Origin of the sequence: Silvibacterium dinghuense (genome assembly GCF_004123295.1) — a bacterium.
In the GTDB taxonomy this organism is placed as follows: Bacteria; Acidobacteriota; Terriglobia; order Terriglobales; family Acidobacteriaceae; genus Silvibacterium; species Silvibacterium dinghuense.
Genome location: NZ_SDMK01000001.1, coordinates 2303520 through 2400806, shown reverse-complemented (window position 1 = coordinate 2400806; position 97287 = coordinate 2303520). Strand labels below are relative to the sequence as shown.

Here is a 97287-nt window from a genome sequence, read left to right as displayed (position 1 = left end):
GGAACTTGATGTTCGGGTTGTGCTTCGACAGCACCTTCGTGATCGCCGCTGTCAGCGTCGTCTTGCCGTGGTCAATGTGCCCAATCGTTCCCACATTCACGTGCGGCTTCGACCGGTCAAATTTCTCCTTCGCCATTTCCTTCTCCTCAAGTTCCGGTAATTCTTTTTGTTTTACCGGGTTCACCCTTAGTAAGCGGTGTACACCCTCATAAACTTTGCGCGGACGGCCGGGGCCACCTGCTCGATGCTCTTCAGATACTGCTCGCGGATGTGACCGCGGTCAGAGTCGCCGAGCGCGGCATACTTCGCCGCCGTGCCGCTGCCCAGCAGGCCGCCGGCAAGGATCGCTTCGAACTGGCGGGCACGCAGATGCGCACGCTGGATGCCGCGGAGAAAACCTTCGACCTTCGCAGCCGAGAAGGCGGACTCGAGCGCGCCATGAACCTCGGCAAAAGTCTTCTCGTCCTGAATGGGAAGCACTGCCTGTTCGTACATCCTTACCCCTTTTACAGGGCTCAGGGCTCAGAGCACAGAGCTCGGAACACCAGGCCCTAACCGCAATGCGGACCGCTTGCGCGGTCCTTTTGAATTCTGGAGCGGGAGACGGGAATCGAACCCGCGACCAACAGCTTGGAAGGCTGTGACTCTACCACTGAGTTACTCCCGCCCGACTTCAGCGAATCCGCCTGCGTACCGCAGGCGCTCCGCCTTGAAACCTGTAACAGGCCTGCACTCCCTGTCCCCTCCGGGCACAAGCGAGCCAGCGGGTATGTGGTCCAGAGCTTCTTCATGCGGAAGACCGCCATGAGGCTCGAATCACAGACCGGCTGGCTCGCGGGGTGCAGACCTGCCACTAAAAATCTGGAGCTGATGACCGGGATTGAACCGGTGACCTCTCCCTTACCAAGGGAGTGCTCTACCAACTGAGCTACATCAGCCCTGCTACAACCACAACCAAAACCTATTTGCCGGGAATGCTTTTCTCATCGTACCGCGAACGCCGGGGCGTCAGCAGGATACGGAATGCGAAAGCTCCCAACACCACCAGAACCACGGTCCGGGTACGACCAGGATCCAGCGTTTGCCACGTGAGCAGAGCCAGGATGCCGAGGACGGCCAGCGCTACCCATTTGCGCTTCTCATCCGTAAGGGCCATCGTTCGTCCTGCCTTGCCTGCCATCGCTCGGCGCCCGCTTCGCGATTCACCCTGCCGCCGGCAGCGTGTCCAACCAAACTGAGTGGTGCACAGGGGAGGATTCGAACCTCCGTAGCTCCAAGGAGCGGCAGATTTACAGTCTGCTGCCATTAACCACTCGGCCACCTGTGCATCCGGTTGCCGGACTCCAATGACACTCTGCTTCAGGACACCCACCGGCATTCCGGATCGAAATCCGGTAAAACCTCTTTGCGCTGGTGAAGGAGTCCGCTACGGGGTGTGACCGGCGATCCTGCTTGTACGCCTGCCTGGAACCGCGGAGTTGGAGCTGGCGAAGGGATTTGAACCCCCGACCGTCTGATTACAAATCAGATGCTCTACCAGCTGAGCTACGCCAGCCCAAAACAGCCTTGTATCCAGCCTGTTACGAACACACGGAGGCATCAGCAACAGGGGGGCTACAGAACAGAATATAGCACGCGATGAGGCGGGTTGCAATGCGCGGGAGGGCTCAGGCTCAGGGCTCAAATAAAAATCCCACGTCTCAACAGCGAGACGTGGGGCACCCGGGTTCTTCCCTTCTTTCAAGAGAACAAAATCTCAATCGCGACCAGAGGAAGCAGAGGCCGAAGGCGAATCGCCCTGCGCGCAACAGCGTATGATCGCTCACCATGGATGGAATCTCGCGCCGCGAACTCTGCATCGGACTGCCTGCCCTCGCCGGCATTCTCGGAAGCCTGACCACCGCTTCGGGCCTGGCGAAACCACCGGAAGGATTGCCCGATGTCTCCCGCGCCTTCGCCTTCGACGAGCTGCCGGTGCACACCTCGGCCAACGGCGGAGCCTCGCGAGCGGTGATGGCCGGACGGCTGCCTACCGGCGAGATCATCGAAGTGCACGAGACGACGCTGCCGCCGGGCGCGATGCCGCATCCGCCGCACAAGCACCGGCACTCCGAGCTGATGATGATCCGCGAAGGCTCGGTCGAGTTCGAGATGGATGAACGGCGCTCGGTAGTCGGTCCCGGAGGCGTGCTCTACGCGGCCTCGAACACCATGCACGGGCTCAAGAACGTAGGCACCACGCCGGCAAACTACTTCGTGATCGCCATCGGGGACTAGGCACTTCGTACGGTCTTCCGCCTTCAGCTGCTTCGCGCAGGGCGATTCGCCTTCGGCTGCTCCGCGCAGGGCGACACGCCTTCGGCCCCCGCTCCCTTTGGTCGCGATGGAGGTTTGCTCTTCTCGAATCGAAGAAGAACCAGGGTGCCCCATCCAAGCTCCGCCTGGGTGGGAAGGTAAGAGCCGCTGCTGCAGTGAAATCCCGGGTGCGGTTCGCGTAGCCGGAAGGACAGCCGATGGAGCAATAGAAAGCTTTGCGGCCTTTGCGTCTTTGCGATCTTTGCGCTGCAACAGCGATGCCCGCAGAGGCACGATCCCCTCTATCCCCGCCTGTGGTGAAATTCTCCAGCCCACCCAGGCAAAAAAGAACCCGGCAGGGGAGCTGGCCTGCCGGGTGGGGATAGGTAACATTGAAAGAACGCGCGTCTTACGCGTGGCCGCCGGAGGCGTGGATCAGCTCGCCGGTGAGCCAGCCGGCGTCATCGGAGGCCAGGAAGACGGCGACCGGGGTCACGTCCTTCGGCTGGCCGATGCGGCCGAGCGGAGCCTGCGCCTCGATCTGCTTCTGGAAGTCCGAGCCGATGAAGCCCGCGGTGTGCGTGCCCTCGGTCTCGATCATGCCGGGGTTGATCGAGTTCACGCGGATCTTCTTCGGTCCCAGCTCCTTCGAGAGCACGCCGGTGATGGCGTCCACCGCGCTCTTGGTGGCGCTGTAGACGGCCGAGGCCGGAGGGGTGATCTCGCTGACCACCGAGCCGATGTTGATGATGCTGCCGCCTTCGGGGCCGATCAGCTTCACCGCCTCCTGCGTGGCCAGCAGCAGGCCGAGAACATTCGTGTCGAACTGCTTGTGGAAATGCTCTTCGGTGATCTGGTCGAGCGGGCCGAACTCGTAAATGCCAGCATTGTTCACCAGGATGTCGACCTTGCCGTAGGTCTTCTTCGTCTCCTCGAAGAGGCGCTTCACCTCGTCGGCCTTGGCAACACTGCCCTGCACGGCAATGGCCTTGCCGCCCTTGGCGGTAATCTCGGCCACGACCTTGTCGGCGCCGGCCTTGCTCGAGCTGTAGTTCACCACCACCGCAGCACCCTCAGCGGCCAGTCCGCGTGCAATATCCGCACCAATTCCCTTGGAGGCACCGGTTACAACAGCGACTTTTCCTGCGAGCTTGCTCATGACGATTCTCCTGTCTTGATCCTGTGTGCCGTCGCCTCATTTCGACGATTCGACAATTATCGAATTGATGAAGCGCCTCATGATAAGGATTCAGGAGCGGATGCGGAAAATGTGGAAATCCTGTGAAATCGCAGGCTGCTGCGCGCAGGGCGAATCGCCTTCGGGGACTGGCCGTCCAGGCCTTATGCCTTCGGCCTCCCGCTCCCTCTGGTCGCGATCCAGGGCTCAGGGCTCAGATAAAAAATCCCACGTCTCAACGGCGAGACGTGGGGCACCCGCGGTTCTTTTCTCTTTCAAAAGAACAAAACCACATTCGCGACCAGAGGGAGCGGAGGCCAGAGGCCTGGACGGCCAGTCCCGCCCTGCGCGGAGCAGGCGGATCAGGCAAAATCGGAGCGCAGGCGATGATAAAAGGCATCCAGCACATCGCGACGCAGCTGATAGTTCACAAACTTGCCGTTGCGCGTGGCGGTGACCAGTCCCGCAGTTTCCAGTTCTTTCATATGGTGCGAGAGCGTGGCGGGACTGATTTCGACGCAGTCGCGCATGCTGCTGCAAGGGGTCGATCCCTCGGCGGCTCCGATGCGGCGCAGAATCTCGTAGCGGCGCGGGTCGGCAAGAGCCTTTGCGATGAGCTGGACCTGGTCCTCGGTGAGCACGACGGAAGAAGAGCTCACAGCAGGGTTGGATTGTGCTTCTGTGGCCATGGACGTTCCTTGATCCTAGCCGATTGGATGATCGCAGCCCCCGATCGGAACCATGGTGCGACTCCGGTGCAACTCCCGCCGCCGGATCGCGACGACGCAGCGAAAGCGCAACCGTCCTGAATACAGAAGTTTCCACGTGGAACACTCAGAACGTTCCACGCCGATCGCCTTCCCTGCCCCATGCGACATGCGCCTTCCGTAAGGACACTACTCCGTACGCAGAGCGCTCATCGGATCGAGCCGTGCCGCACGCCATGCCGGCGCCAGGCAGGCGGCCAGGGCCACCAGCAGCAACACGCTGGCCACGGTGGCAAAGACAGAGAGATCGAGCGGCTCTGTCTGGTAAAGGATGGACTGCAGCATCCGCGCGAGAAATGCGCTCACCGCGAGCCCCGCAGCTAATCCGACCAGCGCGGGCCGCAGCCCGTCGAGCAACACACGCCGCAATACCGAGCCGCGCTGTGCGCCGAGAGCGATGCGAATGCCGATCTCCCCCGTGCGCTGCGTGACCAGATACGCAAGCACACCGTAATGCCCCACGGCCGCAAGCACCAGCGCTATGACTGCGAAGCCGAGAATCAGCACCGAGTTGAACTGCGAGCCCAGCGAAGAGCGGGCCACAGTCTCCTCCAGTGTCTGGACGTCGGAGACGGGCAGGTCGGGATCGAGTTCGCCGATGGCCTTCTCGATCGGCAGGGCCAGGGCATTCGCATCGCGCGCAGAGCGCGCGACGAGCGTGACATTGGTGTAGCCATTGCCGAAAACAGGCATGTACATCATGGCGCGCGGCGGCTCAGAGACCGAGTAGCGCGTGTCGCCCACAACACCGACGATCTCGTATCGATCTCCGCCCATGTTGATCCTGATGTGCTTGCCGATGGGGTCTTCGCCGGGGAAGATGGTGCGCGCGGCCTCCTTGCTAATGAGCACCACATGATCGCGCTTCAGCCGCTCGTCCGAGGCGAACGTGCGGCCTTTGAGAATGGGGAGATGAACGGCGGCAAAGTAGCCAGGGTCTGCGCCACGCACCATCATGTCGATGGTTTCGCCCGGCGGCAGCGGAGGATGCTCCACCACGCCGACCAGGCGATCGCCGCCCCATCCCTGTCCGGGCGCGCTGGAGACGAGGCCGGCCGACTCCACGCCGGGAAGAGCGCGCACACGCGTGATGACGCGCTCGAGAAAGCTTACTTGATCGACCGGAGTTTTGTAGCGCGCTTCGGGCACGCCGAAGCGCATGGTCAGCGTGTTGGCAACCGGTACGCCGAGATCGGATGAGCGCAGGCGGCTGTAGCTCTTGAGCAGCAGTCCCGCACCGATGAGCAGCACTACGGTAAGACAGACTTCGAGCACCAGCAGGGTGCGGCGCAGGCCTGCGCGAATGCGGCCGCCGCTCTGCGCACGCGAGGTCTCCTGCAGGGTAGCCAGCAGGCGGCGGCTGTCCACGCTGAGCGCGGAGACCAGACCGGAAAAGACGGCGCACAGGACGACGGCAGCGAGCGCGAATACGGCCACTACCCAGTCGAGATGAATGCTGTCCACGCGGGGAATGTCGGGCCGCGCGATGGCCAGCCAGCGCACGGCACCTAAAGCCAGCAACACACCCAGACCGCCTCCGCATACCGCGAGCACCAGGCTTTCCAGAACGCGCTCACGGATGAGCCGCATGCGTCCTCCGCCCAATGCCGTGCGGATAGCGATCTCGCGGCGTCGCGCGGCGGTGCGTGCGACGAGCAGACTGGCGACATTGAGGCAGGCGATGAACAGCACGCAGGCCGTCGCGCCAAACAACACGTAAATGGGCGTCTTGTACTCTTCGACGACGTCATCGAGGATGGAGCGGCCGCTCACCACCTCGCGCACAGCAGGGTCAGGATGCTCCGCCTTGATATGCGCCTGCACGAGGGTGAGCGCGCTGAGCAGCCGCGCCCTGGTCACGCCTGGAGCCAGCCGCGCCACGCCAATGAACTCGTGATCCTGAAAGGTGGTCATGAGCCAGCGCGGGGCCTCATGCCCGACCGGCGTCCAGACCTGGATGCTGCTGGGCGCGAATGGTCCGAAGAAGACCATCGACTCCGGCAGAACGCCGATGATGGTGTAGGGCCGCGCATCGAGCCAGATCCTGCGCCCGAGCACGCCGGGATCGGCGGCGTAGCGGCGCTTCCAGAAGGAGTAGGAGAGAATCGCCGTGGCGTTGGCGTCGGGGCTGTCGTCTGCCTGCGTAAAGGAGCGGCCGAGCACGGGCTGCATGCCCAGGGTGGAAAAGAAGTTCGCCGTCACCCAGGCGGCGTTGGCCGCCTCCGGCAGCTGTCCACTTTCCGCCGACACGCTGTAGCCCTGGAAAGGCGAGATCATCGCCATCTCCGCAGACCTGGCAGCCGCCGACTTCCATGCAAAGAAGCTCCCCGCATCGATGGGCATGAAGCTTCGCTTGCCGTTGGCGTCGTTGAAGGTGCTGTAGAGAGTGACCAGCCGCTCCGGCGCGTGGTAGGGCAGCGGATTGAGCAGCACCGAACGGATGACGGCGAACAAGGCCACGTTTGCGCCGATTCCGAGAGCCATGACGACGATGGCGATGACCGTGAACCCCGGCGCCCGGCGCAAGCCGCGCAGGCAGTAGCGGAGATCGCGCTCCCAGGCTTCGATCCGGTTCCAGGACCAGACGGCGCGCGTCTGCTCGCGGATGACGGTGGGATTGCCGAAGGCGCGAAGAGCGGCATAGCGTGCTTCCTCGGCGGAAGCGCCATTCTCGCGATGCTCCTCTTCCTCCAGCTCAAGATCGGCGCGGAGCTCGCGCTCCAGATCGCGGTCGCGTTTATTCCCGGTCAGCCAGCTCATCTCACGCCTCTTCGGGCGCGGGCCACATCACGCGCGCCACGGCTTCGGTCATCTGCTTCCACCTCGACTCCTCCACCACCAGCTGGCGGCGGCCGGCGGCGGTGAGGCGGTAGTACTTGAACTCGCGGTTGCGGTCGGGCGCTGTCTCCCAGTTCGCCGTCACCCAGCCGCGCTTTTCCAGACGGTGCAGGGCCGGATACAGCGAGCCATGCTGCATCTGGAGAAAGTCGTGGGTGGTGCGCTGGATGTGCTTGCCGATCTGGTGGCCGTGGGCCGGGCATCCGAGCAGGGTGCGCAGGATCAGCATGTCCAGGGTGCCCTGGAGCAATCCGTTGCGCGATGAGGAATCCGCAGCCATGGTAGACAGTCGACCTCCAATGGCGATGATGGTAGACAGTCGACTATCGGAAGTCAATCGGAATTCTCTCCTGCCGAAGCGGGGTTTAATCCGGCATCGGGTTCCCGGAGGAGACGAGCGCGTGCATCCGCTGCACCAGCTGCTCGACGCGCGCTTTCACCTCATCGCGGATGAGGCGCACTTCCCCGGCAGGAAGTCCTTTGGGATCGCGCAGCGGCCAGTCTTCGCGGCGCAGACCCGGAACATAGGGACACTGCTCACCGCAGCCCATGGTCACCAGAAGATCGGCTTCGGCGGCCAGCTCTTCGGTGAGCTTCTGCGGCCTGGCAGCGCTGAGATCGATGCCGACCTCCCGCATGGCGGCCAGCACTTCCGGGTGAACGGATGCGCCAGGCTCCGTTCCCGCCGATAGCGCGCGCGCTTTCGAGGGATCGGCGAGCGCATGGAAGAACGCCGCGGCCATCTGTGAGCGTCCGGCGTTATGAACGCAGGCAAAAATCACGGTCACCCTGCCGTCTTTGTACTTCGGCTTCACAGCATCCAGAATTTTCGTCATTCCCCCACCTCATGCATTTGCTTAAGCGAATATATTTCTTGCATACACATTCGTCAAAGCATATATATTCTGTATGCCCCGCAAAGCAGAGTTCAACGTAGCGTTCAACATGGAACAGTTCTTCCAGGCGCTGGGAGACAGGACCCGCCTGCGCCTGCTCAACCTCATGGGAGAGCAGGAGGTCTGCGTCTGCTACTTCGTCGAAATCCTGGACGCGCCTCAACCGAAGATCTCCCGGCACCTCGCCTACCTGCGCAAGGCGGGCATCGTCTCGGCCCGGCGCGAGGGCAAGTGGATGCACTATCGCATCGTGGCGCCATCGCATCCTGGCGCAACCCGGATTCTCCGGCAGACGCTCGATTCGCTGCAAGAGGAGAAGGCCATGCAGGCCGACCGGGCGCGGCTGATCAAAGCCTGCTGCGCACCGGCGAAATATGCTCTCGCAGGCGCGCCGGTTCCGGCGGCGATTTCCGAACCGTGCTGCGAGTCCTGCTGATGGCCGCCCCTGTCGCACACGGCCAGGTCTGCACACCGGCAGCGCGGAAACAGCTCTCGTTTCTGGACCGCTTTCTCACTCTCTGGATCTTCCTCGCCATGGCGATCGGCGTCGGGACCGGTCATTTTCTCCCATCCTCCGCGGCATTCGTAAACCGTTTCCAGCGCGGAACCACCAACATTCCTATCGCTGTCGGACTCATCCTCATGATGTTTCCGCCGCTGGCAAAGGTCCGCTACGAAAAGCTTGGAGAGGTCTTCCGCAACAAGCGCGTGCTGGGGCTCTCGCTCGTTCAGAACTGGCTGATCGGGCCGGTGCTGATGTTCGGACTCGCGATCGTTTGCCTGCGAAGCGAGCCGGCTTACATGCGTGGCCTGATCCTGATCGGCATCGCACGCTGCATTGCCATGGTGCTGGTGTGGAATGAGCTGGCCGAAGGCGACACGGATTATGTCGCCGGGCTTGTCGCCATCAACAGCATCTTCCAGGTGCTCTTCTACAGCCTCTACGCGTGGCTGTTCCTGGCCGTGCTCCCGAAGTGGTTCGGTCTTGCCGCGAGCGTTGTTTCGATTGGCATAGGCGACATTGCAAAGAGCGTCGGCCTGTATCTTGGCGTGCCGTTTGTGGCCGGGTTCCTCACGCGGTTTCTGCTGATCCAGACCAAGGGAGAAGATTGGTACCGGACCCGCTTTGTTCCCCGCATCAGCCCCCTGACGCTGGTTGCCCTGCTCTTCACCATTCTCGTGATGTTCTCGCTCAAGGGCGACCTGATCGTGCGCCTGCCGCTCGATGTTGTCAGGATCGCGATCCCGCTCGTGATCTATTTCCTCGTCATGTTCCTGGTCAGCTTTGCGATGGGCAAACGGCTCGGGGCAGACTATGCGCAATCGGCTACGCTGTCCTTCACCGCGGCGGGGAACAACTTCGAGCTGGCGATCGCCGTCGCCGTGGCGGTCTTCGGCCTCAATTCCGGCGAAGCCTTTGTCGGAGTCGTCGGCCCTTTGATTGAAGTACCGGCCCTGATCGGGCTGGTGCACGTCGCATTCTGGTTGAAGCAGCGGCTCTATCAAGAGGCAGATGGCTCCAGGGAAGCCGGTTGATCGCCGTGGCGGCCGGGATGACCATCCCGAGGCGTGCGCCGGAAGCAGGGTTTAGTCTGGCATGGAGTCCCCGGAGGAAACGAAGGCGTGCGTCCGCTGGAAGAGCTGCTGGTTGGCGTGTTGCTGCTGGGCCTGTGGCTGCTGTGGCGGCGCGATGGGCATCCTCGAGGGCGAAGCTGGCTGGCTGCGGCAGGACTGCTGGTGCTGGCGCTGCATCTCGGCATCGAAGGACCACACTGGCAGATGGCTCCGGCGTATCTGGCGGCGCTGCTGCTGCCGCTTGCGCTCCTGTGCCGCAGGCGCGCGGCAGTCTGCGGACTGCTGGTGCTGCTCCTTGCGGCGACAATCGCTTCGACAATCGCTTCCTGGATGCTTCCGATGTTTCGCCTGCCGGCGCCGACCGGATCGTATGCCATCGGCACCCGTGTTCTTGAAGTGACGAATCCTCATCCCGTGGACGCACGCTTTGCTGAGCCGGATGGACAGCGGCGGCTGGTGATCCAGGTGTGGTATCCGGCCGAAGCACACGGCGGACGGCGCGCCGCCTACCGGCGACTGAAGGAGACCGAGCTCAAATCGACCTACCAGGCTGTGCTGTGGACGCACTCCCGCTGGAATGCGCCGTTTGCAGCGGGCGCGGCACCGATGCCGGTGCTGCTGCTGAACCCGGCATGGGGCGGACGGAGAACCTACTACACCTATCTGACCGAAGAGCTGGCCAGCCACGGCTACCTGGTCGTGGGCATCGACCACACCGGCAACTCGGGCCCTACGCTCTTTGCTGATGGGCACGTAGAGAAACCGGTCGACGGCGAGGTGCTGGACTTCGAGACGCATACGCTGGCGCAGCTGGATGCTGTTGCCGCGCAGCATCTGGCGATCCAGGCCGACGATGACCGCTTCGTGCTGGACGAGCTGACACGCTGGAATGCCGATCCGGCCAGCCCGTTCTACCGGCGCATCGACCTGACGCGCGTCGGCGCGCTGGGACACTCCTTCGGCGGCGCGGTGTCGGTCGAGACGGCGCGGACGGATTCCCGGGTGAAGGCCGCGCTCGATATGGATGGCTCGTTCTGGGGACCGCATGCGGCCGAAGCGCTGAACAAGCCGCTGATGATGATCGAAGAGGATATCGACAACCCCACGGCCGAGGCGCTGAAGGATCCGTTCGTGCTCAATAATCACCTGCTCGATATGCGTGACGCGACGATGCTGGCGAAGTCCCATGCGCGCTATGCGAACCTGCACGGCAGCACGCACTCGAGCTTCACCGACCGGAGCCTGTACTCTCCGCTGCGCCGGTTTTCCGATATCGGGAGCATCCCCGCGTACCGCGAATACGCCATCCTGCGTGCGCTGACGCTGGCCTTCTTCGACCAGACGCTGCGCGGCAAAGCGTCGCCGCTGCTCGACGGCAATCCGCACCCGTTTCCCGAAGTGACGATGACACAGAAATAGAGGAGCGCCGCACGCGGGAAGGCCCTGCGTAAGCGGCTGTCGGCGATTTTGTAACCAGAAGAGTGACAAAATCGCCGGATGCTCTCGAAGCAATTCCATTCCTGCAACTTTGTTGCGTTCTCTCCCGTCATCCAGTGGGGATGAGCCCTGCTGCAGCGGGCATTCCATCGTGGCTGTTGCCGGAGATCTCTGCACGCGTGCCAGATTTCATCCGGCTGCTTCGAGAGATCGGCCTGGCATCGGTAAGGCCATCGATCAGGGATCGATGAGGGGGATGGATATGCGGCTGCTTCTCTTCTTGCTTCTGCTCAGCGCTCCTCTTTATGCGGAGGATGCCAGTGTGTATCTACAGAGAGCCTGCGGACCTTCGCATGTAAGTTACGACGCGCACCAGGTGAAGAACATACCAGCGCCGTCACCTCTCGACCCGCAAATGGCGCGGGTTTACTTCATTCAGGATGTAGGCTCGTCCGACCCGCTTGGCGTGGGCAGAAAGCTAATTACCAGGGTGGGGATGGATGGCCATTGGTCGGGCGCGGTCGTCAATGAATCCTGGTTTTCTGTCGATGTCGCTGGCGGAGAGCATCATGCCTGCATCAGTTCCCAGGACCACCTTCTAAGTCCAGTGACCGAACTGATCCATTTCAACGCCGAGCCTGGGAAAACCTACTACTTCCGGATCAGAAATTTCATGTGGCAGACACGCAGGTACGAGCTTCAACCAGCCGATAGCGATCAGGCGAACCTGATGATCGGCAAATTTGCATACAGCGCATCGACGGCCAAGCCTTGACGCACAGAGAGCCCTCGCGTGCGCCCACGAGATGAACGGATTACATCAGCTTGAGATCGAGCTTTTCGAGCGTCTTGTTCATCGCGTAGCGTCCGGGCGCAAGCTGGGCGTATTGCAGATAAGCCAGCAGAGCAGATTTCAGATGGAGTATGGCTCCGCGCGCGTCCTCGCCGGAAGGCCTGTCTTTCACAAACATCATCGATTCCATAACGGACAGGTTGCGGATGGTCTTCAGATCTTCCTCCGTGATGCGCACCTTGCCTGCAGAGGTTCCGCAACGGCCGGACAGAGCATACTCTCCGGGAGCGAGCGTGCCGTGGGATAACACCGCGTCCAGTGCCGCTGTCCGCTGCATTTCCGCGATGGTCATTACGGAATCCGCATCCGGGCCGTCTGCATCTCCGAGCCAGAAGATCGGCGCATCGTCTTCCCGCGACTGCAGGCAATGCGTGCGCAGCTCGGCAAGGGCCTGCGCGGTAACGAGCATGGTGCGTGGAGGCACCTGGGGAAAGCTCTTGCGCGCGGCATCGAGCAGCTTCGCAGCCTCGGCAGCGTCGCTGTCCGAGTCCTGCATGCCGCCCACGAAATTTGCCATGGAGAATAACTGCCCGGCCGCTGCCGCGTCTCCGCGGTCTGCGGCGATCCGGGACTGGAGCAGCAGCAAGCCTATGCCGTCCCTACCCGGAGCTATCCTCTCATCCCACTCGCTGGCGTGAAGAAGCTGCGTGGCGAGCTCCGCGTGTTGTTGCTTTACGAGTATCTGGCCAAGAAACAGGAGGGAGCCGGCCGTGCTCTCCCGATCGGAGGGCGGAATGCGCTGCGCGAGGGTGAGGGCAGTCTGCATCGCAAACCCCTGCAGGTCAAAGTGGCCAAGCCCCGCCTCCTGCTCCTTTTGCAGAGTCTCGACCACGGCTTCCAGATGTTGCGCGACCGGCGGCTCCGCAGCCTTCTCCGCACCTGTTTCGTCCGCGGATTCTCTCTGCAGCTTCGCGGCGATCATGCGCTTTTCGACAGAGGACAGCATCTCCGGCGCCTCGATCGCGTTGTCCAGCTCCCCTTCCAGCAAGGCAGCCGAGAGATGGCCGGTTACACTCTCTTCTTTCCCGTGTGCCTGTCCATAGGCGAGCGCCTTTTCGATGAGCGCGATCCGCTCCGCAGCAGAGGCTGCCGTCAGAGTCGCATTCAGGATGGCCGCCTCCTGCTGCCATCCACTGACGCCTTCCACGTCCAGGGGATAGATGTTCAAAGGCAGGCTCCTGTCGAAACGGACTTCAGCCGTGTCGCCGCGCTGGTCGGAGCGCCCCAGGAAAAACCGGCCGCCGAACGAAAAGAGATAGCCATGATGCGCGAGAGACTTGCCGGAAGGCTGCACCAGCTGCATAAAGGCCTTGAATGCTCCCTGCCCGATCAGCGGCCTGGCCGAGATGTCGGCATCGGCAATCGGCACGGGAGAGCGCAGCGTCAGCGTATGGCCATCGCTGCTGGTCATGCCTTCGTAATCCGCAATAGCCTGGTTTCCTTTGTAGAGGAGAAGGCGATACGGCTTGTTAGCCCATGCGGCCTGCGTCACCGGGTCCTGCAAAAGCGGACGCACTGCGTACGCTCCATTCCCGATGACTTCATCCGGCCTGTGTTGTTCCGGGCTCTCCGCGTACATCCCGAAGCACAAAGTCATCAGCACACTCGAAAACAAGAGGGTCCGCTGCAGTTTCAATCGAGCTCACCTGTGGTTGGTTGCTATCAACCGGTAGGATGCACGCGGAAGACGGGTGCCCTGCGTCTCGATGTTGAAACGTGGGATAGAACAACCGCAGGCGCCTCCACAGCGGCCGGGATGACGGGGTCTGGGGCATTCGTCCCCACTCAAGCCAGCGGCAGGCTTGCATGGAGCACCCGGCATATTGCCGCAGGGGCTGAAGCCCTTCTTTCAAAACATTCTTATGGCACGGCTGAAGCCGTGCCCTGATACAAGCATTGGCAGCCTTGCTCCCGGCGAAGAGAAACCGCAGGTCTCTCCCCACCTCTTACAACGGCTCGTCGTAAATGCCGAGGTCGGAGATATGCGGTTCGGCGGCAGAGGCTTCGATGGAGAGGCGCACGCGGCTGGCGGTGGCAACGTTCGGCAGGCGCAGGATGGTCGCGGGTACGGGCGCATCGCCGGAGAGGAGCGGTGTCCAGCCGGAGCCGGTGAAGGCTTCAAACCTGTAGCTCCGGATGCGGCTCTGCGGGTAGTCGTCCCAGGCGCCGACCGGCTCGACCAGACTGAGGGTGTTGAAGCGGGTAGGCTGCTTGAGGTCGACTTCGAGCCAGCAGCTCGTCTGATTCTCGGCGTACCAGCTGGAGTGGAAGTTGCCGTCATTGGCCTGGTCGGGGCCTACGCCGTCAGGATAGGAGCTGGCGTGGATGGGCTTGCCGGTGGCAAGGTTCGGCGTGGTGATGCCGATGTGCTCGGCAAGCGGCTCGGGTGCGGCGGGCTTCTTCCAGGCTTTGCCGATTTCTTCAAGGCGGGCGATGACATTCGGCGCCAGGCGGCCTTCGCGCGTGGGCGGGGCGTTGAGAATCAGGTTGCAGTGGCGCTGGTTGAGCGGCACCAGCCATTCGTTCACGACGGTCTCCGTCGACTTGATGCGCCCGTGGATGTCGGCCTGCTTCCAGAACCAGCCGTCGGTGAGCGTGACACAGGAGAGCGCGGGCAGATCGCTGTGCGCAGGCACCTTCTGGCCGGCGTTCTGCTCGAAGGCCTTGATATCGGAGTAGTAGAGGCCGCCGGTGGGATATTGACTGGCGTTCAGGTCGCAGATCAGGCAGTTCGGCTGGTGCGACTTCACCAGATCGTAGATCTCGCGGAAGGGCACTTCCTGATAGGTGATGCGGCTCCAGGGCGCATCCCATCCATCGGTGATGAGGATGTCGATCTCGCCGTACTGGGTCATCAGCTCGGTGAGCTGGTCCTTGATGAGCTGGATCTTTTCGGGCGTGACGTTGAAGTGGCGGATGTCATCGCGCTTGGAAAGGATCGAGTAGTAGAGTCCGACGCGCAGCCCGGCCTTGCGGAAGGAATCGACATAGCGGCGAACGATATCGAGCCCCGGCTGCGATTGCCCTACATTCGCGCCACGCGTCTTCGTCGGCCAGAGGCAGAAGCCGTCGTGATGACGCGTGGTCAGGCAGCCCCAGGTCATCTGAGCCGATTGCGCGGCGGCGGCCCACTGGTCGGTATCGAGATTGGTCGGATTGAAGAGCGTAGCCGGAGAAGACGGGTCTCCCCATTCACGATCCTGATAGGTGGCCATGTTGAAGTGCAGAAACATGCCGAAGCGGAGATCGACAAACCGCTGCTGCAGCTCGAGCATAGGCGCCGCAGCCGGGATCATCGGATGCGAGTGACGCATGCGGCCTGACTGTTGCGGAGCCGCGAAGGTGCTTTCAGGAAGCAGGGTAAGGGCAGAGGCCGAAGAAGCCAAGCGGAGGAAGTCTCGTCTGTTTGTCATGGATATGGAAGCGCTGAACGCGACTCCATTTCATATGCGAATAGATGGTTCTGTCAATGAAAGAGAGCTACGGGGAAAGGGATAGAAACCGCAGGTCCCTCCACTTCGCTCACTGCGTGAGCTGCGGTCGGGATGACAACGATGAAAGATAGGTCTAAACGCAAAAAGCCCGCTCCGAGGAGCGGGCTTTGCTTGAGATTATTGCCGGCGATCACCTAATCTCCCACACACTTTCGCGTGCAGTACCATCGGCCCAGCGAGTCTTAACTTCCGTGTTCGGGATGGGAACGGGTGGGACCCTCGCGGTATGCTCACCGGCAAACTTAAGGCGCTATTCAACAGCAAGTACGCCTTTGAAACTTAAACCTGGTCGGCGCTTGGCGGGTTGTTTTTCCCGCAGCCGGGCTTGTCAGCGGGTTTGTTCTCCCGGGAAAGCCGCAGCAAACTGGCGCCACGTTCTGCCTAATATCTCACAACGAAATCGATTGGGTTGTTACTGAACTATCAATGTTGCTGACCATTACAAGGCTTGTTGAATGTCTTTGCGACAGCGGCTGCTGTGCAGAGTTAATTCTATGAACAAGCCGAACGGGCGATTAGTACTGGTAAGCTGAACACATTACTGTGCTTACACCTCCAGCCTATCAACCAGGTGGTCTTCCTGGGCCCTTCAGGGAGATCTCATCTTGGAGCGTGCTTCCCGCTTATATGCATTCAGCGGTTATCACAACCGAACTTCGCTACCCAGCCGTGCCATTGGCATGACAACTGGAACACAAGAGGTTCGTCCATCCCGGTCCTCTCGTACTAAGGACAGCCCTCCTCAAATCTCCTACGCCCACAGCAGATAGGGACCGAACTGTCTCGCGACGTTCTGAACCCAGCTCACGTACCGCTTTAATAGGCGAACAGCCTAACCCTTGGAACCTTCTACAGCTCCAGGATGCGATGAGCCGACATCGAGGTGCCAAACCGAAGCGTCGATATGAACTCTTGGCTTCGATCAGCCTGTTATCCCCGGCGTACCTTTTATCCGTTGAGCGATGGCCCTTCCATACAGAACCACCGGATCACTAAGGCCTGCTTTCGCATCTGCTCGACTTGTAGGTCTCACAGTTAACCACTCTTATGCCTTTGCACTCGACGACTGATTTCCAAACAGTCTGAGAGTAGCTTCGCGCGCCTCCGTTACAATTTAGGAGGCGACCGCCCCAGTCAAACTACCCGTCTAACTATGTCCCTCTCCCGGATCACGGGAGGAGGTTAGAGTCACAGCACTCGCAGGGTGGTATCTCACCGGTGGCTCCATCAAATCCGAGAATCTGATATCAAAGCCTCCCACCTATCCTGCGCAGCAAGAGCCATAAATCATAGTTAAAGTGTAGTAAAGGTGCACGGGGTCTTTCCGTCTAGCTGCGGGTAACCGGCATCTTCACCGGTACTACAAGTTCGCCGAGCAACTCGTTAAGACAGTCGTACGATCGTTACTCCATTCGTGCAGGTCGGAACTTACCCGACAAGGAATTTCGCTACCTTAGGACCGTTATAGTTACGGCCGCCGTTCACTGGGGCTTCAGTTCAAAGCTTCGGACTTGCGTCCTAACCTCTCCCTTTAACCTTCCAGCACCGGGCAGGAGTCAGCCCCTATACGTCGTTTTCGACTTAGCAGAGACCTGTGTTTTTGTTAAACAGTCGCCGTACGCGTTTCACTGCGACCCACCAGAGGTGGGTGACCCTTCTCCCGAAGTTACGGGTCTAATTTGCCGAGTTCCTTAACAAGCTTTCACTCGAGCGCCTTTGGATATTCTCCTCGTCTACCTGTGTCGGTTTGTGGTACGGTTCCCAACGCCTCTCCTTAGAGGATTTTCTCGGCAGCGTGAACTCAGCAGCTTTCAGGCATACGCCTTACTGTTTTGCGCCTCACTGTTAAGCTCTGGCGGATTTGCCTACCAGAACCAGCTTACGCGCATCAAACCCCATAGCCATATGAGGTCCTGCTTATCCTTCTGCGTCTCCCCATCGTCAAACGAAGGTTGGGAGGTCCGGAATATTAACCGGATGTCCATCAGCTACGCCTTTCGGCCTCACCTTAGGGACCGCCTAACCCTGAGCGGATTAACCTTCCTCAGGAAACCTTAGACTTTCGGCGTGAAGGGTTCTCACCTTCATTATCGCTACTTATGCCGGCAGGGTCTCTTCGCAACGCTCCATCAGTCTTCTCAGTCTGACTTCATCGCTGTTGAGAATGCTCTCCTACCACGCACACCATAGGTGTGCATCCGCTGCTTCGGTGTACAGTTTTAGCCCCGTTGTATTGTCGGCACCGGACCGCTTGACCAGTGAGCTATTACGCTTTCTTTAAAGGATGGCTGCTTCTAAGCCAACCTCCTGGCTGTCTGGGCGTTCCGACTTCCTTTCCCACTTAACTGTAACTTTGGGACCTTAGCAGGCGGTCTGGGCTGTTTCCCTCTCGACTGTGAAGCTTAGCCCCCACAGTCTGACTCCCGGACTGGTTGTCAATGGCATTCGAAGTTTGGTTGGATTCAGTAAGCCGGAAAGCCCCCTAGTCCATCCAGATCTCTACCACCACTGCAAATCATCCGAGGCTAGCCCTAAAGCTATTTCGGAGAGAACGAGCTATCACGGAATTTGATTAGCCTTTCACCCCTACCCTCAGCTCATCCGAGCTTTTTTCAACAAACACCGGTTCGGTCCTCCAATAGGTTTTACCCTACCTTCAACCTGGCCAAGGGTAGATCATCCCGCTTCGCGTCTATTCCTGCCAACTTAACGCCCTATTCAGACTCGCTTTCGCTTCGGCTCGCTTACGCTTAACCTTGCTGACAAGAATAACTAGCCGGCTCATTATGCAATAGGCACGCGGTCAGACATTCCCTTACGGGCATAGTCCTCCCACTGCTTGTAGGCACACGGTTTCAGGTACTTTGTACTCCCCTAACAGGGGTGCTTTTCACCTTTCCCTCACGGTACTGGTTCACTATCGGTCAGATACGAGTATTTAGCCTTGCGGAATGGTCTCCGCGGATTCAAGCAGGGTTTCACGTGCCCCGCCTTACTCAGGTGCCTGCTTCGAGTCCAGATAGTTTTCGCCTACGCGTCTGTCACGCTCTATGGATCCTCTTTCCAAAGGATTCGACTAACTACTGGATTGGTAACTCTACTGTTGCAGGTCCTACAACCCCCGAGATACCGAAATATCACGGGTTTGGGCTGTTCCGATTTCGCTCGCCACTACTATCGGAATCGAGGTTTCTTTCTTTTCCTTCAGGTACTGAGATGGTTCACTTCCCTGAGTTCGCTTGATCCCACCTATGTATTCAGTGGGTCATTCTTGAGGTTTGCTCAAGAGGGTTTCCCCATTCGGAAATCTCCGGATATAACGCCTGTGTGCGGCTCCCCGAAGCTTATCGCAGCTTGCCACGTCCTTCATCGCCTGTATCTGCCAAGGCATCCACCGTGCGCCCTTAGTAGCTTGACCATAGAATTAACTCCAAACAGGAGCCACTCTATGCATTTGCCGCCTGGTTACTCGTTATGCCGGTTGAAACCAGCTTAACTTTTACCTAGATCTTTATCTAAAGACACTCAACTAACCAACCTCCCTGCCTCGTCGTTACGAGTGACGGGCAGAGGTGTTGCTCAGCCTTGTAATATATTTACCCAATCGATTTCGTTGTCAAACATCCGATCGCAGCTTTCACTGCGTCCGCCCTGAGGCGCTGAACATGATTCGAAGCGGTCTTGCTGCTTCTTGTCCTGCTCAAAGATCGACCATCAGTCTTGACTGATTGTCCATCTTTGAACAGCTCGAAGTTTAAGGTTGGTGGAGCTGAGGAGGATCGAACTCCTGACCCCCTGCTTGCAAAGCAGGTGCTCTCCCAGCTGAGCTACAGCCCCATACCTGTTGACCAGGATTCCTTGAAGCTATGGTGGGCCTGGGTAGATTCGAACTACCGACCTCACCCTTATCAGGGGTGCGCTCTAACCAACTGAGCTACAGGCCCGGCATCGCCGAACTTACCGGCTGATTGCTGGTCTCCCTACTCATTCGAGAAGTTTCGAGGACCAGGTTGAACATGCTAGGCGGCTACGCCGCCGATTGACCGTCGTGGAATCTGAAGAAGTCAGAGAAGGTCTAACCGTATTTCCGTCTACCGGTCAGGTAACCGGCTTCGGGATGGGTGACAAAGCATTATCTCTGCCGAGGCAGTCCGCGATACGCGGATCGATAACACTTGAAACCGTTTCTCTCTTAGAAAGGAGGTGATCCAGCCGCAGGTTCTCCTACGGCTACCTTGTTACGACTTCACCCCAATCATGAATTACACCTTGGAAGGCTGCCCCCTTGCGGTTGGCTCACCTGCTTCTAGTGCAACCCACTTTCGTGATGTGACGGGCGGTGTGTACAAGGCCCGGGAACGTATTCACCGCGGCATTCTGATCCGCGATTACTAGCGATTCCAGCTTCATACAGTCGAGTTGCAGACTGTAATCCGAACTGAGGTCGGCTTTTTCCGATTAGCTCCCCCTCGCGGGTTTGCGACGGTTTGTACCGACCATTGTAGCACGTGTGTAGCCCTGGACATAAAGGCCATGAGGACTTGACGTCATCCCCGCCTTCCTCCCCGTTATCCGAGGCGGTCTCACCAGAGTGCTCAACTAAATGGTAGCAACTGGTAATAAGGGTTGCGCTCGTTGCGGGACTTAACCCAACATCTCACGACACGAGCTGACGACAGCCATGCAGCACCTATATAGAGGCCTATTGCTAGGCGCCGATGTTTCCACCGGATTCCTCTACATTTCGAGCCCAGGTAAGGTTCTTCGCGTTGCGTCGAATTAAACCACATGCTCCACCGCTTGTGCGGGCCCCCGTCAATTCCTTTGAGTTTCAGCCTTGCGACCGTACTCCCCAGGCGGATCGCTTAACGCGTTAGCTTCGGCACGGCGGGATTGGGTACCCGTCACACCAAGCGATCATCGTTTAGGGCTAGGACTACCAGGGTATCTAATCCTGTTTGCTCCCCTAGCTTTCGTGCATCAGCGTCAGTTATGGTCCAGTGAGCCGCTTTCGCCACAGGTGTTCCTTCCGATATCTACGCATTTCACCGCTACACCGGAAATTCCACTCACCTCTCCCATACTCAAGCCCGGCAGTTTCGAGTGCAGACTTCGAGTTGAGCCCGAAGATTTCACACAAGACTTACCGAACCGCCTACGCACCCTTTACGCCCAATAATTCCGAACAACGCTCGCCCCCCTCGTATTACCGCGGCTGCTGGCACGAAGTTAGCCGGGGCTTCTTCTCTCGGTACCGTCATAATCGTCCCGATCGAAAGGAGTTTACGTCCCAAAGGACTTCATCCTCCACGCGGCGTTGCTGCGTCAGGGTTTCCCCCATTGCGCAAAATTCCCCACTGCTGCCTCCCGTAGGAGTCTGGACCGTGTTTCAGTTCCAGTGTGTCCGTGCGCCCTCTCAGGCCGGATACAGATCACTGTCTTGGTGGGCCATTACCCCGCCAACTAACTAATCTGCCGCGACCCCCTCCTTAAGCGAATTGCTCCTTTGACCCGTAGGTGTTATGCGGTATTAGCTAAGATTTCTCCTAGTTATTCCCCACTCAAGGGTAGGTTAGTCACGTGTTACTCACCCGTGCGCCACTTTACTCAGGACCGAAGTCCCTTTCTCGTTCGACTTGCATGTGTTAGGCACGCCGCCAGCGTTGATTCTGAGCCAGGATCAAACTCTCGTTTGAAACCTGAAGTTCGTTCGATGACGGAGGTCATCGACTCGAACCGCCCTCACGATGCTCGAAAGATCGTGAAGGTCTATATTGTGAGAAGGATTAGACCGTAATCTTCTTCCATCTCACGACTGGCATGTTCAACCTGATTGTCAAAGATCCTTAGCAGGGACCGCCTAAGCGGTTTGCTTGGATCGGGATAACAGCGTCATCTGACTGCTGCCGTCCTCGAACTTGTTGCGCTTTCGTTTTGCGACAACTTTTTAAGAGTATCGCATCTTCGCCCGCCTTGTCAAGCTTTCGTTTCGGCTTATCTTGCCGAACCCGCTCGACCAGGTTATGGAGGAAGCTGCGTGCCAGCGGCGCGCTCTAAGCTGCAGCCGAAGGCGTCTCTTGATTGCGTCATCAAGCTTTTCGCTTGAGACTCAGTCGCAAAACATCGCGCTAAACTTTGAAAGATCGTCAACCGGCTCAGCCGGCGGCGGACATTGCCGCTCAGACGCGAGGAGCTTCACTCCTCAAACTTGCAGTAGGTTGTTCGCTTTATTTGGCGCCCAGCGCCGGAGTCGAACATCCACTTCGCTACTTACCACCTGGCAGACTCAAGAGCCCGCACCGCGAAGCATTCTTGCAACCTTACCACTCAAACCTTTTTCATTCTAGCAGCTTTTCTCGATCTTTGCAACCTCTCAGGGTTGCTATCGAAGGCGTCTTTCGCTTGCTGCCGCCTTTTCAATTTTACTACGCTTTTCGCGTTCTTGCAACTTCAAACTTCGTTGCCGCTTTTGGCGACTTTTCTAACTTATCAGCTCTTTTCGTTTTTGGCAACTCAATCTTGGTTGCTGTCAGGAGCACTCAGTTATCTTGTGTAACGACTTGTTTAACTTACCAGCTCTTTTTGTTTTCAGCAACTCGATCTCGGTTGCGGTCAGGAGCGCGTCTTCAACACTTCGTAACAACAGGATTGATACTACCCAGCACGCCGGCTTCCTGCAAGTGTTGAAAACGCGGTATTTCTGTTGAAAAACGAGTGAATTCCAGCCCATCCGGCACCGGGATACAGGTCTATCTGCCAGAGCAGCGGATTCCCTTGGGTCAGATAGATGGAAGACCACAAGAGGCGGTGGGTTATGCTTCGAGCCATGCAACCTATTTCCCGAGCGGGATTGTTTCTCTGCTGGCTGATTTTTTTACTCCCGGCCGCGTGGGGCCTGCCGCACCACCATATCGATACCGGTTTCCTGAACCGCACGGTCGCCGCAAACGGCACGCTCTATCACTACCAGGTCTATATTCCGGAAGGCTGGAACGACCATGAGGACTGGCCGGTGATCCTTTTCCTCCATGGATCGGGCGAACGCGGCTCGGAAGGTATGGACGAAACCCAGATCGGGCTTCCGCAGGCCATCCGCATCCATCCCGACCGCTGGCCTTTTCTTGTCGTCATGCCCCAGGTGCCCTTTGGACACCACCGCTGGACCGATCCGGACATGATGCAGATGGCGCTGGCGGCGCTCGATCAGGACACGAAGGAATTCCATGGCGACCGCGACCGCACCTATCTGACCGGGCTCTCGCTGGGCGGCTACGGTGTTTATGAGCTGGCCCGCTCCCATCCGCACCGCTTTGCCGCGCTTGTCCCGGTCAGCGGCGGGGTTTTCTGGTCCTATAAGCCCGACCGCTGGAAGGAGGCGGCGACACTCCCCGGCGAATACGCGCGCACCATCGGCCGCACTCCGGTCTGGATCTTCCACGGCTCGGATGACAACGTGGTGCAGGTGAAGCAGGCGCAACTGATGTATGAGGCCCTCAAGCTGAGCGGCGGCAACGTGCGCTTCTGGCAATTCGCCGGCTGGCGGCATAACGCCTGGGACAAGGCCTATGGGCTGCCCGAGCTGCCGAAATGGCTGCTGGCGCACCGGCTCAGCTCCACGCAGAAGCTGCAACCCATCTCCGAAGAGGTGCTGGTGCCGCTGCACCCGGTCCCGGCGCGGATCAACCCGGACATTTATGACGATTATGCCGGGATTTATGAGAGCGAGGGCACGGTCGAGGCCACCGTCCAGCGGCAGGGTGACCGGCTGATGAACCGCAGCCGGGCGGGCGATGTCCTCGAACTGCTGCCGGAGAATACGACAACGTTCTTCTATCCAACCGGCAGCGCCACACGGCTGACCTTCGTCCGCGACGAGCATGGCGACGTGAAAGGCATCCTCTATCACGATGACCGGCACGAGGAGTTCTGGGAGCGCAAGCGCTAGGGACTGGCCGTCCAGGCCCTTTGCCTTCGGCCCCCGCTCCCTTTGGTCGCGATCCGACGGCTCAGGGCTGAAATAAAAAATCCCACGTCTCAACTGCGAGACGTGGGGCACCCGTTTCTTTGCCCATGCAGAGAAAGCTCGCCTTGAATCGCGACCAGCGGGAGCGGAGGCCGAAGGCGGGTCGCCCTGCGCGGAGCAGCGGCCAGTCCCTTTGTCCGGGAGTGGACGGAGATGGCCTGCCGTGGACACCGGACGGCGCATGAATTTCCGGTAAACGGCAGAAACAAAGCGCTTTCTCCGGCCAGAAGTTTGGCCCTCGACGTGCTCTTATCTCTTGCGCAGGATTCCGAGGAAGAGCCATGCCACTCCCTAAAAACCCCCTGTCGGGTTATCCGATGCGTCGTTTCGCGCTGTTCGTTGCCGTCTTCGCCGTGATCGTGGCGGCCGGCACCGAGCCCTCCCACAGCTCGCACCAGAGCTGGAAGGAGCGCTGGCAGCAGTTTGCCGGAAGCTTCCGCCCGCATGCGCACGCCGAAGCCGCCATGGCCGAAGGCGCGGCCCTGGGCACCGTGGACGGCTGGGCTGTCCGCGCCTGCACCGCGGACGACCATCAGCAGACCCACTGGGGCTGGGGCGGCGAGCGGCAGCGCGTCTGCGAGATGCGTACCCTGCGCCTGGCCACGCCCTCGAAGCTCGATATCTCCAGCATGAACGGCGGCATCCATATCATCGGGGAAGACCGGCAGGACGTTGCGGTGGAAGCCCGCGTCGAGGCCTGGTCCGACGATGCGCAGGATGCAGCCGGCATCCTGCACGCGGTGCAGCTGGAAGCCAATGACGGCCGCATCCGCGACCAGGGACCGAGCATGCACGGGGGCAACCGCGGCTATGCGGTCAGCTATACGATCCATGCGCCGCATCAGATCTCGGCCGAGTTGAAGACCATGAACGGCGGCATCGGACTCGAGCACCTGAACGGCGAGCTGCGCTTTGACACCACCAACGGCGGCGTCGACCTGAGCGACCTGGCCGGCGATGTGAAGGGCAGCACGGTCAACGGCGGCCTGGACATCGCGCTCTCCGGAACGCAGTGGCACGGCCAGGGTCTCGACGCGGAGACCACGAACGGCGGCATTTCGCTGAACCTGCCGGAACGCTATGCCGCGCACCTTGAGACCGGCACGGTCAACGGCGGGATCGAGGTGAACTTCCCTGTCACCGTACAGGGCGAGATTCGTCATCACCTGGCCACCGACCTGAATGGCGGCGGCCCGACGATCCATGCCGAAACGACCAATGGCGGCGTCACCATCAGCCACGCCGAAGGCGAATCGATGTAGTCAAAGCTTTCCCCCAGAACCTCCGCAACGCAAAAGGACCGCTCCGGCGGTCCTTTCTGCTGCGCGCAGGGCGGGACTGGCCGTCTAGGCCTTTCGCCTTCGGCTGCAGCAGCGGCTAGTCCTCAGGCGCGCAGTGAGGTGGCCTCGACGCAGGGGAGCGGCGCGACTTCCACGCGGTCACGGCCGTTCTGCTTGGCCTGGTAGAGAGCCTGATCGGCAGCCTCGATCAGATGCGCGGGCCGGATCACGCCCGGCAAGGTGCAGGTGGCAATACCGATGCTCACGGTCACGCAGCGGGGCTGCTCCTCCTCGTAGCGGATATCGAGCGCGCGGACAGCGGAGCGGATACGGGCCGCGACCCGCTGCGCTCCCAGGCCGGAGGTGTCGGGCAGAATGATGGCGAACTCTTCGCCGCCGTAACGGGCAGGAAGATCGCCGGCGCGGTTCAGCGCGGCCTCGAGCGCAGCGGCGATGCGGACCAGGCAGGCGTCGCCCACGCGATGGCCGTAGCTGTCGTTGAGCAGCTTGAAGTGATCGATATCCAGCATGAGCAGCGAGAGCGGCGAGCCGGTGCGCCGCGAATGCGCGAAGGACTCCTCGAGCACCTGATCGAAGCGGCGGCGGTTGGCGACGCGGGTGAGCGAGTCCTCGAGTGAAAGGGTTTCGAGGTGATCGCGCGCGGCGGCCAACTCCTGCTGCGCGGAGGCGTACCGCACCTGCTGGATGGTGGCGCGGAGGCCATAGAGGAGTAGCGCGAGAGCCATGGCTGCGAGGCTCAGCCAGGGCAGGTGCCGCGCCATCAGCGATGCGCCGAGACCGAGCATCACCAGGCAAAAGAGGATGGCGATGCTGTTTTCGAGAAAGATGGCCGTGCGGCCGCGGAAGGACGGAGAATCGATGACCTGATCGTCCTCGCGCGGCTGGACGGTGGCCAGCATGCCGCAGAGGACGAGCCAGGGCAGGTCGGCGAGAAGATCATGCACGCCGCTGCTGGCCAGAGACCGGAGTTCGAAGTAGTTGTAAATGGCCGCGCAGACCGCATAGAACCAGAGCCAGGTAGAGAAAAGGAGGAAAAAGCGGCGTTCGCGCGAGGTGCGGGGAAAGGCGGCGGCGCGCAGGGTCGCAATCAGGGCCAGCCCGAAGTTTTCGAAGTCGTAACAGTGGACCAGCCGCTGCACCGGGATGTTCTGGATCGAATGGAACGAGAAAGAGGCGTCGAAGGCGTGGGTATAGGCCAGAAACGCGAGCAGGGCGGCCTGCAGGATATCGAGGACGGTAAAGATGCTGAATCCGGCCTCGTCGATGGTGAGGGTGACCGCCAGCAGGACGGGCACGATGTAAAGGAAATTACAGAGGACGGCCAGGGTATCGGAGAGCGGCTCGGCTCGGCCTGTAATGTCGGAGATGCTGAACAGCACCATGCCCAGCGCCCAGAGCCCCAAGCCCACGGAAAAACACCAGGCGTTGAAGCGCAGGTGCGGACGGATATCCCCAAGCCGGCCGCAGAGCAGAAAAATGGCCAGCACCGGCATGGCGACCAGAATCGCGTCGCCGACAAGCACAGGCGCATAGCCGGGCAGGCGTACAGAAAGCACATGCAGGGCCAATAACCCGGCCGAGGCCGCGATCATACGGGTCCAAACTGTCCAGCGGCTGTTCAAATACAAACTCCGAACGGGCACAGGCTCCAGGGACGAACGCAGGAACGCGCTCATCTCCAGTTTGCTGGGATGCCGGAAAGGCGACAATCCTGCCTTCGTGGGATGCGGCCCATTCCAACGGGCCACTGTCCGAAAGCCGAACACCGGTTGAGGAGGGAGCAACGTGCTCACACAGAAGCCTCTTGCGGCGGAGTGCGCGGACAAATCTCGACACCGGGTTCGCCATCTCCCACCCAAGCAGAGCTTGGATGGGGCACCCCCGGTTTCCTCTGCTGAAAAGAGAACAAAAGCCGGCTCGCGACCAGAGGGAGCGGGAGCCGAAGGCATGTCGCCCTGCGCGCAGCAGCCGAAGGCGAAAGGCCTGGACGGCGAGTCCCCTAGGTTGTATCCACTAGGTGGTCTGAAACGAAAGAACTTACCCATATCGTTGTCATCCCGACCGGAGCGCAGCGCAGTGGAGGGACCTGCGTTTTTGCCGGTACCGGAGAAAACTGCAGGTTTCTCCACTCCGCAGGACGATGAAACTGTCCTGCTCCGGTCGAAAGGACAGCCTTTTACGATCGCTCTATGGGGATACGGTCTAGAAGGGCTTGCCCCGGAAGAGATAGACGAGCTCGATGACCAGGATGATGACCACGGTCAGTTCGAGGAAGAAGGCGCGGCTCTGGTTGAACTGGTCGACCATGAAGCGGTACAGCTCCTCGGCGGTGCGCACCTTCTGGGTCACCAGATCCTTGTAGTCGGGCACGCCGATCTTCTGCGCGGCCAGCTTGTAGAAGCGCGCCGAAAACATATCCGACAGGAACTTGATGGCGTTGTCGGCGTGCTCGGTCAGCTCATCCACATCGAGCAGGACGGTGTGCAGACGGGTGGCTGAGCGGGCCAGTCGCCAGCGGGCAAAGGTGCCGGTGCCCTGGTCGAGCAGCAGGTAGACGCGCTCCAGCTCCTCAGTCAGCAGGTCGTCGTAGTGGCGAAACTCGAGCAGCTGCGAGTTCGCATATTCGAGCAGCTGAATCGCCGTCTCCGCGCCAGAGGCGGAATCGAAGAGAAACGCGGCGTTCCAGCCGATGACGGCCAGATCGTTCGCATAATAGGAGATGCGCGACTGCATCACCTCATTCACCTCGGACTCGGCGAGGTTGCCGGTGTCGCCGCGCACCACCTGGGCAATCCGCGCTCCGTGCTGCTGAATGAGTTCAGGAACAGTCGGGCAGGGGCGCCCATCGGACGGCACGATGTCGCGGATGTGGAAGATGAGGTAGTCCTCGTTGAGCCACTCCTGATAAGGCTTCACGATCGCCGACGCGGCGCGGGTGAGCTTGTCGCGGACGATCCGCGAGGCCTCGGCCGCGAAGTCGATATCCCAGGCCCAGCGGCTGGCCAGGCCGGCCAGGCGCGACCAGCCGCCGGAGAAGGGCAGCTCGAAGACGATGCTCAGCACGCCGTAGTCGTAATACTTGATCTGCCCGGTGAGGCGCTCGCCGCTGGCCAGCACCAGGGGCTCGACCGGCTCGACCACCGGCGGACGGTCATACTCGACAGCGCTGGCCGAGGAGACAGGAGCCGGCGACAGCGGCCGGGGCTGCGGCTTGGGGGCGGTACGCGCGCCGAGGATCTCGCGCAGGGCATCGAGACGGATGGCCTCGCAGACATCGAACTGGAGCAGGACGAGAACCGAGCCATGCAGGGTCAGCTCCTGCGGCGCGAACTCCTGAGCGGCAGGCAAAGCAGATGGGTTCGTCAGCTCGGGCATAAGAATAGACCACCTCCGGGCATCTTACCCCGGCGAGGTTCAACAGGCCGTGTAGCAGACTACTCACTATGCAGCGCATGGTTGGGATCGACGCGAGCTGCCCGCCAGGCGGGGATAGCCGAAGCCAGCAGCGCCAGAGCAAAGACAGAAACCGCAGCCAGCAGCAGCACCACCGGATCAAAGGGACCGACCTGAAACAGAAAGCTGCGCACCAGCCGCGAAGTCACTAAAGTTCCGGCGATGCCAAGGCCGGCTCCCAGCAGTGCGAGCCGGCCACCAAAGCTCAGCACCAGCCTGAGGATGCGCGCACGCGGCGAGCCGAGTGCAAGGCGAATGGCCATTTCCTGCACGCGCGAGGCGACCGAGAAGGCGACGATGCTGTAAATACCGAGACCGGCAAGCAGCACGGCTGCAACGGCAAAGGCGGCGATGACAGCGGTATTGAAACGACGCGAGCTCTCGCTCTGCGACAGAACCTGCTCCATGGTCGCGACCTCGCTGAGGGGCAGGTCGGGATCGAGAGACTGCACGACCCGACGCATGGTCGGCTCCATCTGCTCAGGCGGCAGCGCCGTACGCACCACCACATAACCCTCATTGCCGTTCAAGTCGTCAGGCGAAGCCTCCGAGCCTGCATCCTTCTCCAGCTGCGCGACCGGCAGGTAAAACTGCTCCGAGGCATCCTGGTCCGGGGAGCCCAGCTTCGCGTCGGCGACCTCGCCCACTACCGTCAACCACGGAGTCTTCGACTTCTCCGTACCCTCGCGCAACCGCTTGCCGATCGGGCTCTGGTGCGGCCAGTAGTGCTCGGCCAGCTCGTGATTCACGATGACCACCAACTGATTGTCAGCGGTGTCGGACTCGGTAAAATAGCGCCCGGCGAGCAGCGGAATACCCATCGTCTGGAAATAGTCGCCAATCACCTGAGTCGGTGAAGCCGAGGCGCGGTCCGGACCGCGGGGGTCAACATAGCCTTCCGGCACCATGCTCCAGAGCCCGTCACCGGTTGCCGGAATCGTCGTTGTGAGCCCGACAGAGATGACTCCCGGCTGCTGGCGCAGGCGCGCGAGCAGGTCACGGTTGAAGGTATCGATCCTGGCCTGGGCCGCATATTGCTTCGGCGGGAGCGAATAGACGGCCGTGGTGACGTGATCGGGCCGGAAGCCGAGATCCACCTCGTTCATCTTCTGAAAACTGCGCAGCAGCAGGCCGGAGGTAGCCAGCAACACCAGCGCCACGGCAATCTCCGCCACTACCAGCGCCGAACGCAGCCGGGCATGGGCGCTACCAGCTGAGCCGGTGCGACCTCCCTCCTTGAGCCTGGCATTCACGTTGGTCCGCAACGAGGCCAGACCTGGAGCAAGACCCGCGACAACTCCTGTGAGCAGGGCGAGCAGCAGCGCAAAGCCGGCGACCCGCCAGTTGAGAGCAATCTGATTGGCCAACGGCAGATTCGAGGGCAGGAAGTTTCGTCCGCCATAAATGGCCATTGCAGCGAGACCGATGTCGAGCAGGCCGCCGGCAAGGCTCAGCAGCGTGCTCTCCGCAATGGCCTGGCGCAGCAGCGTCCTGGCCGTCGCACCCAGCGCCATCCGCACCGCAGTTTCACACTGGCGGCGGATAGCCCGCACCATGAGCAGGCCGGCGAAGTTGGCGCACGCGATGGCCAGCACTACGCTCACCGCCCAGAAGAGCATCCGAAGCAGCGACCGGCTATTCTCGACCGTGATCTGCTGGAGAGGATAGATCACGGCATGGAAGCGGAAGTTCGCTATGTCGGCAGGGTAACCGCGCATGATCCCGGCGGCGACCTGATTGGCATCGGCCTCGGCCTGCGCCACGGTCACGCCCGGCTTCAGCCGCCCCACCATGTTCAGGTACCAGTCGCCATCGGCCTCGGGGGTAAGCTGATCGGGCGAAAAGCTGATTGGCACCCACAGCTCAGCACGATAGAGCTGATTTCTCACGAGAGGAAACTCAAAGGCGCGCGGCATCACTCCAATCACAACGTACGGTTTGCGATTGAGCAGGATCTTGGAGCCCAACAACTTCGGATCGCCGCCGAAGCGCGTCTGCCAGGTGCGGTAGCTAAGCACCGCGACCTGCTGGTGGCCGGTATCCTCCTGTGGAGTAAAAATGCGGCCGAGCAGTGGCTGGACGCCGAGCGTGGTGAAGACCGAGGGAGTCATCTGCGCAACGGAGATGGTTTCCGGCCGGCCAGAGCCGGAGAGTTCCATGCGCGTGCCGCCGTAACCTCCCAGGCTCGAGAAAGAGCGCGTGTCGCGCGGATATCTCAGCACCTCGGGCGCAGTCACCGGCCCCGGATCATGCTGCCCCCAATCGGTCCCGGCAACCTGATCGCCGAGAGTGACCAACCGGTCCGGATGAGGAAAGGGCAGCGAGTGCAGCAGCACACCATCAACGATGGAGAAGATAGCCGTGGTCGCCCCGATGCCGAAAGCCAGCATCAGCACCACTGTAATCGCGAAACCCGGTGACTTGTGGAGCTGGCGGCCCGCCAGACGAAGATCTGAAGCGATACCGTGCATATGCGCTCCCTGATGACCGTGTGTGAACGACTGCCTGTGCCGGTTAGACGGACGGAGCAGGTTTTAGACGCCCACTCCAATCGGAAGTAGCCGACCCGGTCACAATTCCCGCGAAAGCAAACGCTGTCCCGTGCGCGGGCCTTGCTGCACTGCTACACTCGACCGCGGATACGCACGCCTGTCTCTCCTTGAACGAACAGGCGTGCGCAGCTCGTCATTGTCTGAAGCACAGGCTGAAAATATTGGAGGATCGATTGCTCTCGCGTCGCACAGCTCTGAAGTGGATTCTGAATTCTGCCGCCGGCCTCGCGGTCACCGGCGGAAACGGGCGGGCCCGCGCCCAGGGAGACAGTCCGCTGGCGCTGCGGCCGAGCGGAGGTCCTCCGGTGGCCATTGCCGATGAATTCATGGGGCTGGGCTACGAGATGTCCTCGGTGGCCCCGATCGGGCTGCTGAGCGGGGACAACCACACCTATATCGAGCTGGTGCGCGGGCTCAGCGAGCATGGCGTCATCCGCGTGGGCGGGATTGTCGCCGACTACACGCGGTTCGATCCCCGGGGACAGAGCGTCGCGGACCCGCACAACACCGTGATCACCGAGGAAAGCCTGTACCAGTTCGCCAAATTCCTGAAGCAGACCGGCTGGAGAGCCATCTGGAGTCTGAATTTTGCGCAGGGCACGGTGCAGGATGCCGTGAGCGAGGCCCAGGCCGTGAGCCAGGCGCTGGGGGCGCACCTGCTGGCCTTTGAGCTGGGCAACGAGGTGGAGAACTACGGACGGGGACCGCGTGCTTTCCGCCCATCCTCCTGGGACTACGCGGCCTATCGCAAGGAGTACGGGGAGTGGACTGCCGCGATCCGGAAAGCGGTGCCGTCGGCGCGCTTCGCGGCGCCGGACACAGCGAGTTCGGTGGAGTGGGCAGAGCAGATGGCCCGGGATGCCAATGGCGATGTGCAGCTGCTGACCACGCACTACTATCGCGCCCATCAGGCGCAAGGCAGCGCCGAGCTGCTGGCCACGCCAGACCCAAGACTGCGGGATGTTCTTACCCGCATGCGCGCGGCCTCCACGCAGAGCCGGATTCCGTGGCGGCTGTGCGAGACGAACTCCTTTTCCGGCGGCGGACTGCCGGGGGTGAGCGACGCGACGATCGGGGCACTGTGGACGCTCGACACCCTGCTGCTGACGGCAAGCTATGGCTGCTCGGGCATCAATCTCGAAACAGGCGTGAACCAGCTGGGCTTCCTCAGCAGCTACTCGCCTATCCGCAACGACCAGGAGGGACATGCCTCGCCAGGAGTTCCGTACTACGGCATGCTGGCCTTTGCCGAGGCGCGCAGACGATGCACGCAGGTGCTTCCCGTGGACTTCGACGCAGAAGGAAGAAGCATCACAGCCTACACGCTGGGCCACGCCGGCAAGCCACATGTCGCCGTGGTGATCAACCGGGATGCGAAGCGCGAAGCTCTGGTGGGCATACACGATCTGCAGATGGGCCACGTGCACACGCTGCGGCTGATGGGTAGCGCGACGAACGATGCCAATCCGGTGCGGTTCGGCGACGCCTTCGTACAGGACGATGGCCGCTGGGCTGCCGCATGGTCGGAGACCATCCTGGATGGCATGCTCAAGGTTCCGGCCATGAGCGCCGTGGTGGCTCGCTCGAAGGAATCTCATCGGGAGTAGGACTGGCCGCTGCTCCGCGCAGGGCGCTTTCGCCTTCGGCCTCCGCTCCCTTTAGTCGCGATCCGAGGTTGTTTGGCTCCATCGCTCGCTTTTCTGCTCGAAACTTTGCGGGCGTTGCGTCTCTGCGTTGCAAGAAAGAGGAAAGCAGCACAAATCCCTCTGTGCTCTCTGCGTCCTCTGTGGGGAATGGCTTTCTCCTACTGTCGCGGGAAAGTCCATCATGGGCCCTGGTCACTAAATTGCAAACCTTTCCTCGGACAATACGAAATTGCAGAGCAACGTTTTACTGCCGCGAGTGTCTGTCGACGGTATGAAGAAGAACGGCTTCGCGGCCCTCAGCACCCTGCCTCTTATCCAGATTGCAACAGGCTTTCTAGGCCTTGCGTCCCTGTTCTGCCCGAGCCTCCAGGCCGAAGATACAACCCGGCACATCCTGTTCGTCGGCGACAGCTTTACGCACGGGCGCTACCTTCCGGTGCGCCAGTACAACAACACCCCGGGCACCGGAGGAGTGGGAATCACCAGGCCCTCCACGCATGTCGTCGATGAGAACTTCGACACCACCGTCCCCGGACGCATGGAGAACGGCCACGGCGAGACAGGTCCGTGGGGCGGCATTCCGGGCATCTTTGCCGAACTCGCCCATGAAGCCCGCCTGCCATACAACGTCCACATCGAAGCGATCTCGGCAACCTCGCTCACGAAGAACTATGCCGTGGCGAGTGATGTCATCGACCGGCCAGAGTGGGATGCGGTGGTGCTGCAGGAGGCGAGCTTCGAGCCGATTCCGGCGCAGCTCTCGGGCACCTCGATCAGCAATCCGGCGACCTTCTGCCAAGCCGTAAAAACCATCGAGCAGGGCATCCATGATGGAAACCCGGAGGCGAACGTCTATCTCTACTCCACCTGGGCGCCGGCGGATACCGCCTACAAGCTCTCCGCGAGCGACACCGCACACTTCGACGAGAAATTCCTCCAGTCGCTGGCGGTACTAACCGCGGCCTACCGCAATGCCTACCTCAGCGCCGCGGTGCATGATGGGCGCATCACTGCGATCGCCCCGGTGGGCGATGCATGGGCGCAGGCATGGGCCGAGGGTGTGGCCAATCCCGACCCCTATGCCGGTCATCATCCGGGAGTATCGCTCAGCTTCAACTATCAGCCGGACAGCGAGCCCTCCACGCGCGATGTGCCGACCGACGCGGGCTATCATCACCCGAGCATCTACGGCGCGTACCTGAGCGGGCTGGTGCTCTTTGAAACCATCACCGGCCACGATGTGCGCGAGTTCGGCCCCGCAGAGCACGCAGCCGTCAGACTGGGGATCGACGGCCATGTCGCCGTACAGCTGCAGGAAGTAGCCTCGAAGACCGTACAGGAGCATAATCCGAACCGCGGCACCGGCTTACGCATGGGATTGACTCCCGGAGCCGATGCCTGCGCCGACACCGGGAAGATGGGTAACCCGTAGCCGCTGCGCGCAGGCCGGGATGACAGTTCTTTGGAGATTATTCGTCTCCACTCACGCCAACGGCAGGCCGGCATGGGCCACCAGATGGCCCATGCCTTAACTCTCGTCCTCATCCGCCGCAGGCCGCTTTGCGCTGGCGATGAGCTTGTCGGCAATCGGCTGCGGCACCAGGTCGTAGTGATCCATCTCCATGTGGAAGCTGCCGCGGCCCTGGGTGAGTGCGGTGAGCGTCTGCCCGTAGCTGAGCATCTCGGCCATCGGCACCTCGGCGTGCAGGCGGGTCGTGCCATTGCGCGCGCCTGAGGAGTCCATACCCTGCACGCGCCCGCGCCGCTGGTTCAGATCGCCCATCAGCGCTCCGGCAAACTCTTCCGGGGCATCGATCTCCACGCGCATCACCGGCTCGAGCAGCGCGGGCCGCGCCTGCTCCATGCATTTGCGGAAGGCGAGGCGGCCGGCCATCTTGAAGGAGAGTTCGTTCGAGTCGACCTCGTGGAAGCTACCGTCGTAGACCGTGGCGCGGAAGTCGGTCACCGGATGCCCGGCGAGACAGCCGCGCGCCGCGGCCTCCTGGATACCCTTCTCCACCGCCGGCACATACTGGCGCGGAATCGCGCCGCCGAAGATGTCATTGATGAACTCAAAGCCCGAGCCGCGCGGCAGCGGCTCGATGCGAATCTTGCAATCGCCATACTGGCCGTGTCCGCCAGTCTGCTTCTTGTGCTTGCCCTGGGCTTCGGCGCGGCTGCGGATGGTCTCGCGGTAGGGCACCTTCGGAGCCTTGAGGGTGACCTCGGTGTGGTAGCGGCGGCGGAGCTTCGAGACCACGGCCTCGATGTGCGGCTGCCCGGCTCCGGCGATGAGAAACTCTTTCGTCTGCGGATCGCGGAAGAAGCGCACCAGCAGATCTTCTTCCATCAGCTTGTGCAGCGCGCCGGCGAGCTTGTCTTCATCGGCGCGGGTGCGCGGCTCGATGGCCCAGGTCATCGCCGCCTCGGGCACGGTCACCGGCTCAAAGAAGATGTCGTGCCCCTTGTCGCCAAGCGAGTCGCAGGTGTAGGTCTCTTTGAGCTTGGCAACGGCGCCGAGATCGCCGGCGTGCAGATCGGCAACCGGCACGGCGGTGTGCCCCTGCATCACGCACAGGTGCGAGAGCTTTTCGACGGAGTGGCGCGAATAGTTGGCGAGCATAGCATCGTTTTTCACCACGCCGGAGAAGACCTTGAAGAAGCTGATGCGCCCGGCAAAGGGATCGGTCATGGTCTTGAAGACGAAAAGCGAGGGCGGCTCACCGTCATCGACTTTACGCATGACGAACTCCTGCACGAGCCCCGGGCTTGGCGTGGCAGACAACACATCGGCAGACGCGTGGCCATGGCTCGTGCCATTCGTCATGGCTGCGCCGTGAATCGACGGCACCTGATGGGCGGCACGGGCAGCGATAGGAGCGCGCTCGGCCGGCGACGGCGCGTAGACCTTGAGGAAGTCGAGCAGATGATCGGTCGCGATGCAGGCGCCGCCGCTGGCAAAGAGGACAGGAAAGATACGGTCTTCGCGGATAGCCTCGTGCAGCGCGGTGATGAGGTGCTGCTCGGGGATGGTGCCCTGGGCAAAGAACTCTTCCATGAGGTCGTCCTTGCCTTCGGCCACCAGTTCGACAAGGACCTCATGAGCGGCTTTCACGGTCTCGCGCATGGATTCCGGAATATCGCCGATGCGGCCTGCGCCGTCCCCGTTCGGCGTGTAGAAGAAGGCCTGCATGGTGACGAGATCGACGACGCCCTCGAAGCCCGAAGCGCCGACCATGGGTAACTGTACCGGGATCAAATGACGGCCGAAGTGCTCGCGCAGCGCATTGATGGTCGAGTGCACGTTCTCCGCCGCACGCGGATGGTCCATCTGGTTGAGCACGACCACGCGCGGCAGATTGAACTCCTCGGCATACTGCCAGACGCGCTCGGTCATGGGTTCAAGACCGCAGGGGGTGTTGATGACGACGAGCGCAGACTCGACCGGAATCATCGCGGCGCGGGCTTCGTGCAGGAACATGTGGAAGCCGGGCGTATCGACCAGGTTGACCTTGATGCCGTTCCACTCGGCAAAGGCCACGGCGGTCTGCATGGTGGTGCGGCGGGCAACTTCTTCCTCGTCGTAGGCGGTGACGGCGCTGCCGTCCTCGACGTGGCCGAGACGCGGTGTCATGTGAGCGGCATGGAGCAGAGCAGAGATGAGGGTGGTTTTGCCACTGTGGGCGTGACCGACAACGGCTACATTGCGGATCTCATTTCCCAGATAGGATTTCATTGAGAGCTCCGGATAAATAGACTCTGCTGCTGTTTCGCACAGGGCGAATCGCCTTCGGCTCGCCGCTTCCGCTGGTCGCGATCCGGGGTTGCGATAGGGGTGGGCAGGAAGAGGGCGTAGGCGTCGCGGGAGGCGTCTGGTCCGTGGCGCGGGATGGGCCGACCTGATGTTTCATAGGCAAGGCTCGCGCAAACAGGATGCCGCTGCCAGCGCATGATTCGCCGCCGGCACGCACCCCCCATTCAAGAGGAGTGGATGCTAGCACGCACCGGCGAGCGGATTCAACGGAGGGACTAAAAAATCGGGAAGGACTGCTTCAGAAGCGGAAGTAGGCGCCGAGCATCGGCTCCGCGGTATTCAAGGCGGTGTGCGTGGAGGAGACAGCCTTCAGCAGGTCGGGCGCGTGGTAGACGTTGCCACGGTATTGAAAACGCAGGCCGAAATGAGGAATGACGGTCCAGTCGAGGCCGCCGCCGTAAACAAAGACCGGCTTGGTGTTGCTCTGCGTGCCGCTCTGTCCGCCATCGGGCGAGAAGAAGAGCAGGCCGCCACCGGCCAGCAGAAAAGGCTTGAAGTTGGCTATAGGGAAGGAGACGAACCAGTCCGCACCGACCTCATGCGCGCCGGCCTTCACGGATTCGAGGTTGTAACCCTGGTTGGCACGATTGAAGGAGTAGTTCAGCTCGTAGCCGACGAGGGGGTTGGAGATGTGGCGCATCTCGAGCAGGTATCCGCCCTGGTTGGACGGGCTCTGCACGGTGCCGTTTCCGCTGGTGGAGCCGGTAAAGGCGCCGTAATAGCTGATGGCCGCATCGGTCTGCGCATGGCCGGAATCAAAGCTCAGGAAAACGAACGCAAGAAGGGGGAAAAGACGCAGAAACTTCATTCTTCTAATGTGATGCAGCAGGACACCCGGCCAGAAGTGTCGAGCTCGGTACACCCCCCGCTCCGCGCAGCAGCCGGGTGGCCCATGCAAGCCCGAAGTTGGCTTGCGTGGGGAAGCACAAAGGCGATTCACCACCGAGGACACAGAGAGCACAGAGGGAGTCGTGCGTCTGCACGCATCCCTTTCGCGCCAGGACGCCAAGAACGCAAAGTTCCGCAAAGACTTTTCAGAAGAACGACCCGGGTGCCCCATGTCTCGCTTCTGAGACATGGGTTCGCAGGATAAACGCGTCACGAAGGTTCACACCGTCCCACCCAAGCGGAGCTTGGATGGGGCACCCGTTTCCGATCCACCCCACAGATCCCAAATCGCGACCAAAGGGAGCGGAGGCCGAAGGCGGATCGCCCTGCGCGAAGCAGCTAGTTCTCCAGCTTCTTCGCTACCAGCTCGTTCAGCAGAGCGGGATTGGCCTGTCCCTTCGAGAGGCGCATGACCTGGCCGACGAAGAAGGCTGCGACCGTCTTCTTGCCGGCGCGATACTGCTCCACCTGCTTGGGGTTCGCGGCGATAACCTCATCGATCATGGTTTCGAGGGCGCCCGCATCGCTGATCTGCTGCGGCTTCTCGCGCTCGTAGACGGCGGGGAAATCCTCACCGTTCTCAAAAGCGATATCGAAGAGCTGCTTGAGCTGCTTGCTCGAGAGCTTGCCCTCTTCGGCGAGATCGGCGGCGAGGGCAATGCCCTTCATGCTGATGGGCGACTGCTCGAGCTCGAGGCCCTTGAGCTTGAGGCGCATGGTCAGCTCGCTCTGCACCAGGTTAGCCACGCGCTTGGGACTCTTCGCCGCCTTTGCCGCTTCTTCAAACTGATCGGCAAAGGCGCGGGTCGCGGTCAGAGTCGCAGCATCCTGCTCGGTGATTTCGTACTCGGCAACCAGGCGGGCGCGGCGCGCCTCGGGCAGCTCCGGCATGGTCGCGGCGATCTTCGCGCGGAACTCGGCGGAGACGATGAGCGGCGGAAGATCGGGCTCAGGGAAATAGCGGTAGTCGTGCGCCTGCTCCTTGGAGCGCATGGAGTAGGTACGGCCCTCGGCTGCGTTCCAGAGACGCGTCTCCTGCACCACGCGGCCGCCGCCTTCGATCACCTCGATCTGGCGCTCAATCTCGTACTCCAGCGCGGAGCGGATGTAGCGGAAGGAGTTGACGTTCTTGACCTCGGCCTTGGTGCCGAACTTTTCCTGACCGCGCGGACGCACGCTCACATTGGCATCGCAACGCAGCGAGCCCTCTTCCATGTTGCAGTCGGAGACGGCGGTGTAGAGGAGGATTTCCTTGAGACGCGTGAGGTACTCGTAGGCCTCGTCGGGCGTGCGGATATCCGGTTCGCTGACGATTTCGACCAGCGGCGTGCCGCAGCGGTTGAGATCGACCGAGGTGTAGAGGTTCGAGTCGGGCTGGCCGTCGTGCAGGCTCTTGCCGGCGTCCTCTTCCATGTGCAGGCGCGTGATGCCGATGCGCTTGGTGCCGTTCGGCGTGGGCACGTCGATATAGCCATGCTCGGCGAGCGGCTTGTCGAACTGCGAGATCTGGTAGCCCTTGGGTGAATCGGGATAGAAGTAGTTTTTGCGCGCGAAGATGGAGCGCTCGTTCACCTGGCAGTTGATCGCCATGGAGGCCAGCGTGGCGAACTCGACGGCGCGTGCATTGAGCACCGGCAGCGAGCCGGGCAGGCCGAGGCAGACCGGGCAGACATTCGTGTTCGGAGCTGAGCCGAAACGGTTCGCGCAGCCACAGAAGGCTTTGGTCTCGGTGAGCAGCTGGACGTGGACTTCGAGTCCGATGACTGGTTCGTACTTGGCCAGAATCTCCGGCGAAAGGCTCATAGCGGTGCTCATGGTCGAATCCAGTGTAACAACTTGGCGGGCGCGATTTGCAGCCATCCAGTGTAGAGTCAGAGGGCACGCACGATAACCTCTCCTGGCTGCATCTAACCCTGGAAAATGACACCTGCATGAAGATTCTCGATCTGCTGTTTGGCAAACCCCTCGCATCCAGCGAGGAACGCGCGGAACAGGTAGGCCCCTCGGCCGGCCTGCCGATCTTCGGCCTCGACGCTCTGAGCTCGGCGGCATACGGACCGGAAGCGGCGCTGACGCTGCTGATTCCGCTGGGCATGGCAGGCGTGTACCAGATTGTGCCGGTCATCGGGGCAATCCTGTGCCTGCTGGTCATCGTGTATTTCTCCTACTGCCAGACGATCGAGGCCTATCCTCACGGCGGCGGCTCGTACACGGTAGCCAGCGAGAACCTGGGCGCGGGAGCGGGGCTGCTGGCCGCGGCGGCGCTGATGATCGACTACATTCTGACGGCGGCGGTGGGTATTTCGGCCGGCGTGGGCGCTCTGGTCTCCGCCGTGCCTTCGCTGCAGACGCATCTTCTCGGGCTATGCCTGTTGATCCTTCTGATCCTCACGCTGGTCAACATGCGCGGCGTGCGCGATACGGGCGTGGTCTTCCAGATTCCGACTTATCTCTTCCTGGGAACGCTGCTGATCGTGATCCTGCTGGGCGGGGTTCACGTCCTGCTGGGCAAGGGACACCCAGTGCCGGTGGTGGCTCCTCCGAAGCTTCCGCCCGCGACGGCCATGCTGGGCTGGTGGCTGCTGCTCAAGGTCTTCTCCAGCGGCTGCACGGCGATGACCGGCGTCGAAGCGGTTTCGAACGGCGTGATGGCCTTCCGCGATCCGCGCACGAAGAATGCGCGCGTCACGCTGACCATCATCATCGCCTTCCTGATCGTGCTGCTGGCAGGCATCGCGCTGCTGTGCCGGTTCTACGGCATCGGCGCCACGGACCCGAATGGGAAAGGCTATGAGAGCGTGCTCTCGCAGCTGACGGCGGCGGTGACAGGACGAGGCTGGTTCTACTACGTGACCATCGGCGGCATCCTGCTGGTGCTGTCGCTCTCCGCGAATACCGCGTTTGCGGACTTTCCGCGCCTTACGCGGTCGATTGCGCATAACGACTACCTGCCGCATGTCTTTCTACTGCGCGGACGGCGTCTGCTGCACTCCCACGGCATCTATGCCCTGGTCTTTTTCACCGCCACGCTGCTCATCATCTTCGGCGGCGTGACCGACAAGCTGATTCCGCTGTACGCCATCGGCGCCTTCATGGCCTTTACCCTCTCGCAGGCGGGCATGGTGGTGCACTGGATGAAGAATCCAGGCCCCGGCTCGAAGTGGCGCATGGCGGTGAACGGCGTGGGCGCGCTGGCCACCGGCGTGACCCTGCTGGTGGTGCTGGTGGCGAAGTTCCGGGCCGGCGCCTGGGTGACCGCGCTGCTGATTCCGCTGATGATCTTCCTCATGCTGCGCGTGCGCGTGCACTACTCGCGCGTCCGGCGCGAGACCAACTGCCCGACACCGCTGCGCGTCGACCATCTTGAGCCGCCGGTGGTCATTCTGCCTCTGGACCGCTGGAGCCGCATCACGGAAAAGGCGATCCGCTTCGCCCTTGCCATGTCTCCAGAAGTGATTGCCGTGCACGTGGAGAGCGAGGACAGCAAGAAGAGCATCTGCGACGAATGGGACAACATGGTCGTCGCTCCCCTCGAAAAAGCCCATCATGCGGTGCCGCAGCTGGTGCAGCTGCAATCCCCTTATCGTTTTGTACTGGCACCGGTCGTGGACTTCATCCTGGGGAAGGAAAAGGAGCTGGAGAACCGGCAGATTGCGGTGCTTGTTCCCGAACTGGTGGTGAAGCACTGGTGGGAAAACCTGCTGCACAACCAGCGCGCCAACGTACTCAAGCTGCTGCTGCTGCTCAAAGGCAACCAGCGCATCGTGGTCATCAATATCCCCTGGTACCTGCAGCGCTAGAAAACGAAGGCGGGAGCCGCTTTTCTGCAGGGCTATGGTGCGAACCCGTAGTATGCTGCGGCTTCCATGCATTCTTCTTCCGAAGAAGCAGACGATACGCAGCGGCCCGCTCTCAGGCGGGCGCTGCGCTTTCGCGACCTGACGCTGTTCTATATCGTGAGCGGGCTGAGCGTGCGCTGGGTGGCGACGGCCGCCGCTGCCGGCCCGAGCACGCTTGTGGTCTGGATCTTTGCGCTGTGCGGGTTCTTTGTGCCGCTGGCGGCCTGCGTGCTGGAGCTTTCGTCGCGCTATCCGGCGGAGGGCGGCCTTTATGTGTGGACGCGCGAGGCCTTCGGCGACTTCCCTGCCTTCCTCGCAGCGTGGACCTACTGGATGAGCAACCTGCCCTACTTCCCTGCTGTGCTGTATTTCGGCGCAGGATCGGTGTTGTTTGCCTTCGGCGCGCACGGACAGACGCTCACGGGAGACAGCCGCTTCTACCTGCTGTTCGCACTGGCATGGTTAGTCATCATCACGGTTACAAATATCGCCGGGATAAACGCAGGCAAGTGGCTGAACAACGTAAGCTCGCTCGGGAGTCTGCTGCCGATCTCGCTGCTGATCGCGCTGGCCGTGGTCTCCGCTGCGCGGCATGGCTCAGCAACTCACTTTGCGGGACATGCGCTGATGCCGCATCTCGACTTGAAGAATGCCATCTTCTGGTCGACGATCTTCTTCGCCTTCGGCGGGTGCGAGGCGGGCTCCTTTATGGGCGAGGAGATCGAGAACCCCCGGCGCACGATTCCACGCGCTCTGCTGGCGGGCGGAGCGATCTTCACCGTCGCGTATATCGCGGGCACGGCCGCGCTGCTGGTGGCGCTGCCCTCGAGCGCGGTGCATGGAGTAGACGGCTTCATGCGCGGCATGACGACACTGTGCGCGCGGCTGCGCGTGGCCTGGCTCGCGATACCGATTGCGCTGCTGATCGGGTTGAATGCCGTGGGCGGCGCGGCGGCCTATCTCTCTTCCACTTCTCGGCTGCCGTTCGTCGCGGGTATTGACCACTACCTGCCGCGGGCCTGCGGCCGCGTGCATCCGCGCTTTCGCACACCCTGGGTAGCGATTGGGTGCTACGGCCTGGCAGGCATGGCGGTAGCCGTGCTTGGCCAGGCCGGGACGACGGTGCGCGGGGCATACGACGTGCTGGTGAGCATGTCGATCCTGTCCTACTTTTTGCCGTACCTGATGCTCTTCGCGGCGATGATCCGGCTGCAGTCGCGGCCTGCGGGACCGGAGGTCATCCGCGTGTGGGGCGGACAGCGCGTAGCCGTGGTGCTGGCCACTATCGGCTTCCTGAGCACCGCGCTGACCATCGTGCTCTCGGTGATTCCAGGCGAGGACGAGACGCATCCGGCGCTGGCTGTCGTGAAGGTGATTGCCTCGACGCTGGTGCTGGTCGGCGCCGGCGTGGCGGTGTTCCTTGTCGCAGAGCGAAAGAAAAAGCGGACCGCGTAAAGCATGCTCGAACAGAGAGAACCGCAGCTTCCTTCACGCATGTCTGCACCCCTGCGAACAGGGGTGCCCCATCCCAGCTCGGCTTGGGCGGGATGCGACACACTCCGCACGGGAGTATCTCGCCAGCGCTGCGATGGGGATGACAACGCTGCAAGAGCTATGCCCTCCCACCCAAGCAGAGCTCGGGTGGGGCACCCTTTTCCTGCTGGTACGGGCACGGGGTGATCACTGCACTTTATCGAGACGGAAGGCCGTGGCCTGGAAGTCGCCGATGAGGTTCAGGGCGAGACCGGCGCTCATCCAGTACTGGCCGCTGGCGACTTCAGGCAGCTGGCCACCGGGCTTCCCGGTCATCCAGTGCAGGCGGTACTGCGCGTGGGGATCGAGTCCGCGGAGATAGAGCAGCGGATACGGATAGCCCTGCGTGCTGGAATGCAGGAAGGCGAAGACGGCGGCCTGCGACTTGTCCGGCGAGACGGATTCCGTCACCGACTGCTCGCTGCCAGACTGTTCTCCGTTTGTTTGGGGCGAGACGAGGCGGTAGAGATCGCCATGCTGCACGGTCTCACGCACCTGCTTGTACTCGGCGATGAGGTGCTTCGCGGTGGCGAAATCCTCGGGGCCCCAGTGGTTGAGATTCGCGCCGACACCGAGACCGCCCTGCATCGAGGAAAGGAAGCGATACTCCACCGTGGTGGTGCGGCGATTCATCCAGCCGGGCGAGTCGGTGACCCAGGCCATCATGACGCCGGGAGTGTAGGCGTAGGTGAAGCCGTCCTGGATCAGGAGGCGGTCGTAAGGATCGGTGTTATCCGAGGGCCAGACCTCGTCGGTGTAGCGCAGGATGCCGAGATCGACACGGCCTCCGCCGCCGGAGCAGGACTCGATCTCAACGTTGGGATGCTTCTCGCGCAGCTCCTTGAGGATGCCGTAGAGGTTCTCGGTGTACTTCACGTAGACCTGCTTCTGTTCGTCGGCAGCAACGGCAGGCCAGCCGGGCTCGGACCAGTTGCGGTTGTAATCCCACTTGAGGAAGGCGATGTCGTTCCCGGTAAGGAGCTTGTCTAAGAAGCCGAAGACGTAGGCGCGCACATCGGGGCGAGCCAAATTGAGGACGAGCTGATTGCGGCCCTCGGTGCGCGGGCGGCCGGTGAAGTTCAGCACCCAGTCGGGATGCTTGCGATAAAGATCGCTGTCGGGGTTCACCATCTCGGGCTCGACCCAGAGGCCGAAGTCCATGCCGAGCGCGTGCACCTTGTCGATGAGCGGCTTGAGGCCGTTGGGAAACTTGTCCTTGTTCACATACCAGTCGCCGAGGCCCGCGTGGTCGGTCTTGCGCTGGCCGAACCAGCCGTCATCGACGACGAAGCGCTCGACGCCGATCGAAGCAGCCTTCTCGGCGAGTGCTTCCTGCGCGGCTTCGGACACATTGAACTCGGTTGCCTCCCACGAGTTGTAGATTACCGGGCGAGGCTTGGGATGCGGACGCTGGGGCAGGATCTGCGTCAGCTCGAAGCGATGCAGCAGGCGCGATGCGCCGCCGATACCGTCATGGGTGTAGCCGCCGTAGAAGACGGGCGTCGCGAGCGACTCGCCGGGAGCTAATTTGTAACCGAAATCGAACGGATTGTAGCCGCCGGTGACGCGCACCTGGTTGAGCAGATCCTGCTCGATGGTGATGCGCCAGGAACCGCTCCAGGCCAGGGCTCCGAACCAGACATCGCCGGCATCCTGATCGTTCGTGTGGGCGCGCTCGATGGCAAACCACGGATCGTTCTGATGTCCGGTAGAGCCGCGGCGCGACTCCAGCACGCGCTCGCCCTGATGCAGAGGTTCGGTGTGCAGCGCATCCTCACCGGCCCAGCGGCCGGTCATCGTGTCGAGGGTATAGTTGGTGCCTTGCGGCAGCGTCCAGGTCGCCGCGGCGGCCTGCTCGATCACCAACGGTGTCGTGGTCTTGTTCTCGATGACGGCCGAGCGGCCAAGAACGCCGGTTGCGGGGTCCATCGCATAGCGCACGTCGACAAAGACCTCGCGCTCGATATCCTTGAGGCGCACCGTGAGCGTGCTGCCTTCGATCGTGTGCGATACGTAGTGCAGGACGAGGTCGCGATTGCCGTCAGGGAAGGTGATCTTGAGCGCGGGCTCGAGATAGAGACCGGCGCCCCAGCCGGCGAACTCCTGCGGCGTGGTGCTGGTGGGCAGATCGAAGGAGGCATGGCCTTCGTTGGTGTGCGCGGCGGGCAGAGGGTCACCCGTGACGAGCTTCGCGCCCCAGTAGACAGGCTGGAGCTCGTCGAGATCGTTGACGCCGAAGGCATAGGTGACCTGGCCGCCATCGATGCGGAAGACCTTCGTAGCTGCGTCATAGGTGACGGCATCCTGCGCGTGCGCGGTGAAGCCGGCGAGGGCAGCAGCGGCCAGTACCGCAGATGCAAACGATTTCATAAGTGTCTGTCGTATTCCGCAAGGCATGGGTTCCCTCACAAGCGTTACATTGCTGCGTATGCGTATTCGAGCCGCGATCCGAACTCTGTCCCTTTGCGCAGCCCTGCTCGGTTGCGTGGCCGTGCCTGCCTTTTCGCAGACGGGCTCGCCCCTGCAAATGTACTTCATTGACGTAGAGGGTGGGCAGTCCACTCTGCTGGTAACGCCGGAGCATGGATCTCTGCTGATCGATACCGGCTGGCCGGACAATGCCGGGCGCGACGCGGACCGCATCGTGGCAGCCGCGAAGGACGCGGGAATCACGCGCATCGACACCGTGCTGCTGACGCACTATCACGTGGACCACACCGGCGGCGTGCCGCAACTGGTCGCAAAGATTCCGGTGGGAACGTTCATTTACCACGGCCCGAATCGCGAAACCGGGGATAAACCCACGGTGGACGCAGCCACGGCCTTCGAGAAGGTGCTGGCGACAGGAAAATACAAGACGATCATTCCGAAGCCTGGCGATCTACTCCCAATCCCGGGGCTCAAGGTGCAGGTGATCAGTGCGGACGGCCAGCTGATTGCGCAGCCCCTGCCGGGTGCAGGCGCGGCGAATGCCTACTGCGCGCAGTCGGAGATTCGTCCACCCGATCAGACGGAGAATGCGCGGTCGCTGGGCGTCGAGATGACCTACGGGAAGACGCGCATCCTCGATCTGGGCGACCTGACGTGGGACAAAGAGCGCGCGCTGATGTGTCCGGCGAACCGGCTGGGGCATGTGGATCTGCTGGTGGTCTCGCACCACGGCTGGTACCAGAGCAGCAGCCCGGCACTGGTCTATGCCATCACGCCGCGCGTGGCGATCATGGACAACGGCGCGAAGAAAGGCGGATCGACGCCGACCCTGCAGACGATCAAGAAGACGCCGGGACTCGAGGCGCTGTGGCAGCTGCATTACTCGGAAGAGGGCGGCGCGGCGAACAATGTGGATGCTGCGCGGATCGCGAACCTCCCGGGAACGGACACGGGATATTTTCTGAAGGCATCGATCTATCGGAATGGAGAGATCGATGTGCTCAATGCAAGGACGAGCGCAGTGGTGAAGTATCCGAAATGAGGGAATAAGGGTGCCCCGTTCGCATCCGTGCTTTCCCACCCAAGCCGCGCATGGGTGGGGCACCCTTTTACGTGCTGGCGCGAGCAAACAGCAGGTTCCTCCACTTCGCTTCTCCACCCCAGCACGCCAACTGCGGGCGCTCCGGGGACCCCGGTTCGCTCCGGTCGGAATGACAAAGCCTGGTTGTGAGCGGACCGGGCAAAGCCGTTACTCCATATCCGCCAGCACAGCCATCGCGGCGTTGCGGCCGTTGATGCCGATGACCGAGCCTCCCGGGTGCGTTGCGGCACCGCAGAGATACATCCCGAGCATGGGCGTCCGCGCGGCGAGGCGCTTTGACCACATGTAAGGCGGGAGACATTCGCCCTGGAAGATGTGACCGCCGGTGAGGCCGACCTTTTCTTCGATATCGGGCGGCCCGAGCACCTGCGCGTCGATCACAGCAGCGTCGAGATTCGAGCAGAAGCGGCCCAGCGACTTGAGCGCGAGCCTGCGGACCTCGTCACGGCGCGTATCCCATGATCCCTGCGCGAAGCGATAGGGGACATACTGCGCGAAGATGCTCATGGTGTGCCGGCCAGCGGGCACAACGGCAGGGTCGTGCACGCTCTGGAAGTAGATCTCGCACCAGAGGTGTTCGGGCAGCTCGCCGCGGCGCGAGGCGGCGAAGGCGGCCTTCCACTCCTCGTGGGTGAGCGGGGCGTTGATCTGGCCATAGTGGTGCGGCCGAAGCTGGCCGGGGCGCGCGGTGAAGTCAGGCAGCTCGCGCAGCAGCACGTTGAGCTTCACGGTGCAGCCTTCGATGGGAACGCGCTCGACCTGCGCTCGCCATGCAGGATCGGCAGCGGAACCGAGCATGCGCAGGGTGCGGACGGGATCGGCGTTGGAGATGACCACAGGCGCGAGGAGCCGGTCGCCGCCTTCGAGCTCGACGCCGGCACCGGGATGAATCTGCGCGACGGGCACACCCGCAGCGACCACGGCACCAGCCTCGCGCGCGGCGTCGCAGAGATAGAACGAGACCATGCCCATGCCGCCCTGGACGTATCCCCACATGCCGGGCATGCCGCCGAGACGGCCGGATGCATGGTGAAAGCGGATGGACGCGGTGCCGGGATCGAAGGGACTGGCGTTGGTGCCGATGACGCCCTGGCCGAGATAGGCCGACTGCAGGCGCTCGTCGTCGAGATAGGCGCCGACGAACTCGGCCATGGACCACTCGTAGAGCACTTTGCGGGCTTCGAGGTCGTTGCCGAGACGATGGTCGATCTCTTCGGGCGTGGGTGCGGAGCCCTGCCAGAAATCGCGCCCGGGATGGTTGCCAAAGCCATGCTTCGAGCTGCCTTCGTACACTGCCGGACGCAGCGCGTCGCGCAGGCGGCGGATGACATCGCTCATGGCGCGGAAGCCTTCGAGATCGTGCGGAGCGAAGGCGCGAATTTCTTCCTCGCAGAGCTGGTCGTCATCCCATAGCTGAATGCTGGAACCGTCGAGAAACGGCACGAAGAGGCCGTTGACGGCTGGAAACCAGCGAAAACCGCGGGCGGCGAGATTCAGTTCTTCGACGATGAGCGGGTGGAGCAGCCCGGCGAGATAGGCGCAGGGAGACATGCGCACACCGGGGAAGGTTTCCTCGATGGTGCAGGCTCCGCCAACGCGCTCGCGGCTCTCGAGCACCAGCACGCGCTTGCCTGCGCGGGCGAGATAGGCTGCGCAGGCGAGGCCGTTGTGGCCGGCGCCGACGATGATCGCATCCCACCGCTGCGCGGCAAGCTCATGGACAGGAGCGGGCAGGCCAATGCGGCCGAGGACGCGGGCTGTGGGCGAAAGAGACATGCGCGAGCAGTGTACCGCTGGCTGCGGGGCACTCGATGCGCGTTTGTGCCACGTGAGATTATGGAGGGCATGAATCGCCGCAGGTTTCTTCGCACCGCACTCCAGGGAGCGGCTATCGCCCCGCTCGCAGCGCGTGGATGGCGCGCTTTTGCCGCAGACGCCGGCTCTGCCGATACAGGCCAGCAGCTGCTCTATGTCGGCACGCAGACACTGAAGACCAGCAAGGGTATCTATGCGTACAGCTTCGATGCCTCGACCGGCACGCTGACGCAAAAGGGCCTCGCGGCCTGGGCCGATAACCCAACCTACCTCGTATTCTCGCCAGACAAGAAGTATCTCTATGCGGCGAACGAGATCGACCATTTCGGCGGAGCGAAGTCGGGCGGCGTGAGCGCGTTCGCGGTCGATGCGGCAGCGGCGAAGCTGAACTTCCTGAACGCCGTCCCTGCGGACGGCTATGGCACCACGCACGTCACTGTCGATCACACCGGCAAGGCCGTCTTCGCGGCCAGCTATGACAGCGGCAGCGCCGTCTCATTCCACGTGGAGAACGACGGCCGCCTGAGCATGCCGGTCTCGCACTTCCAGTACACCGGCCATGGTCCGGACAAGGAACGGCAGACCAGCCCGCATGCGCACTGGGTGACGGTTTCTCCGGATAACCGCTCCCTGTTTGTGAACGATCTCGGCCTGGACTGCATTCACATCTACAAGCTGGACGCGGCGACAGCGAAGCTGACGCCGGGCACGCCGGAGGCATGGCACTCGGATCCGGGCGCCGGCCCGCGCTCGCTGCTCTTCCATCCGAACGGCAAGATCGCCTACTGCGTGGAAGAGATGTCCTCCATGATCGTGGTGCTGGATTGGAATGCGGCCAAAGGCACATTGACCAGCGTGCAGAAGGTGAGCACCCGCACCGAAAACTGGACGGGGCCGACGGCTACCGGCTGCAAAATGGTGCTGACCGGCGATGGCCTTTTCGCCTACGCCTGCGACCGCGGCGACAACACGATCACCAGCTTCAAGGTCGATCCCGAGACGGGCAAATTGACGCAGCTGGGACGCGTCTCCTGCGGCGGCGACATTCCGCGCCATATTGCGCTGGATAAGAGCGAGAAATGGCTGCTGGTCGCCAACCAGGTGTCGGATACGATCTCGGTCATCGCGCGCGACAGCGTGGCGGGTACGCTGGCGTCCACATCGAAGACCTTCGCGCTCTCGCGGCCGCAGTGCCTGTTGTTTTACTGACTGCTTCGCGCAGAGCGGATCGCCTTCGGCCTCCGCTCCTTTTGGTCGCGCTTCAGGGCTCAGGCCCGGATGAGAAAAAGCCTCGCATGCATGGCATGCGAGGCTTTTCTACACCCTAAACCCTATCCCCTACACCCTGTCTTTAGACCGCAGCCAGTGCGGTGCGCGCGGCAACGCGGGTATGAGGCTGCATCGGAGCCCTTGCGGCGGCGGGCTGGAGAGTCGCCAGCTCCCATGCCGATCTGTCCTTGAGCAGGCGCGAAACCAGCGCGGTATGCATGGCGTGGCCGGCGCGCTCGGCAACGACGTGGCCGAGAATCTGATGGCCCGCGAGCGCCAGGTCGCCGATGAGGTCGAGCACCTTGTGGCGCACGAACTCGTCGTTGAAGCGCAGCGGACCGTTGAGCACGCCTTTGCGATCGAGAATGATGGCGCTGGTATCGGAAACACCGCGGATCAGGCCCATATCGCGCAGCTTCTGCTCATCTTCCTTGAAGCCGAAGGTGCGTGCCGGGGCAATCTGCGTGTCGTAGCTGCGGGCGGCGAGATCGATATCGAAGCCCTGCGCGCCAATGGGCGAGGGGAAGTCGATCTTGTAGGAGACACGATAGCCGTCCCCGGGATAGACACCGATGAACTTGTCGCCTTCGCGCACTTCGACGGTCTTGAGAATGCGGATGTACTCGCGGCGGCGGCGCTGGAGCTTGAGGCCGGCAGCGCGGAAGGCTTCGACGTAGGGCTGGGCGCTGCCGTCGAGGATGGGCAGCTCGAGGTTGTCGAGCTCGACGATGACGTTATCGACGCCAAGGCCGATGAGCGCGGAGAGCAGATGCTCGGTGGTGGAGATGAGCACACCCTTGCGCATGAGGCTGGTGGCGTAGCTGACCTTGGCCACGTTGCGGCCGCTGGCGGCAATTTCAAAGTTGTCGAGGTCGGTACGCCGGAAGAGAATACCGGTGCCGGCAGGAGCGGGCAGCATCCTCATCTGGACGGGAGCTCCGCTATGAAGTCCAATGCCGGAGAAGCTAACTGCCTGTTGCAGCGTCTGCTCGTAATGCGCTGTCGGGTTCAATCCTTAAATCCTCACATGCAACGCGTTCAGAACCGGGGTACGAGACCGGGTACGAAAACCGGGCACGAAGGCATAGACTAACTTCGGTGGGAGAAGTTTCATTGTTGCGGATTTGACACAGTTATGCGGTAAAACACCCCCTCCCGGGCAGTGGTAAACCAGACGGATGGACCTCTTCATGCGCTCAGATAAAAGCACTTCGCAACACTTTTCCCACCTTTCGGAGATCGCTTCCGCGGCCGCTCAAGGTGAACCGGCGCTCATGGAAACGCTTCGCGCCCTGGTCGAGGTCGAATCTCCCAGTGACGAGAAAGCCGCAGTGGACCGCTGCATGGATCTGGCGGCAACGATGGCGCAGAAACTCGGCGGCAAAATCCACCGGCACCGGCAGAAGGTTTTTGGCGACATCCTCGAAGCGCGCTTCTTTACCTCCGGAGCGCGGGGACGCAAGCCGATCCTGCTGCTGGGCCACCTGGACACGGTGTGGCCGATGGGAACCCTGGCGAAGATGCCCTTCCGTGTAGCGGAGGGCCGCGTGTGGGGACCGGGAACGCTGGACATGAAGGCCGGCGTGGCGATGGCCTTCACGGCGATCGGCATCCTGAACCAGCTTCCGGCGAAGCAGCGGCGGCCCATCACGCTGTTGCTGGTGAGCGACGAGGAGGTCGGCAGCACGGCCTCGCGGACGATCACGGAGAAGATCGCGCAGGAGTGCGAGGCGGTCTACGTGCTGGAGCCAGCGCAGGGCCTCGAACCGGGCGCATACAAGACTGCGCGCAAGGGGATCGGACACTACCGCATCCATGTGCGGGGCGTGGCGGCACACAGCGGCGTGGACTTCGGCAAGGGGCATTCGGCCATCCACGAGCTGGCGCACCAGGTTGGCATCATTGCCGGGTTCACCGAATTACAACGGGGCATCACGGTAAATATTGGAACTATTCAGGGGGGAAGCCGGTCTAACGTGGTAGCAGCTGAGGCATCGGCCGAGGTGGACGTGCGGATTGCGAAGCGATCGGACGTAGCGCGGGTGGAGCGGAAGTTCCGGCAGTTGCGCGCAAACGATCGCGGTTGCGTCCTGACGGTAGAGGGTGGATTGAACCGGCCTCCGATGGAACGGACGCGGGGAACGGTGGCACTTTACCGGCGGGCCAAAACTCTCGCGCAGAACCTGGGTTTCAGCCTTCAAGAGGCGGCCACGGGCGGCGGATCGGATGGCAACTTTACCTCCGCGCTCGGTATTCCAACGCTGGATGGAATGGGTGCCGTGGGAGAAGGCGCGCACGCAGCGCATGAATCCCTGCTGGTAAAAGAACTGGCGCCACGGACGGCGCTGCTCACCGCGATGCTGTTAGAACCGGAAGGATGAAGCGATGCTGAAGCTGGTCGAATTCGGATTGCTGGCCGTTTCGCTGTTGATCGTAGCAGCGCTTATCCTGGCAGCTCCGGCACAACCGCCGGCCGATGCATCCGAGGGCGAAGCCCAGCCAGAGCTGCACTCCTGAAGCGGATTCCCTTATCGCCATTACGCAAATTGTCATTTCGACCAGAGCAGGACGTCTTTGGCTCGCTGCGGTTGGGATGACAAGGCAGTGGTAAGTTTTTATTTCCTATGCCCCTATAGGGGGATACGACCTAAAGCGGCTCCTGGACCTACCGCAACACGGTTACGTCTTCCACACCCCGCTCAGACCAGTTCGGCCTGGGCTGCTTCTTTTTGCTTTGGACGGCCGCCTTTCTTACCGTTCTCCCGCGCGGCACGGACCTTAGCCGCGCTTCTCGATCTGCCTCCACGTTTCCCCATACTGCCTGCCACCCATCTCTCGGAACCAAAGATGCCTTCAAGCAGAGAAGGCAGATAGAGATCTGCATCGATTCTGGGAAAGTGCAACCCGTACCCCGAGGGCGATATCTCGATTTCATGCAATTGCTCGGGGGTGGCGTACTCCAGACCCTCTGCATCTCTGGGAGAAAAGAAGATACCCAGGTTCGAATTGAGCTGCACGATCACGCGGCGAAGCCGGCGGTCATAGCTGGCCGAGACAGCCTTAGGCACTCGCACCTCGAGCGCCTTTGCCCTTTCGTTGGCCTTTACGTACTCTTCATGCGTAACCATGCATCTCCTCCCAGGCTAGACAAAGCTGTGGAATATGCTCACCCAGGGCCTTCTGTATCGCACTCAGTTCGTGCTGAGCAAAACCGAAGTTCTCTCGAAGACTTGCCGGTCCCTGAGGGCAATTCAGATGAAAGACCGCTTCATGCCCCTTGCCGATGACGTGTACGTGCGCAGGCCGATGGTCATTCGAATAGATCGTGACGCGAAGACCAGCGATCCGGAGAACGGTCGGCACCTGGCAAGTATACGCCTAACCGAATCGCCTGGGTTTTCTCGGGAAGAGCCGGAGATCCGACTTTGGCCGGAACCGCTCTGCCTCACCTAATCATGATGCTGGCGGGCGTCGGCATCATGCATGCGGCTCGCCTCGAAGCTGACGATCTTCCACTGGCCGAGGCGGCGGTTGTAGACGCGGGTATAGCGGTAGTTGCCGCCGATGCTGCTCTGGCCGTTTGTGCCTTCGATGTGCGCCTGCGAGGTGACGACCGCGGTATCGCCGTACACCCGCACCTTCATGTCCGTGATATCGAGCGCGGTGATGCGCATGGTTCCTGCGCGGCGCTGCGCCAGCGACTCTGCCTTGGTCTCGACGGTTCCATTGGCGCTGATACCGATGTAGTCGTCAGCGAGGAGATGATCCATCTGGCCGACGTTATTCGAGATGAGGGCCTGCCGCCACTGCTCTTCGAGCGCCTCGATCTCTTTGTGGATCGCATGGCCTTCGTGATGCGGAAGCGCTCGTCCCTCGCGGGGGAGAGCCATCGTAAGCGCCCCGAGGAGCAAAAGAGCCACCGCAATCCTGCGGGAGGACGCCGGAAAATGCCTGAGAGGGCGCATGTGCGTATCGGATGGTAGATCGCATCCCCGCGGCGAGTCAAAGAAAGGTACGCAAGAGGCACAGTTATGCGCCGAAGGGTGGAAATTCGCGGTCCGGCGGCGCAACGCTGCACGCAGGCCGGACTGGCCGGGACTGGCCGTCCAGGCGACCGCCTTCGGCACCCGCTCCCTTTGGTCGCGATGGAGATTCGCGTGAGACCCACCTAGCTGAAAAGAAAACAGGAGCCGGATCGCGACCAGCGGGAGCGAGGGCCGAAGGCGATCCGCCCTGCGCGCAGCAGCCGAAGGCGATCCGCCCTGCGCGCAGCAGCCGAAGGCGAATCGCCCTGCGCGAAGCAGCTATGCCAGGGCGTCGAGGTTCTCGACTTCGCGCTCGAGCATGCGCTGATAGAGCACGCCGACCGCATATTTCTGGAAGTGCGGGGAGGCGCGATGGGCTTCGAGAGCCTCCCCACCGCGGTACTGCTCGTAAATAACCACCGTGTCAGGCTCTCCTTCGACCAAATGCGGGATGTAGCTCGCGCAACCGGGCTCCTGACGCGAGGCCTCGGTAAGCGCGCGCAGCGCCTCATGGATACTGGCGCGGTCTTCGGGTTTGAATTTCATGCGGACGGTGAAACTGATGATGGAATGCTTGTCAGCCTGGCTCACGGATTCCTCGAGAATGGCCCCGGGGATGGGCGGTTCGGAACGGTGGATCAAGTCTAACCCGGGTCTCGCAGTGCGAGACCCGAAGTCAATGAGTGCAGTTTATGCCTGAAGCGCGTTGAGGGCGGCGGCGAACTCGGGCAGAAGCATGGTCTGCTCGCGGTCCGGACCGGTGGAAACCATGCCGATCTTGGCGCCGGACTCACGCTCCTGGAAGCGCAGGTACTCCTGGGCTTCCTTCGGCAGACGGTCGAACTCGGTGATGCCTTCCGTCGAACCGGACCAGCCCTTGAGCTTGGTGTAGATGGGCTTGATCGATTCGAGGCCGCGGACATCGGCAGGCATGGAGTCGACCTTCTTGCCGTCGATCTCGTACCCGACGCAGACCGGGATCTCCTCGAGGCCGTCGAGCACGTCCATCTTGGTGATGACCAGCCACTCGGTGCCGTTGACCTGGTTGGAGTAGCGCAGCAGCGGCAGGTCGAGCCAGCCGCAGCGGCGCGGACGGCCGGTGACGGCGCCGAACTCGTTGCCGCGGGCGCGGATCTTCTCGCCGGCCTCGTCGTGCGATTCGGTCGGGAACGGACCTTCGCCCACACGGGTGACGTAAGCCTTGGTGACGCCGATGACCGTGCCGATGGCCGTGGGACCGACGCCGGTGCCCGTGCACGCGCCGCCGGCGGTCGCCGAGGACGAAGTCACGAACGGATAGGTGCCGTGGTCGATGTCGAGCATGGTGCCCTGGGCACCTTCGAACATGACGCTCTTGCCCTCGCGGATGGCCGTATTGATCAGGTCCGAGGTGTCGGCGACGAAGGGCGCAATCTGCTCGGCGACGCGGGCGTAGTCCTCGTAGATCTGCACCGGGTTGAGAGGCTCGGTGCCGAAGAGAGCGTGCGCGATGGCGTTCTTCTCGTGGCAGGCGTTCTCGATGTGCGTCTTGAGGAGGTTGCGGTTCATCATGTCGACGACGCGCAGGCCGTTGCGGGCCATCTTGTCTTCATACGCAGGGCCGATGCCACGGCTGGTGGTGCCGATCTTCTGGCGGCCCGGAGCGCTCTCGGCGGCCAGTTCGATCATGCGGTGATAGGGCAGGATGACCTGCGCGCGGTTCGAGATGCGGAGCTGGCCGTCGACGTTGACGCCGAGGTCACGCAGCTTGCCGACTTCCTTGAGGAAGGCCATGGGATCGAGCACCACGCCGTTGCCGATGACCGCCTGGCAGTCGGGGCGGAGCACGCCGCAGGGAACGAGCTGGAGGACGAACTTCTGCCCACGGATGATGACGGTGTGGCCGGCATTGTGTCCGCCAGCGTAACGGGCTACGACCGCAAACCGGTCAGAAAGTACGTCGACGATCTTGCCCTTGCCCTCATCGCCCCACTGGGCACCCACGACTACCGCTGTCTTTGCGCGCATGTTTTGCTTGCCTGCTCAATCCGGAAATTTGGCCGCACCCTCACACACCACGGCCGCGCTTGCGCTGGAGCCGGAATTTCAGGAGAGGATGATCGAGGCCGTAAGGATGGAACCGCGTGGTGCGTAACCACCCGGTATCTCATGATATATCGGCACCCCTCCGGGAACGAAATTCTGCTGCTCCGCGCAGGGCTCTGCTTCGCGCAGGGCGGATCGCCTGCGGCCTCCGCTCCCTTTGGTCGCGAGCCAGCATTCTGCGGGGTGGAGACAGAATCGGGTGCCCCATCCAAGCTTTGCTTGGGTGGGAGGCAAGGAACTCCGGCGCAGTCTGGGCCACCCGGGTTCTTCTGTTGGAACAGAACGAGCCGGGGTGGTGGAGTTTTTGCTAGAGTGGCCTCGCACGGGGATGGAGGATGCATGCGGATACGGATGGGATTCCTGGTGACGGCGGTGGTACTGGCGGGAGCCACTCTTCTGCCGGGAGCCTGGGCGCAGAGCAAGACCACCTCCCACGTGGGACATACGCTGACGGGCACAAACTGGGTGCTGGCCGAGGTCCATGGCGAGTCGCCGGAGAATGACACCCCGCAGGCCTCGATCCAGCTCGACGCGAAGACGGAGCGCCTCTCGGGAACCGGCGGGTGCAACCGGCTGCTGGGCAGCTATGAGACGAAGCTGCCCGCCACGGAGGCCCAGCCGCTGCACTTCAAAGGCGTGGGCTCGACGATGATGGCCTGCGGCGCCGAGGCGATGCAGCAGGAAAAGAGCCTGCTGGATGCCTTGAACGCAACCATGGCCTATCGCATCCGCGGAACAACGCTGACGCTGCTCGGCGACGCCTCCAAAGACAAGACCGGCAAAGGACGAAGCGTGCTGGCACGATTTGAGGCCGCGGACGCGATCCAGGCCAAGGAAACAACCGCCCAGCCTCAATAACTGCCTCGCGCAGGGACTGGCCGTCCAGGCCGTGCGCCTTCGGCTGCTTCGCTCCCGCTGGTTGCGATTGAGACTGCGGGAGGAATGATGCACAAGTCCGTGCCTACCCACCCATTTCTGCCTCCACGGCAAAGAATCCAAGGTTTTTCCTGAGCCCTGAGCCCTGGATCGCGACCAGAGGGAGCGGAGGCCGAAGGCGGGTCGCCCTGCGCGCAGCAGCCCTGAAACCTGGTTCCTCTGCGAGAATCCAATCAGCATGCCGGAATTACCTGAAGTTGAAACCGTCGCCAACGGAGTGCACGAGAGGATTCGCGGCGAGCGCATCGAAGGAACATGGTTCAGCGGGCATCGCGAGCCCTTCAAGGCCAGCCCGCAGGCCATGGCCGAGGCGCTCGCCGGCCGGCGCGTTGCGCGCGTGTACCGGGTGGGCAAGCACATCGTGATGGACCTTGCGGTCGATGGTGCAGCGAGGCACACCGGGGACGGCACACCTTCTCCTGCTCGAATCGACGTCCAGTGGATCGTGCACCTGGGCATGACCGGACGGCTGCTGGTATCGGCCGCGAGCGTGCCCGTACCGGCGCATACGCATGCCGTGCTGCAATTGAGCTCGGGGCGGGAGCTGCGCTTTGTGGATGCGCGGCGCTTCGGGCGGCTGGACCTTCGGCAGCTCGATGAGAACCAGGGCCCGGGAGGCCAGGGCTTTGCGGGACCAGGCCATGAGCCCCTGACCATCGGCGCGGAAGATTTTGCGCGGCTCTTCCACGGACGGCGTCTTTCCATCAAGGCAGCACTGCTGAACCAGAAGCTGCTGCACGGGGTGGGCAACATCTATGCGGACGAGAGCCTGTTCCATGCCGGCATCCGGCCGACGCGGATGGCGGGGCGGCTGACACGGGCACAACTGGAGGCGCTGCGGATGGCGCTGCAGGAGGTACTGCGGCATGCGATTTCGCTGGGCGGCTCTTCGGTCTCCGATTATGTGGACGCGGACGGGGTCGCGGGCTTCTTCCAGCTCGAGCACCGGGTCTACATGCGGACCGGCGAACCATGCCGGGTGTGCAAGACGGCGATTAAGCGAACGATCGAGGCCGGACGGGGAACACATTACTGCCCCCATTGCCAGAAGTGATGCTCCCGGGAGAAGATGCGGACACAGACCTGCATCGTTTGGCGCGGGTTCGCATCGATGAGTAATATCCCGATAACTCCGGTTTGAGGATTCAAGATCGGCTTCGCCGGGCGAGAGTGATTCCTCGGAAGAAACTGTCCGAAAATAGGACACTTGCCAGTCAGGTTGTTTCAGCGTAGTATCGTCTTTGCCTATCGAGCGGCTGACGCCTGCCTCTGTTTGGAAGAGGGGCTCGCCGCAATTCTCGAGAGTCAAGCCGGTTCCAACTGCAGCTCCCCACTTGTACCCATGCGGGTTGAAGGAATGCAGCGGATGGAATCGAAGTGGGTCAACAACACACTCGTTGTCCGGGTTTCGAAGCATTTGTCTCCATTGCGATCTGTCAATCCGTCCGATTCGCCCTCTGCCTCCTGCCAGCGGCGTCATCGTCCCCTACGGATCCATCACGTAGCGATGGGAGTTCCATCTTTCCGGTACCTCTAAAGACAAAGCGGCAGCGCACACCGGAGTCCGCTGCCTTGAGAACGGTGCGAAAGCACCGATAGAGCAGTCAATACGCACCAGGAAGTGCAGGCATGAGCACAGAGCAGAACCAGCCAGAGGCATCCCACGGGGAGGCCCAGCTGCCCCAACAGGGTCAGGGTCAAGGCCAGGGGCATCGCAGACGCCGTCGGAGACGGAAGAATAAGGGCGGCGCACCAGCCGAGGGTCAAGGCGCTCCGCAGCAGGCGCAGCAGAATCAGCCCCGCCAGCCCCAGCCGCCGCAGAAGGCCAAATCCAGCCAGAACCGCTATTTCCAGAAGAACGGCAACGGAAATGGAAACGGCAATGGGAACGGGAACGGCAACCGCGGCCGGAAGAACAAGCCGAAGAAGCAGCAGGTCTTCGTTGGCCCGATGGATCACAGCTATCGCGGAGCGAACGGTAACGTGGCGGATGCGCCGCCTTCGACCATCGACCTGCGCATGGTAAACGGCAACGTGGGTTCCTACGGGAACGACTACGGCTACTACGAGCCGCCACCGCCGCCGATCCGCGAGGACGCTCCTATCCGCATCTATTGCTTCATCGAAGATCTCTTCTTCCTGGCGAAGATCCAGGAGGTCTCGAAGAAGACCGGCGTGAAGGTAGCCTTCGTGAAGGCCGAGAAAGACGTGCTCTCGAAGCTGACCGAGGGAAGCGAAGAAGAGCGGCCGGCGCTGATCCTCTTCGATCTGAACAACGCCAACGCCAAGCCGCTGACGACGATTCCGAAGCTGCGCGCGAAGCTCAAGAAGGGCAAGACCTCGATCGTCGGCTTCCTCTCGCACGTGCAGGGCGACCTCAAGGTAAAGGCCGTCGAAGCAGGCTGCGACACAGTGATGCCGCGTTCCGCCTTCAGCCAGAACCTGCCGAACCTGCTGCGCCGTCATGGCGCGGAGGAAGAGGAAGAAGAATACGGCATGGCCCACGTGAACTAGGCTGTATCTCCATAGAGATGGTCTGAAAAGAAAGAACGTACCCTTATCGCTGTCATCCCGACCGGGGCGCAGCGCAGTGGAAGGACCTGCGGTTTTGCCGGTACAGGGAGAACCGCAGGTTTCTCCACTCCGCAGGACGATGAAACTGTCCCGCTCCGGTCGAAATGACAGCCTTTTACTATCGCTCTATGGGGATACGGCTCAGGGCTCAGGGCTCAGGAAGAGCTTAGATAATCCAAAGCCTCGCACTCTTCGGAATGCGAGGCTTTTCTTGCTTGGATATGGGTGGGGCACCCGTTGTTCCTGTGCTCTGAGCTCTGTACCCTGAGCCCTACTTCTTCTTTTTCGACTTTTTCTTCCTGGGATAGGGAATGGACTGCGCCGCCTCCTGCTGCATGCTGCGGCGGGAGGCTCGGCTGGGCTTGCTGGTACGCTTTGTGCCCGGCGATTTCTTCTTCGCATTCGGACCGGCTACGTTGATGGCGAAGTCCGGGACCGGGCCTTTTCTTCTGCCCTTCTTGGGATTTCTATTCGTGGCCTTGCCCAGACCCTTGCGCGCTGCCTTCTTGGCTGAAGGCTCGGCTTCAGCGGTGGCGGATTTTTTCGCCTTGCCCTTGCGGCCCTTTGCAGACTGCTGGGCCTGCTCCTCTTCTTCGAGCAGGATGCCGAACTGCAGGCGCTTCTGCTGGGCGTCGATGCGCTCGAGAATGACGCGCACGCGCTGGCCGATGCGGAATTTGCGGCCCCAGCGCTCGCCGATGATCTCGCGCGTATTCTCGCGCCAGGTGTAGTAGTCGTTGTCGAGCGCGCCGAGACTCTGGATGGGCACCAGGCCTTCGACGAAGAGATCGTCCAATTCGACAAACAAGCCGTACTTCGTCGCCGAGAGGATCATCGCGTGGAAGTCTTCGCCCACGCGGTCGCGCATGAACTTGAGCTTCTTCCACTCGACCAGCTCGCGCTCGGCATCGGCAGCGCGGCGCTCATTGGCGCTCGATTCGCCGGCGATGAGCTGCAGATCGGTCTCTGAAATCACTTCATACGCAGGAGCCTTGGGCACGGCACTGATGCGCAGCGCAGGCTCTTTGTGCGGCTTCGCCTGCTTTGCATGCGGCTCACCGGGCGAGAGCACGCCGTGGCCTTCGACGCCGGCACCGAGCAGAGCCTTGACGATGCGATGGATGATGAGATCGGGATAGCGGCGGATGGGCGAGGTGAAGTGCGTGTAGCAGGGCGCGGCGAGGGCGAAGTGGCCTTCGTTGCGCTCGCTGTACTTGGCCTGCTTGAGCGAGCGCAGCATGAGATAGGCAACAATGCGCTCCTCCGGCTTGCCTGAAATCTTCGCGGTCAGCTTCTGGTACATCTTCGGCGTGATCGCGATGTCGCCTGCGACTTCATGCCCGCGCGCATTGCGATCGGAACTGCGGCCGTCGCTGCGCCCATTCCTATGTCGATCGCGGCGTTCGCCGCGCGTGTGGAAGGTCTTCACCGGCAGGTTGCCAACGCCGAGCGAATATCCAAATGAGGCAGCGACCTCTTCAAACTCGACGACGCGCTTCGCCTCGGGCTTCTCATGGATGCGATAGAGCGAGGGCACGGAGAGGTTCTCGATCCACGAGGCGACCGACTCGTTGGCCGAGAGCATGAACTCTTCGATGAGGCGATGCGCCCAGTTGCGCTCGGAGCGGGTGACCGACTTCATCGCGCCGAACTCGTCGAATTCGATGATGGGCTCGGGCAGGTCGAAGTCGATGGAGCCGCGGCGGTCGCGCTTGTGGTGCAGGATCTCGGCGAGCTGCTTCATGCGCTCAAAAGCAGGCACGAGCGGCGCGAACTCGGCGCGGACGGCCTCATCGCCATCGAGGATCTTGTGCACCTGCGTGTAGGTCATGCGGCGCGCGGAGCGGATGACGCCCTCAGTGACCTCGTAATCGACCACGTTGCCGCTGGGATCGATGTTCATCAGGCAGGAGAGCACGAGGCGGTCTTCGTCGGGGCGCAGGCTGCAGATGTCGGTCGAGAGCTCCTGCGGGAGCATGGGGATGGCGCGATCAGGAAAATAGACGGAGTTGCCGCGCAGGCGCGCCTCGAGATCGAGCGCGGTGTCGGGCCGCACGTACTCGGCCACGTCGGCGATGTGTACCTGCAGGCGCCAGTGGCCTGTTTCTTCGTCGAGCTCGACCAGCACGGCATCGTCGAAGTCGCGCGCGGTCTCGCCGTCGATGGTGACGATGGGCAGAGCACGGAAGTCGCGGCGCGCAGCAACGGTCTCCGCGTCGAGATGGGCTACGGCACGAGCTTCTTCGAGGACATTGTCCGGAAAAGCATGCGGCAGATGGTGCTTGCGGATGACCATCTCGACATCGACGCCGAAGTCGTCCTCATAGCCGAGGATCTCGCGGATGACACCGCGTGCCGGAGTGTGCGGCGTAGGCCAGTGCGTAATCTCGACATCCATCACCAGGCCTTCGAGGTTGTCGGGATCGTAGGCGCGGGCAGCTACAGCCTCTTTGCCCAGCACGCGGTGCGGCGTGGCAGCGGCTTCAGGCAGCTCGGCATCGAACGGGATAAAGACCGGATGGCCCATGCGGTCGTCAAATGGACGAATGTAGTTGCCGGGGGCGCGTTCGCTGGTCGCATAGTGAAAAACACCGACGACAGTGGCATTGCGACGGGTGAGTACGCGCACGACACGGCCCAGTTTACGATTGTCGCCGCGGCCGTCATTGCGGGCAGGGGCGAGCTCGACCAGGACCTGGTCGCCCTGCATGGCACCGTGAATTTCCGGCGGCGGGATGAAGATGTCTTCCCCGCTCACTTTCTGTCCTTCGTTGGGGCGGACGAAGCCGAAGCCGTCACGGTGCAGATCAAGGCGGCCGGCGATGAGGTTGTCGCGGGCTGCGGCGGCCTTTGCGATGGCCCACTGTTCTTTATCGACCTTGGTCAGGTGGCCGGCGGCGGTGAGGCGGGCGAGGTGCTCGAGCAGCAGGCGGCGTTCGCGGCCGCCGCCGAGCGAGAACTCGCGCACCAGCTGCTTGTAGCCGGCCTTCTGGCCGGGAGAGCGTTCGATGTGGCGCAGGAGTTCGCGGTCGGTCATATCTCGATGGTACAGCTGCTGCGCGCAGGGCGACTCGCCTTCGGCCTCCGCTCCCGATGGTCGCGAGGAAGATTTTCTCCTCGAGCACGAGAACAAAGAGGATGCCCCGTCCAAGCTCCGCTTGGGCGGGAGGAAAGAACCTCCATACGGTTGCTTCGCGGAGAAGGCGATCAAGGTAAAAACTGCCTCGCGGTGGAAGTCTTTTCCCTGCTGGGTATGCAGAAAGGAAACAATGTCCCATGAAGGTTACGGGATAGGGGCTCGCGCCAGGAAAAGAGACGCACCGGGCGTGCATTTTTCTGCTATGAGTGGGTAAGATCGAAGCACGGCGCACGAGCGCAGATATGCTGCGTGGCATTGCGACGCAAGCACAGGCTCGATCACGCTCCAGGGCTGTACGTGTCACGTCGGGCGAAAGCTTCCCGCAGTCCACCGGGTCCGGAAGGGGCAGCTAACCAGAGAGGAACAGACGAACGATATGTGGAAACCCAACCAGTCCAGCAACACCCCCCAGACGCCTTCGAATGAGCCGGTACGTCCGGCCGCGACGCCCGCGGCGCCCTATGAGCCGCCGACGCGCACGCCGGCGCCCAGTGCCTCGACGGCCACCTCGGGTGACCAGGCCACTATCGGCAAGAGCCTGGTAGTCAAGGGCGAGGTCACGGGTTCGGAGTCGCTCTACATCGACGGCAAGGTCGAAGGCGCGATCAACCTGCCCGGCAACCGCGTCACCGTGGGCCGCAACGGCCAGGTTTCGGCCAACATCACCGCGCGCGAAATCGTGGTGCTCGGCAAGGTCCGCGGCAACATGACGGCCAGCGACCGCGTGGATATCCGCAGCGAAGGCTCGCTGACCGGCGACGTGGCCGCGCAGCGCATCTCGATCGAAGACGGCGCCTTCTTCAAGGGCGGCATCGACATCCGCAAGCCAGGTAACGAAGCCAAGACGGCACCCGCGGCGGCCGCTGAACCGGCCAAGACTCCGGCCACCGTGCAGGCGTAAACCAGCCATACCGCTCAACAAAAGGCCCCGGAGACAATCCGGGGCCTTTTTGTTTTCTCCTGAAAGCGCTCCGTCTTGCTTGACACCCTTTCGGTACAGCTCAAGCCGTGCCCTTATACGAAGCCTGGATCGCGTTTAAAATGGGGCGTCCTTTCCGGACCACTCATTGCCATCATGAAATCCCTTCGCCTGCTGCTCCCCCTCCTCGCGCTGTGCCCTGCTGCGTTCAGCCGCGCCGAAGTCACCCTGCCTCATCTGCTGAGCAGCCACATGGTGCTGCAGCGCAACCGGCCGATTCATCTCTGGGGATGGGCCGATCCGGGCGAGCAGGTGACAGCCACGCTGCATGGCAGCTCTGCAGCCGCGAAGGCCGACGATCTGGGACACTGGAGCCTGTATCTGCCGGCTGAAAAGGCCGGCGGCCCGTACCAGGTAACCATTGCCGGGACCAACCGCATCGTGCTGGACGATGTGCTGGTCGGCGATGTGTGGGTGGCCTCGGGGCAGTCGAACATGGAGTTTCCGCTGCTGGGCTTCGGCCCGACCACTCCGATGCAGAACGGCGCGGAGGAAATCCGCAACGCGAACCAACCGCAGCTGCGGCTGATGCTGGTGCAGAAAGCCACTTCCCCATATCCGCTGCAGGATGTGAACACCGATCCTCAGGCAGGCTCGCCGGAGGGCTGGACCTTGTGCACGCCGGATACGGCGGCGCACTTCTCGGCGGCGGCTTACTTCTTTGCCCGCGAAATCGCGGCGAAAGAGCATGTCCCGGTGGGCGTTATCGATTCAACCTGGGGTGGCACGCCGGGCGAGAGCTGGGTGAGCATGGACGGGCTGGCTGCGGACCCGGGACTGATGCCGGTCTTTGCATTCTGGGCGGACAAGTCGCGCGATGCCGGCGATGTGCCCCGGCTGCAGGCCGCCGAGAAGCGCGCGGACGAGGCTGCAACCGCGGCAGGCAAGCCCAAGCCGCAGCATCCCTGGCATCCTGACCTGCGCTCGTGGAATCCGTCATGGCTCTTCAACGGCATGATTGCGCCGCTGACGCCGCTTCCGATCCAAGGCGTCATCTGGTACCAGGGCGAAACAAACAGCGATGTAAGGCGGGCGCTGAGCTATGAACGCATCTTCCCGGCGCTGATCGAGGACTGGCGCAAGCAGTGGGGCCAGGGAGACTTCCCCTTCCTCTACGTACAGATTTCGAGCTTCCGCTCGAACGCGGGCGAGGACTGGCCGGTCATCCGCGAGGCGCAGCGGCGCACGCTCAAGCTGGTGAATACGGCCATGGCAGTCACCATCGATATCGGGAACCCGGAGAACGTGCATCCGGCCGACAAGCAGGATGTCGGGCATCGGCTTGCACTGGCGGCTCGCGCAGTTGCCTATGGAGAGCAGGTCGAAGATTCAGGACCGCTCTTCCGGCAGGCAACGCCGGCAGGGGATGCGATACAGGTCTGGTTCGACCACGGCGACGGACTGACGGCAAAGCATGGCGAGCTGACCGGATTCGAAGTCGCAGGCGCGGACCGGAACTTTACCAGGGCCGAGGCGAAGATCGAGCACCATGAGGCGGGCGAGTACATTTCTGTTTCGAGCCCCTCGGTTTCCCAGCCTCTTTACGTGCGCTACGGCTGGCAGAATGCTCCGGCGCCAACGCTGAATCTCTACAACGCAGCCGGCCTGCCGGCCTCCCCGTTCACCTCGGAGAAGGACATTCCGGCGCCGGACCCGGCTCATCCGACGAACTAGAGAGCACAGTTCGCGTTACGGAAGTCAATTGACAGAGCGGAAGAACTGGCGGAAGCTGGCACCATGAGCATGGTCGAGGACGTCCGCCAGATCTTCCAGGATTTTCTGGCACCGGAGCTGCGGGCGATTTCGGCACAGGTCAAAGCGTCCGGCGATATTGCCGAAGCCCAGCACCGGATGGTGCAAACGCAGATCACCGCCCTAGAACAGAAGATGGAGTCCCTGAATCACGAGACGGTGACGCGGGTGAGTGCGCTGGAACAGAAGATGGATTCCCAGAGCCGGGAAACGACTACCCGGCTGGACGCACTCGAACTGAAGATGGAATCGCTGCACAGGGAAATGGCTAACCGCGTGGACTCGCTCGAGCACAGGATGGACACGCTGCACAGAGAGTCCATCACCAAAACAGATGCCCTCGAACAAAAGCTGGTGGCACGCATGGACCAGATCCTGCACGACATGGGCGTCGACAAGCGGCTGGCGCGGCTGGAAGCCCGCGATCTACAGTAGCTCTTTTACTTTCCTCGCTTCAGAAAGCGCGCGATGAGCTGGTCGGGCAGCTTTGAGCCGATGAGCTTGAGCACGGCGCCGGAAACCAGCACCCACAGCACCGTCGCCAGCGCGAGCACTCCAAGCTCGATGAGCCGGCTGTTGCTGTAGACATAATGGCGCAGGGCGACAAGCGCAGCGTAGCCGGCAGCGGCGGCGACCAGCGAACGCAGCAGTTCGGCATAGTTGAGGCCGCCTGCGGGCACCATGCCGCGGCGATGCAGCAGAACCGCGAGCGTCAACGTCTGGATGAGAATGCCGATATCGGATGCGACGGCAAGACCGATAGCGCCGACGGAGTGAAAGAGCAGGGCATACACCGGGATCGAGACAGCGGTGACGATGGTGCCCGCGATCATCGGCGTAAGCGTATTCGCCGCCGCATAGAAGGCGCGCGCGTAAATAGCCTGCGCCGACCAGAGACAGAGCGATACCGAGAAGACCGCAAAGTACGACGCCATGGTGGCCGAGTCGGCCCGATGGAAGGCGCCGCCGCGCAACAGCACATCGACCAGCGGCAGGGCCATGGCAATCATGAAGGCGCTGAGCAGAATCGAGAAAGCGAGAATCTGCGAAACCGAAGTATTCACCGCCTGCGCAAATCCGGCGCGATCGGGACGGCCTGCCTCATCGCGCTTGCCATAGAGCGAGGCGAGAAAGGGCAACGAAGCCGCGCCCGCGGCCTGCCCGAGCGCAACCGGCGCAGTGAAGAGCTGCTTGGCATAGGTCAGCAGCGAGAGATCGCCGCTGACGTACGAAGCGAATTTGTTGATGATCCAGTTGTCGGCGCTGACCAGCGAGACGCCGAGCATCAGCGGGATCGACATGCGCACCCACTCGTGAAGGCCCTTGTCCTTCCAGTCGAGAATGGGCCGGTAGCGTATGCCGACGCGGTGAGCCCAGATGGCATTCAACAGGAACGGCCCGAGAAAAGCTCCAGCCACCGCGCCCACGGCAAGCCCTGCCGAGTCGAGGGTGCGATAGAGAAGCACGCCGCCGAGGATGATGCCGCAGTTGTAGACCAGCGGCGTGACTGCCTGCACGGCAAACTGCTTGCGCACCAGCAGGACCGAGGCAAAGATGCCTCCGGCGAGAAAGAAGAGCTGCGCCGGCAACAGGATGCGCGTGAGACGCGCGCAGAGCACCGCCGTCTCCGAGCCGGGCGTGAAGCTGAGCACCGTGTGCACATAGAGTGGCGCGAGGAACTCGGCGGCGAGAATCGCCACGCTCAGCACCATAGCCATGGTGGTAAGGATGATCGACATTGAGCGCTCGCCCTCGGCCTCGCGACCGGCCTCGCGATAGCGGGTGAGCATGGTCACAAAGGTGATCGACGCCGCGCCTCCGACGAGGAAATAAGAGATCTGGTCTGGCAGCTGGAAGGCAGCGTTGAAAGCATCTGCTGCCGAAGTACGGCCGAGCAGGTAAGCGATGTACTTCGTCCTGACCAGGCCGATGACACGCGAGGCCATGGCCGAGGCCATGAGCAGCAGCGTGGCCGTAAAGGCCGTATGGCTGTGCGAGGGACGCAGCATGGCGAAGGCGCGCTGCCAGCGCGGGGTGGTGGGTGTGGTGGACATTGAGATCCTGCGGTCTCCTCGGCGGTGCTCTTCTGATTCTTTCATTGCCGTGCCGGTGCGGTCACGATGGAGGACCAACTCCGGCACGATGCGATGAGAAAATGCAACGCATGGAAAACTTCCGGCTGAAGGTGTTTCGCACGGTAGCCGACTGCCTGAACTTCCGCAAGGCGGCGGAACAGCTGCATATGAGCCAGCCGGCCGTAAGCCAGCAGATCCACGCGCTCGAAGAAGAGCTGGGCATCCTGCTTTTCGACCGCAGCAATAACCGCATCGGGCTGACGCGGGAGGGAGACATTCTGCGGCGGTATGCGGTGCGCATGGCTCGGCTCTGCACCGAAGCGCGAGAGGCGCTGGCGCAGGTTCAGGGTGAGCCCTCAGGCGAGCTGCGGCTGGGAGCCTCGACGACAGTGGCGCAGTATATTCTGCCGCGGCTGCTGGGCGAGTTCCGGAGGCTGCATCCGGGCGTCACGCTGTCCCTGACGAGCGGCAACACCGAGCAGATCGTAGCCGGCCTGCTGAAGGGAGAAACCGCGCTGGCCATCATCGAAGGGCCGGCATCGAGCCGCGAGGTGCACAAGGAGCGATTTCTCAAAGACCGCATGGTGCTGATTGTGCCTCGCGGACATCGCTGGGTATCGCTGCCGGAGATCGAGCCGGAGGCGCTGCTCGAGGAGCCGCTGCTCATGCGCGAGCCCGGGTCCGGATCGCGGCGCGTCGTCGAGCTGGCCCTGCGACGAGCCGGCCTGCCGCTCCGCAGGCTGAGGCGCGCGATGAATCTGGACTCGACCGAAGCCATTCTTTCCGGCGTCGAAGCGGGACTCGGCATCGGCTTTGTCTCCGAGTGGGCGATTCGCAAGGAGGTGCGGCTGGGCACCCTCAAAGTGGTGCAGGTGCGCGGACTGGAGATGGTGCGCGACCTGTCGCTGATCCGCCGGGCCGGGCCAGCTCCGGAGGGCGCAGCGGGCGCGTTCGAGCGTTTTGCCATAGCGCAGGCGGGGCTGCGATAGCGAACGTGGGCTCAGGGCTGCTGCGCGCAGGGCGATCCGCCTGCGGGGACTAGCCGTCCCGGCCTTGCGCCTTCGGCTCCCGCTCCCTCTGGTCGCGATCCAGCGGCTCAGGGCTCAAATAAAAAATCCCACGTCTCAATTGCGAGACGTGGGGCACCCGGAGTTTGAGTCTCCTGCTCAGGCCGAGCCTGGACAGGGCACCCCGTTTCATTGCTGATGCAGAGAAAGTGGGAGCGGGGCGCGAAGGTGGCTCGCCCCGCGTGCAATAGCGATAAGAAAATCGAATCGGGCATTCCAATTTCTCGCTGTATTTCGAATCGCCATGGGGGTGAGATGGAGCCATGGCAAAGAACTTCTTCTTTCTCGGCATCATCCTCGCGGCGGCGGGTTTTCTCTCGCCCCCGCTGGCGCTGGGCGCGGGACTGGCATACGGACTGCTGATCCCGCATGCCTATCATCTGGACGCGCGGCGGCTCTCGAAATTTCTGCTGCAGGCATCGGTGGTGCTGCTGGGCTTTGGCATGAATCTCGGCACGGTGATCCGCGTGGGCCGCTCGGGATTCGTGTATACGGCGGCCGGTATTTCCCTGGCGCTGGCACTGGGCTGGCTGCTCGGCCGGCTGCTGCATGTGGAGAAGACACAGTCTTTCCTCATCTCGGCCGGAACCGCGGTCTGCGGCGGGAGCGCGATCGCAGCGCTGGGACCGGTGACGGCCGCGACTGACGGGCAGATGGCTGTTTCGATGGGAACGGTCTACATCCTCAACTCTGCCGCGCTGTTCCTCTTCCCGGCAATCGGTTCCGCGCTGCATCTCTCGCAGACACAGTTTGGGCTCTGGTCTGCGCTGGCGATCCACGACACCAGCTCGGTGGTGGGCGCAGCGGCAAAATATGGTGCAACCGCGCTCGAAGTCGGCACAACGGTCAAGCTGGCGCGGGCGCTCTGGATCGTACCGCTGACGGTGGGCATCGCTTTTGCGGGCAAACGAGCCGGGCAGCAGCGCGGCAAAATTCACCTGCCATGGTTCATCCTGTATTTTGTCGCAGCGGCAGTAGCAAATAGCTATCTCCCGCTGCAGCACGTACCGTGGGCTGCCGGGCTGTACCCTTCTCTGGCACGGCTCGGGCGGCTGGGGCTCGCGGTAACGCTGTTCCTGGTCGGCACCGGCATCACACGGCAGACAATCCGCGAGGTCGGCGCACGGCCGATGCTTCAGGGCGTGCTGCTGTGGGTAGCGGCGGCTGGAATCTCGCTGTGGGCCATTCTGCGGGGGATCATCCACCTGTAGGGTGTATGGCCTGCGGTTTTTCGGGACAGCGGCGTGGACCGCAATTACACTGCTGCCATGCTCCGCAACCTATTCCGCCACCCCGCTCATCCTCTCCGTGTGCGTCGCCGGAGTGCCAGCCTTGCGCTTGCACTCGCGGCCGCCAGCCCTATGCTCTTCGCCCAGCAAACGGGTGAGATTCATGGCGACAACGGCATCACCCTGCCGCCTCCGCCAGTGGCCGCCGTCAAGCCCGTCACCGACAACTATTTCGGTACGAAGATCACCGACAACTACCGCTGGCTCGAAGAGCAGATGGCTCCTGAGACGCGGGCGTGGATCACCGAAGAGAATGCGTACACCCAGAAATATCTTTCACAGGTGAAGAATCGTCCGGAGATCGTGCAGGGGCTGACCGCGCTGCAGCGTATCGATGTGTACTCCATGCCCTCGCTCGAAGGCGGAAAGTACTTCTTCGAGAAGCGGCTGGCGGATGAGAATCAGGCCTCGATCTACGTGCGCAATGGCTGGACAGGCAGCGATGAGCGGCTGGTGGATGCAACCAGGCTGAGCGCGGACCAGAACACCTCAGTCGGCATCAACGATATCTCCGACGATGGCAAGCTGCTGGTCTACGGCGTGCGGCAGGGCGGCGCGGATGAGGAATCCGTTCACATCCTCGATGTTGACGCGAAAAAGGATCTGCCCGATTCCCTGCCCTCGGCGCGCTACATGGGCGTGAGCCTGAGCCCGGATCACAAGGGTCTCTATTATTCGCGCTTCGAGCACAGCGGCACGACCGTGTGGTTCCACAAGCTGGGCGGCGACGCGGCGCACGACGAGAAGATCTTTGGCGGCGAATACCGCGGCGAGAAGCTGGGTGAACTCGCACTGATCGGCGTATACGTCACCGACGACAACCACTACCTGGTGATCTCGATCTCCCATGGAGTGCCGGCGACACGCGATGACATCCTGGTGCGCGACCTACGCAAGCCGGGCAGCGAGCTGGTGCCGCTGGTCTACGGAGTAGAAGCCCACACCAGCATGGCCGAGGCGAACGACCGCTTCTTTCTGATGACGGATTACGAGGCGGCCAACGGACGCATCGCCGAGGTCAAGCCGGGCGAGACCGCTGCACAGTGGAAGACGCTGATTCCCGCAGGCAAGGACGTGATCGACAGCTTCAGCATTGCAGGGGGCAAGCTGTTTGTCTCACAGCTGCATGATGTGAAGAGCGAGACAACGATCTACTCGCTCGATGGCAAGCAGACCGGCACGCTTCCCTATCCCGGCATCGGCTCGGGCTCCGTGGTCTACGGCCGGCCGAAGCAGGAAGAGGGCTTCTATACCTTCCAGTCCTTCATCACGCCGCCGACGATTTATCGCTACAACACGCGGACGGGCAAGACGGAGATCTTTGCCAGACCCAACATCCCCTTCGACTCGGACAAATATGAAGTGCAACAGGTCTTCTACACCTCGAAGGATGGCACACGGGTGCCGATGTTCATCGCCGGCAAGAAGGGATTGCCGCGCGATGGCAAGACGCGGCTGCTGATGACCGGCTACGGCGGATTCGACCTGCCGATGACGCCGGGCTGGAACGCCGAATATGCGTACTGGATGGAGCAGGGGGGCTACTTCGCACTGCCCAACCTGCGCGGCGGCAATGAATACGGCGAGCCATGGCACAAGGCCGCGATGTTCGGGAATAAACAGAATGTCTTCGACGACCTCTTCGCAGCCGGCGAATATCTGATCAAGAACGGTTACACATCGCCCAAGCACTTTGCCCTGCGCGGACGTTCGAACGGCGGTCTGCTGATGGGTGCGGCCATGACACAGCGGCCCGACCTCTACGGCGCGATCTGGTGCGGCTATCCGCTGCTCGACATGCTGCGCTACCAGAAGTTTGAGTTCGGACGCCTGTGGACAACCGAGTATGGCAGCGCGGAAAACGAGAAAGACTTTCCTTATCTCGTGAAGTATTCTCCCTACCAGAACGTGAAGCCGGGCACGAAGTATCCGGCCATCATGTTCTTCACCGGCGATAGCGACACGCGCGTCGACCCGCTGCATGCGCGCAAGATGGCCGCGCTGATGCAGGCCTCGAGCGGGAGCGACCGGCCGATCCTGCTGCACTACTCACTCAAGGGCGGACACAGCGCAGGAGTCTCAGTCACCCAACTGGTGGACGATGAGGCCGATGAGCTGGCGTTTCTCTGGAACGAAACGAACTGACCGGCCAGGTTTTCGGGAACTGACCGGCCAGGTTTTCCGCCTTCGGCCTCCGCTCCCGATGGTCGCGAGCCGGGGACACGGGACTCAAGTAGAAACATAGACCGACGGTGGCCCATACAAGTCCGGTTTTGGCTTGTATGAGGAACGGGGCTTAACGGTTCCGACATCTCGAAGACCACGGGATGCGAGGCATCCGCGGTTCGTAACTGTAATGGCTACAAATACGAGGGGGACGGCTAAAGCCGTCCCCCTCGTGCTGTTTGCGACTGCGGTGCGGTGTTAAAAATCCAGCCGCATCGAGACCTGGCCGCTACGTGCTCCGCCGAAGTCCGATCCGATGGTGCTGGAAATCAGCCCGTAGCTGCCGGAGCTGATATCCATGTTGGGGTCGCCGAGGTTCGTGTGGTTGAGCACGTTGGTGAACGTGCCCTCAGCGCGCAGCTTGACCCGTTCGGTGACCGAAAAGACCTTGCTGAGCCCGGAGGAGAGGTTCACTGTTCCAGGCCCAACCACCGAGCCGACTCCGGCATTGCCGAAGCGGCCGATGGGGTTGGGATAGGCGCCGGCGCCGCTGCCGGTGGTGCAGGCCGTTCCCGGCGTCCAGCCAGGGTAGCCAGGGCAGACGAAGGCAGCGGTGTTGATCCAGTTGGTGCGGGTGCGGTTGTGCGGAGCGATGCTGACCCCGGCGGCACGATCGGCGGCCTGGTTGCGATGGCCGGGATCGAAGCCGGTGTTGGTGCTGGTCAGGCCCGATCCGGTGCCGGAGGGATCGCCTTCTCCGGAGTCGAAGTAAGGCGATTCAAACGGACCGCTCTGCCAGAGGAAGATGTTCGAGAGGCGCCATCCACCGACGAGGAGATCGGCGATGCGGGACATTCCACTGCCAAACTCGCGTCCACGACCGAAGGGCAGGTCATAGACCATCGTCGTGTTCCAGCGGTTGCGGCGGGTGCCTCCGACATTACCGAAGTCCGCGTGGCGATCCAGGATGGAAGTAGCGCGGGAGCCGCCGCTTTCCCCGGCAAAGCCCGTGCTCGCCGGACCTTGGTTATCGGCCAGAGCCTTCGCGAAGGTGTAGGAGGAGTCGAACTCCAGCCCGCGCTGGAAGCGGTGCGACGCATCGAGCTGCACCGAGTGGTAGCTCTCGTTGGCGCCGGTGGCGCGGGTATTGATGCGGCCGAAGTTCGGGAAGAGGCGGGCGCTCAGCGGCTGGTTTGCAGCCGAGACGGTGGAAGAAAAGGGCAAGGTATTTTCGTCCGGAGCCCAGACCAGCTGGTGCGTCTCCGAGCCGATGTAAGAGATACGGCCGGCACTGCCGCCGCCAAAGTCGTGGTCGATGCTCAGGCTCCACTGGTAGGTGTAGGGGTCCTTCCAGTTCACGCTGTTCGCCGTTCCGAAGTAGTCCTGGCCATAGCAGGTGGTGCAGCCGCCGTCGCCGGCTCCGGCATAGATGACCGGCCACTGATAGCCGATGGCATGCGTGCTGGAGTTGTAGGTGTTGGTGTACTGCGTCGTCTGCGCCTGGAGCGTGCCGGTGAGGGAGTAGAAGTTCGAACCCAGCATGGTGATGTTGTACATGCCCACGCCGCCGCGCACTGCCGTCTTGTCATTGTCGAAGGGACGCCAGGCAAAGCCGAAGCGCGGCATGAAGCGCAGGTGAGGATACTTCTTGAGGCCACCGGGCAAACCCGCCTCGCTGTTCGAGAGCACCGGCATGCAGGAAGCGCCGTTGACCGTGGCCGAACCGCTGGTTGTGCCGTAAGGCAGGCAGGCGTTGGCACTCTCCAGGAAGGCGGTGGACAGCAGGCTGGACTTGCCGTCCGGATAAATGGCTTCGCCGGAGAGAGGCTTGCTGGGATCGAAGTTACCGATGTCGCCGTGAGCGTCGGTATAGCCAGGATGCAGCTCATAACGGAGGCCATAGCTGAGCGTGAGCCGCGGTGTGACGATCCACTGATCCTGCGCGTAGAAGTGGTAGTGGATGGATGTGCCGTCGTTATCTTCCTGGACGACGTCATAGAAGGTCTGGTTGGGCAGGCCACTGAGGAAGTCGGCGAAGTCCACACCCGTGAACATGCCTGTGCTCTTGTCGGTATTGAACTGGAAGGTCCCGTAGTTGTCCGATCCATTGAAGCCGAGCGGGGTGATCGCCTCCAGGGTGCGGATGTCGAGGCCGAAGCGGAGGCTGTGGTTCCGAATGTTCCAGCTCAGCGAGTCGGTATACACCGCCGTCCGGGACTTGGTCAGCGAGTCGAGGCGATCGGCGTTCAGCGAGCTCAGGTTGTAGAAGTCCAGCTCGGGAAGCCCGTTGTAGAAGAGGTTCTGCAGGCCAACCAGGCCCAGGCTGTCTGTGAAAGCCGTGCCGTTGAAGTTGTTGGTGTTGCCGGTCGTGACCCAGGTAAAGCCGTAGCCGAATTCATTGATCAGATTCGGCGTGAAGCTGTAATTGGCGCTGATCTTCAGAACGCGGTTCTGGTTCGTGCTCTGGCCTTCAGGCACCAGGAGCGGCTCGGGATTGGTCGTCGGGAAGTTCTTCCAGGTGAAACGGCCCCAGAGCAGAAACTTCTGATTCGAACCGAAATACTGATCGCCGCGGATGTCGAACTGGTCGGAATGCCGGCTGTTGTCCTGGTTCACCACATAGTTGGCAACACCATTGTCGGTATAGGCGCTTGGATCGCCCACGTTGGGATCAGGGAAGAACTGCAGCAGCTTGGTCGCAACCGCGCTGATCGAAGGCAGCTTGGTGCCATAGCTGCCGCCGGTGAACGGATCGTTCAGCCCGGTAAAGCCGCTCGAGACATACTTCGAGAAGTCGCCTTCCTTCATCAGCGTGCTGGGAACGACGTAGGACTCGGTTTCCTGCGAGGGATGCCGCCAGCCTTCGTAAGCGCCGTAAATGAAGGTGCGGTTGTGACCGTCATACAGATGCGGAATGACGACCGGACCACCGAAGCTCGCGCCGAAGGTGTTGGCAACCAGCTTGGGCTTGGTTGTCGTGATCGGGTAGGTGTAGGGAATGGCGTCGAAGGCCGCATTCTGGTGATACCAGAACGCCGATCCATGAATCGTATTCGTGCCGCCCTTGGTCGTGACGGTAATCTCACCGGGCTGGCCGAATTCGGCGTTGTTCTGGACTCCGTCGGCACGCAGCTCGCTGATCGATTCGCTAGAAGGAAAGGCATCGGCGATGGGCGAATTTCCGGTGGCGCTCTGCACCGTGGTTCCGTCCACAGAGACCTCCGTCTGGAAGGGCAGTGCGCCCTGCAGCGAGAAGGAGCCTCCGTCGGGCTGCACGCCGGGCAGCTCGCCAACGATGCTCAACGCACTCGTTCCGGAAGAGCTGGCGCGGGTATTGACCGGAAGATTGTCGACGTCGGTCTTGTTGTAAACCGCGCTGATGGACGGCGTCACCGTATCGATGGTGCTGACCGCATCGCTCGATACATTGACCACCTGCTGCACATTTCCAACAGCCAGCGCGGCATCGACGCGCAACTGCTGACGGACAGCAAGGACCAGGCCTGAAGTCGTCCACTTCTCAAAGCCCGCGAGCTCGATGGCAACAGCGTAATGAGCCGCAGGAACATCTTCAAAGTGGTAGCTGCCGGCCGCATCTGTCGTGGTGTTGCGGGTTGTGCCCTCGTCGGTATTGGTAAGGGTCACCGAAGCATTGGGCACAACCGCGCCGGAACTGTCCTTGACGGTGCCAAGGATGATGCCCTGGGTAGACTGCGCGATCGCGGCTGGGATGGCCAGCAGGCAGCACAAGAGGATCAAAAAAGAAATACGCACACGCCCCATGGCGGGGCACAGATTCTGCATAACTTGGTCTCCGAAGGTAAACCTGTGCAATAAAACAGGCCGATTGTTTGGAGGTGCGATTCGGCTCTCACCGGTGCGTCCGAGCGGAATACCAGCTCACCGGCTTGACTCATCCCGCTTCCTCGAAGCTCGCGCGTGCAAGTTCGTAAGAAAAGGATGTGCCAGCGCTTACGTTACGTGACGAACGCGCTGAAAACGATGAACAATGATTGAATTCAGCAGGATGCAACCGGACATAACCCGCAAAAGCGACAGAGGAGCGAGACTTCTTCACGCATTCCAGCGAAAACGCGCTGAGGAAAACGCAGACTCAGACACAAGCCGCGCGAGATCACCCTCCCCTCAAGGCAAAGCCGAGCTCCAGACACGGGAGTTTACAATCAGAACAGACCGGCATACACCGCAGATATCACTCCGGGCCTATAGCTCAATCGGTTAGAGCAGCGGACTCATAATCAGCAGCTGCACCAACGGACTGAGGTACAATCGAGGCAAGATTTCGACCTCGGGAAAAAAGATCGAAATCGACATAAAGGGCCTATAGCTCAACGGTTAGAGCAGAGCACTCATAATGCTTTGGTTCCAGGTTCGAATCCTGGTGGGCCCACCACTCCTTCCAAAAATCCAACCGAGGTACACTTGAGGTACAGTGCCGCTCTCGCGGTACACACCGGAGGTACGCTTGGCGACCCTCGTAAAGACCGATCTCGGCAAGTGGAAAGCTGTCATCCGCAAGACCGGATGGCCTACGACATCGAAGACCTTTCGCACGAAGCGCGATGCGGAAGACTGGGCTCGCCGCACGGAAGACGACATGGTGCGCGGCGCATACATCCAGCGCGCGCCAGCGGATCGCCTCACCGTCGCTAAGGCGCTCGAACGCTACATTGCTGAAGTGACGCCGACCAAGCGGCCCAGTACTCAGGTTTCCGATCACAACCGCTCGAAGATTCTCATCGAGCACCTGGGCAAGTATTCGCTCACCGCGCTCACGCCTGAGATCGTTGCAAAATTTAGAGACACACGTCTTGCTGGGGAGGACCGCAAAGACGCAAAGGGCAAACCCATTCCGCGCTCGAACAATACTGTTCGGCTCGACCTCGCGTTGCTCGGCCACCTGTTCACCGTGGCGATCAAAGAGTGGGGCATCGGCCTGCCGTCGAACCCGGTGATGAACATCCGCCGCCCCGCACCTGGCCCAGGACGTAACCGCCGACTCACGCCAGATGAAGAGAAGCGGTTGCTCGTCGCCGTAGATCAGCACTCAAACCCAATGTTGCGCTGGATCGTTCGCATTGCCCTTGAAACAGGTATGCGTTCTTCTGAGATTCTTACTTTGCGCAAAATGCAGGTGGACTTGAAGAGGCGTATTGTTCGCCTTCTGGAGACAAAGAACACATCTCCCCGCACCGTTCCACTAACAACCACCGCTGCAGCACTCTTCCGTGAAGCGCTAAATCATCCTGTCCGCCCTAAAGACACAGACCTGATCTTCTACGGTGAGCCCGGACGTGATAGCAAACGCCACCCCTACCAGTTCAATCCTGTGTGGCTGAATATCAAGCGTCAACAGGGCCTCGAGGATGTCCGCTTCCACGACCTCAGACATGAAGCCGTAAGTCGATTTGTGGAAGCAGGATTTTCTGACCAAGAGGTCTCCGCGATCAGCGGTCATAAGTCTATGCAAATGCTGAAGCGATATACGCACCTGCGTGCTGAGGATCTGGTGACTAAGCTCGATCACCTCGTGAGTGCTAGAGGAACTGCTCTGATCAAATAGAGGTTAACTGGTTAATTCAAGAGCTATTACTGCCCACAATCCGACTTCACAGGACTGATCTGCAAACCTCTGCCGGAATTCGGCAGAGGTTTGGGACGCGATTCGGTGAATTTCCTGAACCGGTGCTCATGAGGGTGCTGACGGGGTACAGAATCGATCTATACATCAACGCCTTCGAAGGCCAATCGCCGTTCTCTGAACCCGCCGGAGATCAACGGGGTAAGGGAACGAACCGCGCGCTGAGTTTTCAGCCTCAGTAGCTTTCTGCCGGCCCCTCATCCACGTCATGTGGCACCGTTTTCCTTGCCGCGATACGCCGATTCAGTTCGAGGTAGATCTCCAGCGGATCGACATCATCCTGATTTTGCATCATCAAGACGGGAGCGCCTCAAGTACCCAGTTCCGTTCAAATGCCGAAATCCGTGCGTCTCGTGAGCCTGCGAGGGCTTGTAGACGTGTACCCAAAGAACGAACGGTGTCACCCTCAACATGAAAACGCTCGGAAATTTGAATTGGCACGCCCTGCTCTTCCAGAATCTTAAGCACTTCCGATCTGAACCATCGAGGCAGGCCACCAGTGAGGTAAGTGTAATCGGCTTGGTTGTAACCGGCGTTCTTCACGAAGAGTTCAATGAGCGCGATGAATTCCGGTAGATTGAATTCGCAGGCGCGCAGAAATTTGAAAATGTTATCCATCTGTTCCGGCTTACCCCGATAGGTTTGAGAGTGCCACAGAAAGAATCGCTTGACCTGCGTTGCATTGCGCAATTGGTTTATGTACATGGACAGCTGAGCTGCGGTACGGCAACCGAACTCATCAGCCTTTCGCACAGAGCAAAGTATCGTGGCCAGCGCCAGGATATTTTCCCAGGCCGGATAGCCGCTCCAAATCAATGCGGCGCGTTCATTGAGCGCACGCGCAACTGAATCTCGAAACGCCTCCATAGAGGAGATCCCAATGGTTGAGAACCTTCTCAGATCTTCCGGCTTAAGCCCGAGACGGGTGGCGAGTTCAATCGTTCGTGTAGCCGATGTGGTAGTGCTATCGTCGCCTTCAATGTGAACGATGTATTCATCGGGAGCATCATCGATATCCCCAAACAGTGGCGCTGAAATGCCGTAGTCCTCCTTTGCAGGTGGTGCATTAAACAGAAACACCTGTCCAACGTGGTGCTTGCCCAATCTCCCTGCTCTGCCCTTAATGTTGGAAAATGTGAAGAAGTCGTAATTACTCTTGTTAATCTTCTTGTCGTAGATGAGAACCGACTTCGCTGCGGTGTTTACACCCTCTATAAGCGTTGACGTGCAGATGAGCACCGGCAGGACATTTTGATTGAAGAGGCTGACGAATCGCGATGCTAAGGCGCGAGGTATTCGTCCGTGATGAACTCCGATACCGGCGGCTACCGAGTTGCTAAGGCTCCAGCCGACGCCATAATTTTCGTTCATCCATGCGGCAAGCTCCGCTCCGCTTCCAACTCGAATGTCGCGTTGAAGCATTAACGCAGCCAACGTATTGGCCCTGTCTGGTGATGAGACAAAAATGAGAGCTGGCCAGTTCTCCGGCTTCACTGCCTCTTCCAGTAGCCGTTCTTCTTTGTTGTCGATCTTAGTGAGATCGGCGGTGTCCACCGCCACTGTAGAGAATCGGGTCTTCAAAAATGAAAACTGCCATCTACTTCCAGCTGAGACGTTGACGATGTCTATGTTTGGTCCCAAGAAAAAGAATTGCTTTGCCTTGCTCAGTAACCGATATACAGCTGCATTCAGGGTGATGCTGCGTGAGTCTTTCCGCTCGGGATCGAGCTTGTAGAACTCATCAACGACGACCAGATCAAGCTTCCCGAGATCGTCTCTGTTGATCAAACGCTCTTGCGTGCCCAGAAAGATGACTCGTTCGCTTTCCGATGTCTCTGAGTGATGCATGAGTATATCGAACGTATCTTTGAACTGGCGTACCAGGCGACGCCGGAATTCATCGAGCAGCGCGATAGTCGGAAGTACTATCGCGACGCGCTTGAAGCGTTCCTCCAGCAGCAGTGCGTCGATCAGGATGCTTTTTCCAAAACTGGTCGGAGCGCTGAGAACGAGGTTGTTTCCGAACAAAAGAGCGTTGAGGGCCGCTTGCTGTTCGCGGTGCAGGACGATTCCTAAATCGCGGATCTCAGCAGTATCCGCAACAAGGGCATCTCGAATGTCAGCATAGTCACGGTCGATGTAGTTCCACAATCCTAACGAGCGTGCAAGGGCGCTGAAAGCCTCCCTGTAAGTGCCAAGTTCCTCGTGCGTCTCTATTAGCTGTGCCAAGCGGGGAACAACTTCGAGCATGTGCGGTTCGCCCAACTCTTCTTCCTGCAAGCTGCAGGAAGTCTCATAGAGGATCGAGAACACTTGATTTTTCAGTTGATCCCCCGTGAGTTGGGAGATGTTGGGCCAGTCGAAGGACGTTATGCTCATTGAAGTCCTTTCAGCCGCTGATCGAACGCGGCGACCAAAGATTCCTTGGTTGCGAGGGGGATATAGGCGAGCAGCATACGTAGCTGGCCTGGCAGCCCAGTGTCATTGAGAGACTTCGCAAGCTTTTCCATCTCAGCTTCGACTCCAGCAAGATACTGAGCATCGTGCTGAAGAGCCGCCGCTGCCGATGCGCTATCGCAAAGGATGCCGATTACAAAGACAGAGCTCTTCAGAAAGGAGTCCAAACTCGTGCTCTTATGGAACAGCTTCACAATTTCTTCATACCGTGGAGTGTCCTTCGGTATCTGCGGGCCAAGTATGAGTTTTTCGTTTGCCAGAAAACCTGCGTCAATGTGAGCCCTAACGGACTTGATCGCATCTGCGATAGCTGAATCTCCCTGCTCCCAAAGTTTGGATTCTCCAAGCCAAAGCTCGACAGGCTCACCTTCAGGCAGGCGCGCATGCACCATGTCAAAGGCTTTGACCAGGTCGTTGGAAGCCGACTTGTAAAACACTCTCGGAGAGATCGGAATGGTCTGAAAGAAATCTCTGCAGACGGCATGCAATGCAATCTCGCCCGCTTCACCTCGCTTCTGATATTTCTCGCTGGTGTAAACGCGGATAGCAGCCTGATTCAGCTTCAGCACCATGTTGCCGTGATTGACTCGAAGCTCTTCCTCGATCAAGGCATAATCAGGTAGCCATTCGGCCAAGTGAAAGGCGAGCTGTGAGCAACGCCATTTTCCAAGTTCAAAACCAGCACAGTAGATCGAGGAGTTCAAATTCGCATGTTTTTTGTCGGTGAGGTCAATCAAGAAACGTGCGGGTTTTTGGTCGTAAACGCTCAACGTCGGCCCCAAGCTAAGTTTTCGGTATGTGCCACTGTACCTGTGCTCTGCGTAGGTGATAAAGAGAATTTGTCTACCGCATTGCCTAGCTTGAGTTTCTACGCCAACGATTGCGATATTCGCTTCCATGGAATTCGCTTTTTATTCGCTGTCACGTTTATCACATTACCACACCCGACAGGTGTTCAGAGTTCCCCCGCGTTATCAAGCGCTCAACCTCAGCCGAATGGCGGCGGCATCCACGTTCTGTCATTGCCGCTGTTCAACAGCAGACGCTTGTAACCAAAACTGTAGAGGTCTTACAAGCTTTCAAGATAGGTGATGATAAACGCCCTTTTGGGAGTCACCGCCCGGCTCCATTGGTGCGAATTTCCTGCTATTCTCACTCCGCAACTAACCAACATCTCTACATGCCAGTGTAGATGTCAGCGGCGATCGCCGATTGGAGATACCCGCTGCAAGGTATCGGCCCGGGATCGTGCTCAGAGCCCTCGATACCGCCGGAGGCTTCACGCCAAGAAATCGTGCAATCTCTGCTTGTGGGTGGCCGCTTCGCTTTAGGTAGGCGATGATCGCTTTCCTCTCGTTCATGCCAGCATCTACAAACTCTCGTGCCAATCGTCTCAACTCTTCGTCTCTCGTTTCGAAGCATATGAACCAGACCAGGTCTGAATAAAAGCACGCAAGGACAGCATCCAAGGGGCCCTCTTCAGGTTTCCGTCGATGGCAGTCATAGAATTTCAGTTCCTTAAGCGTCTCCTGGATTCTGGTTTCCCTAAGCGCAAGTCTTCGACGCGCAGCTAATGCACTCCCTTTCGTGCGCCCGCCTGTCATGTGCTCAGAACATAGCTTGCGGCTGAGTACAAGTCTTTTCTTGACCGCTCTGTTGCGAGGGCAGTATGAGCGCTTCTCTAGCTCACCAATGTATGTTTCGAGCTTGACTTGCTGGGGGAGAGGCACAATTCCAGATTCTTCAAAAGCCGCCGCCTCAGTAAGGCTGTCGCAATAATCGCACCGACGGCGAGTGACATCCATAAGTGAAGCCCCTCGAATCGCTCTTTTGCTTGGCCTCATCTGCCGGCATGTCTCAATCAACCTAACCAACATGTCGAGCACCGCGGCGGCTGAATCGGGCCACGCCTGCGGTTGCTGATCTACAACGGAATCCGGCATCACTAGCTCTTCGAGACCGCACAGCTGCTCCAGAGTGAAGACCGGTAAAGGGTTGTTTGCCCGGCGCATGAGATCGCGCACACGATGGATTCTCTTTATTGCGCGCTCATATCCCACTCGCTGGAGATAACGAGTGGGGCTTTGGGGAATACCGACAGCTTTTCTGCCTTGGCTACGACACTCTTCCTTATAGCTTGCCAACGCGGGGTCGATCCATAAGCGCAGTTGCGCCAAAATGGACGCTGGACGACGCAACCGCCGATCGCTTTCCCAGGCCTTATACAGATTTCGGATCGCTTCGGTGACGGGCGGATAGCAACCGGGGTAATTGGGCGGTGCGGCGAGATCGGCGTTAACCTTTTCGGCTGACCTAAGCGGGTACATACCCATGTCTCCCTAACTACCCTCGACTTGCACCAACTTACCTTACTTCGGGTGGACAGCGCATGACTATCGAAAAGTTATTGATTGAACGCTTCGGACCTCTACTTACGCCTAGAGAACTCGCCCAGGTCTTATCTCGCTCGGCAAACGGTCTTCGCCTTAGCCTGAGACAGCCCAGCCCATGGGCTCAAAGAGTGAACCGAACCCGCATTCGTCTGGGAAGGCGGGTTTACTTCAGAACCTCTGAGATTGCCTCGATTCTTTCTGATACCGAGAAACTCTAATGATCCGGATCACGGTGTCCAATCAGCGAGGCGGTGTTGGAAAAACGACAACAGCAATAAGCCTGGCGCGGAGCATGGCAGATCGCGGCCTAAGAGTCCTCCTCATCGATGCTGACCCGCAAGGCTCAATCGCCGCGGTCCTTGGCTTACGACCTCCAGCTTTTCTTGCGGACTTCCTGATTCATCGCATGGCATTTCGGGAATGCACCGTGCCCGCTATCAGGGGCCTCGATATTCTCTGCGGAAATCGCTACACGACCGAGGCAGAAACCACGACGATGAACCTGCCTTTTCGAGAATTCATTTTCAAGCACATGCTTGCTGAACACGAGCAGCAATACGACGCAGTGCTCATCGACGTAGCTCCTTCTATCAGCCTTTTTCAGACGTGTGCGATGGTTTATACCCAACGCGTTCTTGTCCCGGTCGATATGGACATATTGAGCGTGCAAGGGGCCACAGCAAGCATTCAGGCAGGCGAGATGCTGAACGGCATGCTCTCCGGAGGGTTGAACGTGCAAGTGGCCGGTCTGCTGCCGGTAAAGCTGGATCGACGCCTTGCCATCACTGAAACGGTGTTGAACACACTGACCTCAATCTCAAAGAAGCGTGGCGTGCCCGTATACGGCGGAATACGCACCGATCAAGCCATTGTGAAAGCCGCTCGGAATCGTCAGTTCCTTGCAGACTTCGATCCCAAATCCAAGGCGCTTGAAGACTATGAGGTTCTCGCTAATGAACTACTTCAATCACCTTCCATTGCAGAGGTAGTCAGCATTGGCACGCGCTCGGCCTAAGTCAGACAACATTCTCGACTGGGAAGACCTCGAACGGGCGCCGAATACGCTTGGGGCATTCGCATTCCTTCGATCCCCTGCAATGGTCGTCGACATTGGAGCGGCGAAATCGACCGAATCGAATCATGCCGCAACAGTGGGCGAAGAAGCGCCTCGGGCGATGAACTCCCGAAGGGGTGCTCCAAGGCCATATAGAGAGCATCGCTGTCGCCTTGCTCAGGATGGGCATTCCCCGGGAGAGCACCGGTTGTACATGACATTGTGGAATGCCGCGCAACAGGAGAGTCCCGAGACAAAGATCATCGCGTGTGGGTGGGCACAGATGGGACGAAGAACTGGCATGAGTGACAAGAGCGCAAAGAGAAACTTGTCGAATCTGGTGGCAAAGCTGGCTCTCGATTGCATACGAGACGAAGACTGCCGAGCGAGTAAAGGTCGCACCTACAGAATCTATTCGTTCAAGGCGATCCTCGAGAGAAGAGAGCGCGCTGGACTTCATTACGTGGTGCGAGACAAGGGGGTCCGTTTTATCCAAAAACGAGATCCAATAGAGCCGTCCGAAGTGCTCGACATAACGACCCCGGGGGACATAACGACCAGGGGACCCATGGACATACCATCCACGGGACCCGTGGACATAACGTCCACCCCTTATAGGAAGTATTTAGGAATAGGTTTAGAAAAAACGACGACGACGGAATCCGAAGCAATTCCACGCCTGGTTCGTTCCTTCAGCGCATACACCTATGCCGACGAAGAAGCTGCCCGAATGCTTTTCAGGAAATGCCTCGCGAACTGTCCGGACGTCCAGGTCGAAGAGATCGAGGCAGTCATCGCCGAGAAAGCTCCGGCCCTCATGCGTGATCGCTCAATACGAAATCCGATCGGCCTGCTTTTGACAGCCGTGCCAATGTGCTTCGAGGGATCCGCGCTCGTCGAGCTGAGAAAGCAGCGAGCAGCCGAGAAGGCTCAGCGAGAAAAAGAAGAGGCCGATAGGCAACAAGCCGAAGCTGAGACAAGAGCGTGGTTCGAACGCGAGCAGAGTCGATGCAGAGAAATTCTGGACTCCACTAGCTTGTCCGACAAAGAGCGCCTGGCTGCTGAACGGCAGATGAAAGAAATCACGGAGTGGCTAGCATGCCAGGCATCGGAAGGAGTGCCATCGTGAGCGAGGCTTCCATGTTTTCTCTTCGGACTTCTACGGATTGCCGATACGGCCACGATGCCGGGACACTCGCCATCGCGCGGGAATGGCCCTTCCTGCCGCTTTCAGGACCTCGCACACGGAAAGAGCTGACTATCGCTTTACGAGCGCCAACAGGAGGCTCTAAACGCGCATTCTCTCGACAGCTCGGAAATTCTGCACCTGCAGAATCCTCGTGTTCTCAGAAAGTCCTTCATTCCCTCAGCGGGCAATCAACTTTTTTCATACAGAAGTCATACAAGTTTCATGCAATTCGCTGCTTTAGATATCGGCCTTCTGCAAGAGTCAACAAGATTCATACAAAAGTCAGCAAAGTTCATACAAAATCTGCTGTTCAAAACAAGAGACACTGACCATCAACACCAGTAAACAGCACAGCAATCCCGTAGTGGAACATAAAGGAAACGTCCTACACTACGTGGTTTTTCGATGGCTAACTGCTGGCTCTTCAGCGAGATACAGCGTATGCGCTTTATACGCCTTGTATCACGTTTGTAGGACATCAATTCGACACGCAGGACTGAGGTGAAAAGCATGGCGAAGAAGCAGAAAATTGTGAGTGTACGCATTGATCCTGGCGTTATGGAGGAAGTTGAGAAGGCTGCGAAAGAGGAAGGCTATAGTTCTCCATCGTCGTACATACGCGAGGCGTGCAAGAGTCGCCTCGGCGGGGTATCGAAAGCTCTGGAAGAAGCTGAGGAACGCATCCTCGAGCTCCTCTTTCAACAAAGCCAACACATTCACATGATGCAGAAGATTGCTATCGTCCAGTACCAAGCCATGAACATCTTCATGAAGCTGTACCTGACCTACACACCTGAGATCGCTCCGGAAGAGATGGAGGCGTCGATAGCACGCGCCAAGACCAGGTATCGGAAATATCAAGATGACGTCGCCAGGGAAATTCCAGATCGGCCGTCGGCTTATTTCGACCGCGTGATCAGGGACTTTGAAAAGCTAGGAGTAAAGTTTGACTTCGACTAAGCTGCGCGGTCCTATTAAAAATCCAAAGGTAAGTCCGCAAGCAATTCGCATCGTTTGCATTAGTGACACGCATGGGCAGCACCGCCAACTGACGGTGCCTGAGGGCGACATCCTGATCCACGCTGGAGACTTCATGCGGTCCGGTCAGCGACTGAATGAGATCGTCGATTTCAACGACTGGCTTGGTAGTCTCCCTCACCCGCACAAGGTTGTGATCGCGGGGAATCACGACTTGCTCTTCGAGTCCTATCCGGAGATGGCTCGCGGTCGGCTGAACAACACAACCTATCTGGAGAATTCAGGAGCAGAAATTTTTGGCCTCAAGTTTTGGGGCTCCCCGGTTCAGCCTACCTTCCACAACTGGGCGTTCAACGTGGACCGCGGCGCTGCGATCCGCCGCTACTGGAAGAAAATCCCGTCGGACACGGATGTTCTTATCACTCATGGGCCACCTTTTGGCACGCTGGACAAGATCGATATCCTCGGCCCGCATCTGGGCTGCGAGGAGCTTGCGAAGACCATTTCGCAGATCAGGCCTCGGCTCCATGTCTTTGGGCATATTCACGGGGGCCATGGGCAGGAAACGACTAAAGCCACCGCATTTGTGAACGCCGCTGTTCTCAACGAGCGTTATGAGTTGACACATAAGAGCCAGACAATCGACTTGATTGTTAATCGCGGCCCTGAGAGAAACTCGATACGGTGAATTCGCCACACAGAGAGCACTAGCGATAAGGGCATCTCTTATCCGCCAACGATCTTTGTGTAGAGGTCCTTGAGCTCGCGAATTGGTTCAAAACGGGCTGGATTTTCAGCGGCAGCGACGGCATGGAAATGCCGTTCGCCGCAAAGAATCTGAGCCTCTTCCTTGGGGCGTAGATTGCGAAAGGCTCCCTTCGTCTCCAGGACGAAGTACAGGCGTTCTTCGCCATCACGAGAGAGCAATACCGCCCAGTCCGGGTTGTAACCACCTAAGGGAGTGGGTACGACGAACCAACCCGGAAGCTTCACGTAGAGCTTGACTCCTTCGCTGCGCTCCAACTCTTCAACAAAGGTCCGTTCGACATTCGAGTCACATACGGTCTCTTCGTAAAGCGAGCGTTTGGATGGCACAAGATTTGCCAAATAGCCGGTGAGCTCCTGGTGAAGGAACAGCTCCTGCGCATAGAAGGAATCAGAAAGCCGGTGATATTGAACCCCATCCACCAAGGTCTGACGCTTCGCCGCGATGATCGCTTTGCTGACGACACGGATGAATTCATTGGGGTTCCGGCGAAAATCTTGTAAGCGGCGCGATTCCGAAAGAATCCGTACGACCGTTCTCCGAAGGAGTTGTGTCTTGTCCTGCAACTCGGAAACAAGATCGGGGAAGAACGGCTGTTCGGTTGAGACCACCTCAGGAACCGAGGTTGCTGTTTCTCCGGCTGTAATGCCGCCCCTGCCGAGGGACGCCGTTGTTGTAGTCGTGATGAACGTAGGAGGAGCGATGACCTCCCTCTGAATCGCACGAACACAGTTCTGGACAAGCAACTCAGGATCGAAGTGAACGCGATACGTTGACTTCGTGCGAATACGATCCCACAGCTGGCGGAATTCCTCGCTGTTCAAGACAGCCTCGCGGAGTCGCACCGTTGGCCGTGGTTCATCTGCATTGCGGATGACTACGCCAGCGCTAATCTTGTTGAGGCGCTCTTCAATCAGCTCTCGTTGAGCTTCAAACTCTGTTGGCAGTTGCAGCGTCTTGGTATCCAACGCCTTCTTCAGAGCTTCGGTGGCCTTGCCGTTGTTATCGAGGTAACCGCTCTGACGCAGTGAATCCCAGAGCTTTTGCGAAGACTCCTTACCCAGCGCAACAGCAGATTCGCCTTCCTTTTGCACCGGGATCGTCGCGAACTCGATCGGGTCTACGATCCCAAAACGGATGCCGGTCTCATCCTGAATATCTTTCTGTAGCTTTTCGGCAAAACTCTGGTAGCTCTCGTTCGCAATAACGGTCAGCGTATTCGTCTCGAAGCCGCGAATACGTTCGCCCTGCTGGTTCACGCAAAGCCGCAAGCCACGTCCGAGGGTCTGGCGCCGCTCTCGCTCTTGATTCATCTCGCGGAACGCGCAAATCTGGAACACATTCGGATTGTCCCAGCCTTCACGTAAGGCCGAGTGGCTGAAAATGAATTTGAGCGGCGTCTTCAGATCGAGTAGGCGGGTCTTTTCCCGCATGATCAGGTTGTAGGTCTCGGTATCGCGCGTGTCCTGGTTGCCGCCTTTGAGTTTGATTTCGCCTTCGAAGGGCGTAATCAGTTTCTTTTCGCGGTCAATGGAGAAGTAGCCGTTGTGAACATCACGAGCGACCGTGGCCATATCCGCGCCCTCAAAGAGCTGTTTATATTCTGGCAGACGTGCCAGTCGGGCATACTCCTGCTCGAAGATAGCAACATAAGGGCCAGGTGAGCCGTCCGTCAGGCGATAGTCTTCTACGCGTCTGATGAAGAAGAGGCTCAGCACCTTAATGCCACGCGGGCGTAGGCGTTTTTCTTTATCCAGGTGAGCCTTGATGGTGCGGCGGATCATGGCTGCCGATAGCGCACCCTCGTCCACATCGCCGAAGACCGGTTCCTCCGGTGTCAGCGTCACTGTTGCGCCGGGCACACGTAGCTCAACCGCATCCATACTACCGGCGACATCGCGGCTTTTCTTGCGGATGCTATCGACTACATGGTCCGCGTAGACACTCCGGTTTGTGGCCTGGTCCAGAGGATCGGTGGCGTAGACCCAGATAGGCTCACGCTGAATGCCGTTCACACGCTCGCAGTCGAGTTCCAGCTCAGCCCGCACGGGCTTGTTCTTCTTGGCTTCAATCCGCAGCAGCTTAATGTACGGGCGATTATGGTCGTTCTCGCTCAGCAGTGAGGCCACCTCAATCTGCTTCACCAGTCGCTGCTCATAGGCATCCACCGCATCCAGCTTGTACACGGTATGGTGGTGCTGAATATGCGTCGCCGAGTAGCGCAGCGTCACCAAAGGCCTGAGTGCCTTAAGCGCCTCGCGTCCAGCCGTTCCCAGGCCTTCGACGCTCTGCGGTTCATCCACGATCAGGATCGGATTCGTAGAGGCTACAACGTCCAGCGGCTTCTCACCAGCAAGCTTTTCCTGCGGGTTATTGAAGATAGTGCGCCCGCCATAGAGCGACTGCACCGTTGCCACCATGATCTCGATGTCTTTGCTCGTCGCGAAGTCTCGAATCGCACTCAAACGGGACGAGTCATAGACGAAGTGATGCGCGAGCTGGTTGTACTTGCGCCGGAAGTGTTCGGCGGTATCGCGCAGCGTCGATCCAACGCCTTCCTTGATCGCGACCGAAGGAACCACGATGACGAACTTCGTGAAGCCGAATCGCTGGTTCAGCTCATAGATAGTGCTCAGGTAGACGTAGGTCTTGCCTGTACCCGTCTCCATCTCCACATCGAAATTGCGGTCATGCGCGAGAGTGTCATCCTGCGGGATTGAGTTGCGGAGCTGTATCTCGCGCAGGTTCGCCAGGAGATAGTCGTCGGCCGTATTGCTGACGCGGTTGCCAATGCCCAGGTCCGATTGCTGTACGCCGGTCAGCTCAAGCTGGTCGGTAGGCAGGGTGACGGTGAACTCGGCACGCGAAATCTCCTGCCCACGAAACAGGTCACAGACGGCATCAATGGCGGCGCGTTGATGAGGCAGGTCTTCGTAGAGCAGATGCACTATTTCTTTCCTCGCTGTCTCTTGGACAGGTCAGAGACCTTCGCTTCGATCTCCTGGGACATGGCGCGTTCGCCTTCCGCTTCGAGCATCCGGCGTCGTTCTACCTCAAATTTTGCATATTCCTTTTCCGCGAATCGATCCGCAGCATCTTTGCTCAGCGAACCCGCGTTATCCAGCACGCGGCGCTCGTTGAACTCCAGAAAGGAATCCAGCTTGGCCGTCCAGTCTTTCAGGAACACCTGCTTGCGGCGCTTAGCCTGATCCTCGGCAAAATCCAGCCACATGACCACAATCCGGTTCAGCTCTTCGATCTCAGGCTGGCTCAGGTAGTTCTTAGCCACGGTGACATCTGCTTTCGTCACCCGGCCACCCTTCCAGGTCGTCAGCCCCATGTTCGGCTCGGTCGCCTTCGCCCGCGAGCGGATCGTCTCGGCAGCGGTCTTGCCAGTCGTGGCAAAGTGCAGCTTGTTCTGGATCGTCTGGAAGAAGGTCGTCGTCTGGGCGGTAGAAGCCTGATAGTCGCTTGCCAGCGCGAAGATTTCGCGGACCCGCAGGTACATCCGCTTCTCGCTGGCCCGGATATCCCGAATCCGCTCAAGCAGTTCGTCGAAGTAGTCCGGAACGCTCGACGAAGCTCCCGGAGGGTTCTTCAGGCGCTCATCGTCCAGGGTGAAGCCCTTGACTAGGTATTCGCTCAGCCGCGCCGTCGCCCAGCGCCGGAACTGCGTGCCCTGCGCGGAGCGGACGCGGTAGCCGACCGCCAGAATGGCGTCCAGGTTGTAGTGCTCGACGAGGCGGGCGACCTCCCGGTCACCCTCCCAGCGAACTATCCGGAATTTCCGGATAGTTCGATCAGGGTATAATTCTTCCTCTTCGTAGATGTTTTGCAGGTGTTCGTTGATGGTGCGAACGTCCCGCTGAAACAGCTCGGCGATCAGCGCTTGGCTCAGCCAGAGCGTTTCGTCTGCGAACCGGCACTCGACCCGGACCGTCCCGTCCTCGGTTTGGTAAAGAAGAATTTCTCCAGCCGGAAAATTTTGCTCTTCGGGCATGGCTACAGGCTCCGCACGTCTGTCAGCCCGTGCTGTTTCAAAATCTCGGTCAGATTGCTCTTCGCCACGTCATCCACGAACGCCGTATCGCGGAAAACGACAAGTGGCGGCTGTACCTTCGCGGGCTTCTCAAGCGGCGCAGTGAGATCGGACGCAGGCGGCGGAGCCAGTTCCTTGTGCCATGCGACGATGCCATGAGCCAGTGGCTCGACGTCAGCAGTTTCGATGCGCGGTGCAAGGCACGCAATCAGGTCTCCGGTGGAGACAGCGAATACCTGCCGCCCGGCAAAGGTGCGCTCTACGATGGGAGCCGTCAGTGCGTAATAAATACCACGCTTCAGCAGCAGTTCGTAAAGCAGGTCATGCTCCGTCCGCTCTGGAAGTATGTTGTCAACTTCACCCAGCAAGCGCTGCTCATTAACAGGTAATGTAGGGTCCCACGGACGGATGCTTGTCGTGTCCAACTTAAAGACTCGGAAACCAAGGTCGTGGACTCGTTTAGGCCCCTCGCTGACGACGAGTTCAGATGATCGGCGCAAGCGTTCTTTCGTGAGCTCGGTGATATGTAGAGGCTTTCCCAGCGACTCCAAGAACTTCGCTCCCGGCTTATGCTCGCTCTTCTTAGGATCGAGGACCTCAGGGATTTGCACCAAGATGAATCGACGGCTACCGCCATCAAGGTGGTTGAGGCGGCGAATCGCTTGAGCGGAGGAACCACTACCCGCAAAAAAGTCGAGTGCAATGTCATCATCAGTGGTCACAAACCCGAACAATCGAAATAGAAGCGCTTCCGGCTTAGGATTCGAAAATATCTTCTGCACACCGAAGAGCTTATTCAGCTCGTTAGCACCAGTACGACTATCAAGGTTGATGACGCTACTTAACTTCCCCTCATATTCGGATAGGTACTGCTTCAGCTGGATAATTTGGTCCTCATCTTCACCAAATATCACCCTTCCTGCTTTCAGCAACTCCTTCATCCGGGTTTCTGGAAAACGGTACCCATTTACTGGTGGCGTGCAGACCTTGCCTGTAACTGGATGCCAAACGTCATATTTGTAGCCGCCGGGTTTTGGATTGTGGACCTTACGGCTGCCGGTATATAGGCCCTCAGCGTCGACGCGATCATAATGAGTGATCGAGGCTAACGTGGCGCGGTTGGCCTTTATGTACTCTCTGATCTGCTGTTGAAGCTCCTCATGAGTAAGTAACGGTGCATTCGACCGCATCTTTTCAAAGGCGTCGAGGAGAATTCGCTTACTCTCATCGGTTTCATCCTTCCATGGAGCCTGCGCTTCCGCTGAGCGAGCAAAGCAAAGGATGTACTCGTGTTCGATCGCAATCTGTGTGGGATTGTTGTCCGTGGAGCCCTTCCAAACCAACGTGCCTAGGTCGTTCTCCTCTCCGAATACCTCATTGCAGAGCTCCAGCAGATTAGCGACCTCCCCCTCGTCAATACTGATGAAGATGACGCCATGATCCACAAGAAGATTTCTTGCCAGCATCAGGCGGCAGTACATCATGTTCAGCCAGTCAGTATGTAAGCGCCCCGAACTCTCCCTTTCGCTAGATATGGCAATTCCTGAAGAATCCCGTTGGCCCGTGATCCTTTGATAGTTACCAATGCTGTCGCGGAAGTCGTCCTTGTAAACGAAATCCTTGCCCGTGTTGTATGGCGGATCGATGTAAATCATCTTGATCTTGCCCGCATAGGACTTCTGCAACAGCTTCAGCACTTCGAGGTTGTCGCCCTCGATCATCAGGTTCTGCGTCGTATCCCAATCGACGGACTCCTCGGGAGCTGGACGCAGTGTGCCCGTGGATGGTGTCAGCGCCAGGCGGCGAGCTGCTCGCTTGCCGTGCCAGTTCAGCCCGTACTTCTCGTCGTCCGTAGCTAGCTCACCACCCAGCAATTCACGAAGCACATCGAAGTCGATGCGCCGTGATACCACACCGTTCGGCCCGGCATCCTCCGTCACGGCCTGCGGAAAGAGTTCGCGCAGGTGCTCGATGTTCTCAGCGGTGAGATCGGCAGACTGGCTAAGTGGATCGTGAACGGCAATCGGTTCCAAAGCGGGGCACCTCAACGAGACAGGGTTAGTAACTTAAAGCGCTGGGACTACGCCAGAAGCACGGAAAGCAGTTCCGTGCGCCGCGCAAGCAGATGCTTCAATGCAAGGTTCCATTCTACCCGCCGGGCCAACTGCCGTTCTACCGCCACGCGGCTTCGCAAAGTAGCTTCCTCTCGCGCCAGACCGTCCAATTCCGCCTGCGCTGCGCGATGCCGGTCAGCCTGATCGGGCGAGTCCAGTGGACGTAGTTCCGTGTAACTTCCGAGACGCTGGAGCCAGAGCGCGGAATCGAATGCAACCAATAGGTTCATCCAGCCGCCATACGCATGAAACATATCCCGCACAGGCAGAGTGAGCCCAGTAAGTCCGAGTTGCCGCAGTAAGTCGGCCACGAGACGGCTACTGGCCGATTCTCCCCGCAGACAAACAGAGCGCATCTCCTCCAGCACGGGCTTTCCGGCCTCGACATTCAAGGGTTTACGTTTGTGCGCGAGCGAAAACGTGAGTGAATTTGGCGTTTCGATGAAAAGCAGGACCGGATACGGCACGGCGCGATGGATCAACTGCGCCAGGCGCTCGATGCGGCTGGCAAACTGGTTTTCGGCACGGGTCACGATAGCGAGCACTGCGATCTCCGTGTACTCGCGGATGTCATCGGCATAGGCGGCCAGCCCGGTAGAGACGGGCTTGAGCGAAGCAAGCCAGCGAAACTCTTCCAGGTCCTCCCGAACCAGCTTCTTATCGGCGGCGGTGGTTCCCGACTGCGCAGCAAGCTGCTCCAGGAAAAGCTTCTTGGGAACGCGCTGGTTGAGCGCTGCCTCAGCAGGAAGCTCCAAAGCCGCATAGACGCTTTCGATGCCTGGCAGAGCGGGAGTATCGACCGGTGTTGAAGGCTCACTCATGCGGCAGCACGACCAGGATCGTCATGACCTCGTAATCGTCCATCCCCGCAAACTCGCCGCTGGAGGCATGCGTCCCGCCACGCGAAAAAAGGCTAGCAATAGCGCGTTCCTCGCGCTTGCCCGTGATGTGTGCGATGGCCTTGGCGAGTAGCCCCTGATAGTGCTCCATCCGCTCGCCCGATCCGGTTCGCCGGTCGAAGGCTCTCCACGACGCCACTTGTACCTCTGCCGGAGTTACGGCTGGTGAACATGCCCGCTTAAGGCAAGCGAGCGTCTGGCGAGCCTGCGTGTACGGCAGCACAATGCGTCCGTCGTCGCCCACATATACGAGGTAGTACGGGGCGAGCGGATAACCCGGCTCAACCGCCTCCAACGCAGCCTCCCCTGCAGCCTGCAAACAGAAGATGGCTCCAGGGAGCAACTCGTCTCCGTCGCTAAATATCGGAGTGAGCCGGCCAGGAAGCTGACTCTCAAGCACTCCCGGATTCTGCTTCTGAAACGCAGCCAGATCGCGACGGAAATCGTTCAAGGTAAGGTCAGTGATCGAGATGCCATTCGACAGGTCTTCAAGATCAAGTACCGCGCTTTGGAGGCGCAGGAGTTGCTTCCTCCTGTACTCCAGATCATTCATTGCATCGCGGGCCTGCTGGCGGATAAGGTCCTCTTCGCCAGTCGCGGACACATCGAGCAACACCATGCGACCGCTGACGCGCTGCTCCAGGCCTATGTACTCTTCCAACTCCATGTTCGGCCAGAAGTTGACGAGCTGGATCGAAGCGTTGCGCGAGCCGAGGCGATCGATACGACCAAACCGCTGAATGATGCGAACGGGGTTCCAGTGAATGTCATAGTTCACCACCGTGTCGCAGTCCTGCAGATTCTGCCCCTCAGAGATGCAGTCGGTCGCGATGAGCAAGTCAATGTCACCGTCCGAAGCTAGTTGCTCAGGACGCTCTTTGGATCGAGGAGAAAAAGCTGTCAGAACGCCTGTGAAGTCAGCGCGGAGACGTGGCAAGGTCGAACGGTTATGTCCCGTTCCAGTCACCAGGCCGCTATCGATTCCGAGCTCAGCCTTTGCCCACGGCGCGAGTTCGCGATAGAGGTAGTCCGCCGTATCTGCGAATGCTGTAAACACCAGTAGCTTGCGGTTACCCTCGTTGAAAGGGGAACCGCATTTCTCCAGGATGAAGCGCTTCAGCTCTTGCAACTTGGCATCGCGCTCTGGGGCGATGCATTCTGCCTCCTCAAGCAGAGACGAGAGCCGCTCTTGGTCTTCGCGCAACTCTTGCGCCCACTTAATACGATCGACGTCCGCGAGCAGTACTTTGATTTTGCTACCGATGGTGAGCGGTTCCAACGCAGCATCGTCGTCGGAGAGGTCATCGGGCGAAAGTTCTTCTCCCGTTGTTTCCTGCTGGCGTTCAAGCTGTTCCAACAGATCATCCACCGCTGCAAGCTGCCGCTCCACCGTGAGCCCAAATGAAACGACAGAGCTCTCCATCCGCTTCAGCATGTTCACACGCAGCAAGTGAATGAGGCTCTCTTCACGATCCGCCTGGCGGAAAGTGCTCTCTCCTCCACGAATCGATGTTGCATACCGGCGCTCATACGCCGCTTTCTTGTGAGGAAAGACATAGCGCATGACGGCATAAGCGCTGAGATTGAGCTGGCGGATCTCGTCGTTGATATCGCGGACTGCCGGAAATTGACGCTGTACATCAACATCGGCCTTGATGTTCTTTGGCGCTAGTCGGTTGGGGAAGGTGCCTGACTCTTCCGTGCCGTAATACTTCTGGATGTGCTTGCGAGAGCGAGCGATAGTCAGCAGGTCTAGCAGCTTGAAGTAATCGAAACCGATCATGTCCATCAGGCGCGCCGGAGTGCGTTCTGCTTCGGGGGTTTTCAGCCACGCATTGAATTGAGCCTGCGCGCGCCGAACCGTCGTCTCGATGCTCTGAATTCCCTGTTTTTCGAGGGCATCATCGCGTCCCTCAGTGGCGAAGGCAATCTGGTTCTTAAGGTCAGCGAGACGATTATTCACTGGAGTTGCCGAGAGCATCAGCACGCGGGTCTTTACGCCGGACTGAACGATCCGCTTCATCAACTGGTCATACCGAGTGTCGTGTTCGCGGTGAGCATTCTTGTTCCGGAAATTGTGTGATTCGTCGATCACAACCAGGTCGTAATTGCCCCAATTGACGTAGGAAAGGTCGATCTCGCCGGAATGGCCGCTCTCGCGAGAGAGATCGGTGTGATTCAGCACGTCGTAGTGGAAACGGTCTGCCGAAAGTATGTTGCGGATATCGCTGGAACGGCGGTAGAGAGTCCAATTGTCACGCAAGCGCTTCGGGCAAAGCACCAACACACGCTGGTTGCGCAACTCGTAATACTTGATGACCGCGAGACCTTCAAATGTCTTACCCAGACCTACGCTGTCAGCAATGATGCATCCACCAAACCGCTCGATCTTGTCGATTGCCCCGATCACTGCGTCACGTTGAAAACGATAGAGACGCTGCCAGACGGCGGTCTCCTGAATTCCGGTCGCCGCATTGACGATCCGATCTTCATCGAAGATCTCCATCGTTCCGTTCAGCATGTGGAGGAGAGCCAGTGGGTAAAGCAGATCCGCCGATGTATTTTCAGTCAGTGAGGCTAGGACCTCAGATAGCCGGTGAGCTCCGGTTGTCCGGTGTCCACGCTCCCAAAGTTTCGAGAACCATTGATCCAGCATCCGCGCTTCTGCCGGGGTATCGGCACTTTGGATCAGAGAGACGCCCTCGTAGGGTGACAGGCCCAGGCCCGAAGTCGTGATCGAGCAATCCCCATTGATGGCTTTAAGCAGACCCAGGTTAGGATCAGCCAGAATGAGCACAGACTGCAGAAGAGGAGCAGGCAGCTCGGCAATCTGTCCTTTGTTTTGGAGGAACGCCAGGCATTCGGCTGCCAGCCATTTCGTCTTGAGTTGGTTCCTCAGGCTGCGATCAGCGGACTCTCCAAGAACGAAGCGTTCAACCTCGGCTTGAGGAATGAGCAGACGAAATGCTCTGAGTGAGCGCAGTTGAGCGTGAAGCGCGGAGAACCCGAATATCGAGAATGCTGTAGAGGCAGCACTGAGTGAAGCCCCCTCAGCGAGGGAGCGAAGTTCATCGACGACACGTTCATTGCCGGTATTCGAGAGTAGCTTCATTGGGAGCCTGTCTGTGCGATCTTGGCCAAGCGGTCTAGGATGAGCGGGACTCGGCCGTCATCAAGAACGAATCCTGGTAGCACATCTTTGAAGAGGGACTCGCCAAGGAGTGACTGGGCAGCTTGCGCCAGATAGCCGCGCAGGTCTGTGGGACATTCTTCAATTTCGGCAAGCAGTTCATCCCGGCCTTCGATTACTGCAATGAAGTCCTCAAGGTCGTGACTGGCTGCGAAATCACTTTGTCCGCGACCTCGAAAAGCCTCCATCTTTGTTCCCAGAAAGAACGGGGCTTTGATGATTTGAACCGATCGTCCCGAACTCAATTCAATGGGCATGGGGTTATTGAGGGCGCTCTCGTACCAGATGTTGGTGTATCCAAGCACCTCTTCTCTGATAGCGAGCACATCCAACGTGAGAGCCCCGCTCTTCCAACGACAAGTAGGAGCTCCTTCACCCATGTCTTCGCTAAAGCCTTGCTCGCGCAAGCGCTCGGAGAACTCGATGTAGTCCGCATAGGTAACAATCTCGGCAATCACATCAACATCGCTCGTATTACGGATGGGAGCCGATGCTGGATCGGAGATGAGAATCCCCAGCGTGACACCGCCGACGAAGACGATCTCGTTCAGGAAGGGAGCAAGCTTTTCGGCAGCCTCTTCCAGCAGAGCTAGATTAGGATCGCGCGTTGGCATCTAGTGCAGGGCCTTTTTCAGATAATCAATAGCCAGCGTTCTTTCGCGTACTTTCCCGCCTCGAATGGCATCGCATACTGCGAGGAGTTCATAAAACCTACTATCCAGCAGTGCAGCTTTCGGGGCACCTTTGTATAGCGGGCTGAATGCAAGGCCACGGACCGATCCTTCGGCATAGGGCCATACGGCGGGAGGCTCATCACTCGCCACAAAAGCCGATTTGAGCGGTTCCGCTGAAATGGCCGTCGGCACTCCGCGCGTCAATGAACCCCTCTCGGGTGGAAAAACATACTTCAGCCCGTGAGTGAGGAATTCCAGAAGCGCGGACCGATTGACCCTCTTCTCGATGTCAGAGATATAGAGGAGTCCTGCTACGCTACATCGACTGAGCGACTTCGATACCTCGGAAGGGGCTAAACAAAGCTCTTGAGCGAGGTCCTTCGCGAGGACTCGTGGGCCATCTCTTAAGCTGAGCTTCAAAAGAAGCGCTATATCTTGACCAAGCATGACACGAGTATGATGTCAAAAATATTTCCAATTCGCAAATTGGAAATTGGAAACCCAGTCGCCTTACAGACGCGCTGAAATGCGTTTTACCCTTTTTGAGGTACAGCAGAGGTACATACATCAGCTCAGATTGACTATGCCAAACTGCTCTAAACTACGTATCCCCAACTACTTAAGGCTACTCTCAATTATGCTCGCCGACTCTTAGTTTTCATAGACATACGCAGTTGAGCCGAGACTCATAATCCGTTGGTTCCAGGTTCAAGTCCTGGTGGGCCCACCATCGTTTTCGGCGTGGGTGGGGAGTCTTCGTTCTCCTGCCGATGGCCGCTTGTTGCTCC

Annotated in this window: 65 protein-coding genes, 7 tRNA genes and 3 rRNA genes; 30 read left to right on the top strand and 45 right to left on the bottom strand. The window is 60.3% G+C overall.

From position 1 onward, the window contains the following. The 7 genes from ESZ00_RS09495 to ESZ00_RS09465 all read right to left on the bottom strand — a co-directional run. The coding region (locus ESZ00_RS09495; RefSeq protein WP_240034496.1) for a GTP-binding protein at nt 1–136 on the bottom strand (136 nt) is incomplete at its 3' end. A gap of 50 nt (nt 137–186) precedes the next feature. Beyond that, nucleotides 187–495, bottom strand: a complete 309-nt coding sequence (locus tag ESZ00_RS09490; RefSeq protein ID WP_129207825.1) for a hypothetical protein — start codon at nt 493–495, stop codon at nt 187–189. Between the two features lie 97 nt (nt 496–592). After that, a tRNA-Gly gene (locus tag ESZ00_RS09485) sits at nt 593–667 on the bottom strand. A gap of 195 nt (nt 668–862) precedes the next feature. Next, nucleotides 863–938 (bottom strand) — tRNA-Thr (locus ESZ00_RS09480). A gap of 23 nt (nt 939–961) precedes the next feature. Continuing rightward, complete coding sequence (locus tag ESZ00_RS09475) at nt 962–1156, bottom strand: hypothetical protein (RefSeq protein ID WP_129207824.1); 195 nt, start codon at nt 1154–1156, stop codon at nt 962–964. A gap of 83 nt (nt 1157–1239) precedes the next feature. Next, nucleotides 1240–1327, bottom strand: a tRNA-Tyr gene (locus ESZ00_RS09470). Nucleotides 1328–1479: 152 nt separating this feature from the next. After that, nucleotides 1480–1555, bottom strand: a tRNA-Thr gene (locus ESZ00_RS09465). Nucleotides 1556–1827: 272 nt separating this feature from the next. Between ESZ00_RS09465 and ESZ00_RS09460 the strand changes: the two genes are divergently transcribed. Continuing rightward, on the top strand, nt 1828–2277 hold the full coding sequence (locus ESZ00_RS09460) for a cupin domain-containing protein (RefSeq protein ID WP_129207823.1): 450 nt from the start codon (nt 1828–1830) through the stop codon (nt 2275–2277). Between the two features lie 427 nt (nt 2278–2704). Here the strand turns inward: ESZ00_RS09460 and ESZ00_RS09455 are convergent, their stop codons facing one another. From ESZ00_RS09455 to ESZ00_RS09435, 5 genes are all read right to left on the bottom strand, one after another. Continuing rightward, nucleotides 2705–3454, bottom strand: a complete 750-nt coding sequence (locus tag ESZ00_RS09455) for an SDR family NAD(P)-dependent oxidoreductase (RefSeq protein WP_129207822.1) — start codon at nt 3452–3454, stop codon at nt 2705–2707. Between the two features lie 380 nt (nt 3455–3834). After that, entirely contained in the window at nt 3835–4161 is a 327-nt protein-coding gene (locus ESZ00_RS09450; RefSeq protein WP_129207821.1) for an ArsR/SmtB family transcription factor, read from the bottom strand. A gap of 207 nt (nt 4162–4368) precedes the next feature. Continuing rightward, complete coding sequence (locus ESZ00_RS09445; protein WP_129207820.1) at nt 4369–6999, bottom strand: ABC transporter permease; 2631 nt, start codon at nt 6997–6999, stop codon at nt 4369–4371. Between the two features lies 1 nt (nt 7000). Next, the gene (locus ESZ00_RS09440) at nt 7001–7414 is read right to left on the bottom strand and encodes a PadR family transcriptional regulator (RefSeq protein WP_308419051.1); all 414 of its coding nucleotides are present in this window, start codon (nt 7412–7414) and stop codon (nt 7001–7003) included. 28 nt (nt 7415–7442) lie between these two features. After that, nucleotides 7443–7913, bottom strand: a complete 471-nt coding sequence (locus ESZ00_RS09435) for an arsenate reductase ArsC (protein WP_129207819.1) — start codon at nt 7911–7913, stop codon at nt 7443–7445. A 73-nt stretch (nt 7914–7986) separates the two neighbouring features. Here ESZ00_RS09435 and ESZ00_RS09430 point away from each other — a divergent pair, with 73 nt between their 5' ends. From ESZ00_RS09430 to ESZ00_RS09415, 4 genes are all read left to right on the top strand, one after another. Further along, nucleotides 7987–8409: an ArsR/SmtB family transcription factor gene (locus ESZ00_RS09430; RefSeq protein ID WP_129207818.1), complete on the top strand. Its 423-nt coding sequence runs from the start codon at nt 7987–7989 to the stop codon at nt 8407–8409. Continuing rightward, nucleotides 8409–9509, top strand: a complete 1101-nt coding sequence (gene arsB, locus ESZ00_RS09425) for an ACR3 family arsenite efflux transporter (protein ID WP_129207817.1) — start codon at nt 8409–8411, stop codon at nt 9507–9509. The genes ESZ00_RS09430 and arsB overlap by 1 nt, the downstream gene beginning before the upstream one ends. Before the next feature lie 87 nt (nt 9510–9596). Next, a complete protein-coding gene (locus ESZ00_RS09420) occupies nt 9597–10967 on the top strand; it encodes an alpha/beta hydrolase family protein (RefSeq protein ID WP_129207816.1) in 1371 nt (456 codons plus the stop codon). 280 nt (nt 10968–11247) lie between these two features. After that, nucleotides 11248–11760: a hypothetical protein gene (locus tag ESZ00_RS09415; RefSeq protein ID WP_129207815.1), complete on the top strand. Its 513-nt coding sequence runs from the start codon at nt 11248–11250 to the stop codon at nt 11758–11760. A 40-nt stretch (nt 11761–11800) separates the two neighbouring features. Here ESZ00_RS09415 and ESZ00_RS09410 read toward each other — a convergent pair whose 3' ends face one another. The 7 genes from ESZ00_RS09410 to ESZ00_RS09380 form a co-directional block, all read right to left on the bottom strand. Beyond that, a complete protein-coding gene (locus tag ESZ00_RS09410; protein ID WP_129207814.1) occupies nt 11801–13354 on the bottom strand; it encodes a hypothetical protein in 1554 nt (517 codons plus the stop codon). Nucleotides 13355–13784: 430 nt separating this feature from the next. Then, the gene (locus ESZ00_RS09405) at nt 13785–15224 is read right to left on the bottom strand and encodes an alpha-L-fucosidase (RefSeq protein WP_229741073.1); all 1440 of its coding nucleotides are present in this window, start codon (nt 15222–15224) and stop codon (nt 13785–13787) included. Nucleotides 15225–15453: 229 nt separating this feature from the next. Continuing rightward, nucleotides 15454–15570: ribosomal RNA gene (rrf, locus tag ESZ00_RS09400) — 5S ribosomal RNA — on the bottom strand. 256 nt (nt 15571–15826) lie between these two features. Continuing rightward, a 23S ribosomal RNA gene (locus ESZ00_RS09395) occupies nt 15827–18750 on the bottom strand. A gap of 343 nt (nt 18751–19093) precedes the next feature. Beyond that, nucleotides 19094–19169: transfer RNA gene (locus ESZ00_RS09390), tRNA-Ala, on the bottom strand. Between the two features lie 30 nt (nt 19170–19199). Next, nucleotides 19200–19276 (bottom strand) — tRNA-Ile (locus tag ESZ00_RS09385). 252 nt (nt 19277–19528) lie between these two features. Then, nucleotides 19529–21028: ribosomal RNA gene (locus tag ESZ00_RS09380) — 16S ribosomal RNA — on the bottom strand. Together the 16S, 23S and 5S rRNA genes with 2 tRNA genes alongside form the textbook arrangement of a ribosomal RNA operon. A gap of 1118 nt (nt 21029–22146) precedes the next feature. On the opposite strand from ESZ00_RS09380, the gene ESZ00_RS09375 reads away from it, so the two are divergent. Beyond that, complete coding sequence (locus ESZ00_RS09375) at nt 22147–23277, top strand: prolyl oligopeptidase family serine peptidase (protein ID WP_164981418.1); 1131 nt, start codon at nt 22147–22149, stop codon at nt 23275–23277. Nucleotides 23278–23636: 359 nt separating this feature from the next. Then, a complete protein-coding gene (locus ESZ00_RS09370) occupies nt 23637–24617 on the top strand; it encodes a DUF4097 family beta strand repeat-containing protein (RefSeq protein WP_129207811.1) in 981 nt (326 codons plus the stop codon). A 122-nt stretch (nt 24618–24739) separates the two neighbouring features. Here the strand turns inward: ESZ00_RS09370 and ESZ00_RS09365 are convergent, their stop codons facing one another. The 3 genes from ESZ00_RS09365 to ESZ00_RS09355 all read right to left on the bottom strand — a co-directional run bounded on the left by ESZ00_RS09365 (nt 24740) and on the right by ESZ00_RS09355 (nt 30580). Further along, entirely contained in the window at nt 24740–26248 is a 1509-nt protein-coding gene (locus ESZ00_RS09365; RefSeq protein WP_164981417.1) for a GGDEF domain-containing protein, read from the bottom strand. 610 nt (nt 26249–26858) lie between these two features. Further along, a complete protein-coding gene (locus tag ESZ00_RS09360; RefSeq protein WP_129207809.1) occupies nt 26859–28031 on the bottom strand; it encodes a hypothetical protein in 1173 nt (390 codons plus the stop codon). 59 nt (nt 28032–28090) lie between these two features. Then, nucleotides 28091–30580, bottom strand: a complete 2490-nt coding sequence (locus tag ESZ00_RS09355) for an ABC transporter permease (protein ID WP_129207808.1) — start codon at nt 30578–30580, stop codon at nt 28091–28093. 254 nt (nt 30581–30834) lie between these two features. Between ESZ00_RS09355 and ESZ00_RS09350 the strand changes: the two genes are divergently transcribed. Both ESZ00_RS09350 and ESZ00_RS09345 read left to right on the top strand, forming a co-directional pair. Next, nucleotides 30835–32268, top strand: a complete 1434-nt coding sequence (locus ESZ00_RS09350; protein WP_129207807.1) for a hypothetical protein — start codon at nt 30835–30837, stop codon at nt 32266–32268. Between the two features lie 310 nt (nt 32269–32578). Further along, a complete protein-coding gene (locus tag ESZ00_RS09345; RefSeq protein ID WP_129207806.1) occupies nt 32579–33739 on the top strand; it encodes a hypothetical protein in 1161 nt (386 codons plus the stop codon). A 96-nt stretch (nt 33740–33835) separates the two neighbouring features. Here ESZ00_RS09345 and ESZ00_RS09340 read toward each other — a convergent pair whose 3' ends face one another. The 3 genes from ESZ00_RS09340 to gatB all read right to left on the bottom strand — a co-directional run bounded on the left by ESZ00_RS09340 (nt 33836) and on the right by gatB (nt 38824). Then, a complete protein-coding gene (locus ESZ00_RS09340; RefSeq protein WP_129207805.1) occupies nt 33836–36043 on the bottom strand; it encodes an elongation factor G in 2208 nt (735 codons plus the stop codon). Between the two features lie 316 nt (nt 36044–36359). Next, entirely contained in the window at nt 36360–36929 is a 570-nt protein-coding gene (locus ESZ00_RS09335) for an outer membrane protein (protein ID WP_129207804.1), read from the bottom strand. 419 nt (nt 36930–37348) lie between these two features. Beyond that, a complete protein-coding gene (gene gatB, locus ESZ00_RS09330) occupies nt 37349–38824 on the bottom strand; it encodes an Asp-tRNA(Asn)/Glu-tRNA(Gln) amidotransferase subunit GatB (protein ID WP_129207803.1) in 1476 nt (491 codons plus the stop codon). A gap of 116 nt (nt 38825–38940) precedes the next feature. On the opposite strand from gatB, the gene ESZ00_RS09325 reads away from it, so the two are divergent. Both ESZ00_RS09325 and ESZ00_RS09320 read left to right on the top strand, forming a co-directional pair. Beyond that, complete coding sequence (locus ESZ00_RS09325; protein WP_129207802.1) at nt 38941–40809, top strand: APC family permease; 1869 nt, start codon at nt 38941–38943, stop codon at nt 40807–40809. A 66-nt stretch (nt 40810–40875) separates the two neighbouring features. After that, on the top strand, nt 40876–42303 hold the full coding sequence (locus tag ESZ00_RS09320; protein ID WP_129207801.1) for an APC family permease: 1428 nt from the start codon (nt 40876–40878) through the stop codon (nt 42301–42303). A gap of 225 nt (nt 42304–42528) precedes the next feature. On the opposite strand, the gene ESZ00_RS09315 is transcribed toward ESZ00_RS09320, so the two are convergent. Further along, nucleotides 42529–44751, bottom strand: coding sequence for an alpha-galactosidase (locus tag ESZ00_RS09315; protein ID WP_129207800.1), 2223 nt, complete (start codon nt 44749–44751; stop codon nt 42529–42531). A 121-nt stretch (nt 44752–44872) separates the two neighbouring features. Between ESZ00_RS09315 and ESZ00_RS09310 the strand changes: the two genes are divergently transcribed. Next, on the top strand, nt 44873–45853 hold the full coding sequence (locus tag ESZ00_RS09310) for a ComEC/Rec2 family competence protein (protein ID WP_229741072.1): 981 nt from the start codon (nt 44873–44875) through the stop codon (nt 45851–45853). Between the two features lie 207 nt (nt 45854–46060). On the opposite strand, the gene ESZ00_RS09305 is transcribed toward ESZ00_RS09310, so the two are convergent. Next, complete coding sequence (locus ESZ00_RS09305; RefSeq protein WP_129207799.1) at nt 46061–47689, bottom strand: phytoene desaturase family protein; 1629 nt, start codon at nt 47687–47689, stop codon at nt 46061–46063. A 69-nt stretch (nt 47690–47758) separates the two neighbouring features. On the opposite strand from ESZ00_RS09305, the gene ESZ00_RS09300 reads away from it, so the two are divergent. Further along, a complete protein-coding gene (locus tag ESZ00_RS09300) occupies nt 47759–48937 on the top strand; it encodes a lactonase family protein (protein WP_229741071.1) in 1179 nt (392 codons plus the stop codon). Between the two features lie 142 nt (nt 48938–49079). Here ESZ00_RS09300 and lpxC read toward each other — a convergent pair whose 3' ends face one another. Beyond that, the gene (gene lpxC / locus ESZ00_RS09295) at nt 49080–50009 is read right to left on the bottom strand and encodes a UDP-3-O-acyl-N-acetylglucosamine deacetylase (protein WP_129207798.1); all 930 of its coding nucleotides are present in this window, start codon (nt 50007–50009) and stop codon (nt 49080–49082) included. A gap of 262 nt (nt 50010–50271) precedes the next feature. Between lpxC and ESZ00_RS09290 the strand changes: the two genes are divergently transcribed. Both ESZ00_RS09290 and ESZ00_RS20395 read left to right on the top strand, forming a co-directional pair. Continuing rightward, entirely contained in the window at nt 50272–51378 is a 1107-nt protein-coding gene (locus ESZ00_RS09290; RefSeq protein WP_229741070.1) for a M20 family metallopeptidase, read from the top strand. Nucleotides 51379–51382: 4 nt separating this feature from the next. Further along, nucleotides 51383–51514: a hypothetical protein gene (locus ESZ00_RS20395; RefSeq protein ID WP_268235267.1), complete on the top strand. Its 132-nt coding sequence runs from the start codon at nt 51383–51385 to the stop codon at nt 51512–51514. Between the two features lie 182 nt (nt 51515–51696). Here ESZ00_RS20395 and ESZ00_RS09285 read toward each other — a convergent pair whose 3' ends face one another. From ESZ00_RS09285 to ESZ00_RS09265, 5 genes are all read right to left on the bottom strand, one after another. After that, the gene (locus ESZ00_RS09285) at nt 51697–52125 is read right to left on the bottom strand and encodes a DUF2442 domain-containing protein (protein WP_129207796.1); all 429 of its coding nucleotides are present in this window, start codon (nt 52123–52125) and stop codon (nt 51697–51699) included. Then, nucleotides 52112–52360, bottom strand: coding sequence for a DUF4160 domain-containing protein (locus ESZ00_RS20470; RefSeq protein ID WP_129207795.1), 249 nt, complete (start codon nt 52358–52360; stop codon nt 52112–52114). The genes ESZ00_RS09285 and ESZ00_RS20470 overlap by 14 nt, the downstream gene beginning before the upstream one ends. Before the next feature lie 86 nt (nt 52361–52446). Then, entirely contained in the window at nt 52447–52887 is a 441-nt protein-coding gene (locus ESZ00_RS09275) for a nuclear transport factor 2 family protein (RefSeq protein ID WP_164981416.1), read from the bottom strand. A 414-nt stretch (nt 52888–53301) separates the two neighbouring features. Continuing rightward, a complete protein-coding gene (locus tag ESZ00_RS09270) occupies nt 53302–53664 on the bottom strand; it encodes a putative quinol monooxygenase (protein WP_338055721.1) in 363 nt (120 codons plus the stop codon). 48 nt (nt 53665–53712) lie between these two features. Then, the gene (locus tag ESZ00_RS09265; protein WP_129207793.1) at nt 53713–55029 is read right to left on the bottom strand and encodes an adenylosuccinate synthase; all 1317 of its coding nucleotides are present in this window, start codon (nt 55027–55029) and stop codon (nt 53713–53715) included. A 417-nt stretch (nt 55030–55446) separates the two neighbouring features. On the opposite strand from ESZ00_RS09265, the gene ESZ00_RS09260 reads away from it, so the two are divergent. From ESZ00_RS09260 to ESZ00_RS09250, 3 genes are all read left to right on the top strand, one after another. Further along, the gene (locus tag ESZ00_RS09260; RefSeq protein ID WP_164981415.1) at nt 55447–55965 is read left to right on the top strand and encodes an META domain-containing protein; all 519 of its coding nucleotides are present in this window, start codon (nt 55447–55449) and stop codon (nt 55963–55965) included. A gap of 256 nt (nt 55966–56221) precedes the next feature. Beyond that, on the top strand, nt 56222–57097 hold the full coding sequence (locus ESZ00_RS09255) for a DNA-formamidopyrimidine glycosylase (RefSeq protein WP_129207791.1): 876 nt from the start codon (nt 56222–56224) through the stop codon (nt 57095–57097). A 575-nt stretch (nt 57098–57672) separates the two neighbouring features. Then, nucleotides 57673–58557 (top strand): response regulator, encoded by an 885-nt coding sequence (locus ESZ00_RS09250; RefSeq protein ID WP_129207790.1) that lies wholly within the window; start codon nt 57673–57675, stop codon nt 58555–58557. 331 nt (nt 58558–58888) lie between these two features. Here ESZ00_RS09250 and ESZ00_RS09245 read toward each other — a convergent pair whose 3' ends face one another. After that, complete coding sequence (locus tag ESZ00_RS09245) at nt 58889–61654, bottom strand: ribonuclease R family protein (RefSeq protein ID WP_129207789.1); 2766 nt, start codon at nt 61652–61654, stop codon at nt 58889–58891. Between the two features lie 478 nt (nt 61655–62132). Between ESZ00_RS09245 and ESZ00_RS09240 the strand changes: the two genes are divergently transcribed. The 3 genes from ESZ00_RS09240 to ESZ00_RS09230 all read left to right on the top strand — a co-directional run bounded on the left by ESZ00_RS09240 (nt 62133) and on the right by ESZ00_RS09230 (nt 64922). Next, complete coding sequence (locus tag ESZ00_RS09240; protein ID WP_129207788.1) at nt 62133–62657, top strand: bactofilin family protein; 525 nt, start codon at nt 62133–62135, stop codon at nt 62655–62657. A gap of 174 nt (nt 62658–62831) precedes the next feature. After that, nucleotides 62832–64409 (top strand): sialate O-acetylesterase, encoded by a 1578-nt coding sequence (locus tag ESZ00_RS09235; RefSeq protein WP_129207787.1) that lies wholly within the window; start codon nt 62832–62834, stop codon nt 64407–64409. Between the two features lie 63 nt (nt 64410–64472). Beyond that, nucleotides 64473–64922 carry a hypothetical protein gene (locus ESZ00_RS09230; protein WP_129207786.1) on the top strand — a complete coding sequence of 150 codons (450 nt, stop codon included), beginning with the start codon at nt 64473–64475 and terminating at the stop codon, nt 64920–64922. 5 nt (nt 64923–64927) lie between these two features. On the opposite strand, the gene murJ is transcribed toward ESZ00_RS09230, so the two are convergent. Then, nucleotides 64928–66541, bottom strand: a complete 1614-nt coding sequence (murJ, locus tag ESZ00_RS09225; protein ID WP_129207785.1) for a murein biosynthesis integral membrane protein MurJ — start codon at nt 66539–66541, stop codon at nt 64928–64930. A gap of 101 nt (nt 66542–66642) precedes the next feature. Here murJ and ESZ00_RS09220 point away from each other — a divergent pair, with 101 nt between their 5' ends. The 3 genes from ESZ00_RS09220 (at nt 66643) to ESZ00_RS09210 (ending at nt 71063) form a co-directional block, all read left to right on the top strand. Beyond that, a complete protein-coding gene (locus ESZ00_RS09220; RefSeq protein ID WP_129207784.1) occupies nt 66643–67551 on the top strand; it encodes a LysR substrate-binding domain-containing protein in 909 nt (302 codons plus the stop codon). A 341-nt stretch (nt 67552–67892) separates the two neighbouring features. After that, nucleotides 67893–68840 carry a YeiH family protein gene (locus tag ESZ00_RS09215; RefSeq protein ID WP_129207783.1) on the top strand — a complete coding sequence of 316 codons (948 nt, stop codon included), beginning with the start codon at nt 67893–67895 and terminating at the stop codon, nt 68838–68840. Between the two features lie 99 nt (nt 68841–68939). Further along, nucleotides 68940–71063: a prolyl oligopeptidase family serine peptidase gene (locus tag ESZ00_RS09210; protein ID WP_229741069.1), complete on the top strand. Its 2124-nt coding sequence runs from the start codon at nt 68940–68942 to the stop codon at nt 71061–71063. 279 nt (nt 71064–71342) lie between these two features. Here ESZ00_RS09210 and ESZ00_RS09205 read toward each other — a convergent pair whose 3' ends face one another. Continuing rightward, nucleotides 71343–74888, bottom strand: coding sequence for a TonB-dependent receptor (locus ESZ00_RS09205; RefSeq protein WP_229741068.1), 3546 nt, complete (start codon nt 74886–74888; stop codon nt 71343–71345). Nucleotides 74889–75422: 534 nt separating this feature from the next. Between ESZ00_RS09205 and ESZ00_RS09200 the strand changes: the two genes are divergently transcribed. Then, nucleotides 75423–75498 (top strand) — tRNA-Ile (locus ESZ00_RS09200). A 72-nt stretch (nt 75499–75570) separates the two neighbouring features. After that, the gene (locus ESZ00_RS09195; RefSeq protein ID WP_129207782.1) at nt 75571–76668 is read left to right on the top strand and encodes a site-specific integrase; all 1098 of its coding nucleotides are present in this window, start codon (nt 75571–75573) and stop codon (nt 76666–76668) included. A 372-nt stretch (nt 76669–77040) separates the two neighbouring features. Here ESZ00_RS09195 and ESZ00_RS09190 read toward each other — a convergent pair whose 3' ends face one another. The 3 genes from ESZ00_RS09190 to ESZ00_RS09180 form a co-directional block, all read right to left on the bottom strand. Further along, entirely contained in the window at nt 77041–79125 is a 2085-nt protein-coding gene (locus ESZ00_RS09190; protein ID WP_129207781.1) for a DEAD/DEAH box helicase, read from the bottom strand. Further along, nucleotides 79122–80102: a HamA C-terminal domain-containing protein gene (locus ESZ00_RS09185; RefSeq protein WP_129207780.1), complete on the bottom strand. Its 981-nt coding sequence runs from the start codon at nt 80100–80102 to the stop codon at nt 79122–79124. The genes ESZ00_RS09190 and ESZ00_RS09185 overlap by 4 nt, the downstream gene beginning before the upstream one ends. A gap of 264 nt (nt 80103–80366) precedes the next feature. Further along, complete coding sequence (locus ESZ00_RS09180; protein WP_129207779.1) at nt 80367–81530, bottom strand: helix-turn-helix domain-containing protein; 1164 nt, start codon at nt 81528–81530, stop codon at nt 80367–80369. 283 nt (nt 81531–81813) lie between these two features. On the opposite strand from ESZ00_RS09180, the gene ESZ00_RS09170 reads away from it, so the two are divergent. The 4 genes from ESZ00_RS09170 to ESZ00_RS09155 all read left to right on the top strand — a co-directional run bounded on the left by ESZ00_RS09170 (nt 81814) and on the right by ESZ00_RS09155 (nt 85505). Next, on the top strand, nt 81814–82611 hold the full coding sequence (locus tag ESZ00_RS09170; protein WP_129207777.1) for a ParA family protein: 798 nt from the start codon (nt 81814–81816) through the stop codon (nt 82609–82611). Nucleotides 82612–82951: 340 nt separating this feature from the next. Further along, complete coding sequence (locus tag ESZ00_RS09165) at nt 82952–83779, top strand: hypothetical protein (protein WP_129207776.1); 828 nt, start codon at nt 82952–82954, stop codon at nt 83777–83779. A gap of 570 nt (nt 83780–84349) precedes the next feature. Then, nucleotides 84350–84799 carry a hypothetical protein gene (locus ESZ00_RS09160; RefSeq protein WP_129207775.1) on the top strand — a complete coding sequence of 150 codons (450 nt, stop codon included), beginning with the start codon at nt 84350–84352 and terminating at the stop codon, nt 84797–84799. Further along, complete coding sequence (locus tag ESZ00_RS09155; RefSeq protein ID WP_204520168.1) at nt 84786–85505, top strand: metallophosphatase domain-containing protein; 720 nt, start codon at nt 84786–84788, stop codon at nt 85503–85505. Before ESZ00_RS09160 ends, ESZ00_RS09155 begins: the two co-directional genes overlap by 14 nt. A 38-nt stretch (nt 85506–85543) precedes the next feature. Here ESZ00_RS09155 and ESZ00_RS09150 read toward each other — a convergent pair whose 3' ends face one another. Genes ESZ00_RS09150 through ESZ00_RS09125 form a run of 6 tightly spaced genes read right to left on the bottom strand, consistent with a single transcriptional unit; the run spans nt 85544 to nt 96439 of the window. Continuing rightward, nucleotides 85544–88531: a restriction endonuclease gene (locus tag ESZ00_RS09150; RefSeq protein ID WP_129207774.1), complete on the bottom strand. Its 2988-nt coding sequence runs from the start codon at nt 88529–88531 to the stop codon at nt 85544–85546. After that, the gene (locus tag ESZ00_RS09145) at nt 88531–89583 is read right to left on the bottom strand and encodes a virulence RhuM family protein (RefSeq protein ID WP_129207773.1); all 1053 of its coding nucleotides are present in this window, start codon (nt 89581–89583) and stop codon (nt 88531–88533) included. The genes ESZ00_RS09150 and ESZ00_RS09145 overlap by 1 nt, the downstream gene beginning before the upstream one ends. A gap of 2 nt (nt 89584–89585) precedes the next feature. Further along, nucleotides 89586–91655, bottom strand: a complete 2070-nt coding sequence (locus ESZ00_RS09140) for a site-specific DNA-methyltransferase (protein ID WP_129207772.1) — start codon at nt 91653–91655, stop codon at nt 89586–89588. A 47-nt stretch (nt 91656–91702) separates the two neighbouring features. Beyond that, the gene (locus tag ESZ00_RS09135; protein ID WP_129207771.1) at nt 91703–92557 is read right to left on the bottom strand and encodes a DUF4391 domain-containing protein; all 855 of its coding nucleotides are present in this window, start codon (nt 92555–92557) and stop codon (nt 91703–91705) included. After that, nucleotides 92550–95747, bottom strand: coding sequence for a helicase-related protein (locus ESZ00_RS09130; RefSeq protein WP_129207770.1), 3198 nt, complete (start codon nt 95745–95747; stop codon nt 92550–92552). Before ESZ00_RS09130 ends, ESZ00_RS09135 begins: the two co-directional genes overlap by 8 nt. After that, nucleotides 95744–96439, bottom strand: coding sequence for a hypothetical protein (locus ESZ00_RS09125; protein ID WP_129207769.1), 696 nt, complete (start codon nt 96437–96439; stop codon nt 95744–95746). The genes ESZ00_RS09130 and ESZ00_RS09125 overlap by 4 nt, the downstream gene beginning before the upstream one ends. Nucleotides 96440–97287: the final 848 nt, after the last annotated feature.

Excerpts from the sequence above, each read along its gene's own strand:
- ESZ00_RS09320 (WP_129207801.1), top strand. The coding sequence starts at position 40,876 with ATGCATTCTTCTTCCGAAGAAGCAGACGATACGCAGCGGCCCGCTCTC.
- ESZ00_RS09235 (WP_129207787.1), top strand. The coding sequence starts at position 62,832 with ATGAAATCCCTTCGCCTGCTGCTCCCCCTCCTCGCGCTGTGCCCTGCT.
- ESZ00_RS09340 (WP_129207805.1), bottom strand. The coding sequence starts at position 36,043 with ATGAAATCCTATCTGGGAAATGAGATCCGCAATGTAGCCGTTGTCGGT.
- ESZ00_RS09130 (WP_129207770.1), bottom strand. The coding sequence starts at position 95,747 with ATGAAGCTACTCTCGAATACCGGCAATGAACGTGTCGTCGATGAACTT.
- ESZ00_RS09185 (WP_129207780.1), bottom strand. The coding sequence starts at position 80,102 with ATGGAAGCGAATATCGCAATCGTTGGCGTAGAAACTCAAGCTAGGCAA.
- ESZ00_RS09325 (WP_129207802.1), top strand. The coding sequence starts at position 38,941 with ATGAAGATTCTCGATCTGCTGTTTGGCAAACCCCTCGCATCCAGCGAG.
- ESZ00_RS09435 (WP_129207819.1), bottom strand. The coding sequence starts at position 7,913 with ATGACGAAAATTCTGGATGCTGTGAAGCCGAAGTACAAAGACGGCAGG.
- ESZ00_RS09375 (WP_164981418.1), top strand. The coding sequence starts at position 22,147 with ATGCTTCGAGCCATGCAACCTATTTCCCGAGCGGGATTGTTTCTCTGC.
- ESZ00_RS09135 (WP_129207771.1), bottom strand. The coding sequence starts at position 92,557 with ATGAGTGAGCCTTCAACACCGGTCGATACTCCCGCTCTGCCAGGCATC.
- ESZ00_RS09215 (WP_129207783.1), top strand. The coding sequence starts at position 67,893 with ATGGCAAAGAACTTCTTCTTTCTCGGCATCATCCTCGCGGCGGCGGGT.
- gatB (WP_129207803.1), bottom strand. The coding sequence starts at position 38,824 with ATGAGCACCGCTATGAGCCTTTCGCCGGAGATTCTGGCCAAGTACGAA.
- ESZ00_RS09245 (WP_129207789.1), bottom strand. The coding sequence starts at position 61,654 with ATGACCGACCGCGAACTCCTGCGCCACATCGAACGCTCTCCCGGCCAG.
- ESZ00_RS09365 (WP_164981417.1), bottom strand. The coding sequence starts at position 26,248 with ATGATCGCGGCCTCGGCCGGGTTATTGGCCCTGCATGTGCTTTCTGTA.
- ESZ00_RS09265 (WP_129207793.1), bottom strand. The coding sequence starts at position 55,029 with ATGCGCGCAAAGACAGCGGTAGTCGTGGGTGCCCAGTGGGGCGATGAG.
- ESZ00_RS09290 (WP_229741070.1), top strand. The coding sequence starts at position 50,272 with ATGGAAACGCTTCGCGCCCTGGTCGAGGTCGAATCTCCCAGTGACGAG.
- ESZ00_RS09145 (WP_129207773.1), bottom strand. The coding sequence starts at position 89,583 with ATGCCCGAAGAGCAAAATTTTCCGGCTGGAGAAATTCTTCTTTACCAA.
- ESZ00_RS09370 (WP_129207811.1), top strand. The coding sequence starts at position 23,637 with ATGCCACTCCCTAAAAACCCCCTGTCGGGTTATCCGATGCGTCGTTTC.
- ESZ00_RS09415 (WP_129207815.1), top strand. The coding sequence starts at position 11,248 with ATGCGGCTGCTTCTCTTCTTGCTTCTGCTCAGCGCTCCTCTTTATGCG.
- ESZ00_RS09275 (WP_164981416.1), bottom strand. The coding sequence starts at position 52,887 with ATGGCTCTCCCCCGCGAGGGACGAGCGCTTCCGCATCACGAAGGCCAT.
- ESZ00_RS09490 (WP_129207825.1), bottom strand. The coding sequence starts at position 495 with ATGTACGAACAGGCAGTGCTTCCCATTCAGGACGAGAAGACTTTTGCC.
- ESZ00_RS09285 (WP_129207796.1), bottom strand. The coding sequence starts at position 52,125 with ATGGTTACGCATGAAGAGTACGTAAAGGCCAACGAAAGGGCAAAGGCG.
- ESZ00_RS09205 (WP_229741068.1), bottom strand. The coding sequence starts at position 74,888 with ATGCAGAATCTGTGCCCCGCCATGGGGCGTGTGCGTATTTCTTTTTTG.
- ESZ00_RS09305 (WP_129207799.1), bottom strand. The coding sequence starts at position 47,689 with ATGTCTCTTTCGCCCACAGCCCGCGTCCTCGGCCGCATTGGCCTGCCC.
- ESZ00_RS09260 (WP_164981415.1), top strand. The coding sequence starts at position 55,447 with ATGCGGATACGGATGGGATTCCTGGTGACGGCGGTGGTACTGGCGGGA.
- ESZ00_RS09300 (WP_229741071.1), top strand. The coding sequence starts at position 47,759 with ATGAATCGCCGCAGGTTTCTTCGCACCGCACTCCAGGGAGCGGCTATC.
- ESZ00_RS09250 (WP_129207790.1), top strand. The coding sequence starts at position 57,673 with ATGAGCACAGAGCAGAACCAGCCAGAGGCATCCCACGGGGAGGCCCAG.
- ESZ00_RS09355 (WP_129207808.1), bottom strand. The coding sequence starts at position 30,580 with ATGCACGGTATCGCTTCAGATCTTCGTCTGGCGGGCCGCCAGCTCCAC.
- ESZ00_RS09335 (WP_129207804.1), bottom strand. The coding sequence starts at position 36,929 with ATGAAGTTTCTGCGTCTTTTCCCCCTTCTTGCGTTCGTTTTCCTGAGC.
- ESZ00_RS09430 (WP_129207818.1), top strand. The coding sequence starts at position 7,987 with ATGCCCCGCAAAGCAGAGTTCAACGTAGCGTTCAACATGGAACAGTTC.
- murJ (WP_129207785.1), bottom strand. The coding sequence starts at position 66,541 with ATGTCCACCACACCCACCACCCCGCGCTGGCAGCGCGCCTTCGCCATG.
- ESZ00_RS09170 (WP_129207777.1), top strand. The coding sequence starts at position 81,814 with ATGATCCGGATCACGGTGTCCAATCAGCGAGGCGGTGTTGGAAAAACG.
- ESZ00_RS09190 (WP_129207781.1), bottom strand. The coding sequence starts at position 79,125 with ATGAGCATAACGTCCTTCGACTGGCCCAACATCTCCCAACTCACGGGG.
- ESZ00_RS09315 (WP_129207800.1), bottom strand. The coding sequence starts at position 44,751 with ATGAAATCGTTTGCATCTGCGGTACTGGCCGCTGCTGCCCTCGCCGGC.
- ESZ00_RS09125 (WP_129207769.1), bottom strand. The coding sequence starts at position 96,439 with ATGCCAACGCGCGATCCTAATCTAGCTCTGCTGGAAGAGGCTGCCGAA.
- ESZ00_RS09445 (WP_129207820.1), bottom strand. The coding sequence starts at position 6,999 with ATGAGCTGGCTGACCGGGAATAAACGCGACCGCGATCTGGAGCGCGAG.
- ESZ00_RS09460 (WP_129207823.1), top strand. The coding sequence starts at position 1,828 with ATGGATGGAATCTCGCGCCGCGAACTCTGCATCGGACTGCCTGCCCTC.
- ESZ00_RS09475 (WP_129207824.1), bottom strand. The coding sequence starts at position 1,156 with ATGGCCCTTACGGATGAGAAGCGCAAATGGGTAGCGCTGGCCGTCCTC.
- ESZ00_RS09360 (WP_129207809.1), bottom strand. The coding sequence starts at position 28,031 with ATGCCCGAGCTGACGAACCCATCTGCTTTGCCTGCCGCTCAGGAGTTC.
- ESZ00_RS09230 (WP_129207786.1), top strand. The coding sequence starts at position 64,473 with ATGAGCATGGTCGAGGACGTCCGCCAGATCTTCCAGGATTTTCTGGCA.
- ESZ00_RS09160 (WP_129207775.1), top strand. The coding sequence starts at position 84,350 with ATGGCGAAGAAGCAGAAAATTGTGAGTGTACGCATTGATCCTGGCGTT.
- ESZ00_RS20395 (WP_268235267.1), top strand. The coding sequence starts at position 51,383 with ATGCTGAAGCTGGTCGAATTCGGATTGCTGGCCGTTTCGCTGTTGATC.
- ESZ00_RS09220 (WP_129207784.1), top strand. The coding sequence starts at position 66,643 with ATGCAACGCATGGAAAACTTCCGGCTGAAGGTGTTTCGCACGGTAGCC.
- ESZ00_RS09240 (WP_129207788.1), top strand. The coding sequence starts at position 62,133 with ATGTGGAAACCCAACCAGTCCAGCAACACCCCCCAGACGCCTTCGAAT.
- ESZ00_RS09345 (WP_129207806.1), top strand. The coding sequence starts at position 32,579 with ATGAAGAAGAACGGCTTCGCGGCCCTCAGCACCCTGCCTCTTATCCAG.
- arsB (WP_129207817.1), top strand. The coding sequence starts at position 8,409 with ATGGCCGCCCCTGTCGCACACGGCCAGGTCTGCACACCGGCAGCGCGG.
- ESZ00_RS09165 (WP_129207776.1), top strand. The coding sequence starts at position 82,952 with ATGAGTGACAAGAGCGCAAAGAGAAACTTGTCGAATCTGGTGGCAAAG.
- ESZ00_RS09255 (WP_129207791.1), top strand. The coding sequence starts at position 56,222 with ATGCCGGAATTACCTGAAGTTGAAACCGTCGCCAACGGAGTGCACGAG.
- ESZ00_RS09450 (WP_129207821.1), bottom strand. The coding sequence starts at position 4,161 with ATGGCCACAGAAGCACAATCCAACCCTGCTGTGAGCTCTTCTTCCGTC.
- ESZ00_RS09180 (WP_129207779.1), bottom strand. The coding sequence starts at position 81,530 with ATGTACCCGCTTAGGTCAGCCGAAAAGGTTAACGCCGATCTCGCCGCA.
- ESZ00_RS09455 (WP_129207822.1), bottom strand. The coding sequence starts at position 3,454 with ATGAGCAAGCTCGCAGGAAAAGTCGCTGTTGTAACCGGTGCCTCCAAG.